General features: G+C 61.1%; 73 protein-coding genes, 4 tRNA genes and 2 pseudogenes. 53 read left to right on the top strand and 26 right to left on the bottom strand.

Annotation, left to right across the window (positions count from 1 at the left end; all coding sequences use genetic code 11):
- The 9 genes from CAF65_RS25505 to CAF65_RS25465 all read left to right on the top strand — a co-directional run.
- A partial coding sequence (locus CAF65_RS25505) for a lipid-A-disaccharide synthase N-terminal domain-containing protein (RefSeq protein WP_178076743.1) occupies positions 1-151 on the top strand: 151 nt, incomplete at its 5' end.
- A 3-nt stretch (positions 152-154) separates the two neighbouring features.
- The gene (locus tag CAF65_RS25500) at positions 155-1,564 is read left to right on the top strand and encodes a glycosyltransferase family 39 protein (RefSeq protein WP_085718763.1); all 1,410 of its coding nucleotides are present in this window, start codon (positions 155-157) and stop codon (positions 1,562-1,564) included.
- A 150-nt stretch (positions 1,565-1,714) separates the two neighbouring features.
- Positions 1,715-2,887 (top strand): acyl-CoA dehydrogenase family protein, encoded by a 1,173-nt coding sequence (locus CAF65_RS25495; protein WP_085718762.1) that lies wholly within the window; start codon positions 1,715-1,717, stop codon positions 2,885-2,887.
- Complete coding sequence (locus CAF65_RS25490; protein WP_085718761.1) at positions 2,884-4,077, top strand: acyl-CoA dehydrogenase family protein; 1,194 nt, start codon at positions 2,884-2,886, stop codon at positions 4,075-4,077. The genes CAF65_RS25495 and CAF65_RS25490 overlap by 4 nt, the downstream gene beginning before the upstream one ends.
- Before the next feature lie 13 nt (positions 4,078-4,090).
- Positions 4,091-4,873 (top strand): SDR family oxidoreductase, encoded by a 783-nt coding sequence (locus tag CAF65_RS25485; RefSeq protein ID WP_085718760.1) that lies wholly within the window; start codon positions 4,091-4,093, stop codon positions 4,871-4,873.
- A 2-nt stretch (positions 4,874-4,875) separates the two neighbouring features.
- On the top strand, positions 4,876-5,334 hold the full coding sequence (locus CAF65_RS25480; protein WP_085718759.1) for a MaoC family dehydratase: 459 nt from the start codon (positions 4,876-4,878) through the stop codon (positions 5,332-5,334).
- A 30-nt stretch (positions 5,335-5,364) separates the two neighbouring features.
- Positions 5,365-6,567: an acetyl-CoA C-acyltransferase gene (locus CAF65_RS25475; RefSeq protein WP_085718758.1), complete on the top strand. Its 1,203-nt coding sequence runs from the start codon at positions 5,365-5,367 to the stop codon at positions 6,565-6,567.
- Positions 6,568-6,957: a steroid Delta-isomerase gene (locus CAF65_RS25470; protein WP_085718757.1), complete on the top strand. Its 390-nt coding sequence runs from the start codon at positions 6,568-6,570 to the stop codon at positions 6,955-6,957.
- Positions 6,954-7,388, top strand: a complete 435-nt coding sequence (locus tag CAF65_RS25465; RefSeq protein ID WP_085718756.1) for a nuclear transport factor 2 family protein — start codon at positions 6,954-6,956, stop codon at positions 7,386-7,388. Before CAF65_RS25470 ends, CAF65_RS25465 begins: the two co-directional genes overlap by 4 nt.
- 206 nt (positions 7,389-7,594) lie before the next feature.
- Here the strand turns inward: CAF65_RS25465 and CAF65_RS25460 are convergent, their stop codons facing one another.
- Both CAF65_RS25460 and CAF65_RS25455 read right to left on the bottom strand, forming a co-directional pair.
- Positions 7,595-8,089 carry an SRPBCC family protein gene (locus tag CAF65_RS25460; RefSeq protein ID WP_085718755.1) on the bottom strand — a complete coding sequence of 165 codons (495 nt, stop codon included), beginning with the start codon at positions 8,087-8,089 and terminating at the stop codon, positions 7,595-7,597.
- Positions 8,090-8,102: 13 nt separating this feature from the next.
- A complete protein-coding gene (locus CAF65_RS25455; RefSeq protein ID WP_085718754.1) occupies positions 8,103-8,879 on the bottom strand; it encodes an SDR family oxidoreductase in 777 nt (258 codons plus the stop codon).
- A 278-nt stretch (positions 8,880-9,157) separates the two neighbouring features.
- Between CAF65_RS25455 and CAF65_RS25445 the strand changes: the two genes are divergently transcribed.
- Genes CAF65_RS25445 through dmpG form a run of 4 tightly spaced genes read left to right on the top strand, consistent with a single transcriptional unit; the run spans position 9,158 to position 12,748 of the window.
- On the top strand, positions 9,158-9,985 hold the full coding sequence (locus CAF65_RS25445; RefSeq protein ID WP_085718752.1) for an alpha/beta fold hydrolase: 828 nt from the start codon (positions 9,158-9,160) through the stop codon (positions 9,983-9,985).
- A complete protein-coding gene (locus tag CAF65_RS25440) occupies positions 9,982-10,773 on the top strand; it encodes a fumarylacetoacetate hydrolase family protein (RefSeq protein WP_085718751.1) in 792 nt (263 codons plus the stop codon). The genes CAF65_RS25445 and CAF65_RS25440 overlap by 4 nt, the downstream gene beginning before the upstream one ends.
- A gap of 18 nt (positions 10,774-10,791) precedes the next feature.
- Positions 10,792-11,700 carry an acetaldehyde dehydrogenase (acetylating) gene (locus CAF65_RS25435; protein WP_085718750.1) on the top strand — a complete coding sequence of 303 codons (909 nt, stop codon included), beginning with the start codon at positions 10,792-10,794 and terminating at the stop codon, positions 11,698-11,700.
- A gap of 13 nt (positions 11,701-11,713) precedes the next feature.
- Positions 11,714-12,748: a 4-hydroxy-2-oxovalerate aldolase gene (gene dmpG / locus CAF65_RS25430; protein ID WP_085718749.1), complete on the top strand. Its 1,035-nt coding sequence runs from the start codon at positions 11,714-11,716 to the stop codon at positions 12,746-12,748.
- A 62-nt stretch (positions 12,749-12,810) separates the two neighbouring features.
- Here dmpG and CAF65_RS28540 read toward each other — a convergent pair whose 3' ends face one another.
- The 4 genes from CAF65_RS28540 to CAF65_RS25415 form a co-directional block, all read right to left on the bottom strand.
- Positions 12,811-12,978, bottom strand: coding sequence for a hypothetical protein (locus CAF65_RS28540; RefSeq protein WP_178076742.1), 168 nt, complete (start codon positions 12,976-12,978; stop codon positions 12,811-12,813).
- A 238-nt stretch (positions 12,979-13,216) separates the two neighbouring features.
- A complete protein-coding gene (gene nudE, locus CAF65_RS25425; protein ID WP_085718748.1) occupies positions 13,217-13,765 on the bottom strand; it encodes an ADP compounds hydrolase NudE in 549 nt (182 codons plus the stop codon).
- An 85-nt stretch (positions 13,766-13,850) separates the two neighbouring features.
- On the bottom strand, positions 13,851-14,981 hold the full coding sequence (locus tag CAF65_RS25420) for a helix-turn-helix transcriptional regulator (RefSeq protein ID WP_085718747.1): 1,131 nt from the start codon (positions 14,979-14,981) through the stop codon (positions 13,851-13,853).
- A gap of 136 nt (positions 14,982-15,117) precedes the next feature.
- Positions 15,118-16,161, bottom strand: a complete 1,044-nt coding sequence (locus CAF65_RS25415) for a Rieske 2Fe-2S domain-containing protein (RefSeq protein ID WP_085718746.1) — start codon at positions 16,159-16,161, stop codon at positions 15,118-15,120.
- A 146-nt stretch (positions 16,162-16,307) separates the two neighbouring features.
- On the opposite strand from CAF65_RS25415, the gene CAF65_RS25410 reads away from it, so the two are divergent.
- The 3 genes from CAF65_RS25410 to ribB are packed head-to-tail and all read left to right on the top strand — an operon-like array spanning position 16,308 to position 19,172.
- Positions 16,308-17,147, top strand: a complete 840-nt coding sequence (locus CAF65_RS25410; RefSeq protein WP_085718745.1) for an SDR family NAD(P)-dependent oxidoreductase — start codon at positions 16,308-16,310, stop codon at positions 17,145-17,147.
- On the top strand, positions 17,134-18,060 hold the full coding sequence (locus CAF65_RS25405) for an alpha/beta hydrolase (protein ID WP_085718744.1): 927 nt from the start codon (positions 17,134-17,136) through the stop codon (positions 18,058-18,060). The genes CAF65_RS25410 and CAF65_RS25405 overlap by 14 nt, the downstream gene beginning before the upstream one ends.
- Entirely contained in the window at positions 18,057-19,172 is a 1,116-nt protein-coding gene (gene ribB / locus CAF65_RS25400) for a 3,4-dihydroxy-2-butanone-4-phosphate synthase (protein WP_085718743.1), read from the top strand. The genes CAF65_RS25405 and ribB overlap by 4 nt, the downstream gene beginning before the upstream one ends.
- 120 nt (positions 19,173-19,292) lie before the next feature.
- Here the strand turns inward: ribB and surE are convergent, their stop codons facing one another.
- The 3 genes from surE to CAF65_RS25385 all read right to left on the bottom strand — a co-directional run bounded on the left by surE (position 19,293) and on the right by CAF65_RS25385 (position 23,329).
- A complete protein-coding gene (surE, locus tag CAF65_RS25395; protein WP_085718742.1) occupies positions 19,293-20,270 on the bottom strand; it encodes a 5'/3'-nucleotidase SurE in 978 nt (325 codons plus the stop codon).
- A gap of 78 nt (positions 20,271-20,348) precedes the next feature.
- Positions 20,349-21,728 carry a DUF1329 domain-containing protein gene (locus tag CAF65_RS25390; protein WP_085718741.1) on the bottom strand — a complete coding sequence of 460 codons (1,380 nt, stop codon included), beginning with the start codon at positions 21,726-21,728 and terminating at the stop codon, positions 20,349-20,351.
- Positions 21,729-21,751: 23 nt separating this feature from the next.
- Positions 21,752-23,329 carry a DUF1302 domain-containing protein gene (locus CAF65_RS25385; protein WP_085718740.1) on the bottom strand — a complete coding sequence of 526 codons (1,578 nt, stop codon included), beginning with the start codon at positions 23,327-23,329 and terminating at the stop codon, positions 21,752-21,754.
- 266 nt (positions 23,330-23,595) lie between these two features.
- On the opposite strand from CAF65_RS25385, the gene CAF65_RS25380 reads away from it, so the two are divergent.
- Together CAF65_RS25380 and CAF65_RS25375 are read left to right on the top strand one after the other, a co-directional pair.
- On the top strand, positions 23,596-25,338 hold the full coding sequence (locus CAF65_RS25380) for an FAD-dependent oxidoreductase (protein ID WP_085718739.1): 1,743 nt from the start codon (positions 23,596-23,598) through the stop codon (positions 25,336-25,338).
- Positions 25,335-26,213, top strand: a complete 879-nt coding sequence (locus tag CAF65_RS25375) for an SDR family NAD(P)-dependent oxidoreductase (RefSeq protein ID WP_085718738.1) — start codon at positions 25,335-25,337, stop codon at positions 26,211-26,213. The genes CAF65_RS25380 and CAF65_RS25375 overlap by 4 nt, the downstream gene beginning before the upstream one ends.
- A 119-nt stretch (positions 26,214-26,332) precedes the next feature.
- Here CAF65_RS25375 and CAF65_RS25370 read toward each other — a convergent pair whose 3' ends face one another.
- The 6 genes from CAF65_RS25370 to CAF65_RS25345 form a co-directional block, all read right to left on the bottom strand.
- Complete coding sequence (locus tag CAF65_RS25370) at positions 26,333-27,913, bottom strand: FadD3 family acyl-CoA ligase (protein WP_085718737.1); 1,581 nt, start codon at positions 27,911-27,913, stop codon at positions 26,333-26,335.
- A 72-nt stretch (positions 27,914-27,985) separates the two neighbouring features.
- Positions 27,986-28,732, bottom strand: a complete 747-nt coding sequence (locus CAF65_RS25365; RefSeq protein WP_085718736.1) for an SDR family NAD(P)-dependent oxidoreductase — start codon at positions 28,730-28,732, stop codon at positions 27,986-27,988.
- A gap of 243 nt (positions 28,733-28,975) precedes the next feature.
- The gene (locus CAF65_RS25360; protein WP_085718735.1) at positions 28,976-30,064 is read right to left on the bottom strand and encodes a ferredoxin--NADP reductase; all 1,089 of its coding nucleotides are present in this window, start codon (positions 30,062-30,064) and stop codon (positions 28,976-28,978) included.
- 13 nt (positions 30,065-30,077) lie between these two features.
- Positions 30,078-30,833, bottom strand: a complete 756-nt coding sequence (locus tag CAF65_RS25355) for a glucose 1-dehydrogenase (RefSeq protein WP_085718734.1) — start codon at positions 30,831-30,833, stop codon at positions 30,078-30,080.
- Positions 30,821-32,500 (bottom strand): FAD-binding protein, encoded by a 1,680-nt coding sequence (locus tag CAF65_RS25350; protein WP_085718733.1) that lies wholly within the window; start codon positions 32,498-32,500, stop codon positions 30,821-30,823. Before CAF65_RS25350 ends, CAF65_RS25355 begins: the two co-directional genes overlap by 13 nt.
- Positions 32,501-32,509: 9 nt before the next feature.
- A complete protein-coding gene (locus CAF65_RS25345; RefSeq protein WP_085718732.1) occupies positions 32,510-33,025 on the bottom strand; it encodes a flavin reductase family protein in 516 nt (171 codons plus the stop codon).
- Between the two features lie 1,060 nt (positions 33,026-34,085).
- On the opposite strand from CAF65_RS25345, the gene CAF65_RS25340 reads away from it, so the two are divergent.
- From CAF65_RS25340 to CAF65_RS25280, 13 genes are all read left to right on the top strand, one after another.
- Entirely contained in the window at positions 34,086-35,270 is a 1,185-nt protein-coding gene (locus tag CAF65_RS25340) for a flavin-dependent monooxygenase (RefSeq protein ID WP_085718731.1), read from the top strand.
- A 123-nt stretch (positions 35,271-35,393) separates the two neighbouring features.
- Positions 35,394-36,515, top strand: coding sequence for an LLM class flavin-dependent oxidoreductase (locus CAF65_RS25335; RefSeq protein ID WP_085718730.1), 1,122 nt, complete (start codon positions 35,394-35,396; stop codon positions 36,513-36,515).
- A 486-nt stretch (positions 36,516-37,001) separates the two neighbouring features.
- A complete protein-coding gene (locus CAF65_RS25330; protein ID WP_085718729.1) occupies positions 37,002-37,898 on the top strand; it encodes a VOC family protein in 897 nt (298 codons plus the stop codon).
- Positions 37,899-37,909: 11 nt separating this feature from the next.
- Positions 37,910-38,791: a CoA transferase subunit A gene (locus CAF65_RS25325; RefSeq protein ID WP_085718728.1), complete on the top strand. Its 882-nt coding sequence runs from the start codon at positions 37,910-37,912 to the stop codon at positions 38,789-38,791.
- Positions 38,792-38,803: 12 nt separating this feature from the next.
- Positions 38,804-39,592 (top strand): CoA-transferase subunit beta, encoded by a 789-nt coding sequence (locus tag CAF65_RS25320; protein ID WP_085718727.1) that lies wholly within the window; start codon positions 38,804-38,806, stop codon positions 39,590-39,592.
- A gap of 23 nt (positions 39,593-39,615) precedes the next feature.
- Positions 39,616-40,488 (top strand): enoyl-CoA hydratase, encoded by an 873-nt coding sequence (locus tag CAF65_RS25315; RefSeq protein WP_085718726.1) that lies wholly within the window; start codon positions 39,616-39,618, stop codon positions 40,486-40,488.
- A gap of 2 nt (positions 40,489-40,490) precedes the next feature.
- Positions 40,491-41,558, top strand: a complete 1,068-nt coding sequence (locus tag CAF65_RS25310; RefSeq protein ID WP_085718725.1) for a nitronate monooxygenase family protein — start codon at positions 40,491-40,493, stop codon at positions 41,556-41,558.
- A gap of 30 nt (positions 41,559-41,588) precedes the next feature.
- On the top strand, positions 41,589-42,344 hold the full coding sequence (locus tag CAF65_RS25305) for an enoyl-CoA hydratase family protein (protein ID WP_085718724.1): 756 nt from the start codon (positions 41,589-41,591) through the stop codon (positions 42,342-42,344).
- Positions 42,345-42,354: 10 nt separating this feature from the next.
- Positions 42,355-43,521, top strand: coding sequence for an acyl-CoA dehydrogenase family protein (locus tag CAF65_RS25300; protein WP_085718723.1), 1,167 nt, complete (start codon positions 42,355-42,357; stop codon positions 43,519-43,521).
- Between the two features lie 10 nt (positions 43,522-43,531).
- A complete protein-coding gene (locus tag CAF65_RS25295; RefSeq protein WP_085718722.1) occupies positions 43,532-44,587 on the top strand; it encodes an acyl-CoA dehydrogenase family protein in 1,056 nt (351 codons plus the stop codon).
- Between the two features lie 162 nt (positions 44,588-44,749).
- Entirely contained in the window at positions 44,750-45,898 is a 1,149-nt protein-coding gene (locus tag CAF65_RS25290; RefSeq protein ID WP_085718721.1) for an acetyl-CoA C-acetyltransferase, read from the top strand.
- 152 nt (positions 45,899-46,050) lie between these two features.
- Positions 46,051-46,926 (top strand): SDR family oxidoreductase, encoded by an 876-nt coding sequence (locus CAF65_RS25285; protein ID WP_085718720.1) that lies wholly within the window; start codon positions 46,051-46,053, stop codon positions 46,924-46,926.
- 116 nt (positions 46,927-47,042) lie between these two features.
- Positions 47,043-47,552 carry a DUF1993 family protein gene (locus CAF65_RS25280; protein ID WP_085718719.1) on the top strand — a complete coding sequence of 170 codons (510 nt, stop codon included), beginning with the start codon at positions 47,043-47,045 and terminating at the stop codon, positions 47,550-47,552.
- Positions 47,553-47,651: 99 nt separating this feature from the next.
- Here CAF65_RS25280 and sstT read toward each other — a convergent pair whose 3' ends face one another.
- Entirely contained in the window at positions 47,652-48,884 is a 1,233-nt protein-coding gene (sstT, locus tag CAF65_RS25275; protein ID WP_085718718.1) for a serine/threonine transporter SstT, read from the bottom strand.
- A gap of 304 nt (positions 48,885-49,188) precedes the next feature.
- Here sstT and CAF65_RS25270 point away from each other — a divergent pair, with 304 nt between their 5' ends.
- Entirely contained in the window at positions 49,189-50,343 is a 1,155-nt protein-coding gene (locus CAF65_RS25270) for an MFS transporter (protein WP_085718717.1), read from the top strand.
- A 5-nt stretch (positions 50,344-50,348) separates the two neighbouring features.
- Here CAF65_RS25270 and nhaR read toward each other — a convergent pair whose 3' ends face one another.
- A complete protein-coding gene (nhaR, locus tag CAF65_RS25265; protein WP_085718716.1) occupies positions 50,349-51,248 on the bottom strand; it encodes a transcriptional activator NhaR in 900 nt (299 codons plus the stop codon).
- Positions 51,249-51,383: 135 nt separating this feature from the next.
- Here nhaR and CAF65_RS25260 point away from each other — a divergent pair, with 135 nt between their 5' ends.
- Together CAF65_RS25260 and CAF65_RS25255 are read left to right on the top strand one after the other, a co-directional pair.
- A complete protein-coding gene (locus tag CAF65_RS25260) occupies positions 51,384-51,623 on the top strand; it encodes a hypothetical protein (protein WP_085718715.1) in 240 nt (79 codons plus the stop codon).
- 29 nt (positions 51,624-51,652) lie between these two features.
- Complete coding sequence (locus CAF65_RS25255; protein WP_085718714.1) at positions 51,653-52,402, top strand: TerC family protein; 750 nt, start codon at positions 51,653-51,655, stop codon at positions 52,400-52,402.
- Between the two features lie 79 nt (positions 52,403-52,481).
- Here the strand turns inward: CAF65_RS25255 and CAF65_RS28535 are convergent, their stop codons facing one another.
- Positions 52,482-52,649 carry a hypothetical protein gene (locus CAF65_RS28535; protein ID WP_178076741.1) on the bottom strand — a complete coding sequence of 56 codons (168 nt, stop codon included), beginning with the start codon at positions 52,647-52,649 and terminating at the stop codon, positions 52,482-52,484.
- 179 nt (positions 52,650-52,828) lie between these two features.
- On the opposite strand from CAF65_RS28535, the gene CAF65_RS25250 reads away from it, so the two are divergent.
- The 3 genes from CAF65_RS25250 (at position 52,829) to CAF65_RS25240 (ending at position 54,097) form a co-directional block, all read left to right on the top strand.
- Positions 52,829-53,563 carry a peptidase C39 family protein gene (locus tag CAF65_RS25250; protein WP_085718713.1) on the top strand — a complete coding sequence of 245 codons (735 nt, stop codon included), beginning with the start codon at positions 52,829-52,831 and terminating at the stop codon, positions 53,561-53,563.
- Positions 53,564-53,657: 94 nt separating this feature from the next.
- Positions 53,658-53,864 (top strand): DUF6021 family protein, encoded by a 207-nt coding sequence (locus CAF65_RS25245; protein WP_008016225.1) that lies wholly within the window; start codon positions 53,658-53,660, stop codon positions 53,862-53,864.
- Between the two features lie 17 nt (positions 53,865-53,881).
- On the top strand, positions 53,882-54,097 hold the full coding sequence (locus tag CAF65_RS25240; protein ID WP_085718712.1) for a hypothetical protein: 216 nt from the start codon (positions 53,882-53,884) through the stop codon (positions 54,095-54,097).
- A gap of 56 nt (positions 54,098-54,153) precedes the next feature.
- Here CAF65_RS25240 and pbpG read toward each other — a convergent pair whose 3' ends face one another.
- Positions 54,154-55,092 (bottom strand): D-alanyl-D-alanine endopeptidase, encoded by a 939-nt coding sequence (pbpG, locus tag CAF65_RS25235; protein WP_085718711.1) that lies wholly within the window; start codon positions 55,090-55,092, stop codon positions 54,154-54,156.
- Positions 55,093-55,330: 238 nt separating this feature from the next.
- A complete protein-coding gene (gene folD / locus CAF65_RS25230) occupies positions 55,331-56,185 on the bottom strand; it encodes a bifunctional methylenetetrahydrofolate dehydrogenase/methenyltetrahydrofolate cyclohydrolase FolD (protein ID WP_085718710.1) in 855 nt (284 codons plus the stop codon).
- A 274-nt stretch (positions 56,186-56,459) separates the two neighbouring features.
- On the opposite strand from folD, the gene CAF65_RS25225 reads away from it, so the two are divergent.
- From CAF65_RS25225 to CAF65_RS25175, 11 genes are all read left to right on the top strand, one after another.
- Positions 56,460-56,536 (top strand) — tRNA-Arg (locus CAF65_RS25225).
- 32 nt (positions 56,537-56,568) lie between these two features.
- A tRNA-His gene (locus tag CAF65_RS25220) sits at positions 56,569-56,644 on the top strand.
- A 56-nt stretch (positions 56,645-56,700) separates the two neighbouring features.
- Positions 56,701-56,785, top strand: a tRNA-Leu gene (locus tag CAF65_RS25215).
- A gap of 77 nt (positions 56,786-56,862) precedes the next feature.
- Positions 56,863-56,938: transfer RNA gene (locus CAF65_RS25210), tRNA-His, on the top strand.
- A gap of 386 nt (positions 56,939-57,324) precedes the next feature.
- Entirely contained in the window at positions 57,325-58,635 is a 1,311-nt protein-coding gene (tig, locus tag CAF65_RS25205) for a trigger factor (protein WP_085718709.1), read from the top strand.
- Between the two features lie 93 nt (positions 58,636-58,728).
- Positions 58,729-59,364, top strand: coding sequence for an ATP-dependent Clp endopeptidase proteolytic subunit ClpP (gene clpP / locus CAF65_RS25200; protein ID WP_085718708.1), 636 nt, complete (start codon positions 58,729-58,731; stop codon positions 59,362-59,364).
- A gap of 111 nt (positions 59,365-59,475) precedes the next feature.
- Positions 59,476-60,759 carry an ATP-dependent Clp protease ATP-binding subunit ClpX gene (gene clpX / locus CAF65_RS25195; protein ID WP_008019824.1) on the top strand — a complete coding sequence of 428 codons (1,284 nt, stop codon included), beginning with the start codon at positions 59,476-59,478 and terminating at the stop codon, positions 60,757-60,759.
- Between the two features lie 161 nt (positions 60,760-60,920).
- The gene (gene lon, locus CAF65_RS25190) at positions 60,921-63,317 is read left to right on the top strand and encodes an endopeptidase La (protein ID WP_085718707.1); all 2,397 of its coding nucleotides are present in this window, start codon (positions 60,921-60,923) and stop codon (positions 63,315-63,317) included.
- 148 nt (positions 63,318-63,465) lie between these two features.
- Positions 63,466-63,738 (top strand): HU family DNA-binding protein, encoded by a 273-nt coding sequence (locus tag CAF65_RS25185; protein WP_002552737.1) that lies wholly within the window; start codon positions 63,466-63,468, stop codon positions 63,736-63,738.
- Between the two features lie 233 nt (positions 63,739-63,971).
- Complete coding sequence (locus tag CAF65_RS25180) at positions 63,972-65,843, top strand: SurA N-terminal domain-containing protein (RefSeq protein WP_085718706.1); 1,872 nt, start codon at positions 63,972-63,974, stop codon at positions 65,841-65,843.
- A 202-nt stretch (positions 65,844-66,045) separates the two neighbouring features.
- Complete coding sequence (locus CAF65_RS25175; RefSeq protein WP_085718705.1) at positions 66,046-66,894, top strand: DUF2242 domain-containing protein; 849 nt, start codon at positions 66,046-66,048, stop codon at positions 66,892-66,894.
- Positions 66,895-67,237: 343 nt separating this feature from the next.
- Here the strand turns inward: CAF65_RS25175 and CAF65_RS25170 are convergent, their stop codons facing one another.
- The 5 genes from CAF65_RS25170 to CAF65_RS25150 all read right to left on the bottom strand — a co-directional run bounded on the left by CAF65_RS25170 (position 67,238) and on the right by CAF65_RS25150 (position 74,072).
- Positions 67,238-68,278, bottom strand: coding sequence for an AraC family transcriptional regulator (locus tag CAF65_RS25170; protein ID WP_085718704.1), 1,041 nt, complete (start codon positions 68,276-68,278; stop codon positions 67,238-67,240).
- Positions 68,279-68,281: 3 nt separating this feature from the next.
- Positions 68,282-69,412: a carbon-nitrogen hydrolase family protein gene (locus CAF65_RS25165; RefSeq protein ID WP_085718703.1), complete on the bottom strand. Its 1,131-nt coding sequence runs from the start codon at positions 69,410-69,412 to the stop codon at positions 68,282-68,284.
- 246 nt (positions 69,413-69,658) lie between these two features.
- Positions 69,659-70,987: a TolC family outer membrane protein gene (locus tag CAF65_RS25160; protein WP_085718702.1), complete on the bottom strand. Its 1,329-nt coding sequence runs from the start codon at positions 70,985-70,987 to the stop codon at positions 69,659-69,661.
- A gap of 1 nt (position 70,988) precedes the next feature.
- Entirely contained in the window at positions 70,989-72,329 is a 1,341-nt protein-coding gene (locus CAF65_RS25155; protein WP_085718701.1) for an HlyD family type I secretion periplasmic adaptor subunit, read from the bottom strand.
- Positions 72,330-72,335: 6 nt separating this feature from the next.
- Complete coding sequence (locus tag CAF65_RS25150; protein ID WP_085718700.1) at positions 72,336-74,072, bottom strand: type I secretion system permease/ATPase; 1,737 nt, start codon at positions 74,070-74,072, stop codon at positions 72,336-72,338.
- A gap of 675 nt (positions 74,073-74,747) precedes the next feature.
- On the opposite strand from CAF65_RS25150, the gene CAF65_RS25145 reads away from it, so the two are divergent.
- Positions 74,748-85,274 carry a peroxidase family protein gene (locus CAF65_RS25145; protein ID WP_085718699.1) on the top strand — a complete coding sequence of 3,509 codons (10,527 nt, stop codon included), beginning with the start codon at positions 74,748-74,750 and terminating at the stop codon, positions 85,272-85,274.
- Positions 85,275-85,524: 250 nt separating this feature from the next.
- On the opposite strand, the pseudogene CAF65_RS25140 reads toward CAF65_RS25145, so the two are convergent.
- A pseudogene (locus tag CAF65_RS25140) lies at positions 85,525-85,990 on the bottom strand (type I secretion system permease/ATPase); the annotation flags it as partial.
- Positions 85,991-86,664: 674 nt separating this feature from the next.
- Here CAF65_RS25140 and CAF65_RS25135 point away from each other — a divergent pair.
- The 4 genes and pseudogenes from CAF65_RS25135 to CAF65_RS29135 all read left to right on the top strand — a co-directional run.
- Positions 86,665-97,314 (top strand): peroxidase family protein, encoded by a 10,650-nt coding sequence (locus CAF65_RS25135; RefSeq protein WP_085718697.1) that lies wholly within the window; start codon positions 86,665-86,667, stop codon positions 97,312-97,314.
- Between the two features lie 191 nt (positions 97,315-97,505).
- On the top strand, positions 97,506-98,081 hold the full coding sequence (locus CAF65_RS25130) for a hypothetical protein (RefSeq protein WP_085718696.1): 576 nt from the start codon (positions 97,506-97,508) through the stop codon (positions 98,079-98,081).
- A gap of 700 nt (positions 98,082-98,781) precedes the next feature.
- Positions 98,782-99,429, top strand: coding sequence for a hypothetical protein (locus CAF65_RS25125; protein ID WP_085718695.1), 648 nt, complete (start codon positions 98,782-98,784; stop codon positions 99,427-99,429).
- A gap of 538 nt (positions 99,430-99,967) precedes the next feature.
- A pseudogene (locus CAF65_RS29135) lies at positions 99,968-100,048 on the top strand (hypothetical protein); the annotation flags it as partial.
- Between the last annotated feature and the right edge of the window lie 153 nt (positions 100,049-100,201).

The following is a 100,201-nucleotide window of genomic DNA, read 5'->3' as shown; positions in this document are numbered from 1 at the left end:
CTGGTACCTGAGCATCGTTGGCAGCACCTTGCTGCTCGCCTATGCCATTTACCGCCAGGACCCGGTGTTCATCGCCGGGCAGGCGTTTGGCTCCCTCGTCTATTTTCGCAACCTGCAGTTGATCGCCAAAAGCAGAAGCCTGAAGGAGTAGGTCATGCACAGATCGTTATCGACCCGAAATGTTACGTTGCTCGTGGCTATCGCGATGGCGTTGCTGTTTTTCTGGGGGCTGGGCAGCGTGCCGTTCCTCAGTGTCAACGAGGCCCGCCGCGCCGTTACCGTGCGCGAAATGCGCGAGGCAGGCAGCTGGCTGTTGCCTTACATGAACGGCGACTTGTACCTGTCCAAGCCGCCGTTTTTCTATTGGGCGGGCCTGGTTTCAACGTCGGTCCTGGGCAGCTTGTCCGAGTGGAGCGTGCGTCTGCCTTCGGCGCTGGCCGCTGCCTTGTGCTGTTTTGGCACCTATCTGTACGGCGTTCGGCAGGCGGGGCGGCAGGTCGGTTTGTTCGCCGTGGTGTTCCTGGCCGCGAACGGTGCCTTCAGCCTGTTCGCACGGCGCTCGGAAATCGAGATGCTGTTGACCCTGCTGTGCTTCGGCGCACTGCTGGCGGCCTGGCAGTTCATCTTCCGGCAAGGTCGGGTCTTCTGGAGTCGGTTGAGCTATGTGCTGCTGGGTTGCGCGCTGCTGACCAAAGGGCCGGTGTGCCTGTTGTGGGTGACGGCACCGATCCTGGCCTATGCCTTGATCTACCGTGATGCCCGGGCCAAGGCTTATCTGTGCGACGGTTGGGGCTGGCTGATTGCCGTGGTGCTGGGCAGTTCCTGGTACGTGGCGGTGTCGGTGAATCAGGGCTGGGGGATCTGGGCATCGATCATCAGCGAAGACATCGTGAAAAAGATCGACGGGCAGGGCGCCGAGGCCTGGTACGCGTATCTGCTGTACCTGGCTGGTGATTTCTTCCCGTTCTGGCTGATCGTGTTCATACAGCCGCGCAAGTTCTGGGCGATGATCCGCTCGCGCCGCGAGGCTGCCATGCTGCTGTGCTGCAGTCTGTTGCCGTTGCTGGTGTTCTCTCTGTTCACCGAAAAGCATGGCAAGTACCTGTTACCGGTTTATCCATCGATGGCGCTGCTGCTGGCGATGCACTGGTCGGTGGTGCTTGATGACCTCAAGGGGCGCTGGCGCACGGTCCTGGCCGTTGTGCCCTACGTGATGCTGGCCGGGTTTGTGGTGTTCTACATGTTCGTCGAAGCGCGGGTGTTGTCGCACCGGGTCGATGGTCTTGAGCAGGTTGCCGCGCTGGCCGATGGGCAGCCGGGGCAGAAGGCTTATACCCTCGGTGAGCCGGATATCCGTCTGGTCTATTACATGGGCCGGCCGGTGGCGCCGCTGACGGTGGCGCAGTTGCAGTCCGAGTCCCGTCCGGCGGGGTTGTTGTTTGTGCAAGAACCCCTCGAACCGCAATTGCAGAATCTGGCGTCATGCCAGGTCGGTGAAATCAACCCGTACCTGAAACCGGACCGTTCAGCGCTGCTCGTGCGCATGGGGGGCGACTGCCGCTGATCGGCTTCCCGGCCGAACACACACGCCAGCACATCACCCGTTCGGACTAGGCAGGGCTAACGATTCTGCCGCGTCCGGCCGGCGCCAAACTTCATGCTCAAAGGGGCGTTGCGCCACGCACGCCCCGCCACACGAGCAGAAGGCGCCGCGATGGAGTTTGCATTCAGCGACGAACAGGAAATGATCCGCGCATCGGCCGAGGGCTTCCTCGCCGATGTCTCGGATTCTGCCGCCGTGCGCGCGGCAATGGCCAGCGAACGGGGTTTTGACGAAGCCCTCTGGCAGCGTCTGTGCCAGGAAATGTACTGGCCAGCCATTCATATCCCCGAAGCCTTTGGTGGTCTCGGCCTCGGTTTTGTCGAGCTGACGATCCTGCTGGAGCAGATGGGCCGGCGTTTGCTGTGCTCGCCGTTTTTCGCCACCGCCTGCATGGCCACGCCTGCGCTGTTGCTGGCCGCCAATGATGAACAGAAGCTGCGTTGGTTGCCGTCGATTGCCGACGGCAGCGTGACCGCGACCCTGGCGTTCAGCAGCGCCAATGGCTGGTCGGCCGACGATGTCCAGGCCACGGTAGTGGCGCAGGGCGACGGGTTCGTCCTCGACGGCACCCTCAAGCATGTACTCGACGGCCATGGCGCCGACCTGTTGATCATTGCCGCACGGCAACCCGGAACCACCGGCGAAACGGGCATCAGCCTGTTTGCCGTGAACGCCGTACGCGCCGGCATCGAGCGGCAAATGCTGCCGAGTATGGACCAGACCCGGCGCCAGGCGCGGATCCAGCTCAAGGGCCTGTACCTTGAAGCCGATGCGCTGCTGGGTGAATTCGGCAACGGCTGGTCGCACCTTGAGCGAGTCCTGCAACTGGCCTGTATCGGCCTGGCTGCCGAGCAGACCGGCGGCGCGCAGCAGGTGCTCGACCTCAGCGTGGCCTACATGCAGGAGCGCCAGCAGTTCGGTCGCCCGATTGCCAGTTTCCAGGCCCTCAAACACCGCGCCGCCGACATGATGCTGCAGGTCGAGTGCGCGCGTTCGGCCAGTTATTACGCCGCGTGCGTGGCCCAGGAAGTCCTCGATCCGCAGGGTGATCCGCAGGTCGCGGCAGAACTGCCGCTGGCGGCGGCGCTGGCCAAGGCGCAGTGCTCTGAAACCTATTTCGCCTGCGCATCCGAGTCGATCCAGTTGCACGGCGGCGTCGGTTTCACCTGGGAGTACGACCCGCACCTCTACTTCAAGCGCGCCCGCGCCAGCGAGAGTTTCCTCGGGCTACCGGCCTGGCATCGCGAGCGGATTGCCGCGGTCATTCTTGGAGAGCAGCCATGAAAATCAGTTTCAGCGAGCAGGACGAGCGCTTCCGTCGGGAAGTCGCCGACTGGATGAGCGTCAACCTCTGCGGCGAATTCGAGCCCCTGCGTTTTCGCGGCGGTCCGGGCGATGAACACATGTTTCCTGAAGAGCGCAAAGCCTGGGAGCGCAAACTCGCCGAGGGTGGCTGGACCTGCGTCGGCTGGGCGCCGGAGCACGGCGGGCGTGGTTTGTCGATCACCCGGCAAGTGATATTTCATGAAGAGTACGCCCGCGCCGGTGGTCCCGGTCGCATGGGGCATATCGGCGAAGGGCTGGCCGGGCCGACCATTGCCGCGTTCGGCACGGCTGAGCAGCAACAGCGCTTTCTGCCGGGGATCGTCAGCGGCACGTCTTTCTGGTGTCAGGGCTATTCCGAGCCGGGGGCCGGTTCCGACCTGGCCAACGTCAAGACCCGCGCCGCGCTGGATGAGGCGACCGGAACCTGGGTGATCAACGGGCAAAAAGTCTGGACGTCCCTGGCCCACGAATCGGATTGGTGTTTTGTGATCGCCCGCACCGAGCCGGGCAGCGTCGGCCATCGCGGTCTGTCGTTCCTGCTGGTGCCGATGGCCCAGGCACAAATCACCGTGCGGCCGATCGAGCAACTGACCGGCACCTCTGAATTCAACGAAGTGTTCTTCGACGATGCCCGCACCGACGCCGCCAACATCATCGGCGCGCCGGGCGATGGCTGGAAGATCGCCATGGCGCTGCTCGGCTTCGAGCGGGGTGTCTCGACCCTCGGCCAGCAGATGCAGTTTCAGAACGAACTCAACGAAATCATCGCCATCGCCAAGTCCAATGGTGCAGACCGCGATCCGATCCTGCGTCAGCGCCTGGCCGAGGCCTGGAGCGGGCTGCGGATCATGCGCTACAACTCGCTGCGCATGCTCTCGGGCAGCCAGGACGGTTCGCTGCGCAAGGAGGCGACCATCTACAAGCTGTTCTGGTCGACCTGGCATGCCAGCCTCGGCAAGTTGGCGATGGACGTCCTCGGCGCCGAGGCGGAATTGCTCGAGGCCGCGCCTTACCAACTGACCCGTTTGCAGTCGCTGTACCTGTTCAGCCGCGCCGACACCCTCTACGGCGGCAGCAACGAAATCCAGCGCAACATCATCGCCGAGCGTGCCCTGGGCATGCCCAAAGAGCCGCGTCCGCGCGCCTGAAAGGAGAGAGTTCATGTCTGTACCTCAATATGTTGAAGGTCGCGGCCTGCTGCGCGGCAAGTCGGTGCTGATCACCGCGGCAGCGGGTGCCGGGATCGGTTTTTCCGCCGCTGTGCGCGCTGCCGAGGAAGGTTGTCGTGCGCTGATGATCAGCGATATCCATGAAGGCCGGTTGGCCGAGGCGGTGCTGAAAATCCGCGAAACCACCGGGTTGCAACAGGTCTTCGGCCAGGTCTGCAACGTCGCCGACGAAGCCCAGGTGCAGCAACTGATTGTCTGCGCCGAGCGTGAACTGCAGGGTGTGGATGTGCTGATCAACAACGCCGGCCTTGGCGGCTCGCGCTTGCTGGTGGAAATGGGCGACGAGGAGTGGAACCGGGTACTCGATGTGACGCTGACCGGCACCATGCGCATGACCCGCGCCATGCTGCCCAGAATGATGGAGCGGCGTGCCGGGGTCATTGTCAACAACGCCTCGGTACTGGGCTGGCGCGCGCAGAAAGAGCAATCGCATTACGCCGCCGCCAAGGCCGGCGTCATGGCATTGACCCGTTGCACAGCGGTCGAGGCGGCTGACTACGGCATCCGCATCAACGCGGTCAGCCCGAGCATTGCCCTGCACGATTTCCTGCGCAAATCCGCACCCCAGGCAGTGCTCGATCAACTGGCCGCCAACGAAGCGTTCGGCCGCGCCGCCGAAGTCTGGGAAGTGGCCAACGTGATGATGTTCCTGGCCAGCGACTACAGCTCCTACATGACCGGCGAAGTGTTGTCGGTGTCCAGCCAGAGGGCGTGACCATGCCACGTATTTTCGAAACGCCGATGGCCTTGTTCGACGCCGTGGGCGAAGCGCTCGGCGCCAGTGACTGGCTGCTGCTGGAACAGGACCGCATCGACCGGTTCGCCGACGCCACTGGCGATCATCAGTGGATTCACGTCGATCCACTCAAGGCCGCCAGCGGCCCGTTTGGTACCTGCATTGCCCATGGCTACCTGAGCCTGTCGCTGGTCAATCTGTTCTTGCCGCAGATCGTCGAAGTCCGTGGCCTGGCCATGGGCGTCAATTACGGCTGTGAGCGAGTGCGTTTCCCCGCGGTGGTGCGCGTCGGCTCGCGGGTGCGCGGCAGTGCGCAACTGATCGCGGTCGAGGAAGTGAAGGGCGGCGTACAGGCGATCATCCGCGTCAGCGTCGAGATCGACGGCGAGGATCGCCCCGGTTGCGTGGTCGACACCATCAGCCGCTATTACCCGGCGTAAACCGGCCAGCAGAATTTCTAGGAATTGAGCATGAAAGAAGCCGTCATCGTTTCGACCGCCCGTACTCCGATCGGCAAAGCCTTTCGCGGTGCGTTCAATGACACCGAAGCGCCGCAACTGGGCGGACACGTGGTGCGCGAAGCCGTGCGCCGTGCCGGCATCGAGCCGGGCGAAGTGGACGACGTGATTATCGGTGCCGCGGCGCAACAGGGTACCCAGTCCTATAACCTGGGGCGCCTGTGCGCGATTGCTGGCGGCCTGCCGGCATCGGTTGCCGGGATGGCTGTCGAGCGCCAGTGCTCGTCCGGCCTGATGAGTATCGCCATGGCCGCCAAAGGCATCATGTGCGACGAAATCGACATCGCCGTGGCTGGTGGCCTGGAGTCGATTTCCCTGGTGCAGAACAAGCACAAGAACCTGTATCGCAACCAGTCAGGTTCGGTGATCGAGCTGGATTCGCACGCCTACATCCCGATGATCGAAACCGCCGAGATCGTCTCCGCGCGCTATGGCATCTCCCGCGACGAGCAGGACGAATACAGCTACCAGAGCCAGCTGCGTACCGCTCAGGCCCAGAGCGCCGGGCGGTTTGACCGCGAACTGGCGCCGCTGACCAGTCGCCAGATGATCGTCGACAAGGCCACGGGCGAAACCCGCCATGAATCCGTCACCTTGCTGCGCGACGAGTGCAACCGCATCGACACCACCCTCCAGAGCCTGAAAGCGCTGGAGCCGGTGTGGCCGGGCGGTCAGTGGAGCGACAAGGGGCGTTTCATCACCGCCGGTAATGCCTCGCAGTTGTCTGACGGTGCGTCGGCCTCGGTATTGATGAGCGCCAGACTGGCCGAGAAGCGCGGCCTGGAACCGCTGGGGATCTATCGCGGCATGGCTGTCGCCGGCTGCAATTCCGACGAGATGGGTATCGGCCCGGTCTATGCGATTCCTAAGTTGCTCAAGCGCCACGGCCTGACCATGGACCACATCGGCCTCTGGGAGTTGAACGAAGCGTTCGCCTGTCAGGTGCTGTACTGCCGCGACACCCTGGGCATTCCGGCCGAACGCCTGAACGTCAACGGCGGAGCGATTTCCATCGGCCATCCGTTCGGCATGTCCGGGGCGCGGATGGTCGGCCACGCGTTGGTCGAAGGCCAGCGTCGCGGTTTGCGCTATGTGGTGGTGAGCATGTGCATCGGTGGTGGCATGGGCGCCGCCGCCCTGTTCGAGGTGATCTGAATGATCAGCGCACAGCAGATCCAGGCGACCATGGCGCGTTATGTGGAACAGGTGGATGCCGGCGACATCGAGGGCATCCTCGCGCTCTACGCCAAAGACGCCACCGTCGAAGACCCGGTCGGCCAGGCGCCGTTGCAGGGCATCGACGCCATCGCACGCTTTTACCGTGAAGGACTGGGGGCGATGGAAGTCTCGGCCACGCTGACCGGCCCGGTTCGCGCGACCCTCAATGGTTGCGGAGCGATGCCGTTCCGGGTCGATATGGTTTGGGGCGGGCAACCGTGCTCGCTGCATGTAATCGACGTGATGGAGTTCGATGCCGATGGCAAGATCCGCTCGATGAAAGCCTTCTGGAGTGAGGCCAACGTGACCGCGCGAGGTGCCGCGTGAATCTGGAACAGCGGATCGCCCGCCTGGAAGCGCTGGAGGACATCCGCCGGCTCAAGCATCGCTACCTCAATGCCTGCGATCTCAAGCAGGTAGAGGTGATTGCCGACTGTTTTGCCGAAGGTGAAGTGCTGATCGATTACGGTCCCTTGGGGATTTTTCGTGAGCGCGACAGCTTTGTCGCGCTGTACCGCGAACTGGCCTGCCATGATCGGGTGATCGACCTGCATCACGGCGCCAACCCGGAAATCGAGGTGCTTGGCGAGGATCAGGCCCAGGGCCGTTGGGCCCTGTGGTATTTCAATCTGGATGGCGAGAGCGGAGCAACGCGGCAGTTGGGTGGGTTCTATCAAGACCGTTACCGGCGAATCGCCGGACAATGGAAGATCGTCGCCACCCGTTTTATCGCTCACTCGGAAGTGGTGCGTTCCTGAGGGCAGTTCACTCCAGAGGTGGCCTCTGTGGGAGCGAGCCTGCTCGCGAAGGCGGTGTGTCAGACAACATTGATGTTGGATGTGCCGGCCCCTTCGCGAGCAGGCTCGCTCCCACAGTTTTTTGTGGTGACGCCGACATTGCGAGTATCCCCAATCCCCTGTGGGAGCGGGCTTGCCCCGGGCGGCGTTCCGACGAAGTCGGCGTGTCAGGCAACATCGATGTTGGATGTGCTGACAGCCATATCCGGATTCTGAGTGCGGCCGGTTTCGTAGTAGGCCTTGAGATTCTCGGCAATCTGCTTCACCACCTTGTTGAAAGCCTTGGCCAGCAACCCTTCAAACAGCCTGCCACCGCGCAGGCTGTAACTCATTTGCAGGGTGATGCGGGTCGCGTTGCCTTCGGCTTGCAAGGCATAACTGAAACTCGCCTCGCGAAACGGAAAGGGCGAGTCATTGCCGCCCTTGTGCAACCGCAGCACGAACCCCGTGCCTTCCTGCCACTGCACCACGCTTTCATCCAGATACTGACCGCCCTTGCGCAGCACCCGGCGACTGGCGCCGACGCCTTCCTGTGCGCCGGGATGAAACCGGCAACCGGTCAGTCCTGGAACATAGTGCGGGGCGAGGCTCAGGTCGCGTAGTCTGGCCCAGGCTGCTTGTTGCGTGAGGTTCAGTACAACGCTGTGGCTGGCTACGGGCATTTCGAAAGTCCTCTTATGAATGGGATTGGGCCGCATCGAGAAATGCCGGGCGTTCTCCGGCGCCATGCACGGCGATATCCGCGCCGCTGACGTAACTGGCCAGCTTCGAGGCCAGGTACAAACAGGCATCGCCAATATCTTCAGGGGCTGCCAGGCGTTGCAGCGGAATGGTCGCCGCCACCCGGGCAATGCCCGCGTCGTCACCATAATGCATGGCCGCCTGCTCGGTGAGAATCAGCCCGGCGGTCACGGCGTTGACCCGCACCTTCGGCGCCCATTCCACTGCCAGCGAGGTGGTCAGGTTCAGCAGACCGGCTTTGGCCGCGCCATATGCCGCAGTGCCGGGGGAAGGGCGGGTGGCGCTGACGCTGCAGATGTTGATGATCGCACCGCCGTCAGCCTGGGCCTGCATCACCTGGTTGGCTTGCTGGCACAGGTTCAGTGGCGCGATCAGGTTCAGGCGGATGATCGCTTCGCTGAAACGCGGCGAGGCCGTTGCGGCCTCGGCATTCGGTGAACCACCGGCGTTGTTGACCAGCACATCGAGGCGGCCGAAGCGCTCGACGATCCGCGCGATCAGGCCTGCCGATTGCTCGACGTCGCGCAGGTCACAGGCCACGAACAACGCCTCGCGCCCGCCACTGGCAGGCAAGGTCGGCGGGGCTTCGCGACCGCAGATCACCACGTCGGCGCCGCACTCGAGGAAGCGCTGGCTGATGCCGCGCCCGACGCCTTTGCCGCCGCCGGTGACCAGTACCACTTTGCCGCGAAAGTCCATCGGATCAAGCATGGGGGGGCCTCGTTCAGTCGCTCGGGAATTTAACCGATGCTAGGTCTGCAACCCCGGCAGGCCAACGTCCAAAGGGACTAGAGATTGTCTGTAGGAGCGAACCTGCTCGCGATGGACGTCAACGATGACGCTGGATGCCTGGCACCCCGCGGTGTTCTCAGGCTCATCGCGAGCGAGTTCGCTCCTACACAGCACAGGCGCGTAGTCCTGTCGGACGATGTTGATTGTCCGGGCCCTCGGAATAATCCGGCGACAATAACAGGCCGGGAGGACACCTTATGGGCGCTTCAGCGCAAGGGCACTTCGTTACGCTGCCGGATGGTTTGCAGCTGCACTACAAAGACACCGGCAGCGGCGAGCCGGTGATTTTCATCCATGGCAGCGGGCCGGGCGCCAGCGGTCACAGCAACTTCAAGCAGAATTACCCGGTGTTCGCCGAAGCAGGCTATCGGGTGATCGTCCCGGATTTGCCGGGCTACGGCGCTTCGGACAAACCCGACACCCTCTACACCCTGGACTTCTTCGTTGCCGCGCTGAGCGGTCTGCTCGACGCCCTGGATATCCAGCGTTGCGTGCTGGTCGGCAACTCCCTGGGCGGCGCGATCGCGATCAAACTGGCCCTCGACCAACCGCAGCGTGTCAGCCGTCTGGTGCTGATGGCCCCCGGTGGCCTGATGGAAAAGGAACAGTATTACCTGCAAATGGAAGGCATCCAGAAAATGGGCGCGGCCTTCGCCAAGGGTGAGCTGAACGATGCGGCAGGCATGCGTCGTCTGTTGGCCCTGCAACTGTTCGATGAAAGCCTGATCAGCGACGAAACGGTCAACGAACGGGTGGCTGTGGTGCAACAGCAACCGGTGTGTGTGCTGTCGACCATGCAGGTGCCGAACATGACCGCGCGCCTGGGCGAGCTGCAGTGCCCGATCCTCGGTTTCTGGGGCATGAACGACAAGTTCTGCCCGTCCTCCGGTGCCCGGACCATGCTTGAAAACTGCTCCGGCATCCGTTTCATGATGCTCAGCGAATGCGGGCATTGGGTCCAGGTCGAGCATCGTGATCTGTTCAACCGCCAGTGCCTGGCATTTCTTCAGGAGGCCCGCGGATGAGCGTGCAATTGCGCCGAGAGTTCGGCGAAGAGCTTTATCAGGCGCTGCTCAGCGGCTCCACCCTGGCGCCGCTGACCGAGCGCTGGCCGTCGATCAGCATCGAAGACGCCTATCACATTTCCCTGTACGCCATTGAGCGTCGGGTGGCGGCCGGCGACCGGATCGTCGGCAAGAAGATTGGCGTGACCTCGGTGGCGGTCCAGCAGATGCTCAACGTGCATCAGCCGGATTTCGGCTTCATCACGCGGCAGATGGCGTTCGATGACGATGCGCAGATTTCCCTGGCCGCCAACAAGCTGATCCAGCCCCGCGCCGAGGGCGAGATCGCCTTCAGGCTCAAACAGGATCTGGTCGGCCCCGGCATCACCGAAACCGACGTGCTGGCCGCCACCGAATACGTGATGCCGTGCTTCGAGATCGTCGACTCGCGGATTCACGACTGGCGCATCCGCATCCAGGACACCGTGGCCGACAACGCCTCCTGCGGCGTGTTCGTGCTGGGCGACAGCAAGGTCGATCCGCGTGAGCTGGACCTGCCCAACTTGCGCATGCGCGTGTTCAAGAATGGCCAGCCCCTGAGCGAGGGCCTGGGTTCGGCGGTGCAGGGCAATCCGCTGACCGCCGTGGCCTGGCTGGCCAACACCCTGGGCGCCTTCGGCATTCCGTTCAAGGCCGGGGAAATCATCCTGTCCGGCTCCCTGGTACCGCTGGAACCGGCCCGTGCCGGCGACCGTTTTGAATTGACCATCGATGGCCTGGGCAGTGCCCGGGTGTCTTTCTGCGCCTGACTTTTGGAGTTAGACCGAATGAGCAAAAAACTCAGAGCGGCCATTATCGGCCCGGGCAACATCGGCACTGATCTGCTGATGAAAATGTACCGGTCGCAATGGATCGAGCCGGTATGGATGGTCGGCGTCGACCCACAATCGGAGGGCCTCAAGCGCGCTCGCGAAATGGGCGTGAAGACCACCGCTGATGGCGTCGACGGGCTGCTGCCCCACGTCCTCGACGACGACATTCGAATTGCCTTCGATGCCACTTCGGCCTACGTGCATGCGGAAAACAGCCGTAAGCTCAACGCACTCGGGGTGATCATGATCGACCTCACGCCGGCGGCCATCGGCCCGTTCTGCGTGCCGCCGGTCAACCTCAAGGAGCACGCGTCGAGCCTGGCGATGAACGTCAACATGGTCACTTGCGGTGGCCAGGCGACCATCCCGATGGTGGCGGCGGTGTCGCGGGTGCAGCCGGTGAGCTACGGCGAAATCGTTGCCACGGTGTCCTCCGGTTCGGTCGGCCCGGGCACGCGGCAGAACATCGACGAGTTCACCCGCACCACAGCCGGTGCGGTGGAGAATATCGGCGGTGCCCGACGCGGCAAGGCGATCATCGTGATCAACCCGGCCGAGCCGCCGCTGATGATGCGCGACACCATCCACTGCCTGACCGATGACGAACCGAACCAGGATGCAATCCGCACCTCGGTGCTGGAGATGGTCCGCGAAGTGCAGCGCTATGTGCCCGGCTACAAGCTGATCAACGGGCCGGTGTTCGACGGGCGCAAGGTGTCGATTTTCATCGAGGTCGAAGGCCTCGGCGATTTCCTGCCCAAGTCCGCCGGCAACCTCGACATCATGACCGCTGCCGGTTTGCGCACGGCCGAGATGTTCGCCGAAGAAGCCCACAAGGGCACCCTGCAACTGCCCGTCCGTTGAGTGGAGTATTGCCATGAATTTGCAAGGTAAGAGCGTCCGTCTGCATGACATGAGCCTGCGCGACGGCATGCATGCCAAACAGCATCAGATCAGCCTGGAACAAATGGTCTCGGTGGCCACCGGCCTCGATGCCGCGGGCGTGCCGCTGATCGAAATCACCCACGGCGATGGCCTGGGCGGTGCGTCGCTGAACTACGGTTTCCCGGCCCACAGCGACGAGGAGTATTTCGCCGCGGTGATCCCGCAGATGAAACAGGCCAGGGTTTCGGCCCTGTTGTTGCCGGGGATCGGTACCCTCGACCATCTGAAGATGGCCCACGAACATGGCGTATCGACCATTCGCGTGGCGACCCACTGCACCGAAGCGGACGTGTCCGGTCAGCACATCGGCATGTCGGCGAAGATGGGCCTGGACACCGTTGGCTTCCTGATGATGGCGCACATGGTCAGCCCGGAGAAACTGCTGGAGCAGGCGCGGTTGATGGAAAGCTACGGCGCCAATTGCATCTATTGCACCGACTCGGCCGGCTACATGCTGCCCGATGAAGTGGCGCAAAAAATCGGTGCTTTGCGCGCCGGGCTGAATGCCGGGACCGAAGTCGGTTTCCACGGCCACCACAACATGGGCATGGCCATCGCCAACTCCCTGGCCGCCATCGAGGCCGGTGCTGCGCGGATCGACGGATCGGTAGCGGGCCTTGGCGCGGGAGCGGGCAATACGCCGCTGGAAGTGTTTGTCGCGGTGCTGGAGCGTATGGGCGTCAACAGTGGTGTGGATCTGTACAGGATCATGGACGTGGCCGAAGACCTGGTGGTGCCGATGATGGATCAGCCGATCCGCCTCGACCGTGATGCGTTGACCCTGGGTTACGCGGGCGTCTACAGCTCGTTCCTGCTGTTCGCCAAGCGCGCCGAGCAAAAGTACGGCATCCCGGCCCGCGAACTGCTGGTGGAACTGGGGCGACGTGGCACGGTGGGCGGTCAGGAAGACATGATCGAAGACCTGGCGCTGACTCTGTCGCGGGCCAGGGGGGTACTGCCTACCTGATTAATGCGGCAACGAAAAAACCACCGATCCGGTGGTTTTTTTATGGCCGGTGGAAACCGTGCTCAAGGCAGCAGATTGCGCACCACGGGCGGATAACAATTGATCGCCGTACTCGAACAGCTGAAGTAGGCCATGGACGGTCGGTAGGCTTCGTTCTTGAACAGCTGGCACAGACTGGTGGAAGCACCCGCACAGAGGATGATGAACAGAGCACAAGTAGATTTGCGCATGATGGGTCTCGACACGGTTTTATTGTTGTAGAGACAGGTTATGGCGACGGCCACGCGAGTGGCTTCGTCCGAATGGACTAGACGATCAATTTGAAGTTGTCCCCTCCCTTGTGGGGGTTCCCGGGATCTGTGCCTGGCCGTGATCCCCTGTAGGAGCGAACCTGCTCGCGATGGCGGTGTGTCAGGCGATGTGGATGCTGGATGTGCTGGCCTCGTCGCGAGCAGGTACTGATGGGTGTCAGGTTCGTCGGGCGAGGGCGCCTATTGCCATGAACAACGCCGCAATGGCCCGGGCTTCATGGAGGTCGCCACGGGCCACCAGTTCGGGAATCTGCGCCAGAGGTACGCGCAGGCACTCCAGCGGTTCGGGTTCGTCGCCTTGCAGTTGGCAGGGGCTCAGTTGTTCGGCCAGTACCACCTTGTAGCGGTGGCACAGGTGTCCCGGTGCCAGTGTCAGTTCGCCCAGTTCGGTCAGGCGTTCGGCGCGCATGCCGACTTCTTCACTCAGCTCGCGCTGGGCTGCCTGCAAATAGTCTTCATCAGGCTCAGCACCTCCCTTGGGCAGGCCGAGTATGGTTTTTTCCACACCGACCGCGTATTCGCGCACCAGCAACACATGCTGCGGATCGGGCATCGCCACCAGCATCACCGAGCGATAACCGGTGCCGCGCAGGCGTTCGTAGACCCGCTGCTGGCCGTTGCTGAATTGCAGGTGCAGGGCTTCGATCTGAAAGTGGCCGCTTTGCGCCAGCAGTTCAGTCTTGAGGATGGTTGGGCAGTTGCGCATGGGCAGTCCCCTGTTTGGGATAAAGACACTGTGCGCTGTACAACGCAGGCCGCCATCGTCCGAGCGGACGAGGCGGCAATGGCTGTTAGCCGAGGGTCGCTACGCTACGCAGGATCAGGCGCACCAGCATGGTCTGGCGGGTCACGCCGGTCTTGGAGAAGGTCGAGCGCAAGTGTGCCCGCGAGGTGTTGCGGCTGATGCCCAGCTCTTCCGACGCTTCGTCGAGGGTCAGGCCGTTGGCCAACAGCATCGCCAGTTGGGTTTCCGCCGGGGTGAAGTCGAACAGCGCGCGAACGATTTCCTGCGGTGCAGTGGACTGTTGCTCCGGGTCGCTGATGAAAATCACCACGGTCGGGCATTGCTTGCCCTCGCTCCAGTCCGTCAATGGCACCGATCGCACGATGATCCCCAGATCCGCTTTCCCGGACGGCCGCTGCACGCGCAGGGCTTCAACCACCGACGGGTTGCTGCTCTTTTGTGACAGCAGTGACTGCTTGACCAGTCGACGAAACTCCTGGGTATCCCGGGCCGTACCGACCTGCAGGCCATCGTTGACCAGTTTGATGCCGTCTTTTTCCTGGATCAGCCGGTCGGCAACCTGGTTGGTCTGCAGCACCTTGCCGGACTCGTCGAGGATGATCGTGCCGACCGCCATCTGGTTCACCGCGCCGGCGTACAGGTTGCGTTCGGCTTCGATGCGGTTGAGCTGCATATGGATCTTGATCGAGCGCTCCAGGTGCGGAATGAAATGCGTGAGCATGGCCTTTTCTTCATTGCCGAAGGGCTTGTCGTCACGCCCGCGGCTGATGCGAATGCGGCACTGGGCGCCGTCGACAGTGTTGATGTCGGCGCCGAGGATGTGGAACACGTCCACCGGCTCGAGGAAATTCTTGTAGAACTCGGAGTTCTGCCAGTCGTCGTTGGAGACGAACTCGGCGAGGGTCACGACCTGGCGGTTGGGCAGGTCGACAAACGGGTCGAGGCTGAAAAAGTGCTTGTTATAGGACGCGGTCGCCTCGGTCGAGGTGCCAGTGGTGTTGACCATCAAGCCGTCCACGTGGGCGCTGGGCGGACGCAGGATGAAGGTCACGTATTTGCTGTCCAGGTGCACGTTGAGTTGATTGAGAAAGGTGGCCCAGGGAATGTTTTCCAGCGGACCCTGATAGAGGTTGCCGATCAAATCACTGAACGTATCGAGACTGAGGCTCTGCTGCATGGGGAAAAACCGTTTTTATTATTAGCGTTGGCGGTGGCCGAGAATAAGCGCCGGTATCGACTCCTTGCAACGCTCGGGCTCAGGGCCTGACCGGCGGCTGCCGCTCAGGCCCGGGGCGGGCGAAAAGCCGCTGAGGTCAGACCCGTTCGCTGGCGCGCACGACAAACTTCTTGTGTTCGGCAACGTCCGCCGACAGCGCCTGGACATCGGTGTAGAACTGCTCGTACCAACGGCGCAACTGATAGACCGGACCGTCGCCGTCACACAGCAGCGGATTGTCGACGCGGGTCTTGCTGTGCCAGATGGCCACGTCTTCGTAGAAGGCTGCCTGAGCCTGCGCCACGTAGGCCTTGGCCATCGCCTGGTTCTGCTCTTCGCTCAAGCCCGGGATTTTTTTCACCAGCACGCCGTAACGCAGGGTGAAACTGTCGAGGTCGATCGGCACGTGGCAGTTGAGCAGGATCGAGTGGATCGGCTGGCCGTTCATGGCGCCGCTCATTTCGGTGATTTGATAGGCCGGGCCGAAATAGGTGGCTTCGGTCGTCAACACGCTGTCGCCGGACAGACGCTCACTGCGGGCGCGCATGATCTGGGTCGCCAGGTGGCCTTGGAATATGTTGATGAACTCTTCGACCGGCGCGCCGTGCACGGTACCGAAGTGCGCCATGTCGGCGATGTTGTCGATCAGTTCGCGGCAGTTGGTGCCAATCTGCAATTCGGCGACTTCCCAGGCTGCCCACTCGTCGCTGAAGCAGGCATCGATGCGCGGAATGCGTTGTTCGGGCAGCGGCGGGTTGCCTTCGGGGTCATTCCAGACGAACAGCAGCTGGTTCTCTTCCATGATCGGCCAGCTTTTGATTTTGGCCCGGGGCGGAATGCGCTTGGCATAAGGGATGTCATCGCACACGCCATCGGCGCCCCAGCGCCAGGCGTGGAACGGGCAGCGAATCGAGTTGCCCTCAACGCAGCCGGTGCTCAGGTCAGCGCCCATGTGCGGGCAATAACCATCGAGAATATGCAGCTCGCCGTCTTCACCCTGGAACGCCACCAGACGGGTGCCGAACACCTCCAGGCGATGGGCCTTGCCGTCGCGGTATTGCGCGGCCAAGCCCAGGCAATGCCAGCCGCGGGCGTAGCGGTCTTCCAGCAGTTTGGCTTCGATGCGGTGCAGGGTACTCATCTTGTTATTCTCCCAAGGGATCACGGGTTTGGCGCATGTAACGGATTCTGCCGGCCCTGTAAAAGCGGGCATCGTCTGAATGGACGATGGCTGCTTTATGCAGGCCCGCTCTACTGGCGCCATAGGACCTGTGGCAGGAGTTGGCGATGAGTGATGAACAAGGGCCGGTAGCGGTGATTACTGGCGCCGCCAGTGGAATTGGCCGTGGCCTGGCCGAACACGCGGCGACGCTGGGCATGCGCCTGGTGCTGGCGGATCGGGATGCAGCGGGCCTGCAAGCCCTGTGCGACGAATTGACGGCCGGCGGAGTGCAAGCGATTGCCTGCGTCACCGATGTCAGTGATGTGAAACAGGTCGAGCGCTTGCGTGACCGGGCTGTCGAGCACTTTGGCGGGGTTGACCTGCTATTCAACAACGCCGGCGTGATGCAAACCGGTTTCAGCTGGGAAATCACCGAGGCGCAATGGCAGCGCATGCTGAACGTCAACCTCAATGGCGTGATCAACGGCATTCGCTGCTTTGTGCCGCTGTTGATCAGTCAGGGCCGGGCAGCCCATGTGATCAACACCGCGTCCCTTGCCGGGCTGGTCAGCAGTCCGTTGATGGCGCCGTACAACGTGACCAAGCAGGCCGTGGTCGCGCTTTCGGAAACCCTTCATTACGAACTCGCCATGCTCGGTGCGCCGGTGTCGGTTTCGGTGCTCTGCCCGGGGCCGGTGGCCAGTGAAATCATGGCGTCGAATCAGGTGGTGGACACCGCCGGATCCGACTTCAGTCAACTGCTCGACAGCAGTATTCGCCAGGGCATGACCCCGGCTGAACTGGCCGCGCAAGTGTTCGCCGCCGTCGCGCAAAAACGTTTCTGGATTCTGCCCCACAAGGGTTTCAAAGCGGCCCTTGAACGGCGGGTACACAGCATCCTGGGCGAGACCAATCCGCAGTTTCAAATGGCCGACGTAGAGGACCAAGCCCATGCCGCTCGATAAGCAGATCGCTGGCGTACTCCAGCAGTTTCGCGACATCCCGGAGCCCGATTTCAGCCAGGTCGATGCCGCCCGGTACCGGCAGTTTTCCGACAACCTGCTGCCGGCCATCCCCGGCGATCCGATGAGCGACGTGCGCGCCCTGCGGGTGGCCGGCGCGGACGGCGAGCTGGATGCACGGCTGTATCGGCCATCGGATGAGCCCAACCTGCCGTTGCTGGTGTTTTTCCATGGCGGCGGATTTGTCATGGGCAATCTCGATACCCACGACAATCTCTGTCGCTCACTGGCCTGTCAGACCGGGGCGGTGGTGGTGTCGGTGGCCTATCGACTGGCACCGGAACACCCTTTCCCGGCGGCACCCCTCGATTGTTATGCGGCCACCTGCTGGCTGGTCGAACAGGCCGCCGGACTCGGCGTTGATGGCTGTCGACTGGCCTTGGCCGGCGACAGTGCCGGGGGCAATCTGGCACTGGCGGTCAGCCGCTTGGCCGCGCAACGGCAGTGGCCGAAAGTCCGTCATCAGTGCCTGTTTTATCCGGTGACCGATGCAGCGTGCGACAGTCCTTCGTTCGACGACTTCGCCGATGGTTATCTGCTGTCCGCTGCGATGATGCGCTGGTTCTGGCAGCAGTATTTGCAAGAGAGCGGGCAGGCGGATGATCCATTGGCTTCGCCATTGCGCGCCGACAGCCTGGACGGTTTGCCGCCGACCACCCTGATCACCGCCGAGTTCGACCCTTTGCGTGACGAAGGCGAGGCGTTCGCCCAGGCATTGCGCGAAGCCGGAGTGTCGGTGCGGGTGCAGCGCTGCGAAGGCATGATCCATGGTTTTGTCAGCATGGCACCGTTTGTCGAGCGTGCGGCACAGGTGTTGTCCGAGGCGGCGATTGAGCTGCGCGGGGCACTCAAATGAGCGGTGTGGCCTTCAACACGATACCGCAATTGATCGAAGCCATCGGCGCCGGCCGGATGGTGGTGATCACCGACGACGAAAACAATGGCGAAGGCTCCCTGCTGATGGCCGCCGAACAGGCCGGGGCCGAGGCCGTCACGTTCATGGCGGTACAGGCCCGCGGGTTGATTTGCCTGGCTCTGACCGAACAGCGCTGCCGTGCGTTGGGCCTGGACCTGATGGTGCCCAACTCCCGCGCACAACATGGCGTGGGGTTTACCCGCTCGATCGAGGCCGCCACCGGGGTATCTACCGGTATCTCGGCGGCGGACCGGGCGCGCTCGATCCAGGTGGCGGTCGACCCGGCCAGCGGTCCGTCGGACCTGGTGCAACCGGGGCATATTTTCCCGGTACAGGCCTTGCCCGGTGGCGTGATGCAGCGGGCCGGGCATGTCGAGGCCGCCTGCGACCTGACACGTCTGGCGGGCCTGCAGCCGGCGGCAACCCTGGTGGGGATTCTCAACGAGGACGGCGACCTGGCCCGTGGTCCCGAGTTGCACGAGTTCGCCCAACAGCATGGCTTGCGGATCGGCACCATTGCCGACCTGATTCACTACCGCATCCTGCATGAAGGCACGATCGAGCGTGGCGGCGAGTATCCGTTGCATACCCGTCACGGCGAGTTCCAGGTGACGACCTATCAGGATGCCTACCAGGGCTCGTTGCACCTGGCGCTGGTCAAAGGCCGGATCGACAGCACCCAACCGGTACTGGTGCGGGTGCAAAGCATCGAGACGTTGCGTGATGTGCTTGGGTGTGAAAGCGAGAGCGGGGCGCAGCAGTGGACCCTCGAGCGTTCGCTGGCGAGCATCGCTGCCGCCGATTGCGGCGTACTGGTGTTGCTGGCACAAAAGGAAACCGCTGACGGTGTGCTCGAACAGTTGCGCCAGCGCAGCGGCGGCAAACTGCGTACACCGCAATTTCCGCAGAGGACCCTGGGCATCGGCGCGCAGATCCTGCGCGACCAGAACGTGCGCAAAATGCGCCTGATGAGCTCACCGGTGCCCTACAAGGCGGTGTCCGGGTTCGATCTGGAAGTGACCGAGTTTGTGCCGTTCCAGCCCACAATCTGACTTCAGTGAATGAAACTGTGGGAGCCAGCCTGCTCGCGAAGACGGAGTGTCAGGCAACCTCTCTGTCGGAAGTGCCGGCCTCTTCGCGAGCAGGCTCGCTCCCACAGGTTCCGTGCCGTGTTAAGGCTTGATCCCGCGCAATATCTTCTTCGCCTGATCCTGCACCGCCTCCGGCGCGGTCATGTTGCCGTCGATCACGGTGATCACCGCGTGGCCTTGCCACAGTTGATAGGCATCAGCCTGTTGCTGGACTTCGGTCGGTGTCGACGGCGCGGCCAGATTGACGTGGACCACGCCGTCGGCGCCGCGCTGTGAGGTGAAGTTCACGCGATCCCAATTGCCGATCGGGGCAAAGCTTACGCCTTTGATTTCGCCTGGCGGTAGCGGCGGATAGTTGAGGTTCAAGCCGTTCACCCCTGGCAGGCCCAGTACATTCAGCTCGCACGAGTGTTTGTTTTTGGCGCAAGCCTGTCTGGCTTCTACGCCGGCCAGGCTCGCTTGTTCTATGACGTTCACTGCAAACCGCGCCGTATCGTCCATGGCGCCGAGGGTCTTGCGGTAGCCGGCCTGTTGGTCGCGGATGATCAGGTCCATGTCGATGGCCGTGGACACCGCCACCGCCGGAATCCCTTTGAACATCGCGCGTACCGCAGCGTTCAGGGTCCCTGACATCTGCGTCAGCGGGCCGACGTTTTCGCCAAAGTTGCTGCCCGACACCACCAGGTCTGGCGGCGAATCCTTGAGGATCACATCAAGGCCGACATTGACCGCATCCACTGGCGTACCGATAGCAGAGGTCTTGCCGGCAGGCGGGGTGTAGCCCTGCGGTGGTCCGACGCAAAATTTGCCCGGTGCCAGTTCGGTCACCGCCAGGGCCTGGCCAGGCACGACTACGCTGGCGGCGCTGATGCCGCTGCTGTCGTTCAACGGGCCGACCAGCGTGACCTTGTGCCCGGCGGCGGTCAGGGCGCGGTACATCGCATCGATGCCGGGCGCGCGGCAGCCATCGTCGTTGGTCAGCAGGATGTTCAGGGCGTTGGCTTGCATCGACAGGCCAACGCTGGCCATGGCGATGATGCCGGTGAGGCGTTTATTCATGGGCAGTCTTCCGTGGGAGGCGCGGATTTTACAAAGCATAACGCCCCGACCGAATGAATCGGCCGGGGCGTCCAGGTTTTAGCGGGTGCCGAGTTTGCGCAGGTTGCCAGGGGTGAATTCGTCTTCGGTGAAGGCAGTGGCGTTGAGCTTGGCTGGTTTCTGATCGACCAGCATGCGGTCAACCAGGTAGGAGCCGGCGATCAGATCGTGGTAGATCCCGAGGCGGGCGTGGTAGCGCTGCAGCTCGTAGGCGTAGATCGAGGTCTGCATGTTGGTGCGCCACAACTGGCCACGGCTGTCGTAGTTGTCGGCCATGGTCGCGGACCAGGTGTCCTCGTCCAGGTACATCACGCGCTTGGCGTACACGTGGCGGGCACCTTCCTTGAGGTTGGCCTGCAACACCCAGACGCGGTGTTTCTCGTAGCGCATGTACTGCGGATCGACGTGACCGGTGGTGGACAGGATCTGGTCGGCCGTTACGCTCGGGTCGTCGATCTTGTAGTTGTGGTACGGAATGTAGATTTCCTTTTTACCGACGATGGTCCAGTTGTAGCGGTCCGGCGCACCGTTGAACAAACGGTCTTCGTCGTACACGCGGAAACCGCCGGCGCCGGTTGGCGAGTCGTAGCCCACGGTCGGTGCGCGACGTACCCGGCGTTGGCCCGGGCTGTACTGCCAGGCCTGGCGCGGGGAGGCGGTCGGGTTGATGAACTCGTGACCGACGACGATCTCGCCCTTCTTGCGCACCGGTTCCAGGGTGGTGATCAGGAAGTTGGTGAGCACGCCGTTGGCGGTCTCCAGGGTTTTGTCCGGGCTGGACCAGATCGAGAAGATCTTGTAGTTGACCTCTTCGAGCACCTTTTCCTTGTTGGAATACACCACGGCCTGGCCATAGTTGGCCTCTTCAGTGTTGGCACGGCCTTGCAAGGTATGGTTGAACATCAACTCGCTGCCGTTCTTCGGGATCGGGAACGGCGAGGCACCCCAGGCGTTTTTCGTGTCGTTGTTGTCATTGTCGAGTTCGGCAGTGACGGCGTTTTTCTTGATCTGGTCTTCCAGGCGCTGATCGAGACGGAAGTCGCGGTGGCTCGGGTACACCGGGATCTTGAAGGTATCAGGATAGCGCTTGAGCAGCGCTTTCTGGCCATCGGTCAGGTTGTCGGCGTACTTGTCCATGTTCTTCGAATCGATCACGAACAGCGGTTTTTCCGTGGCATACGGGTCCGGGTACGGCGTGCCGGGCCCGGCGTACTTGAGTCCTGGCGGCAGGCCGCGCCATTTGCCGGACCAGGCCGGGATGCTGCCATCGGCGTTGCCGGCCTTTTCGGCACCCATCGGGGTCAGGTCCTGGCCCAGGCGGGCGGCTTCTTCGGGGCTGACCCTGGCGTAGGCCAGGCCACTGCCGAGCAGGCCGACGGTCAACGCGGTGCTCAATAATGTTTGGGTGAATCTGGACATGCTGTGCTCCTCCGATTGGGGAATCAGAACCGGTACTTGAAGTTGAGCGCGACGTTGTCGCGGTCGGCCAACGGGCTGTTGTTGGCGTTGCCGAGGTAGGCGTTGTAGCGGGCCTCGACGGTGAAGTTGCCGAGGTATCGCCACGAGCTGCCGATACTGGCGCGGTTATCGTTCTGGCCGGCGTTGATCGAGCCGACCATCGAACTGTCACCGTGGGCGGCGGCGCTGAAGGTGACAGGTACCGACATGTCCCATCCGCTGAACACGTCGTTGTAGTCAAAGTTCGCCTGCACCGTGTAGCCCCAGGCATCGCGGTCAAAGACCAGGCTGTCGGTGCCCGGCAGCGAGAAGCCCGGCGCCAGGGCTACCGGCTGCGACTTGTCGTTGCTGATCACGGTGTTGTAGACCAGCTCACCGGTCAGGGTGGTGTTGTCGGCGAAGGACGTCGGGCCGACCACGTAGATCAGTGACGTCTGCGCCTGCATGGTTTTGCCACGCACGGGACTGGAGAAACCGTTGTCGACCATCACCGGCGTACCGTCGCGGTAGCTGACTTCGCCAGCCCAGCTGACGTCGCCCAGCACCGTGGCGAAACTCGCGCCGAACAGGTCGATGTTGTCGAAATAGCGCACCTGGTAGCGGCCCAGGGTCGAGGCGAAGTCCAGCGATGGGGTCTTGTCGTGATAACGCGAGTAGTAGATGCCGAACTCGGTGTTGTTCAGCGACTCGGCGGCGTAGGTGAAGGCCAGACCGTACTGGCCGCTGTCGCTCGGTTTGTCGTCCTTGAGGCGGGTGACGAAACCGGAGGCGTCATTGAAACCACCCTCGTCGATGAAGTCGGTGGTGGAGAAGTAGCTACCCACGCCGAACAGCTCGGTCTTTTCCCACTTGTATTGGTAGTAGGCCTGGATACCCAGGCTTTCGGTCAGGGCGAACTGGGTGAACAGTTGGCCGACAGGTAGCAGGATTTCCTTGACCTCGACACCCGGGGTGGTCGCCTTGGTCGCGTCCACCGGGCTCTGGGCCGCGGAAATTCCCGGGTAGAACAGGCTCTCACCCCAGCTCACCACCTGGTTACCCAGGCGCGCGTTGAAGGCGTGGCCGCTCAGGTCCCAGGTGCCATAGGCGTAGTAATCGAGCATGCGCAATTCATTGCGGTGCTGGTCGATGGTGTCCTGGGGGAAACGGTCGGGTTTGCTGCAATGGCCACCGGCGAAGCAGTTGGATGTGCCGGTGGTGTTGTCGTTGTCCTGATCGTAAACGTTGTCGTAGAAACCGGTCGCCCGGACGAACACGCCGTAGTCATCCTGCCACTTGATGTTGGCTTCGGTGAGAAAACCGCTGCGGTTGTTGATCAGGCTGCCTTTGTCGAACGCGTTGTCGCCGTCGTTGGCGTTGGCATTGGCGGTCAGTTTGTGATCGCGCGACTCGGTCCGCCAGGCGAGGCTGTACGTCAGTGTGGTGTCCCAGTCGATGCTCAAGTCTTCGCTTGGCTGAAAGCTCATGGCATTCACGTGAGCGCTTAGTCCGCCAGCCAGCAACAGCAAAGCCAGCTGTACGCGAGGGTGCTGTGTTGGTGGGGCGATTATTGTTTTTATCATGTCGTCCTCATGGCCCAGGTCAGACCTGCCCGACCTGCAATTCAGGGGGGTGATTGGTGCTGTGGGCGACTATGGAGTCACGACTTGCGCGCAACATCGTCCAAGCGGACTACGCGATTTGCAGGGGGCCGTTGCGGTGTTCGCCTTAGTCCCATCGGACGATGAACACCCGGCGCGCGCGGCGAACAATCCCGAGACCGACTGCACCGGGCGAAGATCCGGCGGTGGCGGTTTCTGCCTGATGGGCGCTGAACAAGGGTGATCGCATGAACGCTGCCGGGATCAAATGGGATGAGTGCTGTGATGTGTTGGTGATTGGCTCCGGAGCAGGGGGCATGACCGCTGCGCTGCGCGCCCATGACCTGGGCCTGAATACGCTGCTGATCGAAAAGAGCGGTGAGTACGGCGGCACGTCGGCGGTATCCGGTGGCGGTATCTGGATCCCGGACAACCATCGGATCAAGGCCCTGGGCGGCAGTGATTCGGCGGCCGAAGCGATTGCCTATATCCGTGCGGTGACCCACGGCGAGATCGACGACGGGCGCATCGAAGCCTATGTCGAGCACGGTCGGGAGATGGTCGAGTACCTGGAAAAACACACCCGCGTGCGCTTCGAGGCGCAACCTCGCTACGCCGATTACTACCCGGAGGTCGAAGGCGGCAAGCCGGGCTATCGCTCGATGGATCCGCAACCGTTCAATGCCGCCGAACTGGGCGAAGAATTCTTGCGCATGCGTGCGCCGTCCCCCGGCACCCTGATGATGGGGCGCATGGCGATGACCATGAAAGAGGCGCAAGTGCTGCTGTGCCGTGGCCCCGGCTGGTTGCGCCTGACCCTGCGGGTGATGTGGCGCTACTGGCGTGACCGCGAGGGCCGGCGCTTGTCGCGCCGCGACCGCTACCTGACCCTGGGCAATGCCTTGATCGGGGCCTTGCGCTGTTCGTTGCAGGATCGCGGCAAATCGCTGTGGCTCAACTGTGCGATGGAAGAATTACTGTTGGTCGGCGACCGGGTCGGTGGGGCGCGGGTCAATCGCAACGGCCAGTTGCTCAACGTCAAGGCGCGCTACGGCGTGATCATCGCCGCCGGTGGCTTCGAACGTAATCAGGCGATGCGCGAGCAGTACCTGCCACAGCCGTCCCAGGCCGGCTGGAGTGCCACGCCGCCCAACAATACCGGAGATGGCATTCGCGCCGGCCAGGCCATCGGCGCGCGGACCGCGTTGATGGAGCACAGTTGGTGGGCGCCGACCACTTACGTCAAGGGCGAAGAAAAGCAGCGTGCATTGTTTGTCGAGCGAACCTTGCCCGGGTGCGTGATGGTCAATGCGGCGGGGGAGCGTTTCGTCAATGAAGCCGCGCCCTATACCGATATCGTTTATGCGATGTACGCCAACAACCGCGAAGGCGCCACGAGCGTGCCGTGCTGGATGGTGTTCGACGCCGAGTTCCGGCGCAAGTACCCGTGCGGCGCCTTGCTGCCGGGTTATGCCCAGCGCGATTGGCAATTGCCAGAGCACCTGCGCGACTACTTCCACAAAGCGTCGAGCCTGGAAGAGCTGGCGACGAAAATCGGCGTCGACAGTGCCGGACTGGTGCGCACTGTGCAGCGTTTCAACGGCATGGCCGTGCAGGGCGTCGACGAGGATTTCCACAAGGGCGAATCACTGTTCGACCGCTATTACGGCGACCCGAACGTGCAACCCAATCCGTGCCTGGCACCGTTGCTCAAAGGGCCGTTTTACGCCGTGCGCATCGATGCCGGCGACATCGGCACCAAGGGTGGCCTGCTGACTGACGTGCACGCCCGGGTGTTGCACGAGGACGGGCAAGCGATCAACGGCCTGTACGCCATCGGCAACAGCGCCGCCTCGATGATGGGTCGCACCTATCCGGGTGCCGGCTCGACCATCGGCCCGGCGATGACCTTCGGTTACCTGGCGGCCAATCACATCAAGCGCCAGAGCGAAACCGCTTCAGCGAAAACCTTGTTCGGGAGTGTCGAATGAACAGCCAGCGTTCACAGATAGCCGTGGTGACCGGCGCCAGTCGCGGAGTGGGGCAGGGCATTGCCCTGGCCCTGGGGGCGGCGGGAATGACGGTGTATGTCACCGGTCGTGCCCCGACGCAGGGCGGGTCGAACCTGTACGGGCACGCCTTGCGCGGTTCGCTGGAGGACACTGCTGCCGCGATCACCGCGGCCGGTGGACGCGGGATCGCGGTGGTCTGTGACCACGCCGATGACGCGCAGGTTCGGGCGCTGTTTGCCCGCGTGGAAGATGAGTGCGGGCATCTGGATTTGCTGGTGAACAACGCCGCGTTCATTCATGACCAGTTGATCGAGCCAGGACCGTTCTGGGCCAAGCCGCTGGAGCTGGTGCGCATTCTCGACGTCGGTCTGCGCTCGGCCTACATCGCCAGCTACTACGCCGCCCCGTTGTTGCTGAAAAGTGCTCAAGGCCTGATCTGCTTCACTTCGTCATTCGGCGCCGGCTGCTACATGCACGGCCCGGCGTACGGTGCGCAAAAGGCCGGAGTCGACAAGCTGGCGGCCGACATGGCGATCGATTTCGAAGGGCAGGGGGTGGCGGCGTTGTCGCTGTGGCTCGGCCCGCAACTGACCGAGCGCACGAAGATTGCCGGCGAACAGCATGGCGAACAGTACCAGGCATTTCTGGCCCACGCTGAAACCCCGCAATTCAATGGACGGGTGATTCATGCCTTACTCAATGATCCGCAGTTGATGGCGTTATCCGGGCAGACCCTGATCACCGCCGAAATCGCCCCCGGCTACGGCATCAGCGAAGCCGAAGGCCGCCAGCCACCGTCCCACCGCGCCATGCTCGGCGACCCGCGCCAGCAGCATCCGGCGCGGGTGATCTAGGTCGCTAAAACACAAAAAACTGTGGGAGCGAGCCTGCTCGCGAAGGCGTCGGCACATCCAGCATTGATGTCGGCTGACACTGCGCATTCGCGAGCAGGCTCGCTCCCACATGGATTGCATTAACTGACTGGCTGCAGCGCCCACTCGCGCAACACATTCTTGGTCACTTTCCCCGCCGCATTGGTCGGCATGCTCTGCAACACCTGCACCCGGCGCGGAACCTTGTAGTTGGCCATCTGCTCACGACACCAGGCGAGGAACCGTGCCTGTTCGATGTCCGTTCCCGGCGCGGGCAGCAGGAACGCCATCGCCACTTCACCCAGACGCTCGTCAGGAATACCGATCACCGCTGCCTGGGCCACGCCCGGATAGCTCAGCAGGCATTGTTCGATTTCCGCCGGGTACACGTTGAAGCCACCGGTGATGAACATGTCCTTGAGGCGGTCGGTGATGCGCAGGTAACCCTGTTCGTCGAGCATGCCGATGTCGCCGGTGTGCAGCCAGCCGTCGGCGTCGAGTATTTCCTGGCTGGCTTCGGGGTTGTTGAGATAACCCTGCATCAGGTTGTAACCGCGGATCTGCACTTCACCGGAGATGTTGGCTGGCTGGCTGCGACCGCTGCTGCCGACACAGCGCACTTCCACCCCCGGCATCGCCCGGCCACTGGTGTTGGCGACCTTTTCCGCCGAGTCGCCGGCGCGGCAGATCGTGGCGAAACCGCAGACTTCCGTCAGCCCATACGCGGTGACGATGGTGGCGAATCCGAGTTCGTCGCGCATGCGGTGGATCATCTCCACCGGAATCGCCGCCGCCCCGGTCACCGCCACGCGCAAGGTGCTCAGGTCGAATTCGTTGCGTTGCGGATGGGCCAGCAACGATTGATACAGCGTCGGTGGCCCGGGCAACACGGTGATGCGTTCACGCTGCACGCATTCGAGCACGGCCTGCACGTCGAACACCTGCTGCGGCAGGAGGGTACAGCCGCGCATCAGCGCTGCCAGCCAGCCGGCCTTGTAACCGAAGGAATGGAAGAACGGGTTGACGATCAGGTAGCGATCGCTCTCGCACAAACCGACGATATCGCTCCAGTCACGCACGATGCGCAGGTTCTGGCCGTGGCTGGTCATCACGCCTTTGGGTTTGCCGGTGGTGCCAGAGGTAAACAGCACGTCGGACAAGGCCTGCGGGCCAACGCTCTGTTCGCGGGTGCGCAACGCCAGTTGCGGCACATCGGCCGCCAGATCCATGAACCGCTCCCACGCCAGGGTGCCCGAATTGACGCCGCGCACGCTGACAATGTGGCGCAACTCAGGCAGGTCTTCCGACGCCAGCATGCCGGGGTAGTCCGCGCCGAGGAACTCGCCGATGGCAAACAGCACGCAGGTGCCGCTTTCGCGCAGGATGTAGCCGGCCTCGCTGCCCTTCATCCGGGTGTTGAGCGGCACCAGGGCGGCGCCGACACTTTGCAGGGCGCCGGCGGCGACGATCCATTCCCATACGTTGGGCGCCCAGATTGCCACGCGGTCTCCGACCTGTACGTCGAGGGCCAGTAGCGCGCGGGCAGCCTGGCGGCGCAGTTGGTCGAGTTGTCGGTAGCTGATGATGTGGCCCGCGTCCTCGATGGCCGGGCGGTCGCCGTAGGCCTGGGCAGCGTTGGCGAACAGTTGAGCGATGGTCAGTGCGGTGGCGACAGGCGGCATGGGGCCTCCCCGGTTAGAAGACAAGTACGAAAAAGGGAGTAGGCCGGGCGGGGCGCCCGGCCGGATTGCGAATTACTGGGCGGGCGGGGCGAAACGGCGACCGGCGGAGAAGCCACCGTCCACGGCAATCATCTGACCGCTGACAAAGGAGGCTTCGTCGGATGCCAGGAACAGCGCGACGTTGGCCACTTCTTCCGGTTGCCCGGAGCGGCTGAGCATGTGCTGCGAGGCAAAGAAGGCGTGGAACGCTTCGTGCTCGCGGACCATGCTGGTCATCGGCGTTTCGATCAGGCCCGGGCACAGACCGTTGACGCGAATGTTGGCGTAGCCGTAGTCGATGGCCATCGAGCGGGTCAGCTGGTTGATACCACCTTTGGACACGTTGTAGGCCACGTTGCCGTCGCAGCCTTGCAGACCGAAGATCGAACCGACGTTGATGATCGAGCCGCTGCGTTGCGACACCATCGACTCCAGCGCGTACTTGCTGGTGAGCATGCTGCCGGTCAGGTTGATGTCCATCACCCGTTGCCAGTTGGCGGTGGTGGTCTGGGTCACGCTGCCCTGGTCGGCGACGCCAGCGGCGTTGACCAGTACATCGATGCGCCCGAAGCGGCTGATGACTTCTTGCATGACTTGCTGTACCTGCGCTTCGTCGCGCACGTCCAGGGTCATGAACAGGCCGGGAAAGTCTGCCGGTGCGCTGCCGATGTCCAGCCCGACCACTTGCGCGCCTTCGGCCGAGAAGCGGCGCACGCAGGCCAGGCCGATCCCCGAAGCGCCGCCGGTGATCACCGCGACCTTATTCTGCAAACGAGCCATAACTGCACCTCTTTATTGTTGTGGGCTAATGCTGTGGTCGAGTCTAACCGCAGACCCGGCCCGAGTGATCGTCCATTGGGACTAAGGCGATAGAGCACCCTTGATCATGCCTTCCTGCAGGAGCGAGCATGCTCCGGGCGGCGTTCTGACGAAAAACGCCCTGGCAACGCGGGCATTCAGATGCCCCGCGTTATCGTTGACGACCATCGCGAGCATGCTCGCTCCTACAGGGGGGGCCGGGTCTCAGTCGGGGAATTTCAGGCGCACACGGGCCCCGGTCGGTCGGCTCTGGCAAGCCAGAGTCCAGCCTTCGGTCAACTCCTTTGGGGTCAAGACGTCGTTGCGCGCCAACTGGACTTCACCTTCCTGGACCACGCACATGCACGCCCCGCAAAAGCCTTCTTCACAGGACGACGGCACGTCCAGGCCCGCCGCCTTGCAGCTTTGCAGCAGGGTATCGCCGGGTTGGCAGGCAATTTCGTGTTGCTGGCCGTCGAGTTCGACGATCAGCGCTTCGCATTGCGATTGCATGGCCGCAGCCCGCGCCATGGCTTCTTCGGCCAGCAGTTCATCCGGGTCCGGTGGTGAAACGAAACGCTCGACGTGAATGCAGTCGGCGGACTCACCCAATGCCAGCAGCGTGCGCTCCACGGTGTCCATGAACGGTCCCGGTCCGCAGATGAAGTAGTCGCCGCCAGTCGATCCGCGCAGCAGATGACGGACCTGATGGTCCGTCAGAAAGCCCTGCACCGAATCGAGGACGTGCACCACATGCAGTTGATCAGGATGCGCCTTGATCAACCGGCACAGCTCGTCCTTGAAAATCACCGACGCTTCATCGCGGTTGGCGTAGATCAATCGGATCGGCCGCCGGCTGCTGTGCAGCACCGATTTGAGAATGGAAAACACCGGGGTGATGCCCGAACCGCCGCCGAACAGTACCAAGGGCTTTTCGGTGTCCGCCGACTGCTGCGGGTCCAGGCAGAAATGCCCGGCCGGTGGCAGCACTTCCAGCCAGTCGCCGACCTGCACTTCGTTCATCCAGTTCGACACCCGGCCACCGTCGACCCGTTTCACCGTGACCTTGGGCAGCGCATCCGCGAGAGGCGAGCTGGCCATGGAATAGCAGCGGGTCAACAGTTTGCCGGCAAAGGGCACGCGAAAACTCAGGAACTGGCCCGGTTTGTAGCGAAAGCGCTCACGCAGGTCTGGCGGTATATCCAGCACCAGCGAGCGCGCGTCAGCGGTCTCGTCGATCACCGCGCACACTTGCAATGCGACGCTTGCCGTCGTGTGTTCCAACGGGGTCAGGTTCTGTTGTTGCGTGCCCATGTTCACCTCGACCTCAGAGCCCGCTGATCAACTGCGCGTTGTCGACGCGGATCTCGGCACCGTTGACGAACCGCGACTCGTCGGTGGCGAGGAACAGCACCACATTGGCAATGTCCCGTGGCGCGGCCATGCGGTTCATCGGGTCCTGGTCCAGCGCTTCCTGGGGGATCGCCTGACCACCGGCCAACGCCTGGGTCATCGGTGTGTTCACGCCATCCGGGTGCACGCTGTTGCAACGGATGCGGTAGCCCTGTTGCTTGCAGTGCAGCGCAATGGAACGGGTCATCGCCGCCACCGCGCCCTTGGACGCCGAGTAGGCGCAGAACATCGGCATCGCGCCCAAGGCCGCGACCGACGACATGTTGATGATCGAGCCGCCACCGGTTTCCTTCATGGCCTGGATCGCGTATTTGCAGCCGAGGAAGTAGCCGTCGCCGTTGATCTTCTGCACCTTCTGCCATAGCTCCAGCGTGGTGTCTTCGATGCTGCCCAAAGCCAGGATCGCGGCGTTGTTGACCAGCACGTCGAGGCGGCCGAAGTGTTCGACGGTGGTCTTGACCACGTGTTGCCAGTCGCTTTCGCTGGCGATGTCGTGACGTATGAACAGCGCATTGGCGCCAATTTCTTTAGCGACCTGGCGACCTGCTTCTTCGTTGAGGTCGGTCAGTACCACTTTGGCGCCTTCGCGGGCCAGCAGCAGGGCGTCTTCGCGACCGATGCCGCTGGCTGCGCCGGTGATGATGCAGACTTTGCCTTCTACACGTTGCATTGTTGTTCTCCTGATCGTGCGGTTTGAAGTGCGAATTGGTCGGCCACGTGGGCGGCAGCCCGGCGACCGGAATAGATGCAATCGGCCAGGGACAGGCCGGAGACATACAGGTTGGAGGCGACGCCGACCGCGTTGCGGCCGGCGCTGTACAGGCCCTGGATCGGCTGGCCGGCGTGGTCCAGCACCCTACCGCTGGCCTCGCAGACCTTCAGCCCGCCCAGGGTGATGACCGGGCAGGGGAACAGGCGGCTGGTGAAGGACAGGTCGAGGGCGTACCACGGACCCTGGTCGAGGTTGGCGAGCATCGCCGAGGACTTGCCGAACTCGTCCGCCAGTTCGCCCCGTGCTGCGCGGCTATAACGTTCGACGCTCTGGCGCAGTAGCTCCGGCGGTAGATGGCAGCGCTTGGCCAACCCGGCCAGGCTGGTGCTGCGTCTGGCGTTGAACAGCAGGTTGAGCAGTACCGGCAGGCGCTGGAAGTTCCACACCTTGCCCGGGCCGACCTGACTGAGTGCTTCTCGAACCAGCGCCTGATTGAGAATCAGAATGGCGCGGCCGTCCTGTTCCTCGACCATGGCGTGGCCAAGGGTCGCTCCATAGATTTCTTCGTTGGCGTAGCGCTGTCCACGGGCATTGACGATCAGCCCGCGGGCCCAGGCCAGTGGCGGGTTGATGAAACGCCAGGCGCTGACCTTGTCCATCCGCGCGACGCTGCCACCGGCGCTCTGACCCAGGGCGATGCCGCTGCCATTGCACCCGGTGGCGCCCAGCGGCAAACCGGCCAGGTACTGCGGCGCGTGTTGGCGCACCAGATCGCGATTGAAGATAAAACCGCCGCTGCTCAGGAGCACTGCCTGTTCGGCGCGAATCAATTGCCGAATGGCGCTGGTCTGTTCGATGTGGCGCTGACGGGCGCGCAAGCGGTCGGCCAACGCCGGAGCGTACATATGAATGGCCGCGGCCCAGCGCGACAAACGTGCATGTTGCCGGGCCGCGCGACTGCCGGAAGGCAACTGCCAGGCTTCGACACCGAGGACTTTGTCGTCCAGGTCAAGCACCAATCGCCGCACTTCGCACTGGCTGCGCAGGCGTGCGCCGTGACGCAAGGCGCTGGCCTTGAGCGGGGCGAACAAGCTGGCGCCAGACATGCCCGGACCTTTGGTGCGGTGGCCACGGGGCGCCGGTTTGGCGCTGGCGGCATAGGCCGGTACGGCTTCGTTGCCGGAGTAATAGAGGTAGTACTGATCACTCGGGTACGAGGTTTTATGCGGCGGCACGCTGGCTTCGAAAGCTGCGCCCTGACGCTCCAGCCAGGCCAGTTGCTCGCGGCTGCCTTCGCAGAAGTCCTTCAGGGTTTCACGACTGACGGCCTCGCCCACTTCCCGGCACAGATAATTGAGCATGGCTTCGCTGGTGTCTTCATAGCCGGCCTGACGCTGATACGGCGTGCCACCTCCGGCATAAACAACACCGCCGCTGAGCGCGGTGGCGCCGCCTCCTTCGAAACGGTCCAGGGCCAGCACCGAGAGGCCTCGACTGGCCGCTTCGATCGCGGCACAGGCGCCGGCACCGCCGAAACCGACCACCAGCAAATCGCAGCGGTCATCCCATGGCAACTGGTCGGCGCTGTTCACTCGCAACGCCGTCAACCCGTTCACGCCGTCCATGCCCAGGCCTCAGCCGGCGACAGCGAAGGAGGGTGTGGGTTTGGCGGTGGTGGTGTAGCTGCCGTCGAGGTAGACCAGCGGGGTGATGGCGTCGCTGGTGTGGATCTGCAAAATGCGCCCGATGAACACGGTGTGGGTGCCGTAGCTGAAGTGGCCGTCCTGACGGCAGAGGATCGCCGATTGCGCGTCACCCAGGTAAGGAATGCCTCCGGGGCTGGTCAGCCAGTTGCCACGGTCGAAACGCGCTTCGCCCTTGATTGCGCCGCTGCACAGGTGTGCGAGGTCTTGTTGCTCGACGCCGAGGATGTTCACGCAGAAGTCGGCGCCGGTCGCCAGTGCGGCGTGGGGCGAGGCGGTCTTGTTGACGCAGATCAGCAGCGACGGTGGCTCGGTGCTCAGCGAGTCGACCGCGGTGGCGGCCATGGCGAAGCGTTCGGAGCCGTTGCTGGTGCTGATAATGGTGACGGACTTGGCCAGGCGGCGCATGGCCTGGAGCATGTCGGCTTTGAGGTTGGCGTCGTTCATCGCACTGGGCCTTTTTGTTGGTTGGGGAGTGCGATGGATTCTTGCTCTGACGTCTAGCTGTAACATCGTCCGAGGGGACTAGGCCTTGGTGACCTTGGCGGTCTCTGGGCCGACCAGGTTGTTGGTTGACCGTGTACATATCCGTTTCTGCGGTAACGGCCACTTAGGGTTTCGCCCTGACGGCGACTCACTTTTTTTGACAAACGCCTCAAAAAAAGTAAGCAAAAAAAGCGCTCGCCCCGAACGTCCGGCCCCTCGCCAGGGCTCGGGGTTCCTTCGCTCCGGCATTCATCCGGGGGGCATTGCCCTCCGGTCGGCTTCGCGCGACCTACATGCAATGGGTTCGACTGCGTCGAACGGCGCTGCGCGCCTTTCCCCGGATGAACACCTCCACTCAGCCTGCCGAGGGGGCGGGTGGATCAAGATCAAGAGCGGCAGGCGAGCTAACGCTCGGCCTGTTGAGTGGTGAAGAGCGTGGGGGTATGCCGATCGGCTTTTGCTCTGCTCTTCTCTCTTCTGTAGGAGCAAGCTCGCTCCTACAGGGAAGCGCGTTCAATCGCGATCAGGCCGGCCAGCAGGCCGCCTCGCTTTGGCTTTTGATCTTCTTGCCCCCTCGAGAGGCCGAGCGCAGGTTCTGCGCAGTGGGCAACCCGGCATGGATGCCGGGTTAGCCGCGTACGGCCAGGGATGGCCGATCGCGGCGGGCCCACGGAGCAGGACCGGAGCGAGGGAATGCCGAGCCTTGGCGAGGCACCGAACGAAAGGGGAAAGAGCCCTTTGGTTACTTTGGGGCTTTTCCAAAGTGACCCGCTGTAAGAGCGGAACCATAAGTGGCCGTTGCCGCAGCAATGGATATGTACACCCCAAAAAATCCACACCGCCTGTCATCCAACACATCCCTTTCAGATGCCCCCGATACCTGTTCCCCCCAAAACCACATGGTCCGTTTGAGGGATGCCCGCCCGGTCATGCATTGCTTGAATGCCAGTGTAGGGGCGCTACACCCGCCCCGTTGCACGCGCGCCCCGGCGGATGGGGTGAACAAAGGAGAACAATAAAAATGCTCAACCAAGACCTGATTCGCCAGCGTCTGAGCCAACGTGCCCGCGAGCTGGTGCCGATCCTGCGTGAGCGCGCCCTGAATGCCGCGCAAGCCGGCCAGTTGCCCGAAGAAACCCTGAAGGACTTCCAGGACGCCGGGTTCTTTCGCATCCTGCAACCGTCCCGTTGGGAAGGCTACGAGCTGGAGCCCAAGGACTTCTTCGACGTACAGATGACTCTTGCCGAGGGCTGCATGTCTTCGGCCTGGGTGCTGGGGGTGGTGGCGATCCACAACTGGCAGCTGGCGCTGTTCGACGACCGCGCGGCTCAGGATGTCTGGGGTAGCGATTCCAGCGTGTTGATCTCGTCTTCCTATATGCCGGTGGGCAAGGTCGAGCGGGTTGAAGGTGGCTTCAAGTTGAGTGGGCGCTGGGGCTTTTCTTCCGGTAGCAAGCATTGCGAGTGGGTGTTCCTCGGTGCGCTGGTGCCGCCGGCAGAGGCGGGCGGGGCGCCGGATTACCGGACGTTCCTGGTGCCGCGCAGCGACTACCAGATTCTCGACAACTGGAACGTCATGGGCCTGGAAGCCACAGGCTCCCACGACATTCTGGTGGAAAACGCCTTCGTTCCCGAGTACCGCACCCATCGTGCGTTCGACGGTTTCATGCAGAACAGTCCGGGCAACGCGGTGAACACCGCGCCCTTGTTCCGCCTGCCATTCGGGCAGATTTTCGTGCGTGCGGTTTCGTCGTCCGCTATCGGCGCTCTGCAAGGCGCGGTGGATCAGTTTATCGAGCACAACCGCGCCCGGGTCGGGGTCAATGACGGTCGCAAAATGGTTCAGGACCCGGCCGCGCAATCGGCGCTGGCCAACGCCATGGTCTGCGTCGATGAGTGCAAGACCGTGCTGCTGCGCAATTTCGCCCTGATGCTGGAGCGTGCGCAGAAGGGTGAGCCACTGAGCATGCCCGAGCGGGTGAAGATGCGTTACGACTCGGCGCTGGTGACCGACAAGTGCGCCAAGGCCGTTGGCGACCTGATGTTCAACAGCGGTGCTTCGACGATCTTCCGCAGCCACCCGATCAACCGCGCCTTCCGTGACATTCACACCGGCCGTGCCCACGTCGCCAACAGTCCGGCCAAGTATGCGTGGAACCTCGGTGGCGTGAGCATGGGGCAGGACAGCAACGACTTTTTCCTCTGATGGTTTCTGCTGAATCAGCTAGTCCGTTTGCGTGATTCGAGCGCCCTGCCAATACCCGAGCATGGGCGCAAGGCACAGGTCTCTGGCGCCGACTGCGCATCCAAATAAGCACAAGGATCAACCATGAAATTTTCCCTGATTTACGAAGCCCAGACGGTGGATTCAAGCCGCGAAGGCGACCGCAAGATTTTCCAGGACACCGTTGAGCAGGCGGTGCTGGCCGACAAGCTTGGCTTCGACACGTTCTGGTGCGTGGAGCACACCGCGCTGAGCAACTACTCGCACATGTCCGCGCCGGAAACCATGCTGGCCTTCGTGGCGGGTAAAACCGAGCGTATCGGTATCGGTCACGGCGTGGTCTGCCTGCCACCGGCGATGAACCACCCGGTGAAAGTCGCCGAGCGCATCGCCACCCTCGACCTGCTGTCCAAGGGCCGTGTGCACTTTGGCGTGGGCAAGGGCGGCACGCAGCAGGAAGCCGGTACCTTCGGCTACGACCTGGCGACCCTGCAGCCGCAGATCGACGAGATGATGTACCTGATCCCGAAAATGTTCGTGCAGGACGAGATCGAGCACAACGGCGACTTCGTGCAGATCCCCAAGCGTCCGATCCATCCAAAGCCGTATCAGGATCCGCACCCGCCAATGTATCTGGCGTGCACCAACACCGAGTCGCTGAAAAATGCCGGCGGTCGCGGCATGGGCGCTCTGGTGCTGGGCTTCGGTGGCCCGGAAGAAATCGCCAGGAAGGTCGAGGTCTATCACGAGGCTTTTGACCATCGCGATGAGAAGAAACAAGTGGGCTTCCGCCCCAACCGCCACATCGCCGCGCTGTGCCCGGCCATCGTGCTGGAGGACAACGCAGAAGCGCGCCGCATCGGTATCCGTGGTCAGCGCTACTTCATGGAATCCCTGGGTTACTGGTACGGCGGTGGCGAGCGTCCGGACCCGGAGAAGTGGAAGGACGACACCTTCGTCGATGGCAACGGCCAGAGCGTGATCAAGTCGCGCTTCGCCTCGGAAGAAGTCAGCGTCGACTTCTCCGACCCGACCATGGCGATGATGAACCCGAACCACGCCTATGGCACCGTAGAGGATTGCATCAGCTACGTGCAGCGCCTGATCGATGCCGGCGCCGACGAAATCCTGTTCATCTGCCAGATGGGCACCGTGCCGCAGTGGGCGCAGCTGGAGACCTTGAAGAACATCGGCGAGAAGGTGATTCCGCACTTCCGTAAGGGTTGATGCCCAGACGAAGCTAGTCGGTTAACGAATGTTTTCCATTCGGACCGAACCTGTGGCGAGGGGGCTTGCCCCCGTTCGGCCGCTCAGCGGTCGCAATACAGGGTTGCACGGTTTTTCAGACATTCCGTGTCGCCTGGATTTGGGACTGCTTCGCAGTCCGACGGGGGCAAGCCCCCTCGCCACAGGATGCAGCATAAGGCGATAGATCCCTTGTGTTTCAGGCCTGGCATGGACGTCAGGCCAACTTTCCAACGGGTCCCCAAGGCCCGTTTTTTATGCCTCCCGGGAAATTTCTCCGCCAGTCCTGAGCGAACCCGATTCCCACAGGTTTTTGCTGTCTCCAGCAATCATTTCCGCTAGTCCCATTGGACGATGTTGCCCCTCCCCGAACCCGTTTGAATAGCTCCTACATATAGCCCCTACATAAAGTCTCCCCCGGCACCAGCCGAAGGGCGGCACCGCCTGAGAAAAACGAGGAGTGCATCCATGGATATCCGCGGTCTGGGTTACGTCACCCTGTTATCCAGCGACCTGGCGCAATGGCGCCATTACGCAAGCCTGGTGCTGGGCATGATGGTCATCGGCAGCGATGACGACGAGCACTTGTACCTGAAAATGGACGAGCGTCATTACCGCATCCTGGTGCAAAAAAGTGTCGGGAACGGCTTTGGTGCCTGCGGTTGGGAAGTGGCTGGCAAAGCAGCGCTGGAACAGGCGGTCAGCGAGTTGCAGCAAGCCGACGTGCAAGTGATCCGTGGTACCGCGGCCGAGGCCGAGTTGCGCAAGGTCCAGGAGCTGGTGCACTTCAGCGACCCGGACGGCAATCGCCACGAGCTGTTCTGGGGCCCGTTGCAGGACTTCGTCCGTTTCGTCTCGCCGGTGGGTGTCAAAGGCTTTGTCACCAACGACCTCGGCATGGGCCACGTCGTCCTGCCAGCGCCAGCCTTCGAACGCTGCCGGGACTTCTACGAACAAGTGATGGGTTTTGGCCTGTCGGACCTGATGAAAGTCCGCTTCACCCCGGACCCGGCCGAGCCGCAAAAGCGCATTCACTTCCTGCACTGTAACAACGGCCGCCATCACTCGCTGGCGATTTTCGAGTGCCCGATGCCCCACGGCTGCGTGCACATGATGGTCGAGGTCAACGCGCTGGACGAAGTCGGTCGCGCCCTGGACCGCGTCCACGCCAACGGCGTGAAGTTGTCGGCCACCCTCGGCCAGCACACCAACGACCAGATGATTTCTTTCTATATCAAGACCCCGTCCGGGTTTGACCTGGAGTACGGCTGCGACGGCCTGGTGGTCGACTGGGATCGCCACACGCCGTTCGAAAGCACCGTGGTCAGCCACTGGGGCCACGACTTCAGTGTCGGTCGCCAATGAGGAACAAGACGATGGACAAACAAATGAGCACAGCCGAGATCGTCGGCCAACTGCGTGACGGTATGACCATCGGTATCGGTGGCTGGGGCCCGCGACGCAAGCCGATGGCGCTGGTGCGCGAGATTCTGCGCTCGGACCTCAAGGACCTGACCGTGGTCGCCTACGGCGGTGCCGATGTCGGCATGCTCTGTGCCGCCGGCAAGATCAGGAAACTGGTGTTCGCCTTTGTCTCCCTGGATTTCATTCCGCTCGAGCCGTACTTCCGCAAGGCACGCCAGGACGCGGCGCTGGAAGTGATGGAGATCGACGAAGGCATGCTGTTGCTTGGTCTACGGGCGGCGGCGATGAACGTGCCGTTTATTCCCACCGCCGTGGGTCTGGGCACCGATGTGCTGCGCCACAACCGCCAGATCAAGTTGATTGCCTCGCCCTATGCCGATGGCAAGGATTGGGTCGCCATGCCGGCGCTCAAGCTCGACGCTGCGCTGGTCCACGTTGATCGTGCCGACAGACGCGGCGTGTGCCAGATCAGCGGTCCGGATCACTACATGGACGACTTGTTCGTGCGGGCCGCGACCCACAGCTACGTGACCTGCGATGAGCTAGTCGACAGCGATTACTTCCATCAGGACAGCGCCCACGCGCATCAAGTGTTCTGGGAACGCAACCTGACCACTGCCGTGGCCCACGTGCCAGGTGGGGCGCACCCGTCGTCCTGCGCGCCGCTGTACGGTTTCGACGTCGCGCACTTCAAGGCCTACAACGCTACGGTCCAGGCGGCTGATGGCTGGCGGGGCTACGTCCGTGACTACGTTGACTGCACCCACGAACAGTATCTGGACAAGGTCGGCGGCCTGGCTGCCATCCGTGAACTGCCGTTGCCGATTTTTTAAGGGAACCTTCCGATGAGCACTACTGATTACAGCCTCGCCGAACTGATGATTTGCGCCGCCTCCGAAGCCTGGTGCGAAGACGGCGAAGTTCTGGCCACCGGCATCGGTGTGATCCCGCGTCTGGCCGCTTCGCTGGCCATGCTGACCAGCAACCCGCAGTTGCTGATGACCGACTCCGAAGCCTACATGGTCGCCGAGCCGGTGCCATTGGGCGCACGCAACGGCTACGAGCCCAAGCGCGACAGCTGGATGGGCTTCTCGCGGATTTTCGACAACGTCTGGGGTGGCAAGCGCCATGCACTGGTCGGCCCGACCCAGATCGACCGCTTCGGCCAGGCGAACATTTCCTGCATCGGTGACTACGCCAGACCCAAGGCGCAGATGCTCGGTGTGCGCGGTTTCCCCGGCAACTCGATCAGCCACGCCAACTCGTTTTGCGTGCCGAGCCACAACCGTCGGGTGTTCGTCGAAGGCGAGGTCGATATGGTCGCCTCGGTCGGTTACAACCCGGCCCGCCTGGCGCGTGGCTGGTCGCTGGACGACATCGACATCCGCCTGATCATCACTGACCTCTGCGTCCTCGATTTCCAGGGCCCGCAACGGCAGATGCGCATCCGTTCGCTGCACCCCGGCGTGACAGCGGCGCAGGTCCAGGACAACACCGGCTTTGAGCTGCACGTGCCGGACGATTGCCCAACCACCACGGCCCCGACCGTCGAGCAATTGCAGCTGATCCAGCGCCTGGATCCGCACAACCTGCGCGCCCTGCAACTTAAAGACAACCCGCCAGGCCAACGCTGAGCAACGCGTTGCGGAGACAAGTGATGGCTGAAGATAACGATAACAATCAGGTCGAGGTGGTGCTGTACGAGGTGCGCGGCGCGGTGGCCCTGGTCACCATGAACCGCCCCGAGTACCACAACGCGCAGAACTCGCAGATGACTTATGCGCTGGATGCTGCGTTTCGCCGGGCCTGCGATGACGATGAAGTGAAGGTCATCGTGTTGCGCGGCGCCGGCAAGCATTTCTCCGCCGGGCATGACATCGGCACCCCGGGCCGCGACGTTGACAAGACTTTCGACCGCGCCAGTCTGTGGTACGACCATGTGAACAAATCGGGCGGCGAGTTTCTCTATGCCCGCGAGCAGGAGGTGTATCTGGGCATGTGCCGGCGCTGGCGCGAGATGCCCAAGCCGACCATCGCGATGGTCCAGGGCGCGTGCATTGCCGGTGGGCTGATGCTGGCCTGGGTCTGCGACCTGATTGTCGCCAGCGAGGATGCCTACTTCGCCGATCCTGTGGTCCGCATGGGCATTCCCGGGGTCGAGTATTTTGCCCATGTGCATGAATTGAACCCGCGCATCGCCAAGGAATTCCTCTTTCTCGGCGAGCGCATGCCGGCGCCACGGGCCTATCAGATGGGCATGCTCAATCGGGTGGTTCCTCGCGATGAGCTGGAACAACAGACTCTCGACATCGCCGGGCGTATCGCACAGATGCCGCGCCTGGGCCTGCAATTGAGCAAGCAGGCGGTGAACAACGCCGAGGACTTGATGGGTAAGCGCGCGACCATGGACATGGTGTTCGGCTTGCATCACTTCGCCCACGCCCACAATGAACTGGTGTCCGGCGACCGTCTTGGCGGCTACGACGCCAAGGCCATGGCCAGTTCGCAACGCAAAGCAGGCGGGGCGTGAGCATGGCGATCTCGTTGAATACCCGTTTAACACAACTGCTCGGTTGCCGTTATCCGATCATCCAGACCGCCATGGGCTGGGTCGCTGACCCGAAACTGGTGGCGGCCACTGGCAATGCCGGTGGCTTCGGTTTTCTCGCCGGGGCGACCATCGAGCCGCAGCAGATGGAAGCGGCGATTATCGAGACCCGGCGCCTGACCGATCAGCCATTCGGCGTGAATTTCCACATGTACCAGGCCAATGCCGGCGAGATCGTCGAGCTGGTGTTGCGCCACAAAGTCCGGGCGGTGAGTTACAGCCGTTCGCCCGGCAAGCAAATGATCAGTCGCTTGAAGGATGCCGGCGTGGTGTGCATTCCCACGGTGGGCGCGCTCAAGCATGCACAGAAAGCCGTGGAAATGGGGGCCGACGCGGTGACCGTGCAAGGCGGCGAGGGCGGTGGGCACACCGGTTCCGTGCCGACCTCGATGCTGCTTGATCAGGTGGTCAACGCCGTGTCGGTGCCCGTGGTGGCAGCCGGCGGTTTCAAGGACGGCAAGGGTCTGGTCTCGGCCCTGGCCTATGGTGCCGAGGGCATCGCCATGGGCACGCGTTTTTTGATGTGCGCCGACAGCCCGGTGCCGCAGGCGACCCTGGCGCGTTACCTGGCGGTGAAAGACCCGGCAGCGATCATCATCAGCCGCGCCATCGACGGCATGCCGCAACGGATGATCCGCAACGAATTGCTCAACCAGCTGGAAAACAGCGGTGGCCTCAAGCGCCTGTTGCTGGCGTTGCGCAGTGGCCTGGCCTACCGCCGCCACACTGGCATGAGCCTGACTCAGTTACTCGGCAGTGCCTTGAAGATGCGCGGGGCCGGGGAGCTGACCGCCGCGCAAAGCATCATGGCCGCCAACGCGCCGATGGTGATCCAGAAAGCCATGGTCGACGGGCAACCGGCCGCGGGCGTATTGCCCGCCGGGCAGATCGCCGCATCCATCGACAGCTTGCCCAGCTGCGCCCAATTGATTGAACAGATCGTCCGTGACGCCGAAGTGCGCCTGGGCGAGCTGTGCCGCCGTGTGTCGTGAAGGGGCCATGTATTGTGAAGGAAAGAAACCATGAAACCATTTAGCGTCAGGTTAGATAACGGCATTGCCGAACTGGTCTTCAACCGGCCGCCGGTCAACGCTTTCAATTGTCAGGGCTGGGCCGATATCGCCAGCGAGATCGAGGGCCTGGGCCGCAACAGCGACGTGCGGGTGATCGTGATCCGTGCCGAAGGCCGCGGCTTCTGTGCCGGGGTCGATATCAAGGAACTGGCCGCCGACGGCAACCTGATCGTCGCGGTGAACAAGGGCAACTACGACAGTTTCAAGGCGATCCACCGCAACCCGAAACCGGTGATCGTGGCCGTGCACGGCTTCGTGCTGGGCGGCGGCATTGGCATCTGCGGCGCGGCCGACATCATCGTTGCGTCCGAGTGCGCAACCTTCGGCGTGCCGGAAGTGGATCGTGGGGCCATGGGTGGCGGCGCGCATTTGCAGCGTCTGTTCCCGGTGCAGAAGGTCCGCCACATGTATTTCACCGGTGAGGCCATCGACGCCGCCGAAGCGTACCGCCTGGGCGCGGTGGAGCGGGTGGTCAAGCGCGAAGACCTGCGTGAAGCCGCGTTGCAGATCGCCCGCACCATCGCCGCCAAGAGCCCCGGCATGATCAGCCTGGCCAAGGAAGCGCTGACCGGCATCGAAGACGGCAATCTGGAAGACAAATACCGCTGGGAGCAGGGCTTCACCCTTGAAGCCTACCGCTCACTGGACTCTCAGGAAGCACGCGACTCGTTCGTCGAGAAACGCGATGCCCGATTCAAAGGCTGAAGGCATATCCATGGACCTGACCTATACCCCGGCCCAGCAGGCCTTTCGCGTCGAGGCGCGGACCTGGCTGGCGGCCAATGTACCGAGTGAACCGCTGCAATCGTTCGACACCGAACAGGGCTTTGCCGAACACCGTGCCTGGGAAGCAAGACTCAACGAAGGCCGATGGGGCATGGTCACCTGGCCGACCGAACTCGGCGGGCGCGGCTGCGACCTGATCGAGTGGCTGATTTTCGAAGAGGAATACTACCGTTCCGGGGCGCCGGCACGGGTCAACCAGAACGGCATCTTCCTGCTCGGCCCGACCCTGATGGAGTACGGCAGCGAAGAACAGAAGGCACGCTTTCTGCCGCGCATGGCCACCGGCGAAGACATCTGGGCCCAGGCCTGGTCCGAGCCGGGTGCCGGCTCCGATATGGCGGCGATCCGCTCCAAGGCTGAACGGGTTGGCGACCACTACGTGATCAACGGCCAGAAAACCTGGTCGACCCGCGCGGTGTGGGCCGATTGGGCGTTCGGTATTTTTCGTACCGACTCGCAGTCCCAGCGCCATAACGGGCTGACGTTCATCCTGCTGCCGCTGAATACGCCAGGCATCACCGTGCGCCCGATTCCGCAGCTCAACGGCCTGCCGGGCTTCGCCGAGATCTTCTTCGACGACGTCAAGGTGCCGGTGGAAAACGCCCTTGGTGGCGAAGGCATGGGCTGGCACGTGGCGATGTCCACCGCCGGTTTCGAGCGCGGTTTGCTGTTGCGCTCACCGGCGCGTTTCCAGGAAACCGCCAGGCGTCTGGTGCAGTTGTACCAGGCCAATCGCGAGCAGGCCGACCGCGACCCGGCTATCGGTGAGGCGGTGATGCGCACCTGGCTCGATGCCGAGGCCTACACCCTGGGCACCTACATGACCGCCTCGCAACTGGTGCAGGGCGGCAAGATCGGGCCGGAATCGTCGACCAACAAGATCTTCTGGTCCGAACTCGACCAGCGCATGCACGACACTGCCATGAGCATTCTCGGATTGCGCGGCGAGCTGCTGCCCCAAGCCCCGGCCGCCGGTGACGTCGGCCATTGGCTGGAAGGTTTCCTGTTTGCCCAGGCCGGGCCGATCTACGCCGGCACCAACGAGATCCAGCGCAACATCATTGCCGAACGCATGCTCGGCATGCCGCGTGCCTGAGGAATAGACCATGGACTTTAGTTTCAGCCGCGACCAACTGCTGTTTCAGGACAACGTCCGCAGCTTCCTGATCAACGAAGTCACCCCGGAGCGCCTTCGCGAACTGTGGCTCAGCGATAGTGGGCGCAGTGAGCGCCTGTGGGCCCAGCTGGTAGAGCTGGGCCTGACCGCGCTGACCGTGCCCGAGGCGCAGGATGGCATGGGCATGAATGAGCTGGATTTCGTGCTGATTGCCCAGGAGTGTGGTTATGCCGGTCTGCCTGAGCCGCTGGTGGACACCATGCTGGTCGGCGTGCCGCTGCTCGCTGCCTTCGATGAGCAACAAGCAACGCTCAAGCAATACTGGTTGTCGCGGGTCGCCGAGGGCAATGCGCGGCTGGCGGTCGGCGAGCCCGGTAACCCGTTGGTCAGTGATGCCCATGTTGCCGATCTGCTGTTGTTGGCCAATGGCGACGAGGTGCATGCGCTGGAGCGCGATGCCGTGCGCCTGACCCGCAATGAGTCGGTCGACCCGAGCCGTCAGTTGTTCCAGGTCGAGTGGACACCAACACCCGCCACCTGCGTCGCCAGTGGCGAGCAGGGCCGGCGTTTGTGGGCGGCCGCCTTCAACCGTGGCGCCCTCGCCAGTGCCGCGCAATTGCTGGGGCTGGCCAAGCGCATGGTCGACCTGGCAGTTGACTACACCTTCGAGCGCAAACAGTTCGGCAAACCGGTCGGCTCGTTCCAGGCAGTCAAGCATCTGATGGCCAACGTCGCGGTGCAGATCGAGTTCGCCAAAGGCCCGCTCTACCGCGCCGCTTATGCGCTGGCCGAGCAGCAAGCGGGGCAGGACGTGCTGGTGTCCCACGCCAAGCTGGCAACGGCGGAAGCGGCCATGCTCGCCGCGAAGAACACAATCCAGGCCCACGGTGCCATGGGGTACACCTGGGAAGTCGACTTGCATCTGTTCATGAAGCGCGCCTGGGCGCTGGACAAGGTCTGGGGCGATCGCGGCCTGCACAAGGGGCGGATTCGTGCGGCGCTGTTCGATGGCGCTCCCGCTTTGGGGGCTGGCGGTACTTTCTAGCGGCGTCCGTTGAATGGAACTGTGGGAGCGAGCCTGCTCGCGAAGAGGCCGGCACATTCGAAATGGATGTTGCCTGCCATGCCGCATTCGCGAGCAGGCCCGCTCCCACAGGTTTTTCGGCGCTCTCAATACCAGATTTCAATTTTTTCACCGAGGTAGACCATGCCTGAAGCCTATATTGTCGACGCCCTGCGTACGCCCACCGGGCGGCGCAAGGGTGGTCTGAGCCAGATCCACGCCGCCGATCTGGGCGCCCACGTATTGCGTGCGCTGGTCGAGCGCAATGACATTCCCGACGAGGATTACGACGACGTGATCTTCGGCTGTGTCGACACCATCGGCCCGCTGGCCGGTGACATCGCCCGCACATGTTGGCTGGCGGCTGGCCTGTCGCAATCGGTGCCGGGTACCACCATTGATCGCCAGTGCGGCTCGTCCCAGCAAGCCGTGCACTTCGCCGCCCAGGCGGTGATGAGCGGCACTCAGGATGTGGTGGTTGCAGGTGGCGTGCAGACCATGACCCAGATCCCGATTTCCTCGGCCATGATCGCTGCCGAACCCTTGGGCTTCACCGATCCGTTCAGTGGCTCCGAAGGCTGGGTGCGGCGCTATGGCGCGCAACCGCCGACCCAGTTCCGTTCGGCGCAGATGATCGCGGAAAAATGGGAGCTGTCCCGGGCGCAACTTGAAGCCTATTCGCTCGAGTCCCATCGACGTGCCTTGCAGGCCATCGAGCAAGGCCGCTTCAACCGCGAGATCGTGCCGCTGGCCGGTGTGTTGCACGACGAAACCCCGCGTCAGACCAGCCTGGAAAAAATGGCCGAGCTGGAGTTTCTGTTCGGCTGTGACCGGGTGACCGCCGCGGTATCCAGCCAGACCTGCGACGCGGCCAGCGCGATGCTGATCGTCTCGCAGGCGGCGCTCAAACGCTACGGCCTGACGCCCCGTGCGCGTATCCATCACCTGAGCGTGCGCGCCGAAGACCCGGTCTGGATGCTCACCGCGCCGATCCCGGCCACGGCTTACGCGCTCAAGCGCGCCGGCATGAAGCTCGAAGACATCGACCGCGTCGAGATCAACGAGGCCTTCGCTTCGGTGGCCATGGCCTGGTTGAAAGAGACCGGCTATCCCCACGAACAGACCAACGTCAACGGCGGCGCGATCGCCCTCGGTCATCCGCTCGGCGCCACCGGTACCCGCTTGATGTGCAGCCTGTTGCATGAGCTGGAGCGCAGCGGCGGTCGTTTCGGCCTGCAGACCATGTGCGAAGGCGGCGGCCAGGCCAACGTGACGATTATCGAACGTTTGTAATCAGGAAGCACACCGAACCTGTGGGAGCGAGCTTGCTCGCGAAGGGGCCATCAGATTCAACATCGATGATGACTGACCCACCGCTTTCGCGAGCAGGCTCGCTCCCACAGTGGCTTGTTTCTACTAGCGATGAATTTGAAGGAATAACCCCTATGAAAATCTGTGAAAACCGCGTGGTGATCATCACCGGTGCCGGCGGTGGTCTGGGCCGGGCATACGCACTGGCCTTTGCCGCTGAAGGCGCGAAAGTGGTGGTCAACGACATCAACCGCGATGCGGCGCTCGCCGTGGTCGGCGAAATCCTCGGTCAAGGCGGCAGTGCCGTGGCCAACAGCGACGACATCACCCGCTATGACTCGGCGGGGCTGATCGTGCGTCAGGCCATCGAAACCTTCGGTGACCTGAACGTGGTGGTCAACAACGCCGGCATCTGCCGCGACCGCATGTTCGCCAGCCTCAGTGAATCCGATTGGGACGCCGTGGTTGCCGTGCACCTGAAGGGCCACTTCTGCATTTCCAGCCACGCCGTGAAGTACTGGCGTGAGCAGACCAAGGGCGGCGCCAGGGTCGATGCGCGGATCATCAACACCAGTTCCGGCGCCGGTTTGCAGGGCTCCATCGGGCAGTCCAACTACGCGGCGGCCAAGGGCGGCATTGCTTCGCTGACGCTGGTGCAGGCTGCTGAGCTGCGCCGCTACGGGATCACCGCCAACGCCCTGGCGCCGGCCGCGCGGACCGGGATGACCGAGCAAGTGTTCGCCGACACCATGAAAAAGCCAGAAGAGGGCTTCGATTACTTCGCCCCGGAGAACGTTGCGCCGCTGGTGGTGTGGCTCGGCTCCGAGGCTTCCGCCGAGGTGACCGGGCAGATGTTCGAAGTCGAGGGCGGCAAGTTGTCGATCGCCGATGGCTGGCGCCGTGGTCCGCAACTGGATCGCCAGGGCCGCTGGGCGGTCGACGAGGTGGGCGAAGCAGTCGCACAGCTGGTGGCTCAGGCGGTTCCGGCGGCCAAAGTTTACGGCAGCTGAAAAAGACCGGTCTCGGGAGGGGCGTGCATGGCTATAATCGGCCCCTGATGCCGATCACCTGTAGGCGCGAGCTCGCTCCTGCAAATGACCCACGTTCCCTCCAGACGAGACCTGCCATGACCATTTCCCTGTACGACGCTTCCGTGCCTGTTTTCCAGCAAATGCTCAACGCCCTGAGCGATGTACTGAAAAAGGCCGAGGCTCACGCCATCGAAAAAAACATCGACCCTAATGCATTCCTGCAAGCGCGCCTGTTCCCGGACATGTTCCCGCTGGTGCGTCAGGTGCAGATCGCCGTTGATTTCAGCAAGGGCGTTACCGGTCGCCTGGCCGAAGTCGAATTGCCGAAGTACGACGACAGCGAAACCACCTTCGCCGAGCTGCAAGCGTTGATCGCCAAGGCACTGACCTTCATCGGCAGCATCAAGCCGGAGCAGATCAATGGCAAGGAAGGCATCGAGATCGTCACCCGCCCGGGCACGCCTAAAGAGAAACGCTTCACCGGCCAGGCCTACCTGCTGACCTACGGCCTGCCGCAGTTCTTCTTCCACGTCACCACCACTTACGCACTGCTGCGCCACAACGGCGTGGAAGTGGGCAAGCGCGACTACATGGGCGCGTTCTAAACCGTCCAGGTACAAAAAAGCCCCCGCAGCCTTGGGCTGCGGGGGCTTTTTCATGTGTGCGCATTTATTCGCTACACCACTAACCCTGTGGGATTTGTGTCAGGCCAGGCGCTCGGCTTTTTGCTCTTCACCCAGGCAAGCCGCTGCGGTGAACAGCACGTCGGTAGACGAGTTCAGTGCAGTCTCGGCCGAGTCCTGCAACACGCCGATGATGAAGCCGACTGCCACCACCTGCATGGCGATTTCGCTCGGAATGCCGAACAGGCTGCACGCCAGCGGAATCAGCAACAGCGACCCACCGGCCACACCCGAAGCTCCACAGGCGCAGATCGCTGCAACGACGCTCAGCAGGATCGCGGTCGGGATGTCCACGGCGATGCCCAGGGTATGCACGGCGGCCAGGGTCAGCACGGTAATGGTGATCGCCGCACCGGCCATATTGATGGTCGCGCCCAGCGGGATCGACACCGAATAGGTGTCTTCATGCAGACCCAGTCGCTTGCTCAATTCCAGGTTGACCGGAATGTTCGCCGCCGAGCTGCGGGTGAAGAACGCGGTGATGCCGCTCTCGCGCAGGCAGGTCAGGACCAGCGGGTACGGGTTGCGGCGCAGTTTCCAGAAGACAATGATCGGGTTCATCACCAGCGCCACGAACAACATGCAGCCCAGCAGCACGGCCAGCAGGTGCGCGTAGCCGATCAGGGCGCCGAAGCCGGAGATGGCGAGCGTCGAGGCCACCAGGCCGAAGATGCCCAGCGGGGCGAAGCTGATCACCAGACGCACGATCACTGTCACGCCGTTGGACAAGTCGCCCAGCACTTCACGGGTGGTGTCGCCGGCGTGGCGGATGGCAATGCCCATGCCGATGGCCCACGCCAGAATGCCGATGAAATTGGCGTTCATCAGCGCGCTGACCGGATTATCGACCACGCTAAGCAACAGACTTTGCAGCACTTCGCCAATCCCGCCCGGTGCAGTCACGGCAACGTCCTGGGTCGACAGGGCCAGGCTCGACGGGAACATCATGCTGACAACCACCGCGACCACGGCAGCAGCGAAAGTACCCAGCAGATACAAGAACAGAATCGGCCGGATGTGGGTTTCCTGACCGTGTTTATGGTTGGCAATCGACGCCATGACCAGCACAAACACCAGGATCGGTGCGACCGCTTTCAGCGCAGAGACAAACACTTTGCCGATAAATGCCGTGGACTTGGCCACGTCAGGGGCAAACAGGGCCAGGGCAATACCGGCGATCAGGCCGATCAGGATCTGCGTGACCAGGCTCAAGCGTTTCAGGCGTTGCAATAGGGAAGGGGATGAAGCGGTCATAAAACGGCATCTCTGATTTTTTAGGTGCAGGGTTTCGCCGGTGTGCAGCAACAAACAGGGCAGGCCGCAGGCAGGAAACCGAAAGGGGAATACTGGGTGTACGTTTTCAAGGGCGCGGACTTTATCACGGGCAGGCACGATCTTTTAGACCTGTGACGAACTGCCACCATGGCATTCAACGAGATAGGCAGGTTCGTGCAACCGCGTTTGGAAACACTCTGTTAAGATTCGCCATCCTCATTTTCATGTCTGCCAGTGGGCCTTCGGGTCATCGCTGGTGTCGTCGTTTTTTCTGGAGTTCTGCATGCTGTTGCCCATTCTTCTGTTGTCAGCTGCCGGTTTCACGGTGCTGACCACGGAATTCATCATCGTTGGCCTGTTACCGGCCATCGCCCGGGACCTGGAAGTCAGCATCCCGCAAGCGGGTTTGCTGGTGACGCTGTTCGCCTTCACCGTGGCCGCGTTCGGGCCGTTCCTGACGGCGTACTTCGCCCGCTTCGAACGCCGCAAGCTGTTCATTTCGGTGCTGATAATGTTTGGCCTGGCCAACACCTTGGCGGCGCTGGCGCCGAACATCTGGGTGATGGCATTTGCCCGGTTGATCCCGGCGCTGGGGCTGCCGGTTTTCTGGGCGCTGGCCAGTGAAACGGCGGTGGACATCGTCGGGCCGGATTACGCCGGTCGCGCCATCGCCAAGATCGGCTTCGGCATTGTTTGCGCCACTGTGTTCGGCATTCCGGTGGGCACGCTGATTTCCGATGCGTTCGGCTGGCGCAGTGCCTTTGCCATTCTGGCGGTCATCGCTTTTGCCAAGGCGTTGCTGCTGTTCATCTACCTGCCGAAGACTCATCTGCACCTGCATCAGGTGAGCTTGCTGTCGCAGTTCAAGATCCTGCGCAGCCCGCTGATGCTCGGTCACGTGCTGCTGTCGGTGGTGGTGTTCAGCGGCATGTTCACGGCCTACACCTACCTGGCCGACATCCTCGAACGCCTGGCCGGTTTCAACGGCACGGTGGTCGGCTGGTGCCTGATGGGCTTCGGCGCGGTCGGGCTGATTGGCAACTCCCTGGGCGGCCGGGCGGTGGATCGTCATCCGCTGATGGCGTCGATGATGTTCTGCGCGTTCATGATTGCCGGCCTGGTGGCGCTGGTGCCGAACATTCATTCGCCGGTCGGTCTGGCGGCGACGATGGGCATCTGGGGCGTGACCCAGGCGGCGTTGTTTCTGGTCAGCCATGTGCGCTTGATAAAAGCTGCGCCCGAGGCCCCGGCGTTTGCCGCGTCGCTGAACATCGCCGGGGCCAACCTCGGGATCGGCCTGGGCGCGATGATCGGCGGCCGGGTGATCGACAGCGTCGGCCTGCAGGGCCTGGGCTTCGCCGCGGCGGCCTTTATCCTCGCCTCGATCTTGCTGGCCATTGCGCTGATGACCTTCAAGCCCCGGGAAGTCTGCGCCTGAATGTTTCAAAACGCGGTAAACAGCTCGCGTCGGGCACCTTCGGTAATGGCAACAATGCCGGGGTGCTTGACCTTGCGTTCCACTGAGATGGCATAGAACGACTCGCTCACGGCGTCGGTCTGGCCGATCACTTCCACGCCATATTGGCGTTGCACTTCATCGGCAATCACGCTCGGGCCGATGAAGATTCCGCTACCGGATTGGCCGAAGGCCTGCATCAGGGCGCTGTCGTCGAACTCGCCGACAATTCGCGGCTGGACCTGCTGCTCGGCGAACCAGCGCTGCAAACGGCTGCGCACCACGGTTTCCGGGCCGGGAATCAGCAACGGCGCACCGTTCAGGTTGCGCGGGAAGTCGTGACCGTAACGTGCCGCCAGCTCAGGGGTGGCGAAGAAGCTGATCCCGCACTCACCGAGTTTCTGGCTGTAGCCCTTGATGTCCAGGTGCGACGGCATCGGGCTGTCGGAAATCACCAGGTCCAGGCGCTGGATCGCCAGGTCGGCCAACAAACGTTCAAGTTTGTCTTCGCGGCAGGTGATGCGCAGCGGTTCGCTCAGCTCCATTGTCGGTGCGATCAGGCGGTAGACGATGGATTTGGGCACCACGTCGGCCACGCCGACGCGAAACAGAATCTGCTGCTCATTGGGTTGTGCCCGCAGCATCAGTTCCAGTTCGCCACCCAGCTGAAACATTTGCTCGGCGTAGGGCAGTGCCTGGCGTCCAGCCTCGGTCAGTTCGAGTTGCCGTCCGACGCGCCGAAACAACTCGATGCCAAAGGTCTGTTCCAGTAATGAAATCTGCCCGCTGATGGTTTGTGGTGTGAGGTTCAGTTGCTCGCACGCGCGCACGATGCTGCCGGTCTTGGCCACCACCCAGAAGTAATGCAATTGCCGATAGTTGAGCATGGTGATCTACAGTTCGTAAAAATCGAAGTATAACCGCTGAAAATACGAATTTTTCTGAAGTATTCACTTCCCTAGAATGCATCGCTATCAACGGGCCATCGTTCAGGTCCCGTTTGTTCTATCGAGGAAAGCATCATGAAGCTGAAAACCACGGCACTGTTGATCACGTCTTTACTGGTACTGGCCGGTTGCGACCAGGCCGAGAAAAGCGCGCAGCAGTTGATGGGCAAGGCCGCCGAAAGCGCCAAACAGGCGATTGACGATACCCACAAGGCCGCCGAGCAGGCGCTCAGCGATGCCACCGGCGGGTTGAGTGGCAAAAAAGAATCACCGGAAAAAGAATCGGAATCCGAATCTTCCTCCCAGGAAATCTAAACCGTATTACAACGAGTCAGGACTGACCCATGGACTACCTTTTACAACTTGCCGCCAGCCCCACCGCCTGGGTCGCCCTGGCCACCCTGGTGGTGATGGAAATCGTGCTCGGCATCGATAACCTGATCTTCATTTCGATCCTGACCAACAAGCTGCCCGAGCAGCACCGGCAGAAGGCACGGCGCATTGGTATCGGCATGGCGCTGATCCTGCGACTGGGCCTGTTGAGCACCATCGCGTTCATCGTCCAGTTGACCGCTCCGGTGGTCGAGATTCTCGGCCACGCGTTTTCCTGGAAAGACATGATCCTGATCGCCGGTGGCCTGTTCCTGTTGTGGAAGGCGACCACCGAGATCCATCACAGCATGGACCCGGCCCCGGAAGACCCGATGTCGAAGACATCGACCGTGACCCTGGGCTTTGCTGCGGCGATCGGTCAGATCCTGATGCTGGACATGGTGTTTTCCATTGACAGCATCATCACCGCTGTCGGCATGACCGAGCATTTGCCGATCATGATCATCGCGGTGGTGGTGTCGGTACTGGTGATGTTGTTTGCGGCTGATCCGCTGGCCAAATTCATCAACGACAACCCGACGGTGGTGATGCTGGCCCTGGGCTTCCTGATCATGATCGGCATGACGCTGATCGCCGAAGGCTTCGGCGCCCACGTACCGAAAGGCTACGTCTATGCGGCCATGGCATTCTCGGCTTCGATCGAGGTGTTGAACATGATGTCCCGCCGGGCCAGAGCGAAGCGTTTAGCTGCTGAAGCCTGACCGTCGCTGAAAGCTACGGCCGCCTGAACTCCCGGGAGTGCAGGCGGCCGTTTTTATTGGTGTCGGGTAAACGTGACTGTCAGTGAGCGTTGGCGTGTTTGCGCTGCGTCTCGTGCGCTTTCGGCGCAGGTGCGGGTTGAACCGGGTGATGGTGGCGGCGAGTAATGCGCAGCACGCCCCACAGCATGGCGGCGGCTACCGCCAGCCAGCTGCCAATCAGTATCGCAATGATCATGGTCAGGCTCATCTGTGCCTCCTCTTTGCCCTGCTGCGGGCACACACGCTTGGCTGTCGTGTGTTTAGAAAACAGTCTAGCCGCTGCTGCATTTCAGACTATTGACCGAAAGTCGGCAGTCACCAACCAGTTCGCTCTATCGAATGCACTCGACTACTGTTTAAGGCTATACCGAAGCGGCGCGGCGACCTATGATCGACCACCAAGCCGGGAATGGGATTGCCTGGCGTCTGAACCTGAACAAGAGAGAGCTGATGGTGCGGGTATTTTCTCGAATTTTGTCGGCCATGCTGATAGCCGGTTGCGTGGCAGGTCTGGCGGGCTGTGCCGGGAGCGTTGCGCCCGAGATCAAGCGATTGCCCGAGCGAGTCGAGCTCAGCGGCCGATTCTACCGCGGCGATGCGTATCAAAGCGGGCCGCAGGTGTTGGCCAGCATGCTGTCCCAGCAGGGCATCGTGATCACCCCTGGGTTGCTCGAAAAGCCCTTGCATTTGCCGGGGGGCGAAGCTCAGTTGCAACAGAACATGCAGAGCCTGGCGCGCGAGTACGGGATGGTCGTGTATCCCCTCGACAGCAACCTTGTGGCCTTGTTGACGCAAGTCGCCGCCGGTTATCCGGTGATGGTGCGCTTTACTGAAGGCTCGGCCATGTGGGCCGAACCACGTTACGCCATTCTGGCCGGCTACAACCGCCAGAAGCAGACGGTCCTGTTGCGGGCCGGGATGGATCGCCGCGAACTGATGAGCTTCAGCGCCTTCGAGTCGGCGCTCAAGGACGCCGGTGGTTGGGCCGTGCTGATCCAGAATCCGACGCAGATCCCGGCTCAGGTCGATCAACAACGCTGGCTCAAGGCTGCCAACGATCTGGCACAGGCCGGTCAGGAGCAGGCCGCCACCAGGGCGAAAAAAGCCTTGACCGCGCACTAAGTCCGTTTGTCACCCGGCGGGCACCTTCGCCCGTCGCCAGCCTCTTATTCTTATGGGCCCGCAACATTATCCGGGCCGAGATCAGGAGGCGCTCATGGCTCATTCCACAACGCCCGTCGGTCCGCATTCGTCCGAACATTCGTCTGGCAATGAGCTGGGTTTTGACCCCGATTCCCCGGACCTTGCCGATCCACAGGTCGACCCCATCGGGCCTGCCAAGGCACCGAGGGACGTGAAACCGGGTGACAACCCCAAGGCTCCGGCAAAGCCCTATGATCCACTGGGTAATCTGAAGCCTTAGGTCCAATGGAGGTGCGTATGTCTATTGATTCCAGTTTCGACGACAAACGTCCGGAAACTGTCCCCACAACCCCCGAGCAAAGCACTGATCCGGTGATGGATCCCGACAGCCCGTTGAGGGATCCCTTGGCGCGGCCATCGGTGGTGCCCACTGGGCAGCCGAAGGGTTGGCGAGATCCAAGTACCGGTGACGGCATCCCGGATGACGACCAGATGCCGTTGCCCAACGACTAAACGACTGGCGAAAAAAAGCCCCGTTCGATCGGGGCTTTTCGTGTGTTGCTGTTTCGTTACTTCGAGGCCTCAATCACGCCGCTCTGGCGATGCTTGAGGTTCTTGTCCGATTTGTATTGCAGGGCGACCGAAGGCACATCCGCGCTGTGGCCGGTTTCAACCCAGTTACGCATGCGCGTGGCATCGGCAAAATGGGTGTACTTGCCGTAGGCATCGAGGATCACCAGGGCAACCGGGCGGTTAGCCATCCGGGTCACCAGCACCAGGCAGTGACCGGCTTCGTTGGTGAAACCGGTTTTCGTCAGTTGAATGTCCCAGTCCGGCTTGCGGACCAAATGGTCGGTGTTGCGAAAGCCCAGGCTGTAGTTGGGTTTACGGAACGAGACGGTTTTTTCCTTGGTCGTGCTCAGCTCGGTCAGAAGCGGGTACTTGTGCGCGGCGATCAACAGCTTGCTCAGGTCGCGAGCGGTCGACACGTTGCGCGGGGAGAGACCGGTTGGCTCGACGAAATGCGTGTTGGTCATGCCCAGTGCCCGGGCCTTGGCGTTCATTGCAGCAATGAACGCGGCATAGCCGCCCGGATAGTGGTGCGCCAGAGTCGCGGCGGCGCGGTTTTCCGAGGACATCAGGGCAATCAGCAGCATTTCCCTGCGCGGCAGTTCGCTCCGGAGCTTGACCCGGGAGAACACGCCTTTCATTTCCGGTGTGTCGCTGATGTTGACGTCGATGTATTCGTCCATGTTCTGCCGGGCTTCAACCACGACCAGGCCAGTCATCAACTTGCTGACGGAAGCGATCGGCACCACCACGTCAGGATTGCTGGCATAGATGACTTTGTTGGTCTGCATATCCAGCAGCAAGGAGCTGCCAGAAGCGAGCTTGAGTGTCTTCGTATCTCGCGGCGCTGCGGTTGTTTCGCCAGCGCTGGCGAAGGGCGTGATGAAGGTCCCTGTAATTACTAAAAATAAGCTCAGGATGGAAAGACAAATTTTCACGCTGGCAGACTCATAAAGGGTGTTGATAAGCCGTTTTGTAACGGACTGTTTCCTGAAAGGCGCGACATTCTGGAGTATGGCTGAATAACTGTCGATGGTTGTTCAAGTAACAGGCGAAAGTCCTGAGAAACATGAAAAAAAAGTCATTTTCCGGCGGGCGGTCGAGGTTTTTTCGAAGGCAAAAAAACCCCGCCAGGGGCGGGGTTCTTTGACTCGCTGTGAGCGTGCGCGTTGAAACCTAGCTGTGCAGGGTTTCAGCGGCGTACAGGGTGTTCTCCAGCAGGCAGGCACGGGTCATCGGGCCAACGCCGCCTGGTACCGGAGTGATCCAGCCTGCGCGGGGCAGGGCGGTTTCATAGATCACGTCACCGACCAGCTTGCCGTCTTCCTGGCGGTTGATGCCGACATCGATCACGATCGCACCTTCCTTGATCCACTCGCCCTTGACCAGGCCCGGCTTGCCGGCGGCTACGACGACCAGGTCCGCACGGCCGACATGACCGGCCAGGTCCTTGGTAAAACGGTGGGTGACCGTCACAGTGCAACCGGCCAGCAGCAATTCCATCGCCATCGGGCGGCCTACGATATTGGAAGCGCCGACAACCACGGCATTCATCCCGTAAAGATCGGCGCCGGTGCTTTCCAGCAGAGTCATGATGCCCTTGGGGGTGCATGGGCGCAGTAAAGGGATACGCTGGGCCAGGCGACCGACGTTATAAGGGTGGAACCCGTCGACGTCCTTATCCGGACGAATGCGCTCCAGCAGCCGGGAGGCGTCCAGGTGTTCGGGAAGCGGAAGCTGGAGCAGAACGCCGTCGATTGCAGGATCGTCGTTCAGGCGATCGATCAGTTCGGTCAGCGCTTCTTGAGTGGTTTCGGAAGGCAGGTCATAAGCTTGTGATAGAAAGCCGACCTCTTCACAGTCTTTACGCTTGTGCGAGACATAAACCTGAGAGGCAGGATCGCTGCCGACCAGGATCACCGCAAGGCCGGGCGTGCGCAGACCTTGCTGGCGACGCTCGGTGACACGTTGGGCGATCTGCTGGCGCAGGCTGGCGGCGATCGATTTGCCGTCGATTAGTTGTGCAGTCATTGCGCGTGATTAACCATCGAGAGGGGAAAAAAAGAGAACGCATTCTCGCATGTCATGCGGTGAGGGCAAAGGCGCTTGGTCTGCAAATTCCCCTAACTCCTTTAATTAAATGAATTTTTTTTAAAAAGGATTTGACGACCTTCGGGGGGCTCTATACTATTCGTCGCACTTGTCGGGCACAGCCTAGCACTGGTTAGGAAGGTTGAGCGGAATTACGGTTCTGCGAGACTGGAAAGCACTTAGTTTGTAGTCCTCCAAGGTTACAGCTAACGAGGCGCCCGTAGCTCAGCTGGATAGAGCATCCGCCTTCTAAGCGGATGGTCGCAGGTTCGAGTCCTGCCGGGTGCGCCATTAGGCAGCTTTGGCACAAGTAGCGCAATATGGTGGGCGTAGCTCAGTTGGTAGAGCACGGGATTGTGACTCCCGTTGTCGTGGGTTCGATCCCCATCGTCCACCCCATATTTCGAAAGGCGCCAGATTAATAGTCTGGCGCCTTTGCTTTAAAGGCTTCATCCGCGGATGTGGTGGAATTGGTAGACACACTGGATTTAGGTTCCAGCGCCGCGAGGCGTAAGAGTTCGAGTCTCTTCATCCGCACCAGATAAAGTTTCAATCAGGCTGTCGGCCTGGCTGGAGCTTCATAAAGAAGTTGTTTGGCTTCTTTATCAGGCAATATGGTGGGCGTAGCTCAGTTGGTAGAGCACGGGATTGTGACTCCCGTTGTCGTGGGTTCGATCCCCATCGTCCACCCCATATTTCGAAAGGCGCCAGATTGAAAAGTCTGGCGCCTTTTTTGTTTCAGCGGCCGCAGGTTCCGGGTCGCAGGGGCGGGGCGTTTCGTCGTATTTATGTTTCTCGATGATGCTGTCCTGCCCGCCGGCCTTGCTTGCGAGCTCGGCTGTCAGGGGGATGACTGGCGACCTCTTCCATATATGGAAAGGTCGGCGCAGAGCCTTGGCGTGATTGGTTGTATTTGCCATCGGGGCGAGGTGCATTCGTGCATTCGCACCTATAAATTGCCTGCTGCTTTTTTACCCGTTTTCAGTAGGGTGACTTCTTGAGTTTGACCCACTAGAATGCATGCCCTTGATTCTGGGGTCGGAAACGGCCGGCTAACGTCTGTGCAACGAGGAATATCCATGCAAGTTTCTGTTGAAAATACTACTGCTCTTGAGCGCCGCATGAGCGTCACCGTGCCGGCTGAGCGCATCGAGAGCCAGGTCAACAAGCGTCTGCAGCAGACCGCCCAAAAGGCCAAGATTGCTGGCTTCCGTCCAGGCAAGGTGCCAATGAGCGAAATCAAGCGCCGTTTCGGTGCCGATGCTCGTCAGGAAGCCGTAGGCGACGTGATCCAGTCTTCCTTCTACGAAGCTGTGGTTGAGCAGAAGCTGAACCCGGCTGGCCAGCCTTCGATCGAGCCAAAGTCCCTGGAAGCTGGCAAGGACCTGGAATACGTAGCCGTATTCGAAGTGTTCCCTGAGTTCACCGTTGCCGGTTTCGAAGGTATCACCGTCGAGCGCCTGAGCGCTGACGTGGCTGATGCCGATCTGGACAAGATGCTGGAAATCCTGCGCAAGCAGAACACCCGTTTCGAAGTGGCCGATCGCGCTGCTCAAAACGAAGACCAACTGAACATCGATTTCGTCGGCAAGGTCGACGGTGAAGTGTTCGCTGGCGGTTCCGCCAAGGGTACTCAGCTGGTTCTGGGTTCCGGCCGCATGATCCCTGGTTTCGAAGACGGTCTGGTTGGTGCTAAAGCTGGTGAAGAACGCGTTCTGAACCTGACCTTCCCAGAGGACTATCAGAACCTGGACCTGGCTGGCAAAACCGCCGAGTTCACCGTGACTGTAAACACCGTTTCCGAGCCAAAGCTGCCAGAGCTGACCGAAGAGTTCTTCGCTCAATTCGGTATCAAGGAAACCGGTCTGGAAGGTTTCCGTGCCGAAGTTCGCAAGAACATGGAGCGTGAACTGCGTCAGGCGATCAAATCCAAGGTCAAGAATCAGGTAATGGACGGTCTGCTGGCCTCCAACCCGATTGAAGTGCCAAAGGCTCTGCTGTCCAACGAAGTTGACCGTCTGCGCGTGCAGGCTGTTCAGCAGTTCGGGGGCAATATCAAGCCTGACCAACTGCCGGCCGAGCTGTTCGAAGAGCAAGCCAAGCGTCGCGTAGTGCTGGGCCTGATCGTGGCAGAAGTGGTCAAGCAATTCGACCTCAAGCCTGACGAAGCCCGCGTTCGCGAGATGATTCAGGAAATGGCTTCGGCCTACCAGGAGCCTGAGCAAGTTGTGTCCTGGTACTACAAAAACGACCAGCAACTGAACGAAGTTCGTTCGGTTGTGCTGGAAGAGCAAGTTGTGGATACTGTTCTGCAGAAAGCTAGCGTGACCGACAAATCGGTCTCTTACGAAGAAGCGGTCAAGCCGGTAGAAGCACCACAAGCCGACTAATCACTTTTGCGGTAAGAAGCAAACACCATAAGCCAGCCTTCGTGCTGGCTTATGCGTATTCAAGACATAACTATTTGGGAGTGACTGCAGAGCATGTTCCGTAATTCGTATATTCAGCAGAACTCTGATATCCAGGCCGCAGGCGGCCTGGTCCCGATGGTTGTCGAGCAGTCCGCTCGTGGCGAGCGCGCCTACGACATCTACTCGCGCCTCCTCAAGGAGCGAGTGATCTTTCTGGTTGGCCCGGTAGAGGACTACATGGCTAACCTGATCTGTGCGCAACTGCTGTTCCTTGAAGCGGAAAACCCGGACAAGGACATCCATCTCTATATCAACTCCCCGGGCGGTTCGGTGACGGCGGGTATGTCGATCTACGACACCATGCAGTTCATCAAACCCAACGTGTCGACTACCTGTATCGGTCAGGCGTGCAGCATGGGCGCGTTTCTGCTGACGGCCGGTGCCCCCGGCAAGCGTTACTGCCTGCCGAACTCGCGTGTGATGATTCACCAGCCATTGGGCGGTTTCCAGGGTCAGGCATCGGATATCGAAATCCATGCCAAGGAAATCCTGTTTATCCGCGAGCGTCTCAACACGCTGATGGCCAAGCATAGCGGGCGCACGCTTGAAGAAATCGAGCGCGATACCAACCGCGATAATTTCATGAGCGCAGAAGCTGCGCGTGAGTACGGCTTGATCGACGAAGTGATCAGCCAGCGCCCTGTTTAAAATAAGCAGCTCAAAACAGGCTTGGTCGGCGGGTCCGACACCAGCGGGCTTGAAAAAGCCCGCAATAGCCTTCATCTTGTGTTGCAAGCCTATCGGATTTGGATCGAACGAATGACTGACACCCGCAACGGCGAGGACAACGGCAAGCTGCTCTATTGCTCCTTCTGTGGCAAAAGCCAGCATGAAGTACGCAAATTGATTGCCGGCCCCTCGGTCTTTATCTGCGACGAGTGCGTCGACCTGTGCAATGACATCATCCGCGAGGAGGTGCAGGAAGCACAGGCCGAAAGCAGTGCGCATAAATTGCCTTCGCCTAAAGAAATCAGCGGCATCCTCGATCAGTATGTGATTGGTCAGGAGCGTGCGAAAAAGGTTCTGGCCGTAGCGGTGTATAACCACTACAAGCGCCTGAATCAGCGTGACAAAAAGAATGACGACGTCGAACTCGGCAAGAGCAACATCCTGCTGATCGGCCCGACAGGCTCGGGTAAAACCCTGCTTGCCGAAACACTGGCCCGCTTGCTGAACGTTCCGTTCACCATCGCCGACGCAACCACCCTCACCGAGGCGGGTTACGTGGGTGAAGATGTCGAGAACATCATTCAGAAGTTGCTGCAGAAATGCGATTACGACGTAGAAAAAGCCCAGATGGGCATTGTCTACATCGATGAAATCGACAAGATTTCGCGCAAGTCTGACAACCCTTCGATCACCCGGGACGTTTCCGGTGAAGGTGTGCAGCAGGCCCTGCTCAAGTTGATCGAAGGCACGGTCGCTTCCGTTCCGCCTCAAGGTGGTCGCAAGCATCCGCAGCAGGAATTCCTGCAGGTTGACACCCGTAACATCCTGTTCATCTGCGGCGGTGCATTTTCCGGTCTGGAAAAGGTTATTCAAAACCGTTCCACCAAGGGTGGCATCGGCTTCAGTGCAGAAGTGCGCAGCAAGGAAGAGGGCAAGAAAGTCGGTGAATCCCTGCGTGAAGTCGAACCTGATGATCTGGTCAAGTTCGGTCTGATCCCGGAATTCGTCGGTCGTCTGCCGGTACTTGCCACGCTGGACGAGCTTGACGAGGCTGCGTTGATGCAGATCCTCACCGAGCCGAAAAATGCCCTGACCAAGCAGTATGCCAAGCTGTTCGAGATGGAGGGCGTTGATCTGGAGTTCCGTTCCGACGCTCTGAAATCGGTCGCCAAGCGTGCCCTGGAGCGTAAAACCGGTGCCCGTGGCCTGCGTTCGATTCTCGAAGGTGTATTGCTCGACACCATGTATGAAATCCCCTCGCAATCCGAGGTGAGCAAAGTGGTGATCGATGAAAGCGTGATAGAAGGCAAGTCCAAGCCACTGTATATCTATGAAAACAGTGAGCCGACCGCCAAGGCCGCGCCAGACGCTTAAGCGTTACGCAGCTTGAATAAAGAAGGGGCCTTCGGGCCCCTTTGCTTTTTGCGGGTTTTAACACCGTCTTTGTGCTTGTTTTTTTTCAAGGCAGCCCCCATCTTGGTTTCAAGCTTACTTCCATCTGTTTACGGCCTTATGGCCGCCGTAGAGGCGAAATCATGAAGACAACCATCGAATTGCCTCTCCTGCCATTGCGTGATGTCGTGGTTTATCCGCACATGGTTATCCCGCTGTTCGTGGGGCGCGAGAAATCCATCGAAGCCCTTGAGGCTGCGATGACGGGTGACAAGCAGATTCTTCTGCTGGCCCAGAGAAACCCGGCTGACGACGATCCCGGTGAAGATGCCCTGTATCGCGTTGGTACAATTGCTACCGTTCTGCAGCTGCTGAAGCTGCCTGACGGCACGGTCAAGGTTCTGGTCGAAGGCGAGCAGCGGGGCGCCGTTGAGCGCTTCAGCGAAGTGGATGGCCACTGCCGTGCCGAAGTCTCCCTGATCGACGAAGTCGACGCGCCAGAGCGCGAGTCGGAAGTGTTCGTTCGCAGCTTGCTGTCGCAGTTCGAGCAATATGTGCAGTTGGGCAAGAAAGTCCCGGCTGAAGTCCTGTCGTCGCTCAACAGCATCGACGAGCCGGGCCGCCTGGTGGACACCATGGCCGCGCACATGGCCCTGAAGATCGAACAGAAGCAGGAAATTCTCGAAATCATCGATTTGTCGGCACGGGTCGAGCACGTTCTGGCGTTGCTGGATGCCGAGATCGATCTGCTGCAAGTTGAAAAACGCATTCGCGGTCGCGTCAAAAAACAAATGGAGCGCAGTCAGCGCGAGTACTACCTGAATGAGCAGATGAAGGCCATTCAGAAAGAGCTCGGCGACAGCGACGAAGGTCACAACGAAGTCGAAGAGCTGAAAAAGCGTATCGATGCCGCCGGCCTGCCGAAAGACGCACTGGCCAAGGCAACGGCCGAGCTGAACAAGCTCAAGCAGATGTCGCCGATGTCCGCGGAAGCGACCGTGGTGCGTTCGTACATCGACTGGCTGGTGCAAGTGCCGTGGAAGGCCCAGAGCAAGGTGCGCCTGGACCTGGCGCGCGCCGAAGACATTCTGGATGCCGACCACTATGGCCTGGAAGAGGTCAAGGAACGCATCCTCGAATACCTCGCCGTGCAAAAGCGCGTGAAGAAAATTCGTGGTCCGGTGTTGTGCCTGGTCGGTCCTCCAGGGGTAGGTAAAACGTCCCTGGCGGAGTCGATCGCTCACGCCACCAACCGCAAATTCGTACGTATGGCCCTCGGTGGCGTGCGTGACGAAGCGGAAATTCGTGGTCATCGCCGTACTTACATCGGTTCGATGCCAGGAAGATTGATTCAAAAGATGACAAAAGTGGGTGTCCGCAATCCGCTGTTCCTGCTCGATGAAATCGACAAGATGGGCAGCGACATGCGTGGCGATCCGGCATCGGCGTTGCTGGAAGTGCTCGATCCAGAGCAGAACCACAACTTCAACGATCACTATCTGGAAGTCGATTACGACCTGTCCGATGTGATGTTCCTGTGCACCTCGAACTCGATGAACATCCCGCCGGCGTTACTGGACCGGATGGAAGTGATCCGTCTGCCGGGCTACACCGAAGACGAGAAGATCAACATCGCCGTCAAATACCTTTCGCCAAAGCAGATTGCTGCCAACGGGCTGAAGAAAGGCGAGTTGGAGTTCGACGAAGAGGCGATCCGCGACATCATCCGCTACTACACCCGTGAAGCCGGTGTGCGTGGGCTTGAGCGTCAGATTGCCAAGGTTTGCCGCAAGGCCGTCAAGGAGCATGCGCTGGAAAAACGCTTCTCGGTTAAGGTTAGCGCAGACATGCTGGAGCACTTCCTGGGCGTGCGCAAATTCCGCTACGGCCTGGCCGAGCAGCAGGATCAGATCGGCCAGGTGACCGGGCTGGCGTGGACTCAGGTGGGCGGCGAACTGCTGACCATCGAAGCCGCTGTGGTACCGGGCAAGGGCCAGTTGATCAAGACCGGTTCCCTGGGTGACGTGATGGTCGAGTCGATCACCGCTGCCTTGACCGTTGTTCGCAGTCGGGCGAAAAGCCTGGGCATTCCCCTGGACTTCCATGAGAAGCGCGACACGCACATCCATATGCCGGAGGGGGCGACTCCCAAGGACGGTCCTAGCGCCGGTGTAGGCATGTGTACGGCCCTGGTGTCGGCATTGACCAGCATTCCGGTGCGCGCGGATGTCGCAATGACCGGCGAAATCACTTTGCGTGGCCAGGTACTGGCGATTGGCGGTTTGAAAGAAAAACTGCTGGCTGCCCATCGTGGCGGAATCAAGACTGTGATCATTCCTGAAGAGAATGTGCGCGATCTCAAAGAGATTCCGGACAATATCAAGCAGGATCTACAGATTAAACCGGTTAAATGGATTGACGAGGTCCTGCAAATTGCGCTGCAATACGCGCCGGAGCCCTTGCCGGATGTGGCTCCGGAGATAGTCGCGAAGGATGAGAAACGCGAGTCGGATTCCAAGGAAAGAATTAGCACGCATTAGTACGTATTTGCCTGGGGGGCTTTCTTGACAGCTTTTTAGAGCCCTTGTTATAAAGCGGCTCTTAAGTGTCTGTAGGCCATTCAGCACTCGTTTTTGCTTTCACCAAAAAACTTAGAATCATACTCAAATAGATATAAGGGGACTTAGAGTGAACAAGTCGGAACTGATTGATGCTATCGCTGCATCCGCTGATATCCCGAAAGCTGCTGCTGGCCGTGCGCTGGACGCTGTAATCGAATCCGTCACTGGCGCTCTCAAGGCTGGCGACTCTGTTGTTCTGGTTGGTTTCGGTACTTTCTCCGTAACTGATCGTCCAGCTCGCATTGGTCGTAACCCACAGACCGGTAAGACGCTGGAAATCGCAGCAGCCAAAAAACCAGGTTTCAAAGCCGGTAAAGCACTGAAAGAAGCTGTCAACTAAGTTCGATTCAGGTTTTTACCCATCCGGGTCGGGGTCATGCCTGACTTGGCAGCGGAGCGGCAGTCCTGACTGCAGGTCGCCGGTTCAAGACACCGAGGGGCGCCCGTTCGAGCCCTCGATCCGCTCCGCCAGTTACGAGAAGGCGCATCCTCGGATGCGCCTTTCTTCTATCCGGATTCTACCCACGCTCCACGGTTGCCTAATTTTGAAGTTCAACCGTTTCTGGGGGACGCATGCTGCAGAATATCAGGGACAATTCACAAGGCTGGATTGCCAAGACTATTATCGGGGTCATCGTAGTTCTGATGGCCTTGACCGGTTTCGATGCCATTTTCAAGGCCACGTCGCACAGCAATGATGCGGCCAAGGTCAACGGCGATGAAATCAGCCAGAACGAGCTGAGCCAGGCGGTCGATATGCAACGCCGCCAGCTCATGCAACAGCTGGGCAAGGATTTCGATGCTTCCTTGCTGGATGAAAAAATGTTGCGCGAATCGGCTCTGAAGGGCCTGATCGATCGCAAGCTGCTGCTGCAAGGCGCAGAAAAATCGAAGTTCGCCTTTTCCGAAGCGGCGCTTGATCAGGTCATCCTGCAAACACCAGAGTTTCAGGTTGATGGCAAGTTCAGCTCCGAGCGTTTCGACCAGGTGATTCGCCAGCTCGGCTATAGCCGCATGCAATTCCGCCAGATGCTGGCTCAGGAAATGCTGATTGGCCAGCTGCGTGCCGGCCTGGCAGGTAGCGGTTTCGTGACCGATGCACAGGTGCTGGCGTTTGCCCGTCTGGAAAAACAGACCCGCGATTTCGCCTCCCTGAACATCAAGGCCGACCCGGCGGCGGTGAAGCTGACCGACGAAGAGGTCAAGGCCTACTACGACGAACATGCCAAGGAATTCATGACGCCGGACCAAGTGGTCATCGATTATCTCGAGCTGAAGAAGGCTTCCTTCTTCGATCAGGTCAGCGTCAAGGACGAAGACCTGCAAGCGGCCTATCAGAAAGAAATCGCGAACCTGTCCGAGCAACGCCGGGCTGCTCACATTCTGATTGAAGTGAATGGCAAGACCACCGAGGCGCAAGCCAAGGCGAAGATCGAAGAGATTCAGGCTCGTCTGGCCAAGGGCGAGAAATTCGAGGCGCTGGCCAAGGAGTTTTCCCAGGATCCGGGTTCGGCGAACAACGGCGGTGACCTGGGTTATGCCGGTCCTGGCGTCTACGACCCAGCGTTCGAAAAGGCCCTGTATTCGTTGGCCAAGGACCAGGTCTCGGAGCCGGTTCGCACCGACTTCGGTTTCCACCTGATCAAGCTGTTGGGTGTGGAAGCCCCGGAAGTGCCAACGTTCGCCAGCCTGAAAGACAAGCTGACCCGTGGTCTGAAAACCCAGCAGGTCGAGCAGCGTTTCGTTGAGGCGAGCAAGCAACTGGAAGACGCCTCGTTCGAAGCGTCCGATCTGGCGCAGCCAGCGCAGGATCTGAAGCTGACCGTCCAGACGTCCAAGCCGTTCGGCCGTGAAGGCGGTGAAGGTGTTGCGGCCAACCGTGCCGTGATCACTGCCGCGTTCAGCCAGGAAGTCCTGGATGAGGGGGCGAACAGCGCTGCCATCGAGCTCGATCCGGAAACCGTGGTCGTGTTGCGTGCCAAGGAGCATCTGAAGCCTTCTCAATTGCCGCTGGAGAGCGTCTCTGCTGCGATCCGTGTGCAATTGGCCAAGGAGCACGCCAGCGCCGATGCCAAGACCAGGGCTGAAGCCCTGATTGCCAGCCTGCGCGATGGCAAGACCCCGCTGGATCAGGCGGTCGACGGCCAGGCCTGGAAGGTCACTGAAGTGGCGACTCGTGCTCAGGAAGGGGTCGACCCTGCTGTGCTGCAAGCGCTCTTCCGCATGGCGAAGCCAGCGGCCAGGGACAAGCCGACCTTCACCAGCGTGACGCTGGCGGATGGCAGCCTGATGATCGTGCGTCTCAATGGCGTGAACGAGGCGGCGGCGCCGACCGAAGAAGAGAAAGCACAGTATCGTCGCTACCTCGCTTCGCGCATCGGCCAGCAAGACTTTGCGGCTTATCGCAAGCAACTGGAAAGCCAGGCGGACATCCAGCGTTACTGATGCCAGACCAGGTTTAGCGTTGTACAGGAGACCCCGGCCGAAAGGCCGGGGTCTTTTTGTTTGGCCGTACGTCACTTGCCGCGGGACTTTTGCGTAAAACCGGGGTCAATCAGCCTGTAACCGTTTTAAGACACAATCGATGCTCCGCTAAGCATCGATCTGTTGCACAATATGCCCCGAACCGTTTTCCTCAGGATGTTCAATGTTTAAATCACTTCCCATGCGGATTGTCGGGCTGGCAGCTGTGCTTGCCGCCGCGGCCGGTTGTTCATCGAACAAAGGCGCCATCTACGAGCATGAGAACTTCGACGATTCCGGCACCTTTTCCCGAAATTATCCGGTCACCGATACCCAGAGCTGTGAAGCCGCCCGTCGCGCCTTGCTCAGCCAGGGCTACATCATCACCAGCAACGATCCGAAGCTGGTCAGCGGTCACAAGAGCTTCCAGCAGAGCGGCGAGAACCACATGGAGATCAGCTTCAGTGTGGTGTGTGCCGATGATGGCAGCGAAGGGCATCACGCGACCGTATTCGCCAACGCTCTGCAGGATCGTTATGCGCTGAAGAAGACCAACAACTCCGCCAGTCTTGGTGTGGGTGTGTTGGGCTCGGTGTCGATGCCGATCGGCTCCTCTGATGACTCGATGGTCAAGGTTGCCAGCGAAACCGTATCGTCTGCCAAGTTCTACGAGCGTTTCTTCGCACTGGTCGAACTGTTCCTGCCGCCGGAAGCGAAAAAGGCTGCGCACATCACCGAAAAGCCGAAAACAGACCTGGGCATGCCTGAAGCCAAGGCCGCACCGGCACCGCTCGCGCCTGCACCGGCAGTAACACCCGCTACAGAGCCTGCTGCAGCTGCTCCCGGGCCGGTACCTGTTGAAGCAATGCCTGCGGCTTCCGAGCCGGTTGCGCCGCCTCCTGAAACGGCGCCGATCACACCAGCCAGTGTAGAGCCTGCACTGGCCCCGGCAATCGTCACGCCACCGGCGAACCCGAGTGACTTGCCACCGCCGAGCGAACCCATTCCGGCGATGCCTGTCACCGGCCAGTGATGGTGGCACCACCGGATCGGATCAGATGAACCGATCCGGTGGCCACCTCGATGATTGACCCGCATCAAGCAAGTTCGCTGTTCTGCGGCCTCCCGCGAAAAAACCAATGATAAATTCCTGACCAGCTGCTACGTTTTATTCAGTAGCGACAGAGTGTCGTGTCCGCGTCATTTTTCTTTCACGCGGGCACTTTATGCTCAAGGAATGGGTCATTTATTCAGACGTTTTTCAATACAGGTCGGGGGATTAAAAAATGGACGATTATCAAGAAGAGCTGCTTGAGTACCAGGCTTTCGAGCTGGACCCACTGGAGCCGGCGGAAGACGCTACCGAGTTGTAGGCATCAGGCGGATTGGCGATGGCTGCGGCGAAATTCGCCTGGGGTCTGCCCGTTCCAGCGTTTGAATGCGCGTTGAAACGCTTCGGCTGAGGCAAAGCCCAGCAGGTAGGCGATTTCTCCGAACGCCAGTTCGGTGTCGCGTATGTAGGTCATGGCCAGGTCGCGACGGGTTTCATTGAGGATTGCGCGAAATTGCGTGCCTTCCTCGGCAAGTTTGCGGCGCAAGGTCCAGGTGGGCAGCTTCAGGCGTGCCGCCACTTCTTCCAGGTCGGGTTCCCGGCCACCATTGAGCAATGGTCCCAGCAGCGCGATGATGCGTTCACGCAGGCTGCGGGTGCGTGTCAATTGTTCCAGTTCCCGCTCGCACAGTTGCAGCAAATGCCGCCAGGTACTCGGGCAATGCTCGGGGTTGCGCTGGGCGAGACTTGCCAGGCTCAGGCGCAGTTGATTGCGCTCGCCGCCAAACTGAATCGGACAGTCTCCCAAAACGTCATAGGCCGCGCGGTAACCGGGTTCCTCGAATTCGATCTCGATACGTTCTGCGCGAAGAGGGGCGGGGCTGACGCTGGATAATTGCTGCAACCAGCCGGCGATGATCGAATCCACCACGAAGCGGTTGTAGGCGTTATAGGGGCTGATCGAATAGAAACGCAGCCAGGCACCCTGGGCGTCTTCGTGAAAGCTTGATTGACCCCGATAATTGGAACCATACAAGGCTTCGAATCGAATCAGGCAGCGGGCTGCTTCACGAACTGTCGGCGCCTGGGCGGCGGTGACGCCTGCGAGGCCGATCTGGCTCAGACGACTGAGCTGTCCCATGCGCAAGCCAAGGGCCGGGTTGTCAGTCAGTTGAATGGCGCTGTGGCCCAGGCGCATGTAGCGCGGTATCGACAGTCGCGCACCGGCTTCGCTCAGGCGTGCGGCATCGAGGCCGTATTGATCAAGCAATGGCTGCGGATCGATGCCGTGGCTGCGCACGGCATCGGCCAGGCTATGAACAAAGCCCACCGACAGATCGCCGAGGCGCATCGGCTGCGGTTTCATGGCTTACAACCAGAGGTTCAGCAAGCGCGCACCCTGGGCATTGCCATCGGCAAAGTGCTGGCCGTTACTGCTCAGGAAACTGTGCCCGGCGCTACCCTGGTCCCAGAACTGGCCCCGCAGGAACACACTCATGCCAGCGACAGCCTGACTGGCCGGTATCTGGGTCGTGAGGGTCAGGCGCTGCCAGGCCTGGCCTTCACTGACTTCTCCAGGCTTCAGGTTGACCGACGCAGGCGCAGGCGAACCCCTGTAGCCGCGCCACGGCTGATCCCAGGTGCCGCGGCCGGCGACAAAGGCCGGTACCGCAACCAGCTGTACGCTTTGTTCGTTGAGCTTGAGGTAGTTTTCCGGGTACCAGCTGTCGCGGCCGATCAATACACCCAGCCTTCCTGCGGGGGTATCAATGACGTTGAGCGAGTGCTCGCCATTCGCCTTGATCCCGTTCTGTTCTGCGAAGAAGGGGTGTATTTGGCGCTGGGGCTGGCCAATCGGCAGGCCTTCGTTGTTGAACACTACACTGCTGTTGTACAGCGCGCCGCGGCCGATTTTCAGGGTGCCGTCGATGATGCTCGGTTCAGGCAGCACAATGGAGCCCGCCACCAGCGTCACGTGGAACTCCCTGGCCAGTCCTCCGAACAAGGCCTGGTAGTCCCTGGCCATTGCCTTGGCTTTCATGCGCAGGTGGGCATCGTCCAGACGGTTGCCACCCTCGGCACTGATCAACGCCTTGGCGAACTTGAGGGGGTTGCTCACCGCCAGCCAGTTCATGGCCTCCTTGAGGGTGCTGGCCTGATACAGCTCATCCTTCTCGCCGCTGACCATCAGCCAGGTGCCAACATGTTCCGGCAACACGACAACAGTCTTGCCGTTCAACAAACCCTGGTCCCGGGCTGCTTGCAGATAGGCTGCGAGCTTGCGGTGCAAACGCTCGGGACTTTGATAATCGGTAGGAAACAGTTCGGGCTGAATGCCCAACAGATTGCCACGGTCCGCAGGCGTACCCCGGTCGACAGCCAGGTTGATCCGCAGGTCCGAAAGGTAATGTCCCACCGGCCGGTCCGCGGCCCACATCGCGTAGGTCGTGAGGGCGGCGAGCAACGCCGCGGAGAATGTCAGGTACAAAAGTTTGCGCATGGGGAAACAGTTTACAGCCTGGAGCCGGGCTTGGCTTTGCATTAGGGGTTGGATCGAGCATAAAGGGAATCAAGGGCTTAGTGGGCAAATTTCAACGTTGGCGTTTTTTCGTTGGCGGCTGCCTTTCTGCGCCGAGATGCAACAATGAAGGAGTGGGTTAAACGAGAGGTGCATTGACCAGGGCCGGATCATGGGAGGGAAACGCCGGTCAGCCATCATTTGGTTCGACCGGCCGGCTGGTGAGCGTCATTTGGTGACCAGCAGTTCCGGGCCGAGGTAGTCGTTGATCTGGTTGATATCGTCGTCGCCCAGGCTGCCCACCGAGGAGGCCAGACGCAGGCGCGACATCAAATAGCGTATCTTGGCTTCGAACAGATCGTGGCGCGCAACGAAGAGCAGCTCTTCGGCATTGAGGACGTCCGAGTTGGTGCTGGTGCCACCCTCTTTGAAGCCCTTGCGTGACGATGCCAGTGAACGTTCGTTGGACTCCACTGCCTTCTCCAGCGCGCGAATGCGTTTGGCGCCGCTCAGAATGCCTTGATACTCACGGGTGGTTTCGGTGATGACTTCCTGTCGCGCGGCGTCGAGTTCGTCCATGGCCTTATCGCTATTGGCACTGGCCTGGCGTGTCAGCGCGCTGACACCGCCACCGCTGTACAGTGGGATATTGACTTCCAGCCCGATTGAGCCGTAGTGGTTGCGTTGATTCAACTCGGAGAGTGACTGGCTCTCACCCGCGGTGTAGCCGGCAATGAAATCCAGTGTTGGCCAGTGGCCAGCCCTGGCACGATTCACTTCTTCTGCTGCAAGGTCGCTGCTATAACGGCGCGCATGGATCAGCGGGCTATCGGTCTGGGCTTTGACCAACCAGTCCTGCAGGTTGCTCGGTAGCAGCGGTGGTGTATCGAAGCTCGGGCGCAAGGTGGTCAGTGACTCGGGGGTTTCACCGATATATTCCTCAAGCTTGCGGCGCGCGTTGATCAGGTTGTCTTGCGCTTCGATCAGCTCGGCGTCAGCGAGGTCGCGGCGAGCGGCCGACTCGTCGATGTCGGTGACGGTGCCGGCCCCCAGCTCCATGCGCCGCTTCGCCGAAGCGAGTTGCTCTTCGAAGGCTGTCAGCTTGGACTTGGCCAGGACGATGGTTTCGCTGGCCAGGAGCACATCGAAATAGCTTTCGGACAAGCGCACCGCGGCGTCCTGGGTCTTGGCATCGAACACCGCGTTGCTGTAGTCGGCACGCTGTTGACCCTGGCGGTACTCGGCCATCTTCTGTTTGTTGAACAGCGGCTGGCGCAGGCGCACGTTGGCGCCCTTGGAGTCGTAGTGCAGATCTCTGTCAATGCCGCTCTGGCTTTGGGAGCCATTGACCTTGTTGTGGTAGCCCGAGGCATTGATCTGCGGTAGCAGGCCAGCCTTGCCAATGGCGCGGTTTTCCTGGCCGGCCTCTTTTTCATGCACGGAGGCCTGGTAGATAGGGCCCTGGAACTGCAACAAATCCCAGGCTTGCTTGAGGTCCATGGCATCGGCCGGCAGGGCCAACCCCAGCAGGCAGAAGAACAGGCAACGACGTTCCATCTCATTGTTCCTTGAATGAACTGTCCACACGATCGAGCATTGGTTTAAGAAGATAGCTGATCATGTTGCGTTCGCCTGTCTTGATGGTGACGCTGGCGGGCATGCCGGGGCGAATGTGATTGCTGCCAAGCAGGCCCATGCCATCGGGCGTAACTTCCACCTGAGCCAGATAGAACGGTTGCTTGTTTTCCTCGTCCATCAGGCGGTCGGCGGAGATGGTCTTCACGCGACCGGGGATGTTTGGCGTCTTGGCATGGTTGAAGGCCGGGAAGGAAATGTCCACGGGCAGGCCGGGGACCATCTTGTCGATGGCCTGCACGGGAATCATCGCGTCGACCTGCAGCGGCTCGTTGAGCGGAACGATTTCCATGATCTTGAAGCCGGGCTGAATCACCCCGCCAACGGTGGCAATGCTCAGGGCCTGGACCATGCCGTCGATTGGCGCACGGATCACCGTGTGGGTCACTTCATAGTCGAGCGCGCGCAAGCGGTCGGCCAGGGTGGTGTTTTCCTTGGCGGTTTCAGTCAGTTGCGATTCGACTTCCTTCAGGTAATCGTGCTGGCGCTGCAGGATGCGCAGCTTGATTTCGGTGGTCTGGCTACGCACGCGGGCAATGTTGTTGAGGTTCTCGGCCTGACCGGCGGAAAGCTCGGCATTGTTGCGTTCCAGCTCAAGCAGGCGGTTGCGCGGCACATAGCCTTCGGCCGTCAGCACGCGGGTGCCTTGCAGTTCCTGGTTGAGGAAGCTGATCTGCGAGGCGCGGGCGCTATAGACCTGCTGCAGGCCCTTGAGCTGCACTGCTGACGCCGCCAGGTTCTCCTGCAGGATGCTGATTTCGCCAGCGAGACCGGCGCGCCGGGTGTCCAGCAGGCGCTGTTGCAGGTCCATGGCGGCTTCCAGGCGGTGGTCACCTTTGAAGCGCTGGAGCAAATCGGGGTCGAAGTTCACCACGTCGCGGCCGTCACGTTCCGCTTCCAGGCGGTTTTCCACGGTCTTGCTGACGATGTACTGGGCGCTGACCGCACCCTCTTCGGCAGCGGCACGCAACGAGTCGAGGCGGACCACCTCCTGACCTTTTGTCACCAGATCGCCTTCACGAACGAGAATGGCCTCCACGGTACCGCCGGTGAGGTGCTGCACGGCTTTGCGATTGTTGGTGACTTTGACCGTACCTGTCGCTACCACGCCGGCATCCAGAGGTGCCAGCCAGGACCACAGGAGGAAGCCGCCGAAGCCGGCGAGCACTAGCCACACGCCCCACCGCGCGGGTTTACCGACGTCCAGATCTACCACGCTCTTGGTATCGGCTTTGATCATCTCGGTGTGTTGGCTCATTTGCATGATCGGTCACTCCCGTGCTTTGACGGAGGCTATTGGAGTCGATGCGCCTGCAGGCATCACACTGGCCTTGCGCAGCGCTGCGAATACTTCATCGCGGGTGCCGAGCATCTGCACGCCGCCGTCGCGCAGCATCAGCACCTTATCGACGGCGCAGAGTACGTTGGGACGGTGGGAAATCAGAATGACGGTGGCGCCACGGCCCTTGAGTTCGGCCAGGGCATCGACCAAGGCCTTTTCGCCGACGTCGTCGAGGTTGGCGTTCGGCTCATCCAGCACGATCAGATTGGGCTCGCCATACAGCGCGCGGGCCAAGGCGATGCGCTGCTTCTGGCCCCCGGAAAGCGGGCTGCCATCGGTGCCCAGACGGGTGTCATAACCTTGTGGAAAACGCAGGATCATCTCGTGCACGCCAGTGATCTTGGCGGCGCGGATGACCGCTTCGCTGTCCACTTCGCCAAAGCGCGCAATATTGTCGGCGATGTTGCCCTCGAACAGCTCCACGTCCTGTGGCAAGTAACCGAGCCAGGGGCCAAGTTCGCCCTTGTTCCAGGTGAATATGTCCGCGCCGTCCAGGCGTACCTTGCCGGCTTGCGCCGGCCAGACGCCAACCAGCAGGCGGGCGAGGGTGGATTTTCCCGAGGCGGACGGGCCGATAATGCCAAGGCTTTCACCGGGGACAAGGCTGAAGCCCACGCCGCGCAGAATCGTGTTGTTGGTGCCAGGGGCACCGGCATACACATTCTCCACCGCCAACATGCCCTGCGGCCGCTGCAGTGACATGCTCGGTGGCCGGCGCGGATAGTCATGCAGCATCTCGTTGAGCCGGCCCCAGGCCGAACGGCAGCCGAGCAGTTGCTTCCACGACGCGATGACCTGTTCCACCGGGCCCAGTGCGCGGCCGGTGAGGATCGAGCAGGCAATCATCATCCCCGGGGTGATTTTGCCTTCGATCGCCAGCAGCGCGCCGGCGCCGAGGATCAGTGACTGCAAGGTGATGCGCACGAAGCGTCCGGTGCTGCTGATCAAGGCGGCGCGGTCGGAGGCCATGGTCTGCATTTCCAGAATGCGCAAATGGCTCAGGTACCAGCGCTTGCTGATCGACGGCAGCATGCCCATGGCCTCGATGACCTCGGCGTTGCGTAGATTGTTGTTGGCGTATTGGGCGGAGGAGAGGGCAGCCTGATTGGCTTCGGCCAGCGGCTTCTGTGTCGCCTTTTCAGTGAGATAGGCCAGGCCCATCAGAATCAGCGAGCCGATCAGTGTGAGCAGTCCGAGCAGTGGGTGGATCAGGTAGGCGACCAGCAGGTAGATCGGCGTCCACGGTGCATCGAAGAAAGCGAACAGGGAATTGCCGGTGACGAACTGACGAACCTGGGCGAGATCTTGCAGCGCCTGGGCCGGGTTACCTCCGGCGCGGCTCAGGTTGCGCTCGAATGCTGCGGTGAAAATGCGCCGGTTGAGCTCCATGTCGAGGCAGTTGCCGACCCGGATCAGCACGCGGGTGCGGACCATTTCCAGCGTGGACATCAGCAAGAACAGTCCAACCACCAGGACAGTCAACATCGCCAGCGTCGTGACGTTGCGACTGACCAGGGCTCGATCATAGACCTGCAGCATATAAACGGCTGGCGTCAACATCATGACGTTTATGACGCCGCTGAACGCTGCCAGCGAGTAAAAACTGCGGCGCATGCGAAAGAGCGCGTCGGCCAGTTCGGAACGGATGCTCGACTGCTTGGGCATGTTGGTCCTCCCACTTCGAAAAGCCGGTTGCCCTTGTGGCGCAACAGCTAACGGTAAATGTAGTTCCTCAAACAGCTTATGCGCACGCAGGCTGGTCGCTCTGTGGATGGCGAGTCTTCCGAAATCGCTGCGTTGCTCCCTTATGCAGCAGCGTAGGTGGTGGAGTAACAATTCGAAATAACATTTCGCTCTATACCTGCACTCAACAGCCTATATGTCGTTTAAAAACAGCCAGTTGTAAGACTAAAGGACCAGTCGTCCGTTTTGGCGACGTAATATTGACAAAGATCTGCTATGGAACTTTAGTCTTAGTTATCGGGGTGGGACGCCCGCCTGAAGCTTGCCATCGCTTTGGCAACGCAAGGCGCGGTGATTCTCCCGAGAGGAGCAGAGTCATGTCGCTCATTTCGTGCTTTTTCAGAGGGACGGGGCTGTCCAGGACGTTCGCCTTCACTTCCAGATTCCATGGCCCGCCCAGGGCTCGAATCCGCTCTGCCTGATCGCCCGGCGAGCAACTCATCTCGCGAGTTCCAGGCGCGTATCCCGGGTCCCGGGTAACGCCAGATCTCTCGCCAAAAAACATGACTAACAAGCTGCGCAAGCCAGCACTTGACTTGGCGCGGGCGGATTCTCTCGTCCCGTGCCTTTACCCGGACAGATCGAGGGCAACCCAAAATGGCCAATTTCAACAAGTCGGACCTGGAGTTCATTCTCCAGCAGATTTTCATTGCGGAAGCAAACTCGGCCGGTCGGTCGCTTGTCGACCTGATACCGAACCCGGAGTTTGCTTTCGGTCTGCGTACGGTCGATGGGACGTTTAACAACCTGAGACTGGGTCAGAGCGAGTTCGGCGCAGCCGACAACATTTTCCCGCGCTTGACCACTCCAGTCTTCCGCCCGGCTGAGGCGGGCACCTCTTACACCCAGACCAGCGGCCTGGTGATCGACTCGCAGCCACGCACCATCAGCAACCTGATCGTCGACAATACCGCCAATAACCCGGCGGCGGTCGCGGCCACGTTCGATCCCGGTCTGGATGGCATACTGCTTGACAATCCCCTGACGCCCGTTAATGAGGCCGCTGACAATGTCTTGAAGCCCGGTGCGCAGGTCGTGACCGGAACCCGTACCGACGGCACGACGTTCCAGACCTTTTTCATTCCTAACCAGTCGCCGGACGTGGGACTGTCCGCACCGTTCAATCCCTGGATGACCTTCTTCGGTCAGTTCTTCGACCACGGTCTCGATCTGGTGACCAAGGGCGGCAACGGTACGGTGTTCATCCCGCTGCAGCCGGACGATCCGCTGTTCGTTCCGGGTAGCCCGACCAACTTCATGGTGTTGACGCGGGCCACCAACCTGCCCGGGCCCGATGGCATCCTTGGCACCGCCGACGACATCCACGAGGCTTCAAACACCACCACGCCATTCGTCGATCAGAACCAGACCTACAGCTCGCATCCCTCGCACCAGGTATTCCTGCGCGCCTATGAGCTCAATGCCGCCGGCGCGCCGGTGGCGACCGGCAAGCTGATCACCAATCGTGACCTGGGTGCCGATGGTGTGTTCGGCACCGCCGACGACGTCGAAATCGGTGGCATGGCTACCTGGAAGGTAGTCAAGGCCCAGGCCCATGATCTGCTCGGGATCAACCTGACCGATGCGGATGTGTTCGACCTGCCGCTGCTGGCGACCGATGCCTACGGCAACTTCATCAAGGGCCCCAACGGCCTTCCGCAAGTCGTGATGAAGGGCGCGGATGGCATTGCCGGCACCGCCGACGACGTGCTCGTCGAAGGTAATCGGGCCGCGCCAATCAGCCTGATAAACGCCGTGCGCACCGGCCACCAGTTCCTCATCGACATCGCGCATAGCGCCGATCCGACCGGCGGCCTGACGCCTGACGCGGACACCGTCATTGGCGGCCCGCAAGCGCCCGGCACCTACGACAACGAGCTGTTGGACGCGCACTACATCGCCGGCGACGGCCGGGTCAACGAGAACATCGGCCTGACCACCGTCCACTCCATCTTCCACTCGGAACACAACCGGCTGGTCCAGCAGACCAAGGACACGGTCCTCGCCTCAACGGTCGCCGGCGACCTGACGTTCCTGAACCAGTGGCTGCTGACGCCCGTCACGGCTGTTCCTGCTGATCTGTCGACCTTGAACTGGAACGGTGAGCGCCTGTTCCAGGCGGCAAAATTCGGCACCGAGATGCAATATCAGCACCTGGTGTTCGAAGAGTTCGCGCGCACCATTCAACCGCAGGTCGATGCCTTCCTTGACTTCGATGACACGATCAATCCGTCGATCGTCGCCGAGTTCGCGCACACGGTCTTTCGCTTCGGCCACTCGATGCTGACCGAGACCATTGACCGGCTGGACCCCAACTTCGTCTCCAGCGAGATCGGCCTGATTCAGGCCTTCCTCAACCCGCTGGCGTTTGCGGCCAGCGGCCCGACCCCGGAGCAGGCGGCCGGTGCCATCGTTCGCGGCTTGACCCGCCAGGTCGGCAATGAGATCGATGAGTTCGTCACCGAAGCGGTGCGCAACAACTTGCTGGGCCTGCCGCTCGACCTGCCCGCCCTCAACATCGCGCGCGGCCGCGATACCGGCATCCCGTCCTTGAACGCGGCGCGCCGTGAATTCTACGCAGGTACCGGCGACAGCCAGCTGAAGCCCTACACCAGCTGGGCCGATTTTGTGCAACACCTGAAGCACCCGGAATCGCTGATCAACTTCATCGCCGCCTACGGCACGCACGCCTCCATTACCAGCGCCACCACGCTCGACGCGAAACGCGCAGCGGCCACGCTCCTGGTGTTGGGCGGCGTCGGTGAGCCGGTGGATCGTCTGGACTTCCTCAACAGCACCGGTGTCTGGACGAACAACGCCGGAGCGGACGGTATTCTGAACACTGCAGACGACTTCACCATCTCCGGCCTGGACAACGTCGATTTCTGGATCGGCGGCCTGGCCGAGGAAAAAATGCCGTTCGGCGGCATGCTCGGCTCGACCTTCAATTTCGTCTTCGAGGACCAGCTCGAGAAGCTGCAAAACGGCGACCGGCTCTACTATCTGCACCGCACCCAGGGACTCAACTTCCTGAGCGAGCTCGAGAACAACTCGTTCGCCAAGATGGTGATGCTCAACACCGACGCGACCCATCTCCCGGCCCTCATCTTCTCGAGCCCGACCTTTACTCTCGAGGTTGACCCCACCAAGCAGTTCAACCGGAGCGTGATTGCCGGTCCGGACGGCATTGTGGGCACCGTCGACGACCTGCCTGGCAACACCGATCCCACTGGCGGCATCATCATCAACGGGGTCGTGGTCACACCGCTGGTCATTCGCGACAACCCCGCGACGGTCGGGCCCGATACCAACTACCTGCAGTACACCGGCGAAGACCATGTCGTGCTCGGCGGCACCGTCGGCAATGACATTCTCGTCTCTGGCGACGGCGACGACACGCTCTGGGGCGACGCCGGTAATGATCGCCTCGAAGGCGGCTACGGCAATGACGAGATCGAGGGTGGCGATGGCGATGACATCATCACCGACATGGGTGGCGACGACGTCATCCACGGAGGGGCCGGCAACGACGTCATCCACGGCGGCAACGGCACCAATATCATCCTCGGCGGTGACGGCAACGACTTCACCGTCACCGGCGAGGACGTTACGGAGATCTTCGCTGGCGCCGGCAATGACTTCATGCTCGGCAGCCGGCTGAACGGACAAATGATGGGCGGCGACGGCGACGACTGGATCGAGGTCGGGACCCAGGACGGCGCCCCTGGCGACAATTTCGCCGGTAACCTGCCACTGGCGTTGCTGACAGAGTTGACCGGCGGCAACGACGTCTTCGGCGGTGACGGCGGCTTCGATGAAATGATCGGTGAAGGCGGCGATGACATCTTCATCGGCAGTGAGGGCCCGGACAAGATGTTGGGCATGTCCGGGTTCGACTGGGCCACCTACAAGGATGATCGTTTCGGTGTGACTGTGGACATGAACCGCATCGTCTTCGAACAATCGGCCCTGTCGCCTTCTGTTGCAGGCGTGCATACCAAATTCGCCCAGGTGGAAGGTCTGTCGGGGTCGGTGTTCAGTGACATGCTGACCGGCGATGATGCCGACGCGATCACGATCGCCGCTGCCGGTGTCCAAGGCAGCGTGCTCACCAATATTGACCTCGTCGCCGGTCTGCGGGCGTTTCTTGGCGCGGCTGCAGCCGGCCCGGACGGTATCCTGGGCACGGCAGACGATCAGTTCGGCGCGGGCAACATCCTCCTCGGCGGTGGTGGCAGCGACATCATCGAAGGCCGCGGCGGTGACGACCTGGTCGACGGCGACATGTGGCTGAATGTGCGCATCAGTGTGCGCCAGAACCTTGACGGAACCGGGCCGGAGATCGCCACCTTCGACAGCATGGAGCCCATGATCCCGTTCATGCTCAATGGCACCTTCAACCCCGGTCAGTTGGTCATCGTCCGCGAGATCCTGACGGATGCTCCCGCCTTTGACACGGCCTTGTTCACTGGCAACCGACTCGACTATACCGTCACCACTGTGGGCGGCGTGACTACCGTGGTCGACAGCGTCGTCGGGCGCGACGGCACCGACCGCCTGACCAATATCGAGCGGCTGCAGTTCAACGATCAGTCGCTCACCCTGCCAGGCGGGGTCGGGCTCAACAACGACCCGCTGGGCTTGCTGACCATACTCGATGCCGCCAGCAACACTCCGGACGCTACACCGACCACGGGTCAACTGCTGAGGGTATCGGCTGCCGGCGTGACTGATGCGGACAACGTCGCTACCGGCGATGCGATCGCCGGACCGATCGCCTTCTTCTGGCAGTTCGAAGCGATTCCGGGCTCAGGCGTCTTTCAAGACATTATCCGTCTTGTCGACGGCGGAGCAGCCTCGCAGCGTATGTCCGGGCCGACCTTCAGGGTGACCCCGGATCTCGCCGGGCTGGAATTACGCGTCAGGGCCGTCTACAAGGATCAAAATGGCGTGCTCGAGACAGTGTTCTCTGCTCCAACCGCAGCGGTCGTAGCCGGCGTTGCTCCACCACCGGCAGCCCCGCTGCCGGTCGAGACTCCGGTCGCCAGTACCGGTGTGCACTATATCCGGGCCGATCTGCAGTTCATTCTCGATCAGATTCAGATCGCGGAAAGGAATGCGGCCGGTGAGGATCTCCTCAGCATGCTACCAAATGCACGGGTGGGTATGGGCCTGCGCACGGTCGATGGGTCGTTCAACAACCTGGTGACGGGTCAGAACGAGTTCGGTGCAGCCGACACGATCTTCCCGCGACTGGTTCCGGCGCAGTTCGATACGGCGGAGGCGGGCACCACTTACGCCCAGACCAGCGGCCTGGTGAACGACTCGCAGCCGCGCACCATCAGCAATTTGATCGCCGACAGCACCGCCACCAACCCGGCGGCGGTCGCGGCCACGTTCGATCCGGGCCTGGATGGCATCCTCGGCACGGTTGACGATGTCTTGAAGGACGGTGCGCAGGTGGTTACTGGAACCCGTACCGACGGCACGACGTTCCAGACCTTTTTCATGCCTAACCAGGCGCCGGACCTGGGCCTGTCCGCACCGTTCAATACCTGGATGACCTTCTTCGGTCAGTTCTTCGACCACGGCCTCGACCTGGTGACCAAGGGCGGCAGCGGCACGGTGTTCATCCCGCTGCAGCCGGACGATCCGCTGTTTGTTCCGGGTAGCCCGACCAACTTCATGGTGTTGACGCGGGCCACCAACCTGCCCGGGCCCGATGGCATCCTTGGCACCGCCGACGACATCCACGAGGCTTCAAACACCACCACGCCGTTCGTCGACCAGAACCAGACCTATACCTCGCACCCTTCGCACCAGGTGTTCCTGCGCGCCTACGAGTTCAATGCCGCTGGCGCGCCGGTGGCGACCGGCAAGCTGATCACCAATCGTGACCTGGGCGCCGATGGCCTGTTCGGCACTGCCGACGACGTCGAAATCGGTGGGATGGCCACCTGGAAAGTGGTGAAGGCGCAGGCGCGCGACCTGCTTGGCATTGATCTTACCGATGCCGACTTCGACAACGTGCCGCTGCTTGCCACCGATGCCTACGGCAATTTCATCAAGGGCCCGAACGGCTTCCCGATGGTCATGATGACGGGCCCGGATGGTATTCCGGATACCGCCGATGATGTTCTCGTCGAGGGTAATCCGGCGGCGCCGATCAGCCTGGTCAATGCCGTGCGCACCGGCCACCAGTTCCTCATCGATATCGCCCACACTGCCGTTCCGGTGGATGGTCAGACTGGCGCAGCGCTCCTGCCTGATGTAGACACCGTTGCGGGCGGCCCGGTGGCCGCGGGCTTCTACGACAACGAGCTGCTCGACGCGCACTACATTGCCGGCGACGGCCGGGTCAACGAGAACATCGGCCTGACCACCGTCCACTCCATCTTCCACTCGGAGCACAACCGTCTGGTCCAGCACACCAAGGATGTGGCCATCGCCTCCAACGATGTCAACTTCCTGAACCAGTGGCTGATGCCCGATGCCCAATTGTTGGTATTGCCAACAACCGCGGCTGAGATCGCTGCCCTGCACTGGAACGGAGAGCGCCTGTTCCAGGCGGCGAAATTCGGTACCGAGATGCAGTACCAGCACCTGGTGTTCGAAGAGTTCGCGCGTACCATTCAGCCGAACATCGATGCCTTCATTCCTGAACACCAGAATTATCAAACCGAGATCGACCCGGCGATCGTCGCCGAGTTCGCGCACGCGGTCTACCGCCTCGGCCACTCGATGCTGGTCGAGACCATCGACCGGCTGGACCCCAACTTCGTCTCGAGCGATATCGGCCTGATTCAGGCCTTCCTCAATCCGCTGGCGTTTGCCGCCAGCGGCCCGACCCCTGCGCAGGCGGCCGGTGCCATCGTCCGCGGCGTGACGCGTCAGGTCGGTAACGAGATCGATGAGTTCGTCACCGAAGCGGTGCGCAACAACTTGCTGGGCCTGCCGCTCGACCTGCCCGCCCTCAACATCGCGCGCGGCCGTGATACCGGGCTTCCGACCCTGAACGAGGCGCGTCGTGAGTTCTTCACCGCAACCGGCGACAGCAACCTGAAGCCCTACATCAGCTGGGCCGATTTGGTGCAACACCTGAAGCACCCGGAATCGCTGATCAACTTCATCGCCGCCTATGGCACGCACGCCTCCATTACCAGCGCCACCACGCTCGATGGGAAGCGCGCCGCGGCCTCTCTCCTGGTGTTGGGCGGCGCCGGCGAGCCGGCGGACCGGCTGGACTTCCTCAATAGCACCGGCGCCTGGGCGAGTGGCCCGACCGGCGTCACCATCACCGGTCTGGACAACATCGACCTCTGGATCGGCGGCCTCGCCGAGGAAAAAATGCCGTTTGGCGGCATGCTCGGCTCGACCTTCAACTTCGTGTTCGAGAACCAGATGGAGAAGCTGCAGAACGCCGACCGCTTCTACTACCTGGATCGCAACGCGGGGCAAAACTTCGTCACCGAGTTGGAGAACAACTCGTTCGCGAGACTGGTGATGGCCAACACCGATGCGACCCATCTCCCGGCCGTCATGTTCTTGACTCCGGCCTTTACCCTTGAGGTCGACCCGACCAGGCAGTTCAACGAGAGCGTGATCGCAGGTCCAGACGGCATAGTAGGCACCGTCGACGACCTGCCCGGTAATACCGATCCTGTCGGCGGCAGCGCCCTGGTTCCGCTGGTGATTCGGAACAATCCCGCGACGGTCGGCGCCGATACCAACTACCTGCAGTACACCGGCGAAGACCATGTGGTGCTCGGTGGCGCGGCCGGCAATGAGACTCTCATCTCTGGCGACGGCGACGACACGCTCTATGGCGACGGCGGCAATGATCGCCTCGAGGGTGGCAACGGCAACGACTTCATCGTCGGGGGCGATGGTGACGACATCATCAGCGACATGGGCGGCGACGACACCATCCACGGTGGCGACGGCAACGACGTCATCCACAGTGGCAACGGCCTGAACCTGAACCTCGGCGGCTTCGGCAAGGACTTCATCGTCACCGGTGAGGACTCCTCGGAGGTCTTCGGCGGCGCGGGCGACGACTTCATCATGGGCAGTGTCGCCGACGAACAACTGATGGGTAACGAAGGTGACGACTGGATCGAGAGAGGAACCGCCGATGGCGCTCCCGGCGACAATTTCGACCCGAACGGGCTCGACCCGATACGCGGCAACGACATCTTCATCGGCACCGGCTCGCCCGACAGATTCATGGCCGAAGGCGGCGACGATATCATGTTCGGCAACGGCGGCGCGGGGGACCGTTACCTGGGTGGCTCCGGTTACGACTGGGCCGGCTTCAAGGACGACCCGTTCGGCGTGTCCGTCGACCTGGGCCTCGCCGATATCGCTCTCGCGCCGCCACTGCCGGAGTTGGCCGCAACTGTGGCTCGGTTCCGTCAGGTGGAAGGTCTGACGGGATCGCACTTCAGCGACATCCTGCGCGGCGATGATGCCGATGCCACCGTGATCGCGGCTGCCGGTGCCCAGGGCAGCGTGCTCACCAACTTCGACCTGGTCAGCGGCCTGCGCTCGTTCGTCGGCGCCGCTGCTGCTGGCCTCGACGGCATTGTGGGCACGGCAGACGATCAGTTCGCCGCCGGCAATATCATCCTCGGCGGCGGCGGCAGCGACATCATCGAAGCGGGTGGTGGCGATGACCTGGTCGACGGTGACAAGTGGCTCAATGTACGTATCAGCGTGCGGCAGAACATCGATGGTACCGGGCCGGAGATCGCAACGTTCGACAGCATGGTCCAGTTGGAGCCGCTCATGCTCAACGGCACTTACAACCCCGGCCAACTCGTCGCCGTCCGTGAGATCCTGACGGATGCGCCTGACCCCCTTAACCCTGGCCATTCCTTCGATACGGCCTTGTACACCGGTCTTCTGGCCGATTACACAGTGGTCCAGAACGCCAACGGCACCGTTACGGTCACCGACAGTGTCGTTGGCAGGGACGGGATCGACACCCTCAGCAATATCGAGCGGCTGCAGTTCGCCGATCAGACGCAGGTCCTGGTGACGGGCTTGAACGCCGAGCCGGTGGGCTTGCTGAGGATCAGCGATGGCACGCCGGCCGTTGGCCAAGTGTTGACGGTATCGGCGGCAGACATCACTGATGCCGACAATCTCACTCTAGGCACTGAGATTACCGGTCCCATCGCCTTCGTATGGCAGGTCGAAACGAACCCGGGCACCGGTATCTTCGACGACATTGGTATTGCGCTCGGCGGTGGACTGGGAACCGCGACCGGCTCGACCTTCACGGTGACCGCGGCTGAGCTGGGACTGGCGCTGCGCGTCAGGGCCATCTATCAGGACAGCCACGGCGTGCTGGAAAGCGTATTCTCGGCGCCGACCGCGCCAACTGCGCCGCTCGGCGGCAGCCCCGCCAACTTCCTGCCGGTTGGCACGGTGCTGATCAGCGATACGACCCCGACGGAAGGCTTGGCCCTGACCGCCACGGATGCGTTCACCGACGCCAACGGAGTTGGGGTGGTCACGCATCAGTGGCAAGTAGGGGGGATCGGCGTGCCCTTCACGGACATTGCCGGCGCGACAGGCTCGACCTTCACGCCGACTCAGGCGCAGGTCGGATTGAGCCTTCGCGTTGTCGCTAGTTTCACCGATGGCCTCGGCACGCTTGAGCGAGTCATCTCTGCCGCAACGACAGTGGTCGGTGAAGTGTTTGTCGGTACCGCCGGTGTCGACATCTGGACCGGCACGGCAGGCGACGACATTGCCAGCGGAGGTGCTGGCAATGACATCCTGAACGGCTTGGGCGGCAACGACATCCTCAATGGTGACGAGGGCAATGACGTGCTCATCGGCGGTCTTGGTGCCGACACGATGGCCGGCGGTATTGGCAACGATATCTACGAAGTCACTGACGCTGGGGACGTGGTGACCGAGCTCGCCGGTGGCGGCATCGACGAGGTCTGGACCTCGCTCGCGCGCTACACCCTGAGTGCCGACGTCGAGAATCTGTTTTTCGGCGGCAGCGGCAACTTCGCGGGCGGCGGCAACGTGCTCGACAACACGATCGTGGGCGGTGCGGGTAACGACATCCTCATCGGTGCCGCAGGTGCCGACACGATGGTCGGCGGTGGCGGCAACGATATCTACGAAGTCACCGACCTTGGGGACCAGGTGATTGAGGCCGCCGGTGGTGGTGGCGACACGGTCTGGACCTCGCTCGCAAGCTACTCCCTGGGAGCCGACGTCGAGAATCTGTTTTTCGGCGGCAGCGGCAACTTCGCGGGCAACGGCAACGTGCTCAACAACGAGATCGCGGGCGGTGCGGGTAACGACGTCCTCATCGGTGGCGCAGGTGCCGACATGATGACCGGCGGTGGCGGCAACGATATCTACGAAGTCACCGACTCTGGGGACCAGACGATCGAGCTCGCCGGTGGCGGCATCGACGAAGTCTGGACCTCGCTCGCGAGCTACACCCTGAGTGCCAACGTCGACAAGCTGTTTTTCGGCGGCAGCGGCAACTTTGCGGGTACCGGCAACGAGCTGGTCAACACGCTTATGGGCGGTGCGGGTAACGACATCCTCACCGGTAACGGAGGCGCCGATACGATGGCCGGCGGTGGCGGCAACGATATCTACGAAGTCACCGACCTTGGGGACGTGGTAGGCGAGAACCTCGGTGACGGCAACGACACCGTCTGGACCTCGCTCGCGAGCTACACCCTGGGTGCCAACGTCGAGAATCTGTTTTTCGGCGGCAGTGGCAACTTTGTGGGCACTGGCAACGAGCTGGCCAACACGATCGTGGGGGGGGCAGGTGACGACTTCATCGTCGGCGCTGGCGGTAACGACGTGATGAGTGGCGGCGTGGCCGGCAACGATACGTTCGTGTTTGGTGCCGCGGGTTTCGGCAACGATACGGTCCTGAACTTCTTGGCCAATCCGGGCACAGGGCACGACTTGCTCGATCTCAGGCCGATGGGGATCACCAGCGCGACGTTCGCTCCCAGCCTGACCATAACGGCAGACGGGGCGGACACGGTGGTCGGGATCGGAGCGGACTCCATCCGCCTTGTGGGTGTCAACAGCGCGGGCGTTGATCAGACGGACTTCATCCTGGCCACTTGAGGTTTTGGTCAGTACTGTCGCAAGAGGGCAATAAAAGAAGGGAGGGCAATGGATGCCCTCCCTTTTTCCTCCCACTCAATTGCCTCATGAGTGCATTCGGTGTGGGAATTCAGTGAGGGCCGAATCGACAAGGTTTTGCAGCGATTGCGATGATCATGACGTTGCGAGCTGCTCTCGCATAATCGGAGACGTTCTTCTATTTTTCCGGCGTGAAATAGCTCTTTTCAATAGCTTTGCGCCAGACGCCAACCAGAATGCGCAAATGGCTCAGGTACCAGCGCTTGCTGATCGACGGCAGCATGCCCATGGCCTCGATGACCTCGGCATTGCGCAGGTTGTCGTTGGCGTATTGGGCGGAGGAGAGGGCGGTCTGATTGGCTTCGGCCAGCGGCTCAGGTTGCGCTCGAATGCCGCGGTGAAAATGCGCCGGTTGAGGTCCATGTCGAGGCAGTTGCCGACCCGGATCAGTACGCGGGTGCGGACCATTTCCAGTGTGGGCATCAGCAAGAACAGTCCAATCTCCAGAACAGCCAACATCGCCAGCGTCGTGACGTTGCGACTGACCGGGCTTGATCATGGACCTGCAGCATATAAACGGCTGGCGTCAACATCATGACGTTTATCACACCGCTGAACCCCGCCAGTGTGTAAAAACTGCGGCGCAGGCGAAAGAGCGCGTCGGCCAGTTCGGAACGGATGCTCGACTGCTTGGGCATGTTGGTTCTCCCACTTCGAAAAGCCGGTTGCCCTTGTGGCGCAACAGCTAACGATAAACGTAGTTCCTTCAACAGCTTATGGGCACGCAGGCTGGTCGCTCTATGGATGGAGGGTCTTGCGAAATCACTGCGTTGCTCCCTTATGCAGCAGCGTAGGTGGCGGAGTAACAATCCGAAATAACATTTCGCTCTATACCTGCACTCAACAGCCTATATGTCGTTTAAAAACAGCCAGTTGTAAGACTAAAGGACCAGTCGTCTGTTTTAGCGACGTAATATTGACAAAGAATTGCTATGGAACTTTAGTCTTAGTTATCGCGGGGCTCACCCGCCTGAAGCTTGCCATCGTTTTGGCAATGCAAGGTGCGGTGATTTCCCGGGGAGGAGCAGAATCATGTCGATCATTTCGTGCTTTTGCAGAGGGAAGGGGCTGTCCAGGACGTTCGCCTTCACTTCCCGATTCCATGACCCGCCCAGGGCTCGAATCCGCTCTGCCTGATCGACCGGCGAGCAATTCGCTACGCGAATTCCAGGCGCGTATCCCGGGTCCCGGGTAACGCCAGATCTCTCGCAAACAAACATAACCAACAAACTGCGCAAGCCAGCACTTGACTTGGCGCGGGCGGATTCTCTCGTCCCGTGCCTTTACCCAAATAGATCGAGGGCAATCCAAAATGGCCAATTTCAGCAAGTCGGATCTGGAGTTCATCCTCAAACAAATCTTTATTGCAGAAGCGAATGCCGACGGCGCAAGCCTCATTGATTTGCTTCCCAACGCTCAGGTCCCATTCGGCCTGCGTACTGTCGATGGCAGCTTCAACAACCTGGTCACCGGCCAGAGCGAGTTTGGCGCCGCGGACAATGCCTTCCCGCGCCTGCTTGACCCTTCCTTTCTATCGCCGGCATACGCCGGGACAGGGTCGGTGACCGATCCGCAACCACGGATTATCAGTAACCTGATCGTCGACCAGACCGCCAACAACCCGGCGGCCTATGCCGCAGCTTTCGACCCCGGCCTGGACGGTGTGCTCAACTTCGGCACGGTGGGTAACGACGATGTGCTCAAGGATGGCGTACAGATAGTCACCAGCCCCGGGCTGGATGGCGTGTTCGGCACGGCCGATGACAAGGACGTGTTCTTCATGCCCAACGTGTCGCCGGACGTCGGCCTGACCGCCAGCTTCAACTCGTGGATGACCTTCTTCGGCCAGTTCTTCGACCACGGTCTCGACCTGGTCACCAAGAGCGCTACCGACTTCGTGTTCATTCCGCTGCAACCGGACGATCCGCTGTTCGTACCGGGCAGCCCAACCAACTTCATGGTGCTGCCACGTGCGGTGCGTACCGCCGGCGCGGATGGAATACTGGGCACGACCGATGATGGCCAGCCCAACACCACCTCGCCGTTCGTCGACCAGAGCCAGACCTACAGCTCGCACCCGTCGCATCAGGTGTTCCTGCGTGAGTACACCCTCAACGCGGCAGGCGATCCCGTTGCAACAGGGCGCTTGATTACCAACCGCGATCTCGGCGCCGATGGCAAGTTCGGCACTGCCGATGATGGCAGCGGCGAAAATGGCGGCATGGCGACCTGGAAGGTGGTCAAGGCCCAGGCCCGTGACATTCTCGGCATCGACCTGACTGACGCCGATGTACACAACGTGCCGCTGCTGGCAACCGATGCGTATGGCAACTTCATCCGTGGGCCGAACGGCATGCCGCAGGTGGTGATTCGTATCAGTAACGGTGCCGACGGCATCGCCGGGACCGCTGATGACGTGACTCAGCTGGTCGAAGGCAACCGGGCTGCTCCGATCAGCCTGGCCAACGCCGTGAGCACCGGGCATGGTTTCCTCGACGACATCGCCCACAATGCCGCTCCGGTAGTCGTCGGCGGGGTTCTACAGGCGGATGGCGATACCCTTGTTGGCAATGCACAGCCCGTTGGCCCAGGCGGCAACAACCTGACCTATGACAATGAACTGCTCGACGCCCACTACATTGCCGGCGACGGCCGGGTCAACGAGAACATCGGCCTGACCACCGTGCACCATGTGTTCCACTCCGAGCACAACCGCCTGGTCCAACAGTCCAAGGACACCATCCTGGCATCCGGTGACCTGGCCTTCCTCAACGAGTGGCTGGTTGACGACGTGACCGCGATACCGACTACCCCCGCCGGGATCGCGGCGCTGGTGTGGGACGGCGAACGCCTGTTCCAGGCTGCCAAGTTCGGCACCGAGATGCAGTACCAGCACCTGGTGTTCGAGGAGTTCGCGCGGACCATTCAGCCTCAGGTCGACGAGTTCCTTGCGCCCAGCGGGTATGACACCTCGATCAACCCGGCAATCCTCGCCGAGTTCGCCCACGTGGTGTACCGCTTCGGTCACTCGATGTTGACCGAGACCGTCGATCGCTTCGATCCTGCGTTCAATCCGCTCCTCACCAACCCGGCCAACCCGGACTCGCAACTGGGCCTGATCGCGGCCTTCCTCAATCCGCTGGCGTTCGCCGGCAGCGGGGTGACTGCGGACCAGGCGGCAGGGGCGATCGTTCGCGGTGTGACCCGCCAGGTCGGCAACGAGATCGATGAGTTCGTCACTGAAGCGTTGCGCAACAACCTGCTCGGTCTGCCGCTCGATTTGCCGAGCCTGAACCTGGCGCGTGGTCGCGACACGGGCATCCCCACCTTGAATGAGGCGCGCCGTGAGTTCTACGCAATGACCGGCGACAGCCAACTCAAGCCCTATATCAGTTGGGCTGACCTGGCGGACAGCCTCAAGCACCCCGAGTCGCTGGTCAACTTCATCGCGGCCTTTGGCACGCATACCTCGATCACGTCGGCGACCACGCTGGCAGACAAGCGCGCTGCAGCCCTGGCGCTGGTATTGGGTGGTGCGGGTTCGCCGGCTGACCGCCTGGACTTCCTCAACAGCACCGGTATCTATGCCAACGTAACGACAGCCGGCAAGGACGGGGTACTGGGTACTGCAGATGACCAGACGGGCGTGACGGTCACGGGCGTTGACGACATCGACTTCTGGGTCGGTGGCCTGGCCGAGGAAAAAATGCCGTTCGGCGGCATGCTCGGCTCGACGTTCAATTTCGTGTTTGAAACCCAGATGGAGGCGTTGCAGAATGGCGACCGCTTCTACTACCTGTCGCGTACCGCGGGCCTGAACTTCGGCACTGAGCTTGAGAACAACTCCTTTGCCAAGCTGATCATGCTCAACACCGATGTCACCCACTTGTCGAACACCGTGTTCCTGACGCCAACGTTCACCCTTGAAGTGAACCAGGCCAGTCAGTTCACTGGCCTTGGCGTGGATGGCCGCGCCGATCCGACAGGCGGCATCATGATCAACGGCGTGGAAGTCGTGCCGCTGGTGATTCGCGACAACCCCGACACTGTCGGTCCGGACACCAATTATCTGCAGTACACCGGTGAAGACCATATCGTCATGGGAGGCACCGCCGGCAATGACATCATCATTTCCGGTGAAGGCGATGACACCCTTTACGGCGACGCCGGCGATGACGTCCTCGAAGGCGGTGCCGGGAACGATGCGGTACTGGGTGGCGCGGGCGATGACATCATCAGCGACTCGTTCGGCGACAACCGTCTGGAAGGTAATGCCGGTAACGATGTGATCGTGGTCGGCAGCATGCTTGCCGCAGGCAACCTGATCCTGGGTGGCGACGGCCAGGACTTCATCATCACCACCGAAGACATCAGCACCACCTTCGGCGGCCAGGGTGACGACTTCATCCTCGGTGCCAAGACCAACCTGCCACCTACCGGCAACGAAGGTGATGACTGGATCGAGAAGGGCACCCAGGACGGTGCGCCAGGCGATAACTTCTCGCCGCTGCTCAATGACGATGTGATCGGCAACGACATCTTTGTCGGTGGTGGCGGCTTCGACGAAATGATCGGCGAGGGTGGCGACGACATCTTTGTCGGCAGCGATGCCCAGGACAAGATGGACGGCATGTCCGGCTTCGACTGGGTGACCTACAAGAATGACAAGGTTGGCGTGACCGTTGACCTGAGTCTGGCCGCGCTGGCACAACCACATGGCAATGCACCAAACCAGAATGCCGGGGTGTTCAATCCGGTCGGCGCCTCGCCGGCCTCGATCCTTGACCGTTTTGCCGAGGTCGAGGGCTTGTCCGGCTCGAGTTTCGGCGACGTGCTCAAAGGCGATGATGTTGACGCGGTCACTATCATCAACCACGGTGGTACTACGGGCAGTGCGCTGACCAATGTCGCGTTGATCCGCGGACTGGCTCAGTTCCTGGCCGATGCCGGATTGCCGACCACCGGTTTTGCCACGGGCAACATCATCCTCGGCGGCAATGGCAGTGACCTGATCGAAGGCCGCGGCGGTGATGATCTGATCGACGGCGACAAATGGATCAACGTCAGAATTGCCGTTTATGCCGCTGGTGATGTCAACCATACCGGTCCCGAAATCGCCAGCTTCGACAGCATGGTCGACATGATCCCGTTCATGCTGGACCGCACCTATAACCCCGGTCAACTCAAGGCCGTGCGGGAAATCATGCCCGGCACCTCGACGGGCGGGGCGGCCTTCGACACCGCCATCTACTCCGGGATTGCGTCCGAGTACACGGTTACCGTTGATGACCGCGGCACGGCCGATCTGGCGGACGATGTCTATACGGTGACGGATAGCGTAGCGGGTCGCGACGGCACCGATACCCTGCTGCATATCGAACGCCTGCAATTCGCCGATACCCAGCAAGTGCTGGTGCCAGGGCAGAATGCTCAACCAGTTGGCCGTCCTACCCTTTCGGATGGAAACGGCGGGGCGATTACGGTGGGCGACACACTGACTGTCAGCGTGGCCGGGGTGCGCGATGCCAACAACGTCGCGCCAGGTAATCCGCAGGGGTTTATCACCAACTCCTCGGTGTCCTACATCTGGCAGTTCGAGGCCACTCCAGGCAGTGGCGTATTCGAGGACATCATCCTGTTGCCGGCTGGCGACCTGGCGTTCCAAAGCGCCGACGGTACCGCGTTCAAGGTCTCTCCTGACCTCGCCGGGTTGTCGTTGCGGGTCAAGGCGATCTATCAGGACGGTCACGGTACCACGGAGATCCTGTTCTCCACGCCAACGACTGCCGTAGCCCCCGGTGCACCGGTCACGCCAACGGCGGCGGTACCTGTAGTCGATGCCACCGCGGGTGGCCCGGGCCTTCACATGGTCCGCTCCGACCTCAACTTCATCCTTGACCAGATCAAGATTGCCGAGGCGGAAGCGTCCGGTCAGAGCATCCTCTCGCTGATCCCGAATATCCGTTCGCCGCTGGGCTTGCGTGCGGTCGATGGCTCAAACAACAACCTGATGAACCTCAACGGCAACAATCACACCGAGTTTGGTGCCGCCGATAACGTCTTCCCGCGCCTGACCGATCCGGTCTTCAATCCGGCGGAAGGGGGAACGTCGTATACGCAGACCAGCGGCCTTGTGATTGACTCGCAGCCGCGCACCATCAGTAACCTGATCGTCGATCAGACGGCGAACAACCCGGCGGCCTATGCCACGGCTTTCGACCCGGGCCTGGACGGTGTGCTCAACTTTGGCGCGGTGGGTAACGACGATGTGCTCAAGGATGGCGTACATATTGTCGCCAGCCCCGGCCTGGATGGTCAGTTCGGTACTGCCGATGATCATGATGTGTACTTTTTCGAGAACACCACGGCGGACGCGGGATTGTCCGCGCCGTTCAACGCCTGGATGACCTTCTTCGGGCAGTTCTTCGATCATGGTCTGGACCTGGTCACCAAAGGTGGTTCGGGCACCGTCTTCATCCCGCTGCAACCGGATGATCCGCTGTTTGTGCCAGGCAGCCCGACCAACTTCATGGTGCTGACCCGCGCGACCAACCTGCCAGGGCCGGATGGTGTTCTCGGCACGGCCGACGACATCCATGAGCACACCAATACCACCACGCCGTTCGTGGACCAGAACCAGACCTATAGCTCGCATCCGTCGCACCAGGTGTTCCTGCGCGGTTATGAACTCAACGCAGCGGGCGAACCGGTCGCCACCGGCAGGTTGATCACTAACCGTGACTTGGGGGCGGATGGTACGTTTGGCACCGCTGACGACCTTGAAATCGGTGGCATGGCAACCTGGAAGGTGGTCAAGGCGCAGGCCCGTGACATTCTTGGCATCAATCTGACTGACGCCGATATCGACAGCGGCCCACTGCTGGCGACTGATGCCTATGGCAACTTCATCAAGGGGGCGAACGGCTTCCCGCAGGTTGTCATTCGGGTCAACAACGGAGCGGATGGCATTGCCGGCACCGCCGATGACGTCACTACGCTTGTCGAAGGCGATCCGGCCAACCCGGTCAACCTCGTGAACGCGGTGCGCACCGGCCATGCCTTCCTCAACGACATCGCCCACAACGCCGTGCCGGTTTCTGTAGGTGGGGTTCTACAGGCGGATGCCGACACCGATATCGGCAATGCGCAGCCTGTTGGCCCGGGCGGCAACAACCTGACCTATGACAACGAACTGCTCGATGCTCACTACATCGCCGGCGACGGCCGGGTCAACGAGAACATCGGCCTGACCGCGGTGCATGCGATCTTCCACTCCGAGCACAACCGCCTGGTCCAGCAAACCAAGGACACCGTGCTCGATTCGGGTGACGTGGCCTTCCTCAACGAGTGGCTGCTCAATCCGGTGGCTGCGTTGCCAACCACCCAGGCTGAGTTCGATGCGCTGGTGTGGAATGGCGAGCGCTTGTTCCAGGCTGCCAAGTTCGGCACCGAGATGCAGTATCAGCACCTGGTGTTCGAGGAATTTGCGCGGACCATCCAGCCCAACGTCGACCTGTTCTTCGCACCGACCCAGGTCTACGACGTTGACCTCGATCCCTCGATCGTCGCCGAGTTCGCCCACACCGTGTACCGGTTTGGTCACTCGATGTTGACCGAGACCGTCGATCGCTACGATATCGATTTCAACGTAGTGGGCGATCCGGCCAGCGCCAATCCCGATCAGCAACTGGGCTTGATCGCGGCGTTCCTCAACCCGTTGGCGTACGCCGCCAGTGGCGTTTCACCCGAGGATGCGACCAGCGCGATCGTGCGTGGGGTAACCCGGCAAACCGGTAACGAGATCGACGAGTTCGTCACCGAGGCGCTGCGCAATAACCTGCTCGGTCTGCCGCTCGACCTGCCGGCGATCAACATTGCCCGTGGCCGCGACGTGGGGATTCCCTCACTCAACGCGATCCGCCGCGACATCTACAGCCAGACCGGTGATACCCAACTCAAGCCGTACAACAGCTGGGTCGACCTGGTGCAGCACCTCAAACATCCGGAGTCGTTGATCAACTTCATCGCGGCCTATGGCACGCATGACACGATCACGGCGGCGACCACACTGGCAGACAAACGCGCTGCAGCCCTGGCGCTGGTCTTGGGTGGTGCGGGTGCCCCGGCTGACCGCCTGGACTTCCTCAACAGCACCGGTGCCTTTGCCAACGTAACGCTGGCCGGTCGCGATGGGGTACTGGGTACTGCCGATGACCTGAAGAACGTGACGGTCACGGGTGTCGATGCCATCGACCTGTGGATCGGCGGCCTGGCCGAACAGAAAACTCCGTTTGGCGGCATGCTCGGCTCGACCTTCAACTTCGTGTTCGAGAACCAGCTGGAGAAACTACAGGACGGCGACCGCTTCTACTACCTGGAGCGTACCTCTGGCCTGTCGATGAATGCCGAACTTGAAAGCAACTCGTTCGCCAAGCTGATCATGGCCAACACCTCGGCCACGCACTTGCCGGGCCTGGTGTTCTCGGATCCGACGTTCTACCTGGAAGTGGACCCGGGCAAGCAGTTCAACGAAGGCCTGCTCGCGGCCGATCCGCTTGGTCCGAACCTCGCGCAGGTGGTGTTCCGCGACAACCCGCTGACCGTGGGGCTGGACACCAACTACATCCGGTACAGTGGTGAAGAGCACATCGTGCTCGGTGGCACTGACGGTGCAGACATTCTCATCTCCAGCGATGGCGATGACACGGTCTGGGGTGATGGCGGCAACGATCGCATCGACGGCGGTAACGGCAACGATCAGCTGCGTGGTGGTGCCGGCGACGACATCATCACCGACACCGGTGGCGACGACAACATCCAGGGTGGCGACGGCAACGACGTGCTGCACGGAGGCAACGGCATCAACCTGATCATTGGCGGATTCGGCAACGACTTCATCGTGACCGGTGAGGACGCCTCCGAGGCTATTGGTGGCCAGGGCAACGACTTCATCCTGGGCAGCAAAGCCAACGAACAGGACATGGGTAACGAAGGCGACGACTGGATCGAGAAGGGCACCTCGGACGGTGCGCCTGGCGACAACTTCGATCCGCTCGGCAACGATCCGGTGATCGGCAACGATGTATTCGTCGGCGGTAACGAGAACGATAAGTTCAACGGCGAAGGCGGTGACGACATCATGGTCGGCAGTCTCGGCTTCGGTGACCGCTATATCGGCGGCTCCGGCTATGACTGGGCGACCTTCAAGGATCTCGCCCAGGGCGTGACCATCGATTACAGCGACCGCTTCTTCGATGTGCCCGTGCAGCCGGGTTCGGGGGCTTCGGCACTGGTGCGTTTCGACATCATGGAAGGTCTGTCGGGTTCGTCACACGGTGACTTCCTGCGCGGTGACAACGAAGATGCGACATCGCTGCCTACCGCCGGTGCAACCGGCAGTGTGCTGACCAACATCAGCCTGATCGACGGCCTGGCGGGTCTGCTGCCAGTCGGAGCGACGTTCTTCGACGGCGGCAACATCATCCTCGGTGGCAGCGGCAGCGACCTCATCGAAGGCCGCGGTGGTAACGACATCATCGATGGTGACAAGTGGCTGAACGTACGCATCAGCGTACGGGAAAACGCTGATGGCACCGGCGCGGAAATCGCCACGTTCGACAGCATGGAGCCAATGGTCCAGGCAATGCTCAACGGTACTTACAACCCGGGCCAGTTGGTCATCGTGCGGGAGATTCTGACCGGCACTGACAACTTCGACACTGCGGTGTTCTCCGGTAATTTTTCGGAGTACAGCGTCGCAGTCGATGGCAACACCGTCATCGTGACCGACCTGGTGGCCGGGCGTGATGGGGTCGATCGCCTGACGGGTATCGAGCGTCTGCAGTTCGCTGACCAAGCGCGGCCGTCCGGAGTTGGTACCGCCTTGAACAGCGGTCCTGTGGGGCGTCTGGCAATCCTCGATGCTACCACCGGTGCGCGTACCGACGCGTCTGTCGCCGGCCAACTGTTGCGCGTCAGCGATCAGTCGGTCCGCGACACGGACAACGTGAGTGCGGCCAATCCGACCGGCGCGGTTACCGGTCCCGTGGCTTACTACTGGCAGGTCGAAAGGGCTGCGGGCTCAGGTGTTTTTGAAGACATCACCTTTTTCGCCGCCGGCGAGGTGTCGCGGGCGACCGGCGCCACCTATCGGGTGGCGGATGATGTCGCCGGTCTGAACATTCGCGTTCGGGCGGTGTATCAGGATGCCAGGGGTACGCTGGAGATCGTCGACTCGTCGGGGAACAACGCACCGACTGCAGGGCCGACCATTCTCGGGGTTGCGTTTCCGGACCAGGTGTTGACCGCCGACACGTCGACCATCATCGACGTCGATGGCCTCAGCAATCCGCAGTTCACATTCCAGTGGCAGGAGACCAACGGGGTCACCTTCGTCGACATCGTCGGAGCCACCGCCAGCACGTTCACGCTTGGCCTGGCTCAGGTCGGCGATCAGGTGCGCGTGGTGGTCAGTTACGTGGATGACTTCGGTACGGCCGAAAGCATTGCGTCCGACGCTACGGCCCCGGTGGCCGCCGGTGATGTGTTTGTCGGTACTGCCGGTGTCGACATATGGACCGGCACGTCAGGCGACGACATTGCCAGCGGAGGTGCTGGCAATGACATCCTGAGCGGCTTGGGCGGCAACGACCTCCTCAATGGTGACGCAGACAATGACGTGCTCATCGGCGGTGGCGGTGCCGACACGATGGCCGGCGGTGATGGCAACGATGTCTACGAAGTCACCGATGTTGGGGACGTAGTGACCGAGCTCGCCGGTGCCGGCAGCGACGAGGTCTGGACCTCGCTCGCGAGCTATACCCTGAGTGCCAACGTCGAGAATCTGTATTTCGGCGGCAGCGGCAACTTCGCGGGTACCGGTAACGTGCTCGGCAATAATATCCTGGGTGGTGCGGGTAACGACATCCTCATCGGTGCCGGAGGTGCCGACACGATGGTCGGCGGCGGTGGCAGCGATATCTACGAAGTCACCGAAGCTGGAGACGTGGTGATCGAGCTCGCCGGTGCCGGCAACGACACAGTCTGGACCTCGCTCGCAAGCTACACCCTGGGTGCCAACGTCGAGAATCTGTTTTTCGGCGGCAGCGGCAACTTCGCGGGCACCGGTAACGTGCTCGGCAATACGATCGCGGGCGGTGCGGGTAACGACGTCATCATCGGTGCCGGAGGTGCCGACACGATGGTCGGCGGTGATGGCAGCGATATCTACGAAGCCACCGACGCTGGGGACGTGGTGATCGAGCTCGCCGGTGCCGGCATCGACACGGTCTGGACCTCGCTCGCGAACTACAGCCTGGGTGCCAACGTCGAGAATATGTTTTTCGGCGGCAGCGGCAACTTTTCGGGCTCCGGCAACGTGCTCGACAACACGCTCGTGGGCGGTGCGGGTAACGACGTCCTCATCGGTGGCGCAGGTGCCGACACGATGGTCGGCGGTGCTGGCAACGATGTCTACGAAGTCACCGACCTTGGGGACGTGGTAGGCGAGAACGCCGGTGGCGGCAACGACACGGTCTGGACCTCGCTCGCGAGCTACACCCTGGGTGCCAACGTCGAAAATCTGTTTTTCGGCGGTAGCGGCAACTTCGCGGGCACCGGCAACGCGCTCGGCAATAATATCGTGGGTGGTGCGGGTAACGACGTGCTCATCGGCGGTGGCGGTAACGACGTGATGAGTGGCGGCTTCGGCAACGATACTTTCGTGTTTGCTGCCGCGGGATTCGGCAACGATACGATCTTGAACTTCGGCGCCAGTCTGGCCGCAGAGCAGGACTTGCTCAATGTCACGGGGCTGGGGATCACCAGCGCGACGTTCGCTGCCAACGTGAGCATAACGGCGGACGGGGCGGACACGGTGGTCGGGTTCGGGGCGGACTCCATCCGTCTTGTTGGTGTCAGCAGTGCGGCCGTTGATCAGACGGACTTCATTCTGGCTACTTGAGGTCCTGGTCAGTACCGTCGCAGGAGGGCGGGACAGTAGAGGGAGGGGAGGGCAATGGATGCCCTCCCTTTCTCCTTCCATTCGATTGCCCGTCAGGTACCGGGGTGCCAGCAGCGTACTGGAACTCGTCAAAGCAGGTTGGAGCCGAACTGCGAAAGCTAAAGAAACAATGGAAAAAAGGAAACCCGGCCTTGAACATTTCAGCCATCTGCCTCTTGAGCAGTCTGTTGGTTGCGGTTGCGGCTTCTGCTACCGGGGTTACTTCGGTCTTCGACCTGGGCTTCACCAGGTCAGCCACGCAAACGCTGGAAAAACTGGACATCAATGACGCTTTTGTTATCGCCGTCTCAAGTCCTGCTGCATTTACCTTCTGCCGAAAAGGATCGTCAACGCTCTGGAAGTATCAGGCGCTGGATCTGGAGCAACAAGCGGCAATCCAGGTCGGCCAAAAGAGGTCATCGACGGACTATCAGCGAATTACCGTTGCGCAAGTCGATAGCGTTGCCTGCAAACAGGACCGCCTTGCGCCATTGGTTGAACCGACCATCAGGCATGGACTTGTCCTCGGCTTGATCACCCTGTTTCTATTGTTCGGCCTCCTGCATACTTACCGGGCAATCATGCACTGCCGGTATGACCAGGACGGTTTTTCGAAGCCTGGCATGCAGCGATTGAGCGATTCCCGGTTTGTGTACAATTCAACGCTCATGGCGTTGGCCGCGTGGGGGATTGCTGTAGCTACGGCATTTGTTTACTTCGGATTTTGAGCAGCTTGCGTAACCAGCTCATGCAAGCGTGAGTTGTTTCCGGTATTAACCTGAATTCTCGTAATGCAGTTTGTTTCGCCTCGGCAAACCAAATTTCCACATCGCTAATGTACTTGATTGATACTCGGATAGTTTCAATCGATCCTGCGTTGCTGCCGGCTTGAGAATGTGGCCGGATTGCCGTGGAGTATGCAGTGGGTGTTTGCACTGGATGAGAGTCGCTCGCTATTGCGCGAGTTGTGGGATGTATAACAACTAGTGGATCCGATGTGCAGTTGTCGAAGTGCATGTAATCAAGCAGCCCAGTTGTCGCGGGGGATAGCGGGAAAGTTGGCTTGTTACTGTCGCTTCAGGTGCACTTGCTCTACGCACCGTTTGTCGGTGGCTTGTTCGAAAAATGAACATTGGGGCGTCTGAGGCCTCTGATTTTTCAGCGCGGCAGCCATGGCCTGCTTCCGCAATTGAAAAAAAGAAATGGAAATCGAATCTAAAATGCAGTGAGTGCAAATGGGGGGTATCTGGATCTCAGGGAGGTAATAAACAAGCCGGTCATTGATTTGCCAGGCAAATCAATGAGGTTAACAGTGCCGAGTCGATGATTTGGCTTATCTTGTAGAAGTAAGATCGCACAGGATTTTTAATGTTCAAGAATCCTGTCAAGTAGTCGATCTGTACTGTCGAATAAGGTGGAGAAATTACCGTGGCGATAAATACAGTTATGAGTCTGCTGGAAAATAAAGAATTCCTGGAGTTTTTGCGTCTGGGTGTTGTTTACGTTCATTTAGTGGCGTGTTGTGTAGCCATTGGTCTGGTGTTGACCAGTGATGTCGCGATGGTTAGAGATCTTTTAAAACGGAAAGTATTCACTGAACATGATAATGCTCACATGGAAAGCCTTCAAAAGTCTGTTGTCATTGCACTAATAGCTTTGTGGGTAACGGGGATCGCTGTCATCGGTATTGATTACCAGGATAAAGGTGTCGAATACTTTATGAATCCCAAGCTTCAAGCCAAAGTGATTATTGTCGCCTTGCTGAGTTACAACGGCGTCCTGTTGCATCGCATGGTTTTGCCGGCACTGCAAAAGGCAGGCTCCTTGCTCAATCTCGGATTCAGTGCGCGGATGCTGGCATTGGCCTGCGGTTCGTTATCGGCCGTGTCCTGGATGTATGCCGCCATGCTGGGTGTCGGGCGCCCTTTGGCCTGGAAATTTTCCCTTTCCGAACTGTTGATGGCTTATCCGGTACTGATTGCGCTCGGGTTCCTGGCGATGCTGGTGCTGACTCAGCGCGCGAAACAACAGGATGTCTACGTTGCGCCTCAGCGAACAGTGGCAGGCGCATGCTAAGCCGGTTCTGCGGGTAAATCCTGCGGGTTGGCACAGAGCCTGAAAGATGGCGATCTTCCTGGTGCAGGTTTCAACCCGGACCTGCACCGCAAGGCCCTTTTGTTTTGAGTCATTGCCATTCGACAGGCCGTTATCCTCAGCTCAGTCGAGCAACCTGCAGTCCTGACGAAGTGAGCCCCGGTGTTACCAACCCCCACCGGTGTAGCGTAAAAACACGCTCAGGTAACAATCACCTCGTCCTCAAAAAATCCCCTCGAAAAATTTCGCCAACGCCAGAGCCCTTGATTTTGGTGCTCTGCAGCCCTTTCCGAATTTTTCTTGAATGCCTGTCCAACAAGTTGGCCGCTTGATTGCATATGATTGTATGTACAAGTAAATGCGTGTGCGTATGAGTCCCTTGAGGCTCTTCGCGACATCCACTGATTCGCTTGTCGCGCAACGATGCGCACAAGCTGGCTTGCCCACTGCCTGGGTTGGCTTGAATTGATCGCTTGAGCGTCTTTTTCGTGACTGACAGTAAACCTGCAAAGTTTCATGACACGTCGATGCCGGTTACCCAGTTGCAATTAAATGTGCCAAAGAGCAGGGCTTGAACCTGCCAATGCTTACCCCCGGTTAAAGGAACTTGAAAATGCACACACTAAACCTGATCCCCGGCCAACTGAGCCTCGCTCAACTGCGTGACGTCTATCAGCAGCCGGTGAAACTGACCCTCGACCACAGCGCTGCGGCCCAGATCGAAGCCAGCGTGGCCTGCGTGGAACAGATCCTC

The sequence above is a fragment of the Pseudomonas sp. B28(2017) genome (assembly GCF_002113025.1).
GTDB lineage: Bacteria > Pseudomonadota > Gammaproteobacteria > Pseudomonadales > Pseudomonadaceae > Aquipseudomonas.
Note: the sequence above shows the minus strand (reverse complement) of the source record. Positions and strands in the feature narration are given on the sequence as shown.

Bases quoted from the DNA above. Each gene is read 5' to 3' on its own strand.
- CAF65_RS25500 (WP_085718763.1), top strand. From the start codon at position 155: ATGCACAGATCGTTATCGACCCGAAATGTTACGTTGCTCGTGGCTATC.
- CAF65_RS25495 (WP_085718762.1), top strand. From the start codon at position 1,715: ATGGAGTTTGCATTCAGCGACGAACAGGAAATGATCCGCGCATCGGCC.
- CAF65_RS25490 (WP_085718761.1), top strand. From the start codon at position 2,884: ATGAAAATCAGTTTCAGCGAGCAGGACGAGCGCTTCCGTCGGGAAGTC.
- CAF65_RS25485 (WP_085718760.1), top strand. From the start codon at position 4,091: ATGTCTGTACCTCAATATGTTGAAGGTCGCGGCCTGCTGCGCGGCAAG.
- CAF65_RS25480 (WP_085718759.1), top strand. From the start codon at position 4,876: ATGCCACGTATTTTCGAAACGCCGATGGCCTTGTTCGACGCCGTGGGC.
- CAF65_RS25475 (WP_085718758.1), top strand. From the start codon at position 5,365: ATGAAAGAAGCCGTCATCGTTTCGACCGCCCGTACTCCGATCGGCAAA.
- CAF65_RS25470 (WP_085718757.1), top strand. From the start codon at position 6,568: ATGATCAGCGCACAGCAGATCCAGGCGACCATGGCGCGTTATGTGGAA.
- CAF65_RS25460 (WP_085718755.1), bottom strand. From the start codon at position 8,089: ATGCCCGTAGCCAGCCACAGCGTTGTACTGAACCTCACGCAACAAGCA.
- CAF65_RS25455 (WP_085718754.1), bottom strand. From the start codon at position 8,879: ATGCTTGATCCGATGGACTTTCGCGGCAAAGTGGTACTGGTCACCGGC.
- CAF65_RS25445 (WP_085718752.1), top strand. From the start codon at position 9,158: ATGGGCGCTTCAGCGCAAGGGCACTTCGTTACGCTGCCGGATGGTTTG.
- CAF65_RS25440 (WP_085718751.1), top strand. From the start codon at position 9,982: ATGAGCGTGCAATTGCGCCGAGAGTTCGGCGAAGAGCTTTATCAGGCG.
- CAF65_RS25435 (WP_085718750.1), top strand. From the start codon at position 10,792: ATGAGCAAAAAACTCAGAGCGGCCATTATCGGCCCGGGCAACATCGGC.
- dmpG (WP_085718749.1), top strand. From the start codon at position 11,714: ATGAATTTGCAAGGTAAGAGCGTCCGTCTGCATGACATGAGCCTGCGC.
- CAF65_RS28540 (WP_178076742.1), bottom strand. From the start codon at position 12,978: ATGCGCAAATCTACTTGTGCTCTGTTCATCATCCTCTGTGCGGGTGCT.
- nudE (WP_085718748.1), bottom strand. From the start codon at position 13,765: ATGCGCAACTGCCCAACCATCCTCAAGACTGAACTGCTGGCGCAAAGC.
- CAF65_RS25420 (WP_085718747.1), bottom strand. From the start codon at position 14,981: ATGCAGCAGAGCCTCAGTCTCGATACGTTCAGTGATTTGATCGGCAAC.
- CAF65_RS25415 (WP_085718746.1), bottom strand. From the start codon at position 16,161: ATGAGTACCCTGCACCGCATCGAAGCCAAACTGCTGGAAGACCGCTAC.
- CAF65_RS25410 (WP_085718745.1), top strand. From the start codon at position 16,308: ATGAGTGATGAACAAGGGCCGGTAGCGGTGATTACTGGCGCCGCCAGT.
- CAF65_RS25405 (WP_085718744.1), top strand. From the start codon at position 17,134: ATGCCGCTCGATAAGCAGATCGCTGGCGTACTCCAGCAGTTTCGCGAC.
- ribB (WP_085718743.1), top strand. From the start codon at position 18,057: ATGAGCGGTGTGGCCTTCAACACGATACCGCAATTGATCGAAGCCATC.
- surE (WP_085718742.1), bottom strand. From the start codon at position 20,270: ATGAATAAACGCCTCACCGGCATCATCGCCATGGCCAGCGTTGGCCTG.
- CAF65_RS25390 (WP_085718741.1), bottom strand. From the start codon at position 21,728: ATGTCCAGATTCACCCAAACATTATTGAGCACCGCGTTGACCGTCGGC.
- CAF65_RS25385 (WP_085718740.1), bottom strand. From the start codon at position 23,329: ATGATAAAAACAATAATCGCCCCACCAACACAGCACCCTCGCGTACAG.
- CAF65_RS25380 (WP_085718739.1), top strand. From the start codon at position 23,596: ATGAACGCTGCCGGGATCAAATGGGATGAGTGCTGTGATGTGTTGGTG.
- CAF65_RS25375 (WP_085718738.1), top strand. From the start codon at position 25,335: ATGAACAGCCAGCGTTCACAGATAGCCGTGGTGACCGGCGCCAGTCGC.
- CAF65_RS25370 (WP_085718737.1), bottom strand. From the start codon at position 27,913: ATGCCGCCTGTCGCCACCGCACTGACCATCGCTCAACTGTTCGCCAAC.
- CAF65_RS25365 (WP_085718736.1), bottom strand. From the start codon at position 28,732: ATGGCTCGTTTGCAGAATAAGGTCGCGGTGATCACCGGCGGCGCTTCG.
- CAF65_RS25360 (WP_085718735.1), bottom strand. From the start codon at position 30,064: ATGGGCACGCAACAACAGAACCTGACCCCGTTGGAACACACGACGGCA.
- CAF65_RS25355 (WP_085718734.1), bottom strand. From the start codon at position 30,833: ATGCAACGTGTAGAAGGCAAAGTCTGCATCATCACCGGCGCAGCCAGC.
- CAF65_RS25350 (WP_085718733.1), bottom strand. From the start codon at position 32,500: ATGGACGGCGTGAACGGGTTGACGGCGTTGCGAGTGAACAGCGCCGAC.
- CAF65_RS25345 (WP_085718732.1), bottom strand. From the start codon at position 33,025: ATGAACGACGCCAACCTCAAAGCCGACATGCTCCAGGCCATGCGCCGC.
- CAF65_RS25340 (WP_085718731.1), top strand. From the start codon at position 34,086: ATGCTCAACCAAGACCTGATTCGCCAGCGTCTGAGCCAACGTGCCCGC.
- CAF65_RS25335 (WP_085718730.1), top strand. From the start codon at position 35,394: ATGAAATTTTCCCTGATTTACGAAGCCCAGACGGTGGATTCAAGCCGC.
- CAF65_RS25330 (WP_085718729.1), top strand. From the start codon at position 37,002: ATGGATATCCGCGGTCTGGGTTACGTCACCCTGTTATCCAGCGACCTG.
- CAF65_RS25325 (WP_085718728.1), top strand. From the start codon at position 37,910: ATGGACAAACAAATGAGCACAGCCGAGATCGTCGGCCAACTGCGTGAC.
- CAF65_RS25320 (WP_085718727.1), top strand. From the start codon at position 38,804: ATGAGCACTACTGATTACAGCCTCGCCGAACTGATGATTTGCGCCGCC.
- CAF65_RS25315 (WP_085718726.1), top strand. From the start codon at position 39,616: ATGGCTGAAGATAACGATAACAATCAGGTCGAGGTGGTGCTGTACGAG.
- CAF65_RS25310 (WP_085718725.1), top strand. From the start codon at position 40,491: ATGGCGATCTCGTTGAATACCCGTTTAACACAACTGCTCGGTTGCCGT.
- CAF65_RS25305 (WP_085718724.1), top strand. From the start codon at position 41,589: ATGAAACCATTTAGCGTCAGGTTAGATAACGGCATTGCCGAACTGGTC.
- CAF65_RS25300 (WP_085718723.1), top strand. From the start codon at position 42,355: ATGGACCTGACCTATACCCCGGCCCAGCAGGCCTTTCGCGTCGAGGCG.
- CAF65_RS25295 (WP_085718722.1), top strand. From the start codon at position 43,532: ATGGACTTTAGTTTCAGCCGCGACCAACTGCTGTTTCAGGACAACGTC.
- CAF65_RS25290 (WP_085718721.1), top strand. From the start codon at position 44,750: ATGCCTGAAGCCTATATTGTCGACGCCCTGCGTACGCCCACCGGGCGG.
- CAF65_RS25285 (WP_085718720.1), top strand. From the start codon at position 46,051: ATGAAAATCTGTGAAAACCGCGTGGTGATCATCACCGGTGCCGGCGGT.
- CAF65_RS25280 (WP_085718719.1), top strand. From the start codon at position 47,043: ATGACCATTTCCCTGTACGACGCTTCCGTGCCTGTTTTCCAGCAAATG.
- sstT (WP_085718718.1), bottom strand. From the start codon at position 48,884: ATGACCGCTTCATCCCCTTCCCTATTGCAACGCCTGAAACGCTTGAGC.
- CAF65_RS25270 (WP_085718717.1), top strand. From the start codon at position 49,189: ATGCTGTTGCCCATTCTTCTGTTGTCAGCTGCCGGTTTCACGGTGCTG.
- nhaR (WP_085718716.1), bottom strand. From the start codon at position 51,248: ATGCTCAACTATCGGCAATTGCATTACTTCTGGGTGGTGGCCAAGACC.
- CAF65_RS25260 (WP_085718715.1), top strand. From the start codon at position 51,384: ATGAAGCTGAAAACCACGGCACTGTTGATCACGTCTTTACTGGTACTG.
- CAF65_RS25255 (WP_085718714.1), top strand. From the start codon at position 51,653: ATGGACTACCTTTTACAACTTGCCGCCAGCCCCACCGCCTGGGTCGCC.
- CAF65_RS28535 (WP_178076741.1), bottom strand. From the start codon at position 52,649: ATGAGCCTGACCATGATCATTGCGATACTGATTGGCAGCTGGCTGGCG.
- CAF65_RS25250 (WP_085718713.1), top strand. From the start codon at position 52,829: ATGATCGACCACCAAGCCGGGAATGGGATTGCCTGGCGTCTGAACCTG.
- CAF65_RS25245 (WP_008016225.1), top strand. From the start codon at position 53,658: ATGGCTCATTCCACAACGCCCGTCGGTCCGCATTCGTCCGAACATTCG.
- CAF65_RS25240 (WP_085718712.1), top strand. From the start codon at position 53,882: ATGTCTATTGATTCCAGTTTCGACGACAAACGTCCGGAAACTGTCCCC.
- folD (WP_085718710.1), bottom strand. From the start codon at position 56,185: ATGACTGCACAACTAATCGACGGCAAATCGATCGCCGCCAGCCTGCGC.
- tig (WP_085718709.1), top strand. From the start codon at position 57,325: ATGCAAGTTTCTGTTGAAAATACTACTGCTCTTGAGCGCCGCATGAGC.
- clpP (WP_085718708.1), top strand. From the start codon at position 58,729: ATGTTCCGTAATTCGTATATTCAGCAGAACTCTGATATCCAGGCCGCA.
- clpX (WP_008019824.1), top strand. From the start codon at position 59,476: ATGACTGACACCCGCAACGGCGAGGACAACGGCAAGCTGCTCTATTGC.
- lon (WP_085718707.1), top strand. From the start codon at position 60,921: ATGAAGACAACCATCGAATTGCCTCTCCTGCCATTGCGTGATGTCGTG.
- CAF65_RS25180 (WP_085718706.1), top strand. From the start codon at position 63,972: ATGCTGCAGAATATCAGGGACAATTCACAAGGCTGGATTGCCAAGACT.
- CAF65_RS25175 (WP_085718705.1), top strand. From the start codon at position 66,046: ATGTTTAAATCACTTCCCATGCGGATTGTCGGGCTGGCAGCTGTGCTT.
- CAF65_RS25170 (WP_085718704.1), bottom strand. From the start codon at position 68,278: ATGAAACCGCAGCCGATGCGCCTCGGCGATCTGTCGGTGGGCTTTGTT.
- CAF65_RS25165 (WP_085718703.1), bottom strand. From the start codon at position 69,412: ATGCGCAAACTTTTGTACCTGACATTCTCCGCGGCGTTGCTCGCCGCC.
- CAF65_RS25160 (WP_085718702.1), bottom strand. From the start codon at position 70,987: ATGGAACGTCGTTGCCTGTTCTTCTGCCTGCTGGGGTTGGCCCTGCCG.
- CAF65_RS25155 (WP_085718701.1), bottom strand. From the start codon at position 72,329: ATGCAAATGAGCCAACACACCGAGATGATCAAAGCCGATACCAAGAGC.
- CAF65_RS25150 (WP_085718700.1), bottom strand. From the start codon at position 74,072: ATGCCCAAGCAGTCGAGCATCCGTTCCGAACTGGCCGACGCGCTCTTT.
- CAF65_RS25145 (WP_085718699.1), top strand. From the start codon at position 74,748: ATGGCCAATTTCAACAAGTCGGACCTGGAGTTCATTCTCCAGCAGATT.
- CAF65_RS25135 (WP_085718697.1), top strand. From the start codon at position 86,665: ATGGCCAATTTCAGCAAGTCGGATCTGGAGTTCATCCTCAAACAAATC.